The following is a 115,343-nucleotide window of genomic DNA, read 5'->3' on the forward strand; positions in this document are numbered from 1 at the left end:
CCGATCAGCGGTGCTTTCCGCATTTACCCCTCCGAGCGGCCCGCTGGACGGGCCGCTCGGAGAGCAGGTTTCCCGTGGTGCGGGCAGCGGCAGTGCATCGTGCCCGCCAGGCGGAAAGGAGGGCGATGCGTGCTGAATTGGCCTCTAGCGTCATGCGGCGTCAGCTAGTCACAGAGGCATCCGGAGAATCCAAGGCGGGACTTTACTTCACTGACCGAGTGAATAGTCAAGCCCTTCCCGTGTGGCGGGAATTGGGGCGCAGCTATTTATCAGGCATGGGTTTCTTCCTGCTTTTCGGACCGAGTGGCACTTAGTGCGGCGCTTGCTTTGCAGCTTTGGGCGCCGAGTCAGCAGGGAGGCAGGCATGGTCGGGGCCATACAGGACGCCACCACTTTGGCGGCAGGCGTGGGCGACCTCGTGAACGGGCTGAGCCCGGACTGGGGTCCGTTTGGTGCGGTAGGCACGAAGGCGAAGACGATCATTCAGGTTCTGATGGCCGCCGTGGTGCTGATCCTTTTCGGCATGGCGATCTGGGGCGCCTGGCAGATTCGTGTCGGGAATTCCCAGCAGAACACCATGGACGTCAAGCAGGGAAAGACGATGGTAATTAGCTCCCTGGTGGGGCTCTTCCTCATCGCATCCATGTCGACGCTCTTCGGAATCGTCTTCGGTATGGGGATTTGATGCGCAAGAAATCCAATGGCGCCGCATCCGGAACTCGGATGCTGGTTGCCGAGCCCGCAAAGGGCGGGCCGGAAAAGCGTCGGCCACCGGTGCGTCTATTCGTCGGGGTGCTCGTAGCAGCGGTCTTGTTCATCGCGCTGCTGGTCTCGCTGACTGGCCAGTCTGGTGGCTCCTCCCAGGGCGAAGGAAAGGACGTGACCGCGTCCCAGCCGCCCGGGAAGCCGGGTGGGAGCGGCGGCAAATCCAAGGCAACGGGCAAGGCCGCCGGAGTGCCGGTCGGCTATCCGCAGTCCAAGGAGGGTGTGGCAGCGGCGGCCGCCAACTTCGAGATCGCGCGCTCCAGCCGGTCCTACATCACGGACAAGCCGTACCGCGACCAGCTGATCGGGCAGATCATGGCTCCCGAGTCGGTCGCGAACCAGATCAGCCGCGACGACCAGGCCACCGCACAGCTCATCGCCGGGTTCGGCCTCCAAGACCCCAAGGCATCCGGGCTGTTGCTTCGCTCAGCATGCCTCGGAACTCGGGTGTCGAGTTTCTCGAACCAGGTTGCATCGGTCGACGTGTGGATGACCTCAGTGGCTGGAGTTCCCACGGAGAAGGCCAAGCTGCCGGTCTCAGCACGCTGGACGACCTACACCTACAACCTCCAGTGGCGTGACGGTGACTGGAGGGTCACGTCGATCGCCTCCGTCGATGGTCCCACTCCACTCCAGTCCGACGGTTCTTCGCCGTCCTCGATGGAGACCTTCCGCACAGCTGAGGAGGAGTTCAATGCGCCACCGTATGTCGGCTAACGCTGCGCGCCGGCTGGCGGCGCTCCTGCTCGGGCTGCTGGTGATGGTAGGGGCTGGGTCGCCTGCGCTCGCCGCCCCCGCCGGGGCTGTGCCTGCGTCCGTTCCCGCTGCGGCGCCCGCGATCGGAGGCATCGACATCCCGTGCGTGTTGCCGTCGGGCTTGTGCAAGGACATCAAAGAGACCGGCAAGAACGTGGTCGACAAGACGATCGACGGCGCCAAGTGGATCTGCGACAAGGCCAAGAAGGTCTGCGAAGTCGTTGGGGATGCAGCCGAGGGCGTGAAAGACGGAGTCGAAGGCGCGGTCGAGAGCGTGAGCGACACGATCGACTTCGCCACGGATCCGCTGGGTTACCTGGCCAAGAAGTCCTCGCCGTCCGTAGGCAAGCTGGTCGAGGCCATAGCTACGGACGGGATGTGATCCCGTGCTCGAGATCGACTGGAGCAACCCCGGATTCATCAAGCTGTACAGCATGGTCTTCGCCCTGGCGACGATCTTCACCTGCATTGCCTGGCTGATCGCCGTCGTGAAGCGCGTCGCCCGTGGAGTGAGCCCGGGCGCCGCCATCGGCGAGTCCATCGGCAACCTCCTGTTGTCGGTGATCGTGACGGCCTTCGCCCCTGCGATCGTGGCGACCGTCGTTGACCTGGTCGACGAGATGGCGATCAGTATGTTCAAGCCCTTCCTCGCTGACATGGCCCTGACCGGCGCGTTCATCGTGCTGTTGCTCGGCGTCCTCTCGGCCTCCGGGTGGGGCCTGCCGATTGCACTGGCCCTGATCGGGTTCTTCCTGACCGTGGGGCTGGGCCTCTTCCTCATGCTCGTCGCCCGGGACGCGTTGATCTTGATCGGTCTCGTCTTCGGCCCGGTGGTGTTCGCCGGCCTGGTGGACAGGGACTTGTGGGGTCACACGAAGAAGTACATCGGCATCCTCACCGGCATCATCATCTCCAAGTGGGTCATGATGGTGGTTTTGGCCATGATCCCGGCGCTGTTCGGCGGTATGTTCCGCAACCCGCCAGAGGGCTTCGGCAAGGTCCTGAGCACTCTGCTGATCATCCTGGCGCTGTTCATCATCGCGGGATACGCACCGTGGCAGGTCTCGAAGTTCATCCCGATGTTCGGCGATGAGATCCAAAACCTGTCCCAGCAGAGTGACTTGGCGATGCAGAAGGGCAAGGAGGCGTGGTCCAAGGCTCGCGGCAGCAACAGCGACGACGAGATGCAGGACAAGGGCTCCTCCGGCGGTGACGACGGCCCCGGCATGGAACAGGGCAGCGAGGCCGAGGCGGGTGCTGGCACCGAGGCAGCCGCTGCCGCCGGACCCGCGGCCCCTGCTGTCGCAGCCGCGGAGCAGGTCAAGGAGAAGGTCGATGACGCCAAGGACGCGGTCAAGGGTGCCGTCGACCAGGGCTTCGACAGCGCCAACATGGGCAACGACGACGCCGGCTCCATGAGTGGCGGCGGTGGCATGTCAGACGGGGACTCAGGCGGGGAGTCCTCTGAAGACGGTCCCGAGCAACCCGGCGGCGCGGGGGGCATGGGTGGCACCCCGCAGCCCGGTGGCGAAGGCGGCATCCCCCAGCCCGGTGGCGAAGGCGGCATCCCCCAGCCCGGTGGCGAAGGCGAAGGAAGCGGAGGAGGCGGGGGGCCATCGTCGGTTCCTAGTGACACACCGCAGGCTCCGCCTCCGCAGACAGCCGACCTGTCGGGCGGAGAGGCGCCACCTCCTCCGCCGACCAGTGAATGGCCCGACATCAATCCACCGTCCCCCGCCTGACTCAGGCTCATCTGAACTGGAGGTGAGCTTGCAGTGGCACGCTCATTCACGTTCCCGAGGCCCCGTCCGCGCGGATTCCTCGGCCGAAGGTTCGAGGCCGACGAGCAGTTGGTCCTCGGCGCTGGAGCAATCCTTACGGTCATCAGCCTGGCGACCATGCCCGGTGTCCCTCTCAAGATCGTGGTCACGCTCAGCGTTGCACTGTTCACCGCTTGGGCCGTGCTCATTCCCTTCCGCGGGCGTACCTACCTGCGTTGGTTCGAGATCCAGCGCTCCTACCGGCGTGGGCTGCGCAATGGCTCGCTGCTGTATCGGTCCACGGCACCGCTAGCAGGCCGGTGGGGCGATGGTCGACCCGCCGCGGTAACGGCACCAGCCGGTGTTCCCCCGCGCATGGAGTGGTTTGAGGCCCGGACTGGGTTCGGCACGGTGGCCATCCTCCTGCAGCCCGGCGAAGCGATGTTCAGTGCAGTAGTCGAGGTCGAGGGGATGAAGCACTTCGGTGGTCTGGACTCCGAGGACAAGGAAAGCCTCATCAGTGCCTGGGAGTTCCTGTTGCGCAGTACCGCCGAGTCCGGTGGCCGTATCCAGCGCGTGCAGTGGCTCTCCAAGATCATCCCAACGGACCCCAACGCACACATCCGCGACGCCGCCACGCGCCGTGATCCCGGCGCCGCCAGCTGGCTGGACGCCTCCTACGAGCAGCTGCTGAAACGGGTGGCCATCTCAGCGGAGGACCGTCGGCTCTTCCTTACGCTTGGCATCCCCTACAGCCGTGAGCTCGTCGAGGAGGCCAGCCGGTACAGCACGCTGGCTGAGGGCTACGGCATCGTTCTTGGCAAGGAGATCGAGACCTTCATCCGCAACCTGGGCCGGGCCCAGCTGCGTTGGGTCCGAAGCCTCGACGAGGCAGCGCTGTCTTCTCTGTTTCACCACAGTTACGCGCCCGGGCACTGGCTCGACGACAACCGCGGCATGGACCGCTCCACGGCCTGGCCGGCCGAAGTGGACGCGCGGGACGAAACTCTCCTCGCCGCCCGAGGCTTCGAGGCGGACGAACCGTGGTACAGCGCGACGGCCTGGGTGAAGCAGTGGCCGACGATGCCGGTCGGGGTCAACTTCTTGGCACCGCTTCTGCTCTACGTCCAGGACATGATCTACACCGTCGGGGTCACGATGGAGCTCGTCCCTGGGGAACGGGCGCTGGCCGATGCGCTCTCGGACGTGACCTCGGAGATCGGCCAGGCCGACGACACTCCGGGCAAGTTGCAGGACCCGCGCGAGCGGCGGGAGATCCGCGCCGCCGCGGGGACGGTGGAGGAGATTGCCGCGGGCGCCTCGGGTGTGCGGCTGACGGGCTGGGTCACGGTGACCAGCTCCGACAAGGACGAGCTGATCCGGCAGAAGAACGACATCCGAGCCGCGGCCGCCAAGTGCCAGCTGACGCTGGAGTGGTGCGACAAGGAGCAGTGGCGCGCGTTCGCGAACACGCTGCCCCTGGCTGGCGGCATCCTTCCTGAAGGGCGGCGGTGACCCATGCTGCGCATGATCCTGCCTCAGTCCGCCACCCGCCGGCGTGCGGTGCGAACCACGACGATGCAGGCATGTGGTCTGTATCCCGCAGTGGGCGCGCCCAGCTTGGATCCGCGTGGCGTCATCATCGGCCGGGAGATCTACAGCGGGCGGGCCTGGATATACGACCCGTTCGTGCTGTACGACCCGACGGCCCGCGAGCGTCTGGCCAGTGGCCATGTCCTGGTGCTCGGCAAGTCCGGGCACGGGAAGTCCGCGCTGGAGAAGACGTATGTTCTGCGTCAGCTGCGTTTTCGCAACCGTTCGTTCTGCATCCTCGACGCGCAGGGGGAAGACGGCCGTGGAGAGTGGGATCAGATCGCTCGCAGTCTCGGCATCACGCCGATCCGTCTGGTCTACGGCGGCTCCGGCCAGGGGGTAAGGCTCAACCCCCTGGATCCCCGGATTCCAGCTCGCCATCAGTTTCGCGTGCTGTCCTCGATGGTCGAGATTCTGGCCGGCGCGCTGTCGTCGGAGACCGACTTCGCGTTGTCACAGGCCCATTCGGTGGCCCTGCAGTTCGCGGCATCCGAGCAGCGAGTACCAGTGTTGTCCGACGTGCACAACGCACTGACACATCCCGTCGCGGCCAAGCTCGGTCAGCGCGAGATCAGCGCGGAGGACCTGGTCGTGTGGGGCCAGCCTGCCTCACTCGCCCTGGACAAGCTGTGTGCCCCGAATCGGGAGCTGGCCGGTCTCTTCAATGGCCCTACGTCGGACGGCATCGACCTCGATGCACGGCTGATTGTCTTCGACCTGGCACAGCTGCCCCGAGAGGGTGTCGCGATGCCACTCCTCATGGCTGTGATCGGGCCGTGGCTTCGGTTCGGCTGGCTGAAGGAGGACGACGACGTCAAGAGGACGTTGATCGTCGAGGAAGCCTGGCACATCCTGTCGCACCGTGCTGTGGCCAGGTTGTTCGAGGAGTTCATGCGGTACGGCCGCCGGTTGGGGCTGAGCTTCTGGTCGATCCTCCATCACCTCGGCGACTTGCTCATCGCTGATACTCCTGAAGCTGCGGCCATCCTCAAACTCAGTGCCACGAGGGTGATTTACCACCTCGACCAACACGAAGCTCAGATCACGGCTGACTACCTGCAACTGCCGAAGTGGGCAGTTGCAGCCATCACGGATCCCGCCAATCTGTGCGCGCCCGGCAGAGCCGTGTGGCAGGTGGGGAAGCGGGTGCTCCTGGTGGAGCACATCCGGTCGCAGACCGAAATCCAGCTGACGAACACGGACAGCAGGATGACGGAGAAGCGCAATGCGCCCACCGGGGCCCTCACCGTCCCCGTTGTGCCCTTGCGCAAGGGGGGTGGCGTGTGAACGGCAAGGTGGTCACACCCCATAGCGGGATACGGCTGCACCTGTTCCGCGACGGCTGGTGGCTGTTCGGGATCGCGGCGGTGGTCGCCGGGTCCTTCTTGATGTGGGTGGCCGCGGCAGTCTCCGGCCTACTCAACCACGGCCGGCTCGCCGCCGTGTCCTGGTCGGCGGCGGGTCAGGCGCTGGTGAAGCTCCCATCGGACCCCTTGAACCCAGGGAGGGCGTTCCCGCCCGGGGCCGGGGTGGGCCATGCGCTGATTTTCTACCCCCTGCTCCTTGCCACCGCTGTTGGTGCCGCAGTGCTTGGGCGCAAGGCCTGGCGCAGGTGGTCGGCGTGGAATTCCGAGGGCACTGATGGCCTGGCTACCAGGGGGGAGTTGGAGGCGGCTCTCGGCGAGGGCTATGCGTTGTCCCGACTCCCCGCCCTACGCCCCAGTCTGGCCAAGCAGGCCAAGGCGGCCGGGTCCTCGTCTAAGGCTCAATCCCTACTGCCTGCCAGGCTCCGCAAGGCCGATCAGGGGCTGTCGGTGGCGAAGCCAAGCGTGAAGTCCGTCGCCGTCCACATCGGGGTTTCGGATCCGACAGGTGTCCCACTGTGGGTACCGATCGAGGAAACGATTCTCCTGATTGCGCCGCCTCGAGAGGGCAAGACGAGCCAGATCATCATGCCTGGGATCCTCGATTTCGAGGGAACAGTCCTGGCGACCAGTTCAAAGGTTGACGTCCTCTACGCCACCGCGAAGCTGCGGGAACGGCACGGACCGGTGCAGGTTCTCGATCCGACGGCTCTTTCGGGATGGCCGCATCAGTTGCGATGGTCGCTCGTCGACGGCTGCGAGGATTTCACGACCGCCCGGAAACGAGCCGAGACACTTACGTCCACCACGAACTCTGAGGAGGGAACGAAAAATGGCGGCTATTTCGCGATGAATGCGCAGATCTTGATTACCTGCTGGCTTCACGCGGCCGCCCTGGAAGGGCTTGGAGCAATGAACTTGCTGCGCTGGGCCACGGCGCCCAGCATCCGCGAGCCGGTGGACATCCTCGCCAGGCACGGGAGGTCAGATCTTGCCCGCGCCTTGGCGGCTCAGCATGCCGCGGCACCTGAGGAGCGCAGCGCCTCGTGGCGTACCGCGGAGCAGAGTTTCACCGCCCTGTATGACCCGTTGGTGGCGCAGATCTTTGCAGCGGACCCGAAGGATCCGTCCCTGTTCAGCATCGAGCACTGGCTGCGCACCGGTGGAACGTTGTTCCTAATCGGCGAGGAAGACGAGGGAAGTAGCCTCGCCCCGATTATGGCGGCCTTCACCCGGTCCATTCTGGATACCGGGAAGAAAATTGCCGCGAAGATGCCGAACGGGCGGCTCGACCCGCCGCTTGGTTTCTTCGGTGACGAGTTGGCGAATGTTGCGCCGCTCCCCCAGATTCCGTCTCTCATGAGCGTCAGCGGATCGCAGAACATTTTCGTTGTTGCCGTGCTCCAGAATCTCGCTCAGGCTCAGGAGAGGTGGGGAGAGATCGGCGTTCGAAAAATGTTCGCCGCAGCCACTGTGAAGATAATTCTTGGTGGCGTCAGCGACGAGCAGGAACTGAAGACCTACAGCGCTTTGGCGGGAGAGTTCGAAGAGGACACGGAGTCGATATCGGACAGCGGAGATAGCATGTCAGTCTCCGTGTCGACCCGACGCCGGGCGGTGCTGGAGCCGGCCGACATCCGCATGATCCCCGAGCGACACGGACTCGTGGTGCACCGCCGTACCAAGGTCACCAAGGTCAAGTTCGAGCGCATCCACGAAAGCTCACGTGCTGCGGAGATCAAGGACGCGACTGACGCCGCTCTGCGAGAGGCGCAAAACGGTGGCTGACAGCGATGAGTTCGGCCTGGAGGAGCCGGAGGAAGACCCGTTTCAGCCGCTGCTCGACGCGCTGGACGCCTTCAACGGTGAACAGAAGATCATCACCAATCGGCTCACCGAGATCGAGCGGCAGCTCAGCACGGTCCCTCAGCAGGCAGCCGCCGGAGCGGTGGGCGGCGGCCCGGCGGCGGGCGGAGCACCCGCCGAGGGCGAGAGGGTGCCGGGGGCCGCCATCGACTGGCGCACCGTTCCCGAGGACCAGTACCAGGAGCTGTGGGACAAGTTCGTGGACTGGGTGCTTTGGCTGGCGGACGAGTTCGAGCTGTCGACCGATCAGCTCCCGCGCCAGTGCTGGTACCTGCACGGATCGGCCCGCCAGGAGCTGACGGCACTGTGGACGGGCTGGGAGTCCGCCTACAACCCGACGGGGCAGGATGCGGCCGCCGGACCGTACTTGTGGCACGACGGTCTGGCCCGGGTACTGGAGCGCCTTCCGCGGATGTACCTGGGCGAGTGCGCGAACGGCTACCACCAGCCCCGCACCCGTGTGCCGTTCACGGGCAGCGCCGAGTACCGGGATGCGGTGCGGGGACGGGTGAGCCCTCCACAGGGCACTTGAGCAACGGCCCGTCACGCGAAGGGGGCTGGCTTCCCCGGATGATCTGGGGAAGCCAGCCCCCTTCGCGTGACGGGCCGTTCAGCGTGTTCGGGCTGCCATGGTCGGCGCGTTCAGTTCGGCGTAGTAGTGCTGCGGTGGGACGGGCCTGGGCAGCGGCGGAGCGGCGTGTGCGGCCCGCTGGGCCGCCTCCAGTTGTCGGAGCCGCATCTGGGTCTCGGTGACGACCTGGATGTGGCGCCGGGCTCGTGCCTGTCGCCGGGCTGCTGCGTCGTCGGCTTCTGACTCTTGGGCCATGGGCTGCGGTCCTCTCCTTCCTCGTTCTCGTCAGCCGCTGTCAGCCGCGGCCGGCGCCTGCTGCCCTGGTGAGCGGCTGCTGAACCTGCTGCGCGGCCTGGTCCTGGGGGCGTATCGGTGTGACGGCGGGGGTAGCTCCCTGCGCCGCGGGTTCCTGCGGGCGCTCGGTCTTCAGGACCTTGACGCGCTCGCCGCTGTCCTTGAGGAGGCTCGCCAACCGGGCTTGGTTGGACGGGCGCGCGCGCCGCTCCGGCTCGGTTGCGCTCGCGGGTTCGCCCGGACCGGCTTGCGGTGCTGCGGGCCCGGATTCGGGCTGCGGTCCGGCTGACGGTGGCGCGGCTGCGGGCGTTCCCTGCCCTGCTGTGGGTCCCGTGCTCGCCGGGGGTTCGGCAACGGGCGGCTCCGGGGGCGCTGGGGTGCTCGCCGGAGGTTCGGCAACGGGCGGCTCCGGGGGCGCTGGGGTGCTCGCCGGGGGTTCGGCGGGGGGCGGGGTCGGTGCCGTGCCGGTCTCGGCGGCACCGGCCTCAACGGGGCTGGCTTCGGCCGACGTGGAGGGCGCGGTTTGTGGGGTCGGTGCCTGCTGTCCGGAGTCCGTCGGCAAGCTGGCTCGGTACGTGGCGAGTTCGGACTCGGCGCGTAGCAGGGCGTGTTGCAGCTCGTCCGGGTCCGTGATGAGCATGGCCCGACGGGAGGGCCCCTCGGCGCGTGTGGCGTTTGCTTCGGAGACGATCCCCAGGCGCTCCATGACCGTCAGCGCGTGCTGGGCACGTGCGAAGGTCTCCGGGTCGTCGGCCAGGACCAGTGGTGAGGGCTCTTGGGTGGCAAGGGCTCGCTGCGCGAACTCATGGATGTCCGTGGCCGTCAGCCGTGCCGCGGCGGCCGGGTCGGGTGTGGTTTCTCCGCTGATGGTGTGGTGTATGCGCTCGGCCCAGGCATCGAGCATCTGACGCCGCGGGTTGCGCTCCGACAGGTTTTCCGCAAGCTCCAGGACGGCGGTGCGAATGCGGCTCCATTCTCCGAGGCGCGCGGGGCCATCCACGTCCTTGAGCAGGAAACCGATCCGCTCCGACGGATCGAAATCTGCGTCCAGACCATTGCTCTCGCCGCGCTGCGCGGTGAAGTCGAGCTGGGCCAGCAGCGCCCTGGCCTGGATGCCGGCACGAAGGGTGGGCGCTTCCGGGTCGTCCGGGTCGAGCGCGCCCAGCTCCTTCCAGGCCGCGCGCGCCTGCTGTATGGCCGTCTCGTACACAGGGTTGAGCTTCTTGCCCGTGTAGTGGCCAAGCTCCCGGGTCTCTCCTTCGCTGATCCTGCCGCGGAGGAGGTCGACGGTCTCGCTGGCCCAGTGATGAACTCCTCCCCACAGAGCCGTGCTGAGGCGCCATCCCTTGCGCTCGGATACTTCGGCCAGGTAGCCGGACAAGGATGCGATCATTTCGGCGCTTCGGATCTTCAGCGTCCGTCCAAGACCATTGAGCCTCCGGTCGCCCTGGAAGCGTTCCAGCGCGGTGTCCAGACGTGTCCAGCGGCGGGTGAGGTCTGCAGCCGCCTGTGCGGCCGGCGAGCGGCGCACGCTGGGGAACGAGTGGCGCAGCGCGTCCCACGTGAGGGCCTCGGGCCAGCTGGGGAGCGGGAGGCGGCGCTGGCTCGGCGGGGCGAGGGCCTCCAGGGCGGCGACGAGTTTGTCCATTTCCCGGGTGACGGTGAGGTAGTGCGTCAGTTCGGTGCCGGGCTCAAGGATCCCGGCGGCTTGGTCGGCGGTGTCGGTGGCCGCACGGGTGAGTGCGCGGAGGGTCTCGGGGACGGCGTGGTTCTGGTTCTGGACACCCTCGCGCCCCAGATCCTCGGAGAGGGCCGTGCTGTTGATGCTGATGGCACGGGCGACCGTGGAGGTCAGTGCGGCCTGGCGACGCCGGCGGGTGGTGTCGCTGCTGCTGGTGTCGGTCCGGATAACCGTGAGTGCGGCGTTGGCGGCGGCCACGAGCAGCTGGATCTGTCGGTAGCGCTGGTCTTCGCGCAGCGCGGGCCGGTCGCTGACGGCGTTGTTCTCCAGGGCCGTCAGCGTCTCGAACTCCTGCATCAGCGGCTGGAGGTCAAGCGGGACTGTGAGCGTGACTTGCTCGCCTGCGGCGGCGAGGGTGGCGTCGGCCTCCTGGGCGCCGGCCACCAGCCGCTGGCGGATCGGTGTCGATGAGGCGGCGGCCTCCGGGATTGTGGCCGCTGCAGCTGTCTCGCTGGTGTCAGCAGCCTGCAGGACGGGTTCGAGATCGGAGGCCAGCTGCTCCGCGGGCAGGGCCTGTGCGGGCTCGGCGGTGTCGGTCGCTGCCATGATCGGGAGTTCCTCCTGGGAGTGTGTCGCCTGCTGGGCGCGTTGGCGCTCCTCCATGACCTGGTGGATGGCTTCGGATGCCCGGCGGAAGGCCGAGTCGGCGCTCTCGTGCGGGTTGCGTTCGGTGAAGGCCGCGTAGGTGGTGTGCTCGGCTCCCATCTCCAGGGTGTCCTGGAGATGCAGCGCCAGCTTGATCACGGTTGCTTCGGGCAGCCGGGCGGCGCCGAGCATCAGACCGATCTCCTGGGCCGCGTCGACGCGAGGCAGGAGGCTATTCTCGTCCTGCAACTTCGTGAGCATCTCGGCGGCCCGGAGTTCAACGATTCGCGCGAGGGCTTCATCCAGGGGGACGGACGCTTCCGTGAGGGCCCGGTGCAGGGCTGCATCGCCCTGGGTCATGCGCAGTTCGTCGGGGTCCTTGGCGCCGTCGATGAAAACGGCGCGGACCGCGCCGTCCCATTCGGCGGCCAGGGCTGCCTGGCGGAGCAGAGCGTCCTGGCCGCCGCGGTCGTTGTCGAGGACGAACACGAGAGGCTGTGGGCCGTCGTGGAGGGCCGCGAGTTCGGCAATGTGGTTGGTGGTGAGCGCTGTGCCGCAGGGGGCGATGGACACGCCGGGGCGCTCGGAGTCCGCATGTCCAACGGCGTCCAGGGCGGCGGTGTTCGCGTTGGCGTCGAACGGCCCCTCGCTGAGGTAGATCGGACCGCCGCGTGCTGCGGTGGCGTGCCAGCCATCCGGCCCGTAGAGCTGCTCACCCTTCTTGAAGACGGGGGTGTTCTTGGAGCGGTACTTGCCGTAGTCCTCGATCGCCTTCGGATCGAGGGCGCGGCCGATGAAGGAGACGACGCGGCCCTGCTCATCGCGGATGGGGAGCACCACACTGTCGATGAACTGGTCGACTTCCTTACCCTTTTCCGTGATGTTCAGCAGGCCAGCGGCGACTAGTTCGTCCTTGGTGAATCCCTGGTTGCGCAGTTCGTTGGTGATCGCGCGCCACTTGCGGGTTCGGGGTCCAGCGGGCGCGTACCCCAGGTTCCAGCGCCGAGCCTCGGCCGGCTCGGTGATGCCGCGCTTCTCAGCAAGGTGTGTTTGGGCGGCCGCTGCCTCCGGGGTGGCCAGAGCCTGTTCAAAGAGAGGGAGGGCAGCGTCGAGAGCAGCGTAGATCCGTTCCGGGGCGACCGGTTCCTGTTCCCGTTCGCCGCCATCGGCGACGGCAGCGGGTGCGGCTGTGCGTCGGGAAGCCGTACGCTCCTCCGCCGGGGATGCTTCTTGAGCTCGGGCGCGTGAAGCGGTGGGGGCGGGGGCGGCGGGTTTGGCCGTTGTCGCCGTCTCGGGGGTCTCTTGGGGCTCGGGTGATGCCGCCTGAGGTCCTGCCGTCGAAGTGACCTTAGGTGCGGGCGTACTGGCATCCGCCTGTGCGGCGGCCTCCGCGTCGACGCGATTGAGTTGCGTCTGCAGCCACACGCCCAGCTGCACCGCTCCGAGGGCACCGTGAGTGTCGACGGGAACGTCGCTCAGACCCTGTTCTTCGGCCTGGGCAGTCATCCGTTCCAGTGCGCCTCGGTCAACGGCCTGTCCCGCGTCGTCGCCCATCCGTTGAGCGGCGGCGCGGGCGGCCCGGTTGGGACCAGCGGATGCTTGCGGGACGAGCTTCGGCCCAGGCGGTGCGGTCTGGCCGGTGGCCTTCAGGCGCGAAGCGATGGCGGTCATCAGCCGCGGGTAGGGAGATTCCTCACGCGGCGGGCGCTCGCTGGGGTTGAACGGCGTCATCTCGGTGGGCGCCACCGTCAGGACAGGCTCCGGGCCTTCTTCGAGACTGAAGACGATGCCCGCGGTTGTCGCCTCCCAGAAAAGTGGCAGCTGCCGCTTCCCGATGTGCCCGTACATCGTGCGTGTGGCGGGGGCGCCACCATGGTGCAGGGCATTGCGCACGTCTGCCGAAAGACGGTCCGAGGCTAGGTTCTGGGATGCATAGGCCTCGCCGTTGACGGTGAGCACGACGACCTGCCCGGTGGCGGGCCGGGGGGTGTCGACGGTGCGGGGCTGCGCCGCCTTTGCGGGCTGGGCAGCCGGAGGGGGTGCAGCCATGGGCTTCTCCATCGGCTCGGTGGTGGGCTGGATAGGTTCCGGCGCGGCCGCGGGCGGCGCCGGGTCTGCGGTGCTCGACGTGGCGTGGATGGGTTGCTGACCGGCGGACGTTTGGGGGGCGGCGGTGACGAGGGTCAGTTGTTGCTGGGGATCCGGCGCGGCATCGGCCGGCTGCTGAAGCGCGGTGAGGATCTTGAGCAGCGCGTTGGGGTCCGGGAGCTGCGCGACCAGCTGACGTCGATGGCTGAGCTGTCCCGGTGTTCCGGTCGCGGTGCGGGCGGTGCGGACTGTGAAGGCTGTCGTGTAGTTGGCGACGGCCCTTCCCTCGGGAGTGATCGCGACCGATCCGTCCCAGCCGGTGATGTAGTCGAGGTGGCCGCAGACCTGACCAGGGTCGAGGCCGAGCATTTCAGCTTCGTCCGCGGCACGGGAGCGGTGCCCGGCCACGATCTGCGCAATCTGGCTGATGGTGGGGGGTGCGTGGGTGGTGTCCTGGAGCAGGGACGTGAGGTCGGTGTGGAGCGCGCGCTGGACCTCACCTACCAGGCGATGTTCCTCGGTGTCGGCTATCTGGTCGAGGACCGATCGGGCATTCTCCTCGAACTGGGCAAGGGGATAGGTCTCCTGCCAGGCTGCCTGGCCGATGACTTGATCTGCGCCGCTGGAAAGGTAGGCGGCGGCGAGCCCCGCGAGGTCTCGGCGCGGTGTCCGCGTGTAGCGGCGCTGCGCGCTGGCGAGGGAGGGCCAGAAATCGGTGTCGGTGGTGCTCCCGGAAGCGTGGGGCGGTGCCTGGAGAACGGGCAGGTTCAGTGCTGCTCGGGCCTTGTTGTGCTGGGCCAGCCAGCCCACGCGCTGAAGCATCCACGCGAGGCGATCGTGGGCTGAGCGGTAGGCGGCATGAACAGGTCCGTTAAGACGCCGGGTGTTCATCAAGCGCCCGTCGTTGCAGCTGCCGTCCCATCCGGCGGCGTGGGCCAGCACCGCCGTAACTGCGCCTGCGTCGATACCGCGGCGTTTCGCTTCGGCTTCGGCTTGCTCCACCACGTGGATGAACGCGCTGTGGCTGCGCTGATAGGCCTGTGCGGTGGGTACGTCGCGTCCGTATCCGCGTGCGAAGCTCAGGATGCCGGGTGCGGTCATGGCCGTCTGGAACTGTTCGCGTGCTTCGTCGGCGCAGGCGGCGAGTTCCCCGCGGAGTGCCTGCCCTGCTTGGGCGGCCAGCGCCCGCACGGAGGAGTTGCGGGTTCGGCTGAGGGCGCCCGTGAGTGCGGCATCGAACTCGGCGAAGGGGTTGAGCTGCTGGAACAAGGCACGGGCATCGCTTCGGGCTTTCGGGTCCGTGATATGCCGCGTCGCTTCGGCCTGCGGATCGGTGTGGAGTTTGGTGTCCGGCGACAGGGCTGCACCGCGACTTAGCCACTCCTGTAGCCGCTTTCCGCTCATGCGGCTGATGTGCGGCCATGCATCGATTCGGAAAGGAAGCGGTGCTTCACCCTCGGTGTCTGAGGGGGGCGTTGGGGCGGTGTCGGCGGTGGGTGTCTGCTTGGGTTGCTTCGTCGGCGTGGGGGCTGTGCCCTGGTCGGCCCTGGGTTCCTTCCCCGGGCCAATTTTCTGGTTCATGCCCTGGGGCGGCGGCGCCGCCTGGGTGACGGTGATCTCAGCCGATGTGCTCCCGTGGTCTCCGGAGAGCCCGGCCCTTTCATGGTCGCCTACGGGTTCTGTTGCGGAGTGTCCCCCGTCGGAATCCCAGGTGTCGAGCCCCCCGGGGTCCGAGACGACATCGGCAAGCGTCGCTGGCGTGGAGGTGGTGGGCACTGCTGCGTTTCCGTCTACGCCCTCGGCTTCGGCCATCCCGAAGAGCGCTTCCGTGTTCGGCTTTTGGCCCGTCGGTGTGTTCCGGCGACGTCGCTGGGGCGGCTGTGTCGTGGTGTTGGTGGCACGGGACGGTTCAGTCGTTCCGGCCTGCTCGGGTGACGCCGGCGAGGGTGAGCCGCCCGTGCCGCTGGTGACCCCTGTCGGCCCGTCGGCGAGGTCTTCCGCAATGCTGCGTCGCCGCGTAGGTGTGGAGACCGCTTCGACCGCGAAGAGCGTGCCTTCGTCCCCTTGCTCAGGCGCCGGCTGTTCGCCCTGGGCCTGGCTGGGTGCGGGCGTGGGAGTGTCAGTGGCTGCTGGTGCCGTCTGCTGTGTCACCGTGGCCTCGGCGGCTTTCGACGCCTTGGTAGCCGCGCGCTCGGCAGCCCGCTGCTCCAGGTCGGCGACGTCCGCATCGAGGCGCTGGGCCTGTACATCGAGGGCGGTGCACAGGTCGAGGACGTCTTCGCCGATGCCGGACTGTGTCCGAACGGGCAACGGCAGTTCGGCGTTGATCTGCTGGACCAGGGGCAGGGCTGCGCGCAGCGCTGCGGCTCGTTCACGGCAGCCGTCGGCTCCGTTGCTTGCGGACTGCAGGGGTGCGAGTGCCTGCTCGACCGCGTCCAAGGCTGCGCTCAGTCCGGGCACGCTCTCCGAGCGCCGCTCCGCTTCTTCCTTGAGTCGGGCAAGCAGAGAGTGGGGGCCGGCTATGCGGTTCATGTCGAGCTGCATGGCGCTGGGGTAGGGGTGGGGCCCAAGCAGCTGTGCCAGGTCTTCTGGGCGGCGGCGTTCACGGGGAACGACCGCCAGTTCCTTGCTGGCTTCGGGGAGGTAGGGGTACTCGTCCTCGCCGAAGCGAAGGCCGATGTGGGGTGTTCGGTTGGTGACGTGGAAGATGTCCGTCACCGCGAGACCGGTGCGCCCGCGGGCAACGAGGTCACCGACACGAAGTTGATCTGCTCGGCGTGGCTCGGGTCGCAGGTCGTCGCGGTACTGGCTGGGGTTGACGAGGACGCTGGCCGGGAGTCGCGTGATGAGGATGTACGGCTCGTCAGCGGCCAGCACTTCCCCTGTCTCGGCGTCTGTGAGGGTCGCCTGGAGCAGGCCGGCGGAGCCCCAGAGGTGCCCTTCGTACGAAGGAGACACCAGTCCTTGGATCCTGACTTCCTCAGGCGTCTCGGCCAGGTCCCGGGTGCTTTCCGGCCATTCGAGGCCGCCGCGGCCGACGGTGAGGGTCACGTGCTCGCCGGGCTGCATCTGCTTCGGCGTGATCTCGTGAGGCTCTGGCGTTTCCGGGCGTGACGCCGCCTCTTGCGCGTACTTGTCGCGGGGTTCGGGTGCCTGATCGTTGAGCTGCACGAACTGGCCAAGGCCGTCCAGGTCGCTGAGGGTGAACGTGATGCTTTCGCTGGTCTGGGCGAGGGCGCGGCCGTTGCTGTCGAACTGACGTAGCCCAAGGGTGCTGTGGTCGGTCCGGGCAAGGGGGCGTCCGTTGCCGTCCCACAGACGTACTCCGTCGAGGCGGATCTCGCCACCGTCCAGAGACGTCGCAGTGACGGTTGCCCAGAGAGTGATGAGGTGCGAGGCCCCGAATGTTGCGGAGAGAAGTACTCGCCCGGACAGTGTGCTCGCCGGCGTCTGCAGTTGGACGCGCTGACCTGCCTCGAGCTCGAATGGCAGAACGCGGGTGCCGATCGCCTGTCCGTCGTCGTTCACCGCAGCTCGCTGCGGGTCCTGGGCCGCCAGGGGAACCCGCTCGTCGGAGCCCACGGTGCGTATGCCCGCAGTAGTCAGCACGGTGATGTGGTCGTCGGTGCGGTTCCTGACGGAGAGAACCCGCTCTGGCAACGTGGGGTCCGCTTCCCACCGGAGTTCTGTGCCCTCTTGGATCTCTCGGCCCCAGATGCGTCCGGTGCCGGCCCCGTGGTTGTCTGTCCGCTCGCGCTCAAGGTCGTAGCGTCGCTCGGCGTTGCGGTGCTGATCGCCGAACTGAGCGGCATGTTCGGCGTCGATACGCAGGAAGGCGAGCTTCCAGCTTTCCCCGCGGTCGCTGCCGCGCTCGTCAGGGCGGACATCGGGGGCTGCCCAGTTGAGCGGGTTGCCGTCTGCGTCGCGCAGGGTGGCGACCAGCGCGGCCCAGCCCTCGGCAGCCTTGCGGGTGGGGTGGTTGGTACGCGCCTGGTGGTTGGGATCGCTGGCCGGGATGAGGCTGATGCCGCTTCGCGCTGTCAGAACGAGCCATCCGAGGGTTGCCGAGATGAGCGCGAACTGTCCGTCCGCGGAGAGGTGCACGGTCTCGGGGTTCTGGGTGGCAATGTTCCGCAGCGCATTGCGGTGGGCCTCGGGCAGCGCCGGGTTGCCGCCTTGAGCCCAGTAGGTCAGCAGGTCCTCGCGGCGGCGGAAGGGGCCGGTTTGCGGGTCGGGGTCGGTGGGACGCTGTTCCTCGAGCGCCGCGTCGTCTGCAGCAGCTCGCTGGGCCTGGAAGCGGGCTTCGGTCTTGTTGTGGATCTCGTCGTAGGCGTAGCCGGGGACGGTCTGGGTGTAGCGCAGCTCGTCGCTGGTGGTGAACTGCGCCCAGTTGACGGTGGTGCCGTCGAGGGCGGTGGCCTGCTCCAGGAGGTCGGCGAATTCGGTCGCGTCGCGCTTGGTGTCATCACCGTCGCCGGAGGAGATGAGCGTGCCGCTGGCGGTGTGGACGGTGTACCACTTGCCCTTGCGGTACAGCGGCTTGTCCTTGGTGGTGGACTTGGCGACGAGGAAAGACCCGCGTGCGGTGACGTGTGCGCGCGCCAGGTCGAGGTTGGCCAGGAATGACGGCTGCAGGGTGGTGAGGTGGCCGAGGGCCTTTTCGCGCGTCTCGGCGGCCTGCTCAGGCGTCGGTGCGGCGGGAGGCAGTGGGGGGCGCTCTGCGGTCAGGACGGGTTTCTCGTCGGGCACTGTGGCCTCGGGCGAGGCGGGCGCTTCCGGCCCGTCGGCCTGGTTCTCGGTGCGGGTGTCTGCCCTCAGGGCTGCCGGAGCGTGCTCGGGGGCGTTCTTGAGGAGCCAGTTCGCGTGTGTGCCGTCGGGGTCGAGCCCCGGTGTGAGGGTACGGATGACCGCGACGGCGGTGGGCCAGTTCCTGCCTGCGGCATCGCGGAAAACGCGCAGGCGCCCCGTGAGACCTGGCTGATCGAAGTCGAGCGGATTCCCCTCGTGGTCCCGAAGCGCCTCGAGCGCGGTTGCCAGCGTCTCCGCCTCGCGCAGGGTGCGCACCGGGAAGACGCCAGCGATGGTCTGGAGCCGGTGCGGGGACTGGAGCACCCAGTTGGAGACGATCCGGGGCGCGCTGTCGCCGGAGTCCCAGAGCTTGGCCCGATTCTGATTGAGGGAAGCCTCAAGGTCGGGGCGAGTCCGGGTCTTCGTGTCACCGCGGTGAAGGGCGATCCTCTTGCCGGGTGAGAGGCGCACCGGGGCGAGGTCGATGGCTTTGCCCTTCTCGTCCATGGCCTCCTGGCCGGCGGCTCGACGGCAGTACTCCACGATCCGCTGATCGGCCGTGGTCGCTGCGTCGGGCAGGGTGCGGAGGTAGGCGCGGAAAGCCACGCTGTTGGCAAAGCGAGGAGTGGCTGGCTTGGTCTGCAGGCTCTTCGCGGCCGGATGGTGGTCGCGGAAGTAGGCGGCCATCGCCCCATGAGGACTTTGGTAGGCGCGCTTTTCAGTGCTCCCATCGCTGTGGTGGACGCGATACCCGTGCCTGCGCCTCCTCTTCGGATCGTCGAGTGGCCCTCCTTCGGCTTCCGGCGTGCCGTCGGCGTCATGGACGATGTGCGCGACGTTGGTGTCGCTGTGGTCGAGGATCACGATGCGGCCGTGTACATCCCGGGCACCGAGGTGGAGGTGGTGCCGTGCGCGCTCCAGCGTCATCGTGCCGACGGTGTTCAGGTCTTGGGAGAGTCCGCTGCGCGTCGCCCGCTCGGCATCGAGCCGGGTGCGGAGTTCTTGAACGGTGATGAGGCGCCGTGTGATCGGCTCCTCGGGGTCGATCTCGGTCAGGGCATGGGGGTGGGCGGAGTCCAGCCAGGTCGTAAGTTGGGCGATCGCCTGATGCAGTTCGATGTCGGTGAGCGCTTCGGGCGGCCCGATGACTGGCGCCGGGGGCAGCGGGGTCTGGAGGTCGTCGTCGGTGGGCTCGCGCAGCTCCTCGATGGCGTCGGCGACGGTGGTGAGCGCGGCTTGGTGGTCTTGGTGGTCCGGGCCGCGAACCGCCAGGATGTTGTGGAAGCCGTGCAGGTCCGGGCCGGTGTGCAGGGTGAAGGCGTTGACCGTCGTGACGGTCTTCCACTGGTCCCCGATGAGGACCTCGAAGAAGGGCTCGAAGGAGGACGGGGCCCAGGCCATGGCGCGCTGCGCGTACGGGAGTGCGCGGAGTACGTCTCGCTGGGTGGGGGTTAGGTCGGGCCAGTCCTGTGATGCAGCTGGGCCTGCCGGAGCGTCGGCTGGGGTGATGACGGGGCTGCGCAGCAGGGTCTGGGTGCGGCCGTTTCGTCGCTGTGCGGGTTCGGCCACAATGCCGGTGATCGTGACTTCCTGGCCGGGCTGCAGGTTCGTGGGGGTGTATGGGGTGGCGTCAAGGCGCACGGCGAGGACAGTGTTGTCGTGCGCACGGATGGTGATCCAGTGGAAGTCGCCCTGGGCCGAGGTCTTCTTGTGGTTGCCGACGACGTGTCCGCTGCGGGTGACGGACTCGCCTAGATGGAACTGGTCGTGGCCTTCGTCGGCCGGGGGCACGGGCTCGCCCTCCTGAGGTCCGGGCTCAGGGGTTTCCTGCACGGGCTGGTCCGCGACAGCAGAGGGGGTGGGCCCGGGCGTTGGCGGTTGCGCGTCGACGGGGGTGGGGGGTGCAGTGAAGGTGCGATGGGCTTCGACCAGTGCGTCGTGAAAGCCCCGGCCGCTACTTGTCCTGAACGTGGTGAGCTGCGCGGCAAGAGCGGGACTGTCCCAGTCGAGGGGCCTGCCGGTGTGATCGACGAGCTCGCGTTCCAGGTGCTGGGCCAAGGCGTGCGCCTGGTCGCGGTCGGGCATCGGTGGCAGACCGAGGTCGAGCGCGGAAGCCGCAGGCAGGATGTGCCAGGCGGAGTTGTAGCCGCGGTCGGCGCCAATGACCAGGCCGCCTGCCGTGAGCTCGAAGGTGTCGTTGGGGGTGATCCAGCTAGGGGGCCAGGCCTCGACGATGTCGCGGAGGCTGCGTCGTTGGCCGGCTGCCTCGCTCGCGGGGTACCACGTCTTCTCCTGGAACGCGGTCACTGTCTTGATCAGCTCTTGGTGCGCGGCGAGCCGCTGGTCGATGCCCGGCGAGGTCCAGTCAAAGGGCTGCTGGCCGACGGCGATGTCCTCCAGCGCCTGTGCGAGCTCCAGGGCCCGGTCCGGGTGACGTGTGCCTGCCGTGGTGACGGTGAGGCTGCTCCCGGAATGCATGATCACGAAGAATCCGCGGGATTCATGCTGGGCAACGACGAGGTGACCACGACGGGTGAGCTGGACAGTGTCGTCCAGGGCGTCGGCCGCCCTGCGGGCGCTGTCCGTGTGGAGGGCGGCGTTGACCGTGTCCGGGGTGTTCCTCCAGTGCGTGCGGACCTCGTCGATGCTGGTGAACCGTCGCTCGGTAGGTAGTTCTTTGGGGGTCCGAGAGGTGGTTTCCAGGCGCTCGCGCAGGGTGCGGCAATGATGTGCAACGGCCCGCAACGCCTCCTGGTCGGCCGGCTCTTCATAGGAGTGCTCCAGCGCCATTTCGACCCGCACCGCGGAGTCGGTGGCTTCCTGCAGGGTTTCGTTGAGCAGGCGCAGGGGGCGGCGGTTGTCCAGGAGCCAGAAGGCTCGCTTGAGATGCTTGTCCAGGTTCTCGCGGGCGTAGCGCAGGCTGAAGTCGCGGTCTACGGCTGCGCTGGGGGTCTGCTTCCAGGTGTCGATGCTCTGCCGGAGCTCGTGCACGGCTTGCCGGAAGGACTCGCTGTCCAGGGTCGAGAAGTCCGTGAGCGTGTCAACGCTGTGCCGGATGGATCGGGCCAGCGCCTGTTCTTCGGACTCGGTAGGCGTCTTGAAGATGCGGACGTCGTCGTGGTCGACGGACACTCGCCATTCGCCCGGTGACAGCTGACGTACGGGCTTGCCGTAGAAATGCGCCTCGCGGGAGAAGCGCAGGACGGCCTCAGGACCGGTCCAGATCTGGCTGCCGTACTTGAGCTTGCGGTCGGGCAACAGGTCAACGGCAGGCACCCGGGGTGGTGGGGCATCGCTGGAGAGAAACGCGGCGTAGGTCGGGGCACGACGGGTCTGCCCACACTGGTCGAGGTGCCGCCGAATCTCCGTGACGAGATCCTCGCGGCGGTCCGCGACCTCCTGCGGACGGCGGTAGTTGTCGTGGTCGAGCGTCGCGATGTGCCCGAGCAGACCCTCGTAGACGTCTTCGTCGGTCAGATGCCGGCCGGGCTGGCCGTTGCTCTCGTGGGTGCGCTGCTGATTCTGCAGTGCCTGGACGATGGTCGCCTTGACGGCCTCGACGGCAACCTGCTCCTGCAGGTAGTGAACACTGCGGGTGGAGGCAGAGTGCCCCTCCAAGTAGGCGATCCAGGTGTGCAGCTTCTTGAGAAGCTGGTCCTCGCTGTTGCGGTGTGCTTCCCGGGAGGGGAAGGGGCCTTCCTGTACGCGGCGTTCTTGGGCGCGGTAGTTCTCCTCCCGAGTCCGGCCGTCCTCAATGTCGGAGGTTACGGTGCGACCGAGGCCCTCCAGGCCGAGGACTGCCTGAAGAGCGCGGCTGCGCCGGGTCTCCCACTTCCAGCTACTCGGTGTCTCCCATCCTCGGCCACCACTTCGCCGGATCTTTCGGAAGCCGGCTGTGCGCAGGACTTCCTGAGCTCGGGTGTCATTGGGGGCGACGCCACGAACCAGGCTCTGCAGGGGATGCCCACCGTGGATCACCGAGATGCTGACAGCGTTGAGGGCGTCTTCGTCCGTGCCGGGGTTGGCGTCAAGATCACTCTGCTGCGGCTCGCCTGCGGTCTCACCCTCCACGGGCGAGGCCGTGGCTGGGGGTGTTTCGCCTGCGGGCGAAGCAGTGGCCGGCTGGGCGGGTGCCGCAGGCTGCTGCGCTGTGCGAAGTTCAACCGTCCGCCCCAGAGCCCGCAGGCCGGTCAAGGCCTGCTCGGCGAGCGCCCGACGGTGGGCGGGTTCGGTGCGGGCGTCGGTGTCCCAGTTGACGCCGCTGGAGCCGGTGATCGGCCGGAAGGACGCTGCGCGAAGGACTTCGGCTGCGGCCTGGTCGTACCGGGCGAGGCCCTGCACGCGCGAGCGCGCCCCGGGCTTACCGTCGTGGACGACGACGATCTGTGCCCCGTTGGTAACGGTGTCCGGCGTCGTGGGCCAGTTCTCTTCCTCTCGAGCCCACTGCTCGCGTGGGACACCGTGTTCCCATTCCTCCAGAGTGTCGAAGAGCTGCTCGTCGCTCATTCCCGCCAGGGGAGACGTCTGCGCCCAGTGAGGCGCTACCTCGGCGAGCAGGCCGTCCAGTTGTTCGGTGCGCTGGTGTAGTAGCAGGGACCGCAGGCGGTGGGTGGCACCGAACAGCGGCTCCAGGCCCGGAGGCAGGTAGACGTCGATGGAGTCGACAGCCTCGCCGACCTGGTCTGCGAGGGTAAGGGTCGCGTGCACGAGGAGGGCGTAGTCGGATGTGGTTATCGCGCGGTTGATGTCATGGAGAAGCGGAGGCAGTACTGCGGCCAGGGGCTGAAGGCGGTCGTGCTGCGGGTAGGTGGGGTCGGTGGCAGTCACGAGTGCCGCACCCTGGGCAACGATCCGGGTCATCAGCACGATGGCTTCGGGCGATGGCTGGTTGGCCTTGTTCGCGTCCGTGTGTTCCTCGACGGAGAGGGGCCGCTCCGTCATGGTGTCGAACGCCGCCTGGTCGACGGTGATCTGAACGGTGCGCTGCCCGAGCGTCCAGCGCACCGAATCTTCTTCGCCGTTGGACCGCTTGCGCTCTGGGGTGTGGTTGGCCCAGGTGTCGCCGTGAACGGCAGCGACGGCTTCCATTCGGGCTTGCATCTGGCCGTCCGGCGTGGTGGTGAGTTCGATGATGCGGCCGCGGAGGTGGTACGCCTGCCCGTACTCCAGCTCGGGCAGTTCCCGTTCGCGGTTGTAGCCGACCGTGGTGTCGATCTGGATCCACTGGCCCGGCTGCAGGAGTGCTGATTCGACACGGTGGCCGATGATGCGACCGTTGGTGTCAGTAACGTCGGTGGGCTGGGCCGCCGGACGGGCATCGTTGCGTGGGATGGCAACGGTCTCCCCGTTTTCCAGCGTGAGTTCGACCTCCCCGCTGGGCAGGGACGTCACGGACGTGACGAGCACGTCTTGGGCCGGATGCCCGGGGCGGGCCGGTATGTGGACCCAGGTGTCTGCGGGGATCTCGTCAGGCCAAAGGTGCCCGTTCGGTGCCTCGCCGCGGGAGGCGCCCAGGTCCTCATAGGGCCGGTACGTCCGGGCCGCGACGGAGAAGGGTTCGCGACCACGGCTACGGTCGAACTCGACCCGGAGTCGTGCCAATGCCAAGTCGAGTGGCTCTGACCGATCGCTGCGCCAGGAGGCGAAGGCCGGAGTGAAGTCGGTCGCGGCCCAGGGAAGCGGCGCACCGTCCGCCCCGGCTACGTCGGCAAGGTGTTTGGCGAAGGCCTCCGCCTCTGTCTTGCTGGTGAAGCTGAGGCTGTCGTCGGTCTGGTTGAACGGCATGCCGGCGCCGGACGGTGCGAGGCGCCAGTTGCGAGAGGAGCCGAACCGGATCAGTCCGCCGGCCATGACTTCCATGGTTTGGTCGGAGGCCCGGTAGTTCCATGCCAGCTTCAGCGGGCCGTTGTTGGTCTGCTGGGCGCGCTGCCGGTAGTAGGCACGCAGCTCTTCCAGTTTCTGGGGGGCCTGGTCCGGGAGCACCGGCAGGGCCGGTGTGTCGGAGGGTTGAGGCTGATCTGGGGTCTGAGCGTCGGGGGTCTCCGGCCTCTGGGAATCGGGCATCGGTGCTGCGACCTCCTTCTGGCGCGCGGCGGCGGGCCGCCAGATGACGGGGGCGCGCATGGTGAGCTCGTCCAGGGCGACAAAGTCACCCGAGACGTCGTAGCTGTTGCGGTCCGCCAAGGCGAACGCTTGGGTGGTGCGAGCGGTGGTGATGTTGCGCCCGGGCTTGAGCACGGGGGCTGACTGGCGGAAGTTGCCCAGTCGCTCGCCGTGGCAGTCGCATGAGAGGTAGTGCCGGATGCGACGGTCTTCGTCGGCGGCAAGGTAGAGCCACCGCGTCTCGCCGCTGCAGCCATCGCGGTGGTACCGGGGGGTGGTGTCCTCGTCCTCGGTCTCCGCGTCGTCTTCCGGGCTCGTCGGCTCGTCGGGTGCTTCTGGTGGGCCGTCGGTGACGGGGAGTTCGGCTTGCCCTGGCACGGGGATGACCGGCGGCAGCGAGGGGGCGGTGGTTCGTCGGTCCAGGCCGTACGCACTGGGTTCCATTTGGCGCCAGTCCTGTCCTCCGCCGCCCTCCAGCGCAAAGGCTGTCGATGTCTTCTCTTCGGGTGCCTCTGGTGTCGAGGAGGTGGTTTCCGGCTCCACGGCGGCCGTAGTCTGCCCGCCCTGAGCGGGTGGATGGGGGACGGTATTGGCTCGCGCCTCGTCCTGTGATGGTGAGACCGGGCTGGGGGTCTCCGGGAAGAGTTGACGCCAGGCCGGCGAAGCTGCTGTGGCTATCAGGTTTTGCGCGAAGGACCATATGGAGGTTTCCAGTTCGCGAGCAGCCGGGGTATCGCTGGCCACTTCGGCGCCCAGATCACGCAGGCGTCGGGCGCCGTCCAGGGCAACGCGGAAGAACGCGGCGGGGCGGACTCGAGACGTGGTGCGGAAAAGATGGGCTGCCTCGACGACAGCTGCGGCCGCGTCCGGGCTCCTTTGCGCCCATTCCGTCCACCGCGGGTCGGCGAGCAGATCCCAGGTACGGTCGGTCACGACCTGCCGGGCATTATCCAAGGCCCTGATGCTCTTCCAGGGAGTGCCGGGGCCGAACTCGGCCCCCTCCTTGGTCGCGAGGATGTGGTCGGTGGAGCTCGGAGCGAGGTCGAACAGGCCTTCGGCCTCGGTTGTCTCCGGCCGGTAGCGGCGCCATGCATCTGCGAGCTGGGCTTCTGTCGGAGGTTGAACGTCGTCGAGGGCGGCGAGAAGGGACTGCTCGGCTCCCCGCAGACTCTTACGGGCTGAGGGTGATCCAGTCGTGAGCTCGGCGAGGGGCGCAGCGCTCAAATCCGCCTGTGCCGTGAGGAGTTGCAGGCGGAGGGCGTCCGTGACACCGGGCTCGATCCAGGCGGGGATGTCTTCCCAGGGAAGTGTGAGTGCGGGCGCCTGCCGATCTTCGGTGCGTAGCACGAGGCCTTCGGGCGCCTTGTCGATGCCTTGGGGGCGTCGGGACATCAGGGATGGCGGGATGCTCTGGTCTCCGCGGTACAGATGGATGCCCCGCGGCGAGTCGTAGATCTGGCCGTTGACCCACACCCGGTGGGCTCCGGGGCCCTCGAGCGCTCGGAGATAGGAGGCGAGGAGTGAGTCGTGAGTGGCGCTGCCGAACCAGCGGCGGAGGATGAAACGTATCTCCTCCGGGGCCAGCAGCTCGCGCCCGGTGGTGTCAGGAGTCGATGGGGTTCCGGTCGTCTCCGGCGTGGGCCCGGTCCCCGCTGGTGCGGCGGCGGACAGGCTGTCGCGAGCGACGGCAAGAACCGAGCGAAGGGCAGACACCCTGCCGCGGAAGTCGTTGTCGGCTGCGGACAGCGAGTTGATCAGAGCGTCGGCGTTGTCCAGGGCATCGCCCAGGGCGCTGACGACGCTGTCCGCGCGCAACGGCCTGCGGACAGCAGCCAGAGCCCGGTGCTTGAGAGCCTCCAGGGCGGGGACGTGGTTGACCGGCATGAGCGGGGCACCGCCGACCGTATCGACGGCCGTCCGGACCCGTCGGCGCAGCGCGGTGAGCGCCGCTTCATCCGGGGTGATCGCCCAGGCCCCCGTCGCTGCCCGGAGGATGCCGTACTGGATGTGGCTGTGGTGAATGATCTCCTGTACCGGCTGGCCGTCTCGCTCCCCGTGGAGGGTGATGGTGCCGGTCTCGGATCGCTCAAGGCGGTTGAACGTGAACGGATTGCCGACGAGGTCCGCATCCAGGGTGTAGCGCAGGCTTCCTGGGATGCGGTGCAGCCCCGGGGCACGCACGAGGGCACCGGGTTCCAGGTCGCTCAGGAAGCTGGGCCGCCAGCCATCTGGTGACACTTCCTGCCGCGCTTCGAGATCGTCGAAGGCCCACTGACGAGCCTGGCTGGCGCTGTCTGCCACCGGTGTGGTGTGGCCGTCTGCGGATAGGTAGATGAAGGCCTTGGGCTTCATCCGGATGATCGCACCAAGCGGTCGGCCGGATTCGTCGGTGAGGAGTTCGCCGCCGCGCTGCTCCAGTGCTTTCGGCATGTCAAGCAGGGCGGCAACGGTCTGCCGTTCGGCCTCCTGTCGCAGCGCGGCGGCCCGGCGCCGGTCGACCGCTGTAGTGAGCGTTTCGCGGCGGCTGCGGATCGCCGTCTCGTGTTCGGGGCTGCGGGCCGGCAGAGCGAGGTTGGTCAGTTCTTCGGCGATTTCGGTGTCGGTTCGGTTCTGAGCGGGCGCGAGGAGCGGGCGCGCGTACCCGGTCTCGGAGGCCGGCTCTGTCCAGCGGGTGATGATGCCCGAACGGCGCTGGGCATAGACGGAGGTGACCATGCGGCCCACACCGTCGGCAGTGGTCAGGGTGAGGCCGTCGACCGCTGCGACGCGACGCCAGAAGCTGTCGCCGCGCAGGCAGACTTCGTCGCCGGGATCGAAGTCGGCAACGGACCACCGGTCCTCGGCGATGCGGACGTGAGTCTGTCCTTGCCACTCAAGGTCTTGTGTGGTGAGGTCCTGACCGTCCGGGGCCGGGTTCGCCTCGCGATGTGCGGTGTTTGCGTGGACCTCGATGACGCGGCCCTGTGCGGTTAGGGTCCGGACCAGGATGTTGACGGCGCGCTCGCGTGCGCCGGCCCCGCCGGCCCGGGGCTCGGTCGTGCCGGATTGGCTCTTGTTGACGAACCCTGCGCTCGTCAGAGCGGCCTTGGCCTGCGGGTCAGACGAGGTCAGGCCGTGGATGCGGGTGGTCTGCTGGTTGTGCTCAACCCACAGCTGTTCGCGACCGCCCCTCTGGTTGGGCCGGGTCTGCAGGTCCTGCCAGTGTCGGGCGACACGGCGTGCTGCGGCTTCCGGCGTCGGCCCGTTCAAGGTGGCATTGCCCATGTGGATCGACCAGGAGCGGTCACCAGCGCTGCCAGTAGCGATGATGCTGCTCTGGAAGCCGACGGTGAGTGTCTCCCGCCTCCAGGAGTAGTCGGCGCCTGGGCTGTCATTGCTCGTCACATGGGTCGTCCACCAGAAGCCCGGCATCCCGTCGATGGCTGCGGCCCCCGCGGGAACGCCCTCGACCACGTCGGCGATAGGGCGAGCGGATGGCCCGGTGGAATCCTGCTGTTCACCTGGAGTGGCCGCCTGGTCAGGCGTTGCGGCACCGGACGGGACGTGCCGTCCTCGGCTGGCCAGCAGTGCGGACAACCTCTCAACAGTGGCCCGGCGTTCCTCCTCCGTGCCCTGGAACTCCCAGTACAAGAAGGGTCCCTTGCGAGCTTGGGCGCGGCGCTTGGTGCTGGGCGGGGGGCCGTAGACCGATCGGGCCTGCCCGACGACCTCGAGCGCGCTGCGTGCCTCGAGATCGTCTGAACTGGTCCCGTACAGGCGCGTGTGCTCGGGAGTGTGCTCGATGCGCAGGGTGTCCGTGACGGGCGGCTGGGCTGGCCGAGTCAGACGGTGGTGGACGGTGGCGATGTGGCTGGCAGCCGCACCGTCTGACCACTTCTGGGTGAGTTGGTCGTCTCCGAGGTAGCAGCGGAGTCGAGTCTTGTCGCGGGCCGTGACGTAGCGCTCGGCGTGCCCGATGGGCTGGCCTTCGTGGTGGACGATGACGATGTCGTCGCTGAGGTGCCACCGGTAGCCGGGTAGGTCATCGATTGTGGAGGCGTCGTCAGGCTGCGCGGGCAGGTTCGGGGGCTGCTCCCACCGCGGAAGGTCCACGGCTCCGCTGCTGCGCGTGGCGGCGGGCACCAGTGTGGGAGGTGTCATGCGCGGCGCGTCGGAGGTGGACGTGGGTTGCTCTGTCTCATCGTCGTTGGTACGTGTATCGGCGTCGGCCGGGCCGGTGGCAGGGCCGGGCCGGGGGGCGACGAATGGGGGTCCCTCCGACACGTCGGCGGGGGTCGTCGCGGGAGTGACGGCTGGCGCGCCAGCGCGCCCGGGCTGCTCGGAGTGCGGGCGGTCGAGACTTCGGTCGGGGTGCGGAGCGTTGCTGGTAGCCGTGTCGGCGGCAGTCGGCTCCGTTACCGGCTGCGGCGGTGCGGCGGCCAAGGGGAGCTGTTGTGGCACGTCGGGGCCGGTGACAGTGAGGGTCCGAGCGGCTCCGGGTGCAGGGCGGAGAGGGCTGCGGCGCTCGCCGGTCACCATCTGGTGGTAGCTGCCGATGTGACGTTCCAGTGCCTCCAGGCCTGTTGCGTCGACGTCTTCGGGCAGGCTGGCCCGCAGGTCGGTGCAGATCCGTGCGAGGCGCACCATCGGGTAGAAGTACTGCTGTCGGGCGAGGGGCAATGTGAGATCTTCGGAATCCGCGAGGTTGTCGCCAGTCCACGTGGCCAGGAAACTTTCGGCCCTCAGCCGTGCGGGGTGGGTGAATGGCAGGCGCTGCAGCAGGCGGTTGAGGTCTTCGTCGGCTACCAGCGACGGAATCTGGGCGCGCAGGGTTGCCACGTCGACGGCGGCGCCCGGCGTCTCGGCGAGTGCGGTCTTGTGAAGCTCGCTGAGTAGGGCGTCAAGGGTTGGAGCGTCGCCGGCGGGGTCGCGGCCGGTAGCCAGGGTCCGCAGAGCGTGGTGACGGGCGAGCTGAGCCAGTGCGGCGGCTTCGTCCGCAAGGCCTACGTGGTGGACGGCGAGGCGCTCGGCCGCGTCATGCAGGTGCGACAGTGCGCCGATGGTCCCAGGAAGCCTGAGGAGGATATCGCGGGAGTGAGCGTAGGCGGCGGTCACCTCGGTGAAGAGGTCCGCGTGCACAGCGTGGTCGAGTACGCCGGGTTGCGTGGCCGCGTGATGGAGCTGGTTCCAGCCAGCGTGCAACTCGGCCAGGGCGTCGCGTAGTTCGCTTGGCCGCCTGTAGGTCGCGATTCCGTCGAGCGGAGCCTTCGTCAGGGGTGACACAAGGGCCGCGAATTGACTGCCGCTGCCTGCCAGTCGCTTCTGGTGATGCGCGGCCAAGCTTTCGAGGATCTTGAGGTCGGCCCAGATCTGGCGGTTGGTCGGGCGGACGTTCGTGGACAGCGTGCCGTGGAGTCTCTGTGTGGCACGAATCGCCGAGGACAGGGCTTGGGTGTCCTCGGGCGACTTCCTTGAGGCGTAAGGCGTGAAGGCGGCCCACTTCTTCGAGAAGTCCCGGTACTCCCACTCCCGGCTCTTCGGATCACGCGCGCGCAGCACGCTGCGGGCCGCACTCTGCAGGAACTCGACGGCCGCCTGGTGCTCGACATAGCTCCGGTACGGCTGACTGGAGGCGTTCAGCGTGTGTCGGATCCCAGCCCGCAGCGCAGCGACCGGGCCGGGGAGAGCTTCGCCGATCCGCGCCGCGAGACGGGTCGCCGGCACGAGCGGGCTCGGCATCTGGATCGAGCCGGTCAGCCACGTGTCGAGGGTCTCGTCCCAGGTGTCGCTGTCGCGGGCGCTTCGCAGACTGGCCTCGGCGAGAGCGTGCTTCTGGATCGACGCGAGTATCGCCCGTGAGGGAGCAGGCCCAGGCGTCTCGTCGCGGACCGCACGAATCAGGTCAGCGGTGTAACTCTGCGCGACGCTGGCAAGAGCCGCGGCCGCGGCCTGGATGCCGTGGTGGGGCTGGCTCGCCTGGGTGGCGTAGTGGTGGGCGATTCGGTGCGCGGTATGGGCCAGGGAGGCCAGGCGGTTGAAGTGCTCTGGCGTGGAGCGGGGCTGGGTAAGGGCCCAGGCCGCCAAGTCGAGGTCAAGACGCAGGTCGGCATCCGCAGTGGGGTGTGCCAGGGCCTGACGGCAGGCGTGCAGGGCGGTCGAAAGGTCTTCCTCGGACAGGGTGGCCCGGTCGTGTGGGGCCTGCGAGGTTATGGCCGCCAGCTCGGTGTTCAGGTTGAGATCGGCCCCGTGGGAGGCCTCCAGTCGCTGAACGTGCCGGGTGAGGTGGAGGTGGAGGACGTCGATGCCCTGCAGCAGCTCGCTGTGGCGGGCGTCGGGGCCTTCCTGGTTGTTCAGCCAGCGCCTCATGGCTTGGACTCGGTCGACCAGCTGGGTGTACTGGACGTGGAGGGCGCCCCCGTCGGGGTCGGTGGCGTGCCACGGCGCCGTACGGGCTGTCTGCCAGCCCTTCTTGAACTTGTTCCACGTGGTCGATCGTTCGCTGACGAAGCCCTTGGCCTGCTGATTCCACCGGTTGGCCAGGGCATCGAGATGAGCGCGAGCGTCGGCGAGTGCCTGGTGGCTGTTGTACGCGAGGTGATCCGGGGGTGACTGAGGCAGAGGCTGATCGAGCAGGGTGAGGAGTTCCTGCTCACCGAGTGCGATGAACTCCCGGCGGTAGCGGGGATGAGCAATCCACTCGGCGCGCAGGTCCGGATGCATGTACGGGTGGCCGAGCCGGGCCTGGTGGCTGAGCCAAGTGGCGAATGGGGCGGCTCCGCCCTGCGCGACGTGACTGCGCACTTCGGCTTCGGAAGCGGCGAGATGGACCAGGGACTGCAGGTTGGCGGCCCGTGCGACGCTCTCTTCGGTGCCGTGCCGCAACCACTTCCCTGGGTTGATCACGGTGTCCGGGCTTGGTTCCGCGTAGTCGGGCCGGAAAACGATCGTGTCGCGGTCGCCGCCCAGTGCCCGCGCGAAGTGCACTTCCAGCGTGCCGTTTTCGACCCACCTGGACCGGTTGTCGAGTCCGTTCAGTCGTCCCTCGAAGCCCGACAGCAGTGCCTCGTGCGCGAAGGGGAAGACCGAGGACGGAGCGAGGGTGCGGCCGGCACCGCGCGCGCCTTCGGCGTGAAAGACGCGTATGGCTTTCCGGCTGGCTCCGGCAGACGGTTCGGCAGTCCGGGGCGCTGGTTCGGCGGAGGCGTCCCGGGCCATGCCTGGAAAAGCAAGCGCGGGGTGCAGTGGTGAGGGAAGCTGCTCGACGAGATGACGCTCAGGGAGGAAGAGTTCAGCAGGCCCCTCTGCGGTGTCGAGGTGGAGGAGAGTGCCACGTTGTTCGGCGCTTCCCTGGAGGCGCACGTGGTAGTCAACCCTTCGCAGGGTTCCCGTCGCCGTAATCGGTTCGTCGCCGTCCCGGAGGCTGCCTGTGGCCACCACGACGCTGCCTGTCTCCGCCTGCCAGGGGTGGAGGCGGGCTCCGCCGAGTGGCCCCGTGGCAAGCGGTGAGGGAAGGATGGCCTCATCCGGGTCGAGGCGGTGCTCCGGGATGGCCGAATGATGATGCGCCGAACGGAGGCTCTGCAGCAGCTTCTCGCGCAGGATCCGAGCGCTTGCCGAGGCGTCGGCGAACGTGGCGCTGTTCGGGTGGTCCTCACCGCGGTCGTAGGCGGCGGCGAGCAGCTGCAGGTCGCCGGCGATACGGAGGAAGTCCTCACGGACGCTGCCGCTTTGGCACTGCCCGTCCTGGAGGGCCTTCATTGCGGTACGGGCCCGTTTGTAGATGGCTGCAGCTCGAGGCTCTGCCGCAGGACGGCCTGTGTCGATGCCGCTGGGGGGCTTGGGCCATGCCTCGTTGTAGTAGAAGGTCCGGGCCAGGTCACGCGCGTTCGGGGGCACGTCGGGTTGGCTACGGAACTGCCAGGGCAGAGGAAGCCGTGGGGCATCGGGGCCCCCTCTGGAGTCGGCGTTGGTGAAGGTTCCGGTGCGCCCGTCGTCGGCATGCCAGGTGGCCAGTTCGACGATGATGCGGTGGGCAAGGTGTGGTGGCTGCTCGTCGTCGGACTCGTACTCGTAGAGGTCGTCGGCGTGGACGCTCGTGAAGGCCGTGCCGCGGACCGTGATCCGTTGCTGGAAGAGGTCCGCGTCTTCCGGCCCCAGGCTCTCCGCCAAGGTGCGCGTGACGAGGAGGGGGAAGGAGACCTTCGGGTGCCGGCCCGGCTCGTCGTTGTAGAAGGCTCGACGTACCAGATCCAAGAGGTAGCCGTCTGCCAGGTCCCGATCCCGTGCGACATTTTCGCGGGCTTGGGTCTGCAGCCGTTCGTCGGCGGCGCGCCGATAGTGGCCGTGGGGATCGCAGGCAGGGGTGGCGGCAAGTGCATGTTCGACGGCGTCGTCGAGGCTCCGATGATCACGGGAGCGCCACAGGCGCGAGAGAGGGCTCGCCAGCGGTGCATCCCAGGGGAAGGGATATCCATCCCGGTCGGTGACCTGCTGGACGGCACGGGCAGCCTGGCGGGCTTGGTCCTGGGTCGCGAAGCCCTCGGTGTGCTGTCCCGGCAGCGGGGTGAGCGTTCCTGGGAAGTAGAGGTGCCAGCGGGTGCGGTTGGCTGTCCGGACGAGCAGGATGCGGTCCTGCAGTACGAGTTCGCCGTCCGTGAGCAGGTGCTCAAGGTGAGCCCGGCGGGCGTCGGTGAGCTCGCCATCATCCTGGGGTCCGGCCAGCTCCAACGACCCGGAGCGGACATGCGCGGCGACGGCATCGACGTCAGCGAAGCGAGGACTCCGCAGGTCAGCAGGAATGGGAGCCGTAGCGTAGTGGGGCAGTTGGGCGAAGTGAGCGAGCGCCGCCTCGCCGGTGAGGCGTGTCAGATGGATGGGGTAGCCGTCGATCTTGGCATGCAGGACGAGTGATCCGTCCGCGTCTTCAGCGACGAGGGCACCGCCTGCGACCAGTGCCCTCAGCCGGCCGGTTGCCTCGCTGCCGGTGAGGATCTCGTTACTGCTGAGCCGGTAGGCGGTCCAGGGGTCGATGCGCAGGTTGCTTGCCCGCTCGGCGGCGCGAGCGAACCGGCCCGGACGGTGCTGCCGTTCCTCGCTGCGCCGCAGCCCTCGTTCGGGTTCCTGGCGTACCGGCTCCCAGGCGCCCGGGACAGGGGCGAGGATCGTGAGATAGCGGTGCAGGTGGTGCAGTGTGGTGATGGCCTTTTCGGTGGTGGCAGTGAATTCTTCCGCCCACTGACTCTGATCCGTGAAGTCCTTGAGCGTGCGCGCTGCTTGCAGGACGCCTTCGCACTGCAGAACGAGACTCGCCGGCGTGGCGCTGGCCCAGTCAGCGCGGAGCAGGGTCGTGTCGGCTACCCGCAGGGTGGCCCATTCCAGCGGATGGCTCCGCCTGAAGGCGGATTTCCACGCCTGCTCCGTCTTGGATGTGGAGGCATTGCGGTACTCGGCGCCGATTTGGCCGCGCAGCGGGACCACGAAGTTGTCGAGGGCTCGGGTCCGGCCGGACCGCAGCTCGCTGCGTCGTCGCTCGCGATGGTCCTCAGCGATCGCGGCGTCCCATACCTGGCGGAAGAAGCCGGTGAGGGCGGGGCCTGGTGTGCCGGTGGCGAGTGAGTGCAGGGCATGCTCGCGCAGCGCCGTGGAGTCGTCGTCGGCGGAGCGGAGTCCGCCGCCAACGAGCCAGTCAAGCACACCCGAAGTGACCAGTGCGGTGGAGATGTCGTCCGGGTCTGTGGAGGGCATGGCCTCGCGAACCGCGGCCAGGAGGAAGACATCCTGCAGGGCCTGCTGCGCCGCGCGGTCGTAGAGGGCGGCGAGGGCTTCGGCCTGGGGGTCTTCGGTGGAGGTACGGGCGGCGACCGTCTGCAGCGATGGCGTAGGGGCGGCAGTGGCCAGGGTCGGGTCCTGCCCGGCCCTGATCAGTGCCTGGTAGGCGTGGACGCGAAAGGCCTGGCGGAACTCCCTCTCGATGCGTGGGCCGCTCGCGAGCACCTCACGCAGGCCGTCGGAGGCGTCGGCCAGGTGTGCGGTGAGCCACTGGTTGATCGCTTCCTTCTCGCCGAACCCTCCGTGCTCACCGCTGCGGAGCATGGTCTGCAGGAGGCCTGCGACCTCCTCGATGTGGGGTTCGACGAGAGCCGGGAAGCGTTCATTCAGCGGGGTGGCGACGATGGTGCGTGTGCCGGTGATGCGGATCCCGCCGTCGGGTTCGTTGCGCACGACGATGCGCTGCGGGCTGTTCTCGGCGGCCCGTTTCGTCATGGCCAGCAGCTTGTTGAGGTCGGATCCGAGCAGGTCGGCGACGCCGCCACCGGCCTTGGTGTGCTCGTACCAGGTGTCCTTCTTGAAGGGGTAGGGCGAGAGGTTCTCGGCCATCTCGTGATGGCGGGCCCAGATGCCCTGCTCAATGCCGGCGGGGCGAGGGCCGGTGGAGGCCGACAGCATCCATCCGTAGTCGGTGAGGAGCCCTGCGGCCTGGATGCGGTCGCGTCCGTCGGTGGCATCGGCCAGTTGCTTGATGCGGAAGTAGGCGCGGCGCAGGAGTTCGCTGGTGCCGCTCTGCTCGATGTCGTTGGTGGCGAGCTGGTCGAGGACCTGGTGCAGGGAGCGGAACTCGGCGGTGTGCCGCAGCGGGCTGGTGTGCTCGATGTCCCACTGGCTGACGAGCTGGTGCAGGATGCGGCCTGCTTCACGGGGCCGCATGCTGGCGCGGGCGCGGTGAAAGGCCTGCTGGGTGATTAGCTCAACGGCCGCCGACATCGTGGTGGTGGAGCCGTCAGCCCGCAGGTCGGCGAGGGTGTCGAAGGCGTCAGGGTGGACGGCGAGCCAGGCAGCGGCCTCGCGGCGGAAGTCTGTGTGGCTGGCGAGGTGGGCGCCACGGCGCAGGTTGGGGTCGTCGGCCATACGGTGTGCGATGTTGTGGGTGGCCTGCCGAGCTCCCTGGAGCTGCTCCAGCTTGGCCGGTGTGAGCTCGGTATCGAGCCGGGTCCACGTATGTGACGTAGGGGTCAGGGCCCGCACGCGTGGGTTGTCGGCGTCATGGCGCCGGATGCGGCCACCGTCCTCTTTGAGGGCGAGGAGTGCGTAGTGCAGCTCGGCGCCGGTCAGCACGTGGGTTTCGGTGGCTCCGGTGAGGAGGTAGCCGAGGTGGATCTTGTCGGTGTCGCCGCCCCAGGGGTTACCGCGCATCGGCTCCGGCAGACCCGCCAGAGGGGTAGGGCGGCTGTCGTTCCAGCGCTGGTGTAGGGCCGCATCGCTCAGCAGGCGTCCGAGACGTTCCAGGTGCGTCTGCGCCTCGTCGAGAATGTGCTGGGCGAGTTCCGCGATGTCGGGGTCTTCGGTCTCGGCGGCGCGGGCGAGACGTGCGAGTTCCTGGAAGTGCGTGGCTCGAGCGGTGACCTGCTCAAGAGTCGGACCGCGGTCACGGAGATCGTAGCGCTCGGTGGTGAGCGTGGTGAGCGTGCGCGTCCAGGCGTGAAGAGCCTGGTCCTCCGCGGTGCCGGGGTACTGGGTTGCGAGCTTCCACTGGGCGTAGCGAATCAGGACCGCGTCTTCGCCGAGGTAGGTGTCGGCGAGGCTGTCGTAGGGCAGCGCGCGTGCGGGCACGTCCGGCTGCGGGGTGAGGGTGGTGCGGGTGCCGCGGGAGCCGGTGATGGTCCAGCCGCCGTCGGCGCCGCGTTCGGCAATGAGCAGGGCGTCGCGCATGGTCGCGGCCTGGTGCGCCCATTGCGGGGAGTGCTGGGCAAAGTTCTGGATGTCGTTGCCGACGGCGGCGCTGGCCTTCTCGTAGCCCTGGTCCAGGAGTGCCCCGATTTCTCGGCCGGTGCTCTGGCCGATGTGCTGGCCGGCGCGCGTGAGTTTGTAGACGAGGTTGGCGCCGAGCTCGGCAAGAGCGGGTGGCCTGGGCAGGTCGGGGACGCTGATGTCGTCTTCACTGGGGATGCCGAGCTCGTCCTCGTCGACGCGACTGTCGGGCTCGCCGGTCCTTGGCCCCCCTCCCCCGCCAGTGCGGGTGTTGCCCCGGCTGGTAGAAGTCTCCTGCTCGTCCTCATCAGCAAGCAGGGAGTCGACCAGGTCCTGCATCTCCTGGTCGGTCGCCTCCTTGGTTTCCCTGGGATCGTCATCGCGGTCCGGGGTGTTCGCGGCGGCCTCAGCGGCGATCAGGTTGGCCAAGCGCGCCTGCTCAGCGCGGGCGGAGGTGAGCGCCTCCGACTGGTCAAACGGGAGGTCCATCAGTCGGTGAGCGCGCTCGACACTCGTCTGACGTCCGGCCAGCTCGTCACGCGCGGCCTGCACCGCGCCATCGAGCGTGCCCAGCATCTTGGTCAACCGTGCGCCCCAGGTCCCGGTCGGTGCGGCGTGGTCCTTCGTGCCGAGGGTCACAAGGACTTCTTCGCCGGGAACGCCCTCCATGGTGAACACCGCGGTGCCGGCCTCGGGGAACAGGCTGACGTCGAGGGGCACCCCGTCGAGGGTGGCGACGTTGCGGCGCTCCAGGCCGCCTACGTCGAGCAAGAGATCACGGAGCTGGGCCGCCGTGGCAGGTGCGTTCGTGTCACCGAGGCGCAAACCTCGCAGGGCGCTGTCGTCCCGACGGTTAAGCAGGTCGATCACGTGGTCAACGCTGCGCTGGCCGGCAGCGATGACCTCGTCGGCGTTGGCGATGATGCTGCGCTGGTGCTCGCGGGTACGGCGCCAGCGGGACTCGGCGGCCTCGAGACGGCGGACCTTTTTGTCGATCTTGTGCTTCTCGAGGAGCATCTCCTTGCCGGACCCGATTGCCTTCAGCTCGGCGATGTCGAAGGTGCTCTTGTTGAGATCGAGCTCCATCTCGTCGATCTGGCTCAGGTCGATGTGGCCCGTCTTGTACTGGGCGATCATGCGGGCCTTGCGCTCGCAGTGCTGTAGGCGGAGCGCCATCGCCGACATGTGCTTGATGTATTGGTGGATCTGGATGACGCGGTGCTGGTTGCCGGGCCTCCAGACGCGCCACTGCTCTTGTTCGATCTCGTCTGGGCGCCATCCGAAGGTGACCTGGTGCGCGGCGATAGCCCGGTCGGGGGCGTCGACAGCGACTCCGGCGGTACCGCTGGAGCCGATCAGGACGCGGATCTCGCCGGTGCGGAACTTCTCGAGGAGTTCTTCCTTCTTTGCCGCATTGTCGCCGGCGTCCTGCATGTAGGCGATCTTCTCTGCCGGTATGCCTCCGGCGATGAGGCGATCGCGCATGTAGTCGTAGGCGGTCCACTTTCCCTTGCGGCGGTTGTCGGCGTTGCTGACGCCGAGGCTGCAGAAAATGAACTGGCCGGCACCGGGAATGGGGTGGAGGGGTGAGTCCGGGTTGCTGTTGTCGGTGCGGTATCGGCGGTCCCTGTAGGCGTGGTCGATACGCAGCACGTTGTCAACGACGGCGTCCAGGACGGTGGGGCCGTCGGCTTCCTCACCAACCAGCTTCGGGTGGATGGCGTGCATCACCGCGTCGCTGATGATGCTCGGCATGATGTCGCCCTCGTCGGGCTCGCCTGCCTCGAAGCGTTCGATGCGACCGAGCCAGTTGGTGCTCATCCATTCGGATTCGCCCTCGGTGCGCGGGATGACGTGGATCTGCGGCTTGCCGCCGGCTACTACCGGGCGTCCCTCGATCTTCACGTCGTGCTGGGTGCGTACGTCGGCCATGACGTGGTGCAGGCGCACGTAGGTGTTGAGGTTTGTTTCGCGGAATGCTCCGGGGCGTTCCTTGAAGCGGATCTCACCGCTGGGTGCGATCTCGGGTTCCAAGGTCGTTTCGATGAAAACGCCGCGGAAGCTGTCGAGGTCGTTGATGGCGGCCTGGGGCAGGAGATCGGGCTTGAAGAGGTCGAAGAGCCGATAAAACTGGGCCATGTTGTTGCGCGCGGGGGTCCCGGAGGCGCCAATGATGACGGCGGTGTCGGGGTGGGCCCGCCGGACGGACCATGCCTTCATGTCGAGGTCGTAGGCGCGGGCAGCGGGGGCGAGACCGAGTTCGCGCAGTCGGGTGGGGTAGGCGATGCCAAGGAAGTTTTGGACTTCGTCGATGAAGAGCCCGTCGATGCCGAGGCGTTCGAAGGGCAGGCCCACGTCCCGGTGAATGAGCGCGTTCTTGCGGAGCTGCTCCACGAGCTTGGTGAGCATGGTGCGCAGCCGCTTGACTGTGCGGGCGCTGGGGCGTTCGTCGGTGATGTCGCCCATGCCGGCCAGGGCGAGGTCGTCCCCGAGGATCTCGGCGACCAGAGGATCGCGCAGGTCGTTGAGGAGTTCCTGCTCGAGGACGTCGCGCTCGGGGCTGCGGCCGCGGCTCTGCAGTTCGACGAAGGCCCTCAGCCGCGCGGAGACCGCTTCCAGGTAGAGCTGTTGGGATTCGGCTGAGAGCGGGATCCGCTCGAAGACGGTGTACGGGACGATGACCGCGTCGAAGCTGCCGTTGGCGATCTTTCCGATGAATGCTTGGCGGCTGGCCCGGGTCTCGGCGGCGCCGCCTTGGCTGTTGAAGTCTTCCTGGGAGCAGACCAGGATCTTGGCGTCTTTGTACGCCCAGCGGGCTGCCCGTTCCCACTGGCCCAGGGCATTGTTGGGTACGACGATCATGGGTTTGCGCGACAGCCCGAGCTGCTTGCGCTTCATGACGGTCATGAGGATCGACAGCGTCTTGCCGAAGCCGCCGTCGTGTTCCATCAGGAAGGACTCGACCAGGCCGCGGGCGACGGCGTCCTTCTGGTAGTCGCGGGGGTTGACCTCAGGGTTGAGGCCGGGGAATGTCAGGTGGGCGCCGCTCGGCCGGTAGGTGACGTGCGAGCGGTAGTACCAGTTGTAGAGGCGGACCAGTTCCTCGCCCCGTGTGGGTTCTTCCCACATGTAGTCGGCGAACAGGCGGTTGATCTCATCGGCGCGTGCCTGGACGTCCTCGGTCGCCGAGGCGCTGGTGGTTTTCCCGTCGCCGGTCTTGGCGGGGTTTTCCTCTTCATCCTTGGTGGGTGGCACGAGGAGGCTCGCGCGTCGCAGCATCCGCTCGATGATCGTGACGGCGTCCCACCGAGCCGTGCCGTAGGTGTCGCGGTTGGTGCTGAGCTTGCGGGCATCGGAGGATGCCTCGATGCGCCAGTCCCCGCCGACGGCCCGGCTGACGTAGATCTCCTGGTGCCCGATGAGGGTGCGCAGGAAGCCTTCAACCCATTCGGACCGCAGCATGGGGTCGCCGAGTTCGACGTCGATGTCGCCAGCTGCGGCATCAGAGGGGATGACTGCCTTGAGGGCGGTGATATTGGCTCGGAAGCGGTCGTCGCCTGCGTCGCGGTTCGCGTTCTCGGCGATGTGGAGCTTGCCGCGGACATGGCCGGACAGGTAGCGGTCAGCCGGGATGAGGTCGGCGGTCTTGGGATCGTCGAATGTGAGGGTGCCGAGCTGGGTCCGGGCTTGCTCCGCAGGGACGTCGAGGAGCTCAGCGATGTAGGCGAGGTCGGCGGTGCCACGCTGGTTCAGGCTGATGGCCAGGGCCTCGGCCGGTGTGCTCGCGCGGGTAGGAGTGTCGCTGCGCTGTTCGTTGTACTCGAAGATGCTGCTCTTGGTGGCGGTGTTCGTCTTGCGGTCGTAGACCTCCAGCGCCATGACGGCCGGTCCGAGCGGGTCGAACCGGAAGTGCCATCGGGCGCTACGCGGTTTCATCGCCCGGTTGAGCGGGCCGTGGGTGGTGGCGTAGTGGTCGTAAGTGTCGTTGAGTTGCGCCCTGGCTTCTTCCAATGCCTCGGGCTGCGCGTCGTCGGCGGTCTGAAGTTCGACGAGGGTGCGGTACTGGTCGCGCAGTGCGAGGAGGTCGTGGAGCTCGGCGCCCTCGGCCGGGTCGTACTCGAAGGGCACGAGCTGTCCGCCGCGCAGGGTCTGGAAAGCGTCGTTCTCCTGGATGATCGCGCCTTCGTTGGCACTGAGGTCGCTGCCGAACCGTTCGATAGCCTGCTGGATTCGCTCGGCTTCGGCGTCGACAGCGGCACGCTGGGCCGGGTCGGCGGGCTGGTAGGTCAGCTGGGATGCCTGGGCTTGGTCGATGATGCGTTTGGCAGCCGCAGCGACCTGACGGGGCGTGTGGGCAAGATCGTCGGGGATGACGCTGAGTTCGGGGCCGTGCTGGCCCGAGACCATGGCGTGGGTACCCAGGACCTGCTCGGGATGCCGGGCGAAGTAGTTGCTGATCCGGGCGCTGCCGCCCTCCAGGGGCACGATTTGTGTTGGGACGGGGTCCCAGCCGGCGGCTTCCTGGCCGGGTTCGCGGACGCGGAGAAAGACGATGTCGCCTACGGCCTGGGTGCCTGCGCTGCCAGCGAAGGCACCGGCGGGCAGCCGGATGGCGCCGAGGAAGTCGGCGTGCTGAGCCATCTCGCGGCGGGCCTCGTCCTTGAGGCTGTCGAGGGTCCACCGGGAGGTGATAACTGCGATTGTGCCGCCAGGTCGGACGTGGGCAAGCAGCCAGTTCAGGGCGTGATTGTGGATCGACAGACCGAGGGGGTTGTGGGCCGGGTCCGTCAGCGTGTAGTCGCCGAAGGGCAGGTTGCCGAGCGCGCCGTCGGCGTAGTCGCGGGGCAGCCGGACGTCCACGAAGGAGGAGGCGTGGACGATGGCTTCCGGGTTCAGACGCTGGGCGATGCGTGCGCTGGTCGGCTCGAGTTCGATCCCGACCATGCCGGGGCCCAGGAAGGTGCCGGTGCCACAGCCGAGTTCGAGAAGTCGTGCATCGGCGGGTACGCCGAGAGCGCTGGCTGCGGCGCGTATCGCGTCGGCGATCGCCGGGTCGGTGAAGTGCGCGTTGGGCGTGGAAGCGACCGCGGCGTCGTACTCGGCCGCGCTGAGCAGCTCCCGCAGTTCAGTGCGGATGGCTCGGTGTTCGGGCTTGGACTCGTTGAAGACCTCCGAGACGCCGGTTGCCCCCCAGGATGTGTAGCTCGCAAGGACCTGGTGCTGTTCCTCAGTCAGCGGCTGGTCGTCGGGGAGCTGGGCGAGGAGACGCAGCGCGTCCAGGTTGCGCGCGATACGCAGCTGCGCCGGGACCGGCTGCTGGAGAGGGCGGCTCGGGGTGCCCTGGGGCTGGTCGGCAGGGGTGGAGATGGTGGGCAACCCTTCGCTCCTTTCCAGAGGATCGTCAGAGGGCGCGGCCGAAGGCGCGGAGTTCGTCCAGGGAGGTGCCGAGCGCGGCGAGGAGTTCCGGCATGAGCTGGAAGGCCAGGAGGAGTTCGGTGTCGCTGGTCTCGCTGACGGTCCGGTCGCGGTCGAGGAGGGCACGGATGGTCGCCTGCTGCTGCGCGAGACGGGCGTCGAAGGCGGTCAGTCGTGCCCGGTGTGCGGCGGGCTCGGTGTCGGGCTGCGCGGTGTCCGCTTCGGGAGGCAACTGGACCAAGGCCTGCATCACGGTGTGCTCGGCTTCCCGACGCAGAAGTTGGAGCAGGCCGGCTCGCTTGGCATGGTCGGTGATGTCCGGGGTGAGGTGGATCTCGGTAAGGGCGTCCCAGACGGCGATAACGCGGTCCTGTACGTCTTCGCCGAGCTGCTGGTAGAAGGCATCGGGAGTGGAGAGGTTGGCGTGGGCGTGCGGGAGCCAGCGCCGCCAGTAGGCCTGGGCTTCGAGTGCGTAGTCGGTCACGGCTGGGGCTCCTCCGGGCGGCGTGGTGATGTGAGGGTGGCAGGGTTCGTCATCTGTTTCCCGGGTGCTTCCCGTGGGGCGGGAGGAGCGCGTCTTTTTCTTCTGAGTGGGTCGCCAGGCGGGAAGGGGCCTGTCTGCCGAGGTGTCGGGGTGGGTCACACGGGTTCGACAGTGCGGGCCTGGTTTGCATCCCGTGCGGGCGCGGGCACGGTGGCTGAGAGGTTCGGCGTCGGTATGGACCGTCCGGTCTGGGCGGGGTGCTTGTGCCAGTGCTGGGCAAGTTGTCGGCCTCCGAACACGATGGCCAGGCCCATGGTGATGCCGCAGACGGCGAGTACGGCGGGAAGGGCGGAAAGCGGGACGACGGCCACGACCAGTCCGGCCAGCGGATAGGGGAGCAGGCCGATGACCCACAGCACGCTGACGGTGGCACCGAGAGCGTGTTGGGGGATGACCAGCGTTCTCATCGTGCGCAGGACGACGTTGGCTGCGCACTCCCCCGCCACGATGGCCGCGGCGGCCACCGCGAAGGCGCCGAAAGTGCCGACCGTGCCGGCCGTGACGGATGCCGCGGCGAGGAGGATGCCACTGGAGATGAGTAGCGGCGCCATCCCCCAGCGGTCGATACCACGGCGGGTGACTGAAGTGGCCATGAGAGTTACCACCGCTGCTGCGGTCCACATGACTCCCAGGTCGGTCTCGGCCTTTTGGTACTGGTGCAGGGCGATGCCGGGCGCGGTCGCGAGCAGCAGAGCGACCAGGATCTGGACAGCGCCCATAACGACTGCGATCCAGGCGATGACGGGGGTGCGCAGCATGCGCCACCCTGCGGCCATCGACTTCAACGGGCTCTGCAGCGGGGTTTCCTCGTTGAGCTGGGGACGTCCGACGGTGAGCAGGGGTGCTCCGCAGGTGGTGGCCAGTGAGAGGAGGGCGACAGCCACGAGAGCGGCAACTGGGTGCTGCGCGACGAGTGCGGCGGCGCAGAGGGGGCCTATGAGCAGGGCCGCCTGGTCGATCTGCATCTGGCGTGCCTGGACACGGTGGACGTCGTGGCCGGACTGCACCTGCGTGCCGATGACCTCGCAGGACAGGAAGGAGAACTCGGCCAGGATTCCCCCGACCGCCCCGAAGACGATGACGGTCCACCACTGGTGCGGATACATCAGGAGAAGTCCCACGGCTGCCAGGGTGAGGACGGCCCGAAGCAGTGAGGCGTGGAGGAGGATGATGCGTCCTCCGAGGCGGTCGACCAGAGCGCCGGCCACGGGGAGGATCGCGATGCGGGGCAGCCACTCGGCGATGAATGCGATGCCGGAGTGGCTCACGCTGCCGGTGATGGCGAGAACGATCAGGGGCAGCGCGAATTGGGCGATGGCGGTGCCGAGCGCGTCCGTTGCGCGGAGCAGGTTCGTGCGGTGGAGTTCACGCATGGTGTGACGCGTACGGCCGGGACGGGCGCACGCTCGTCCCTTTCTGTGGATGGGGAGGGTTGCAGACGCCGGGCAGGGCGGTGAGGGCCGACGTCAGCCGGTTCGGCGCTCGCTGTCCTCGCGGGACGGATGCCGTGCAGGCGGTTTGGCTGCCGCGCTGGGCGGGGGCGTCGCCTCGGTCGGAGCCACCGGCATCTTGATGACGGCGGCGCTTTCGGGCATGGGGGTGTCTCCAAACGCGGACGTGTAGAACCATCGGCCGGCGCTCATGGTGGTTGCCTCCTGGGATCAGCGGCCCGCGCGGGGCTGGGCGGATTCACCGTCTTCAGCGTGTGAGTCGCGGGCAACCGTGTGCGGGGCAATACGTCCTGGCTTCCCGCCTGGCGAGCAAAAAGTTCCTCCGTGTCTCGCTGGGCGGGACACGTCGACAAGAAGGGGGCTTCGAACGCATCGCCACATGGCGGGGTTCAGGAAGTAGGCGTGGGTCGGCGCATGGGCCGAGAGGGAGCGGCAAGGCTGGTCCCAGGGCGGGAAGGGGGCGGGGCGTGTCCCGCCCACCGGGCCCGGGACGTATGCGCCGGCCCGTGTGACGCTTTCTCGCTTCCCTTCAGGCGGGAAGCTGGAGCGAGGTTGCCCGCCAGGCGGTAACCTCCGCGACGAATCTTCGGGCAGCGCCAAGTGCTGTCCGTTGCACTCCGTATCTGCGCAGTGGGCGGCCGCGCCACTTGACGTGCGGAGACCCTCGGCGGGCGGGGTGTTGGCGGTGCTTATGCAGACCGTTCCGTTACTGAGCGTGTCCGGAAGTTTGACCGCCGGTGCCCATTTCTCCTAGATCCGCAGGCGAGATGCGACAACGATGGAGACCGTACAGCGAGCCGCTCGCATATGCCGGTGGTCGTTTTTTTCGGGGAGGCTGACGGTGAAGGAAGCGGTCGATCGCGCGACGGGTGCTTCGGCGCACGCAAAGGTGTTCCGAGTCCTGACGGCTCTGGAGGAACTCGGTCCTGGCGCTCATGAGTTGCGCCGAATCACGTCCAAGTCAGGCCTGCCCCGCTCCACCGTCCAGCGCATCCTCGCCTGCGGGGTCGAGGAAGGGCAGATCGAACTGCGCGGGCAGGGCCTGTACAGCATTACCCCGCACAGCGGGGCTCTTCGCGGACTGCGACTGCCGCAGGTTGCCTCACAGGGCGCCGATCCTGACCTGACGCAGCTGCAGCGACAGACCGCCCAGGTCGTTTTGCTGTTCGTCACAGTCCCACTTGCCCGTCGCCTGTGGGTGGACACTGTCTACGGCCGACGCTACGACTTCGTGGAGGCACTCACCTCCGAGGACAGCGCGGCGCTCGAGCTCTCTCCCCTGTCGGCCGATGCTGCCGGGCTGGTGATCAGCGCGCACAGCGAGGACGAGACCGTCAGCAGCCGATTCCGGGAGATCCAAGAGCTGGGGACGTGCTTCACCCGGTCCCCGCTGCCAGGATGGTCCATGATCGCCGCCCCGGTATACGGGCGAGCCGGCCACGTCGAAGGGGCGCTGGCCCTGCTCGGCCAGCACCCCAGGATGTTCTCGGAGAAGACCCGTTTCTCATACGAGGTGCTGCGTACAGCGGCCCGGGTCAGCCGACGCTCGGAGAACGCGCTGCGGCCCGTCCGCTCGTCCTCCCAGCTTGCCCCGGTCGCCTGAGCCGAGAACGGCCCCGGCTGACTGAGGGGTCGGCAGAGCCGACGCCCCTACGCAGTGTCCGTCTGGGTCACCAGCCGTGGTGGGAGTGCTGGCGCGCCGCCATGAAATCCTGGGACTGGCAATCAGCCTCATCGCCGCGAGCGATGACAGACATGGTCACGGCCCGGAAGCCATGATCACGTGCGTGGGAGGGGATCGCAGTGGTGAGAAGGACAGACGCGTAGCCTTCAGCCCCCACGAGGATGTCCCGCACGACGCCGTCCTCGTCGTCTGGATACTCAGTCGGCTGCGCCAGCAGGTCAGGGACCCTTCGCAGATATGCCTCCTCGAGCTTCGGCCGACGTGCGATCTCCTCGCGGATCCGTCGGAGTTGCGGATCGGTCTGGGTGTTCTGGAAGACGAGGGCGAACTGCGAAAGCGTCGGCAGCATCCAAGAGTCTCGCCACTCACCCAGCATGTGTGGAGCGTCCGGGTGGAACAGAGTCCATCTCAACGTGTTCACCGTCGGGTGGTTGAGCGGGTGCGGTGAGACGGCTTCGAACAGCCGGAAGTACGCATCGTTGGCGACCACCACGTTCCACGCACCGTCGGTGAGGCATGCGGGATCGCTCTGCCGGTGAATGTGAACGTTGGCCCACCGCTCAGTCAGTTCCAGCAGTCGCGCATTACCCGAAAGGGCGCCGGGCAGGGGTACCAGGTGACCGGTCAGCCGGTAGAGCTGCCTACGGCCGACCTCGTCGAGGTGCAGAGCTCGGGCAAGATCGTCCAGACGGGTCCGCGGTATCGCTTGCCGTGCGCTCTCCCAGACCCTGTACTGCCGGTCGCTCATACCTAGTTCGAGAGCAGTCTCCTCCTGCCCCATGCCTCGCGCGTCCCGCGCATTCACCAAGAACGCAGTCAGACCTGGAGCCAGCGGCAGGTCGCGGCGCTCCTCGGAGCCCCGGGGGGTGCACCGACCGACCGCAGGGCGCATCAACGGGACGCGAGCCGCCGATGCCGCGCGCGGCGATTGGCTTTTGGTGAGAACCGAACTCGAAGACATGCTTCCCCCTGTACTGGTGCCGCATTTCTGCGGCGTGGCGGCTCGGCGCAGCGTGTGCGTCAAGCGCCGGCTTCGGCGTCTGCTCCATCCATGTGGTCGTGGCGGGGCCGTGATGGACCGGGGTGCTCGGAGCAACCGCGCGTCCGCTGGAGACCGCTGGTCCTCCTGCGGCCGTTGATGGACGGCCGACCATGACGGTTCTCGCTCCCGAGACGGACACCCCGGCGTACCTGTCCCTCGGGCCGCAGTGCAGCGGACAAGACAACTTCGCGGGCGAAGCTGCGAAAGGCGCGGCGCCTGGCGGTTGGCAGGGGGACTGTCTCGACATCCCTGCTGCGGCTCTCCCCTGCCGTTCCGGAGACACTCCGACGGGGAGCCTTCGGGCTCGGTCGGGTGCTCCACTCGCTTTGGGAGCTCCGTACCACCTGTATCGCGTCCTTCGGTCCTCACTGGGCAAGAGGCGCCACCCACCCGTGCGGGGGGCACCTCATCAAGTCCATTGGATGGGGCGGGTTTGACCTTATGCGGACCCATCCCGATCTTGTCAAGTAGGTTAGATGCCGGGAATCATTGGTGATCCAATGTCTAACCAAGTAGATTCGCGTGGGACACAACGGCTGCTGTCCCTGGCTAGGAGTAGTGATTCAACGAGATGGGTGAAGCACCCACCAGCCGCGGGACGATCGCCGATCGGCTCACTTGGCTGATCGAGACTCGGCACCCCCACGGCACTGGCCCCTCGAGCTATGACGAGATCGCCCGGCGCAGCAGACAGCTGCCCGCCGACGGCAAGGACGGCACCGAAAAGGGGGTCAGCCACCAGACCGTTCTGAACATCGCGTCCGGAACCGTCACCAACCCGGGCATCAACACGGTGAAAGCCTTGGCCCGGGTCTTCCGGGTGCGGGTCAGCTATCTCCTGGGTGAGACGGACGAGCCAACAGTTGCGCCGCTGCCCGGCGAGCCCGGCCCAGTCGCTCCCCCGCTCGCCGCAGCGACCGCGGAGCGCCCCTCCGAAGTGGAGGTGACGGTGGAGCACGTGGCGCGGCACCTCGACCGCCTGTTCACCTCGGTCATCCCCAAGGGCCGGGGGCCCTTCAGCGAGGACGAGGTCGCCGCTGCACTGACGAAGGACGGCTGCGCCGTCACGTCATCCGAGATCGCAGCACTGCGGAGTGGCCAGGGCACGGCCGCCCCCTCGCGCGAACTCTTGGAAGCTCTCGCCAAGTTCTTCATGATGCCCGTCGCGTACTTCGAGGACGCCGCTGTCGGCAGGGTGTCCGAGGAGGACCTGAAGGTGCTCGATGCGCTGCGGAGCATCGGGGCGCGCGAGATCGCGATGCGTGCGATGGCCGATCTGCCAGAGGAAGCATGCCAGGCGCTCGTTCCGATGATCGAGCACCTGAGCCAGACCGGACGACGGCAGCGGATGTAGCGCCGGACGGGCTGGGCACCTCCCTCAAACTGCCTGCCCGGTTTCAGCCACCAGGGCTGATATAGGCTCCTGTCCCGCGCCCCTGATGCGCTGACGGCATGGGCCGCCGCAGCCTGAAAGCAACGGGGACGCATATGGAATTTGTTCGCTGGCAATGGCCGGCTACGCATCCGGGGGGAGCGGGGATGGACGACAAGACACTTCTGCGTTACTGCGCTGAGGTGGTCGAACAAGTCGAGATCCCCGCTCCGTACGACGCGAACGCCCTGTGCGACGCGCTCGAGCGGATCCGGCAGCGCGAGATCTCACTGGTACCGATGGCCATGCCGACACGAGCAGGCAGCCCGTGCGGGCTGTGGATCGCTACCGACGAAGTCGACTACATCCTGTACCAGAAGAACACGAGCAAGGCCCACCGTGCCCACATCGTCCGACACGAAGGCGGCCACATGCTGCTCGGCCACACCTCGACGCCAGCGCACAAGGACGAGGTGAGCCAGCTCCTGATGCCCAACCTCCCTTCCGCCCTGGTGCGCACTGTCCTGGGGCGCACGATCTACACGAGCGAGGAAGAACGGGCGGCCGAGATGATGGCGTCGCTGCTGCCCATCCACGCTCGCAAGATTGCCGAGCAGTCAACCCGTCGGCGAGACCTGTCTCCTGAAGAGGCAAACCTGGTGAACCATCTGGAGCGCTCCCTGGAGCGCAACGTCGGAAGGATATAAGTGCTCCACAACGTCGTCTACGGCATCTTGGCGGTCGTCACGTGGAGCGCCTTCTTCTACAAAGCCAAGGATCTCCGCAAGGACTGGCGCAACCGCGAGTTGCAGCTGCTGTGCCTGGCCATTGCAACCTTCGCCACGCCGTTCGTCTTGGCTGCCCCCTGGCTCTACGTCCGTCTCGATGCCCTGTTCGGATATCCGAACCTGATGACCCTTCCGGTCTACCTGTCCGTCGCGACCTGCCTCACCTCGTTCGTGGCCCTGCTCGTCAGCTGGTCTTCCGCCCAGTCGAAGATACGCCTGCGGCACCGGCTACTTGTCGGCTACGCAGTCCTGTCGCTCCTCGCAATGACCGTCCTGTTCCTGCAGGGCGATGTCAGCGACGCTGAACACCCCGTGGACTTCGATGCCCACTACGCCCACGCGCCGTACATCTCAGAGTTCTTGCTCGTGTACGCGCTGCTCTTCGCGGTCAGCATGTCGGGGCTGATGCGCCTGTGCTGGCAGTACGCGAAAGCCGTAGACAAGCCCTGGTTGCGCCGCGGCCTACGTGTGGTCGCGGTGGGCGCGGGTTTCGGCCTTGGCTACGCCGTGCCGAAAATGATCTCCCTGCGGTGGGACTCCCACTTCACCGACGTACTGAACAGCTATGTAGCCCCCATGTCGGCCAGCCTCTCCGCCGGGCTGTTCGCTGTCGGGTTCACGATGCCGGCCTGGGGTGTGGGACTGGACCGAGCACGCCAGTTCCTGGCCGACGCCAAGGCCTACCGCACTCTCCACCCGCTGTGGAGTGCCGTGGCAGAAGCCTTTCCGCACGCGGTGCTGATCAAATCGCCGGGCCCGCGCACCACGCACTGGAGCGCGCAGAACCTGTACCGCATCTTCGGCCGGCTGGTCATCGAAGTCCGCGACGGGCGCCTGGCCCTGCGCCCCCACGACGACCCCGAGGTACAACACACCTCCAGTGAGCTGAAGCTGCTGGTCAGTCGCCAAGTTACGGAGATCCGTGACGGGCAGATCCTCCTTCTCCCCTACCACCGGCCCCAGGTAGCAACTGAGGCCCGCGCTCGCGCCCAGGCGGCAGGGCTCAAGTCCGGCGACGAGCAGGCCGTCGTGGAGGCCGCACAGATCGCAGCCGCACTGCAGGAACTGGCTGCCGGCCGCCCGATGACCGAGGCAGCATCCGAATCACTGCACGATCCTGCCGACGGGGACATCGAAGCAGAGCAGGCCTGGCTCATGCGGGTGGCGTCGGCCTACGTCTCCTCCCCCATCGTCAAGGACTTCCGATCCGCCGCCGGCGGCCAATCCCCGGACCCTGTCGCAGCATGAGCGTCGCCAACCTGTTCAGCGACGCCCTGATGTCGAGTCCGCACGAGGGCTTCCGCAGGCTGCGCACAGCCGCAGCCGTACACCAGGCCGTGACCCCAGATCACGAGCCGGTGTGGGTGATCACCCGCTACGCGGAAGCGCGCGACGCATTGACAGACCAGCGGCTGTCACTGAACAAGGCCAACGCACGTACCCGCGGCGGATATCAGTCCTCGATGCCGCCGGAGCTCGACGCCCATCTCCTCAACATGGACGCCCCAGACCACACAAGGCTGCGGCGGCTGGTCTCGAAGGCCTTCACGCCACGTCGGGTTGAGGGCTTGCGCGTCCGGATCCAGCAGCACGTGGACGACCTTCTCGATGCCTGTCAGCAGCCGGAGTTCGACCTAATGTCAGCACTGGCCGAACCGCTGCCTATGACGGTGATCTGCGACCTCCTCGGTATCCCTACCGAGGACAGGCGCGACTTTCGCACATGGACAAGCTCCCTCATGTCACCACGTCCTGGAGCAGCCGCTGAATCCCGGGCCGCCATGCAGGACATGTACCAGTTCCTGGTCGCCATCCTGGCGCGCAAGCGGCTCCAACCCGCGGACGATCTACTCTCTGACCTGCTGGCCTCGCATGACGAGCACGACCGGCTCACTGAAGCCGAACTCGTCTCGCTGAGCTTCCTGCTCCTGTTCGCCGGCTACGACAACGCCGTCCACCTCATCGCCAACGCGGTGCTCGGACTCCTGCTCTGGCCCGAACACTGGAAGGCTCTGGGCGAAGGAGAACTCCCTCCCCGCTTCGTCATCGAGGAAACGCTGCGCTGGAACCCGCCCTTCCCACTGGCAGTGCGACGCTTCGCCTTGCAGGACCTCACAATCGGCGGGGTCTCGATACCCGCTGGGGGGCGAGTCTGGGTAGCCCTGATCTCCGCGAATCGGGATGAGGCGCAGTTCGAGTCCCCAGACGAATTCAACCCACAAAGGACTCCGGCCCATCTCAGCTTCGGCCACGGCGCTCACTACTGCCTTGGCGCTCCCCTGGCACGTCTTGAGGCGGAGATCGCCGTCACCACGCTCGCGCGGCGCCGTCCCGAGCTGACTCTCGCCGTACAGCCTGAAGAACTCCGCTGGTGGTCTTCGTTCCACAAACGAGGCCTCCACCAACTTCCCGTCCGGGGGGGCTGTCTGCCTCAACGCCTCGAGTGCGTCCAGGAACGCAGTGGTTGAGCAAGGGCGATGGTTTTACTCATGGACCCGGCAGGAATCGCTGCTTGGTAGAGAGCCTCGAAGGCCGTCGCGCGCTGCAAGTCGATGGAAGATCTCGGCACCGGGCACCGTCTTCCCCTCCTCGGTACCGACTTCACGCCGTCTGCCGCTTTGAGCGCGTGAAAGACAGCCGCCGGGCTGCTGCCCGGCCTCGTCGACGCCGGGCAACTGCCGTGGTCGGCACCGCCCACCACCGAGCTCCGGCTCAGCAGCGAACGGCCCGCGACGAACGGCGTCCTGCCCGCCCTGGACACCCTCGTCGTCCTGGCGCCGTTCGGGACCGGTGACGGCAGTCGGCCCATGATGGCCGTCACGATCACCGGCGACCCCTTGTCCCCGCCTCCCAGCGCCGGGACCTGACGAGGCGGGCCCTGATGCACATGGCCCGCGAGTTCGGGTACATCGACGCGGAGTTGAACGCACTGCAGTAGGCCCCGAGCCGGTCGCCCTGGAGCACGACGCGACCGCGGCCTCATTCCGGTGTGGCCCTGCACGTGAACCGGATGGTCCGGGAGGAGGCCTGATTCTGGCCATGTGCGTGGCGAGGTCCGACCGTCCAGGGAATGGCTGCCGCATCGCGTCTACGCTCACCCCTCATGAGCGATCCGACCATCAACTTCCTCGCCACGTTCGCGGGCGTCGGTCGAGCCCTGTTCAGCAAGCTCGACGACGCCCTCGAGTGGTGCGACCGGCGGGCCCAGGAGCAGTTTCCCGGCGCCGTCGTGGAGTGGCGCGAGCCGGAGGGCCCGGCGAACGTCGGCACAGGTCAGACCGGCCAGCAGTGGCACCGCCAGGAACCGAAGCCGGGGCAGTCCATCCCGCCGCTGGGCCTGGGAAGTGTGGTGGCGATTCCCCTCGACGCGGAAGCGTGAAGCGGGGTCGCCACCGGCATGCGGATCGACCTCGTCAGCCGGCCGCTTGCCAGCCCGGACCGTCTGCGGCACGGGCTGCCCGGTCGTGCTCCCTGCGGGCTGCCTCCAGGAGGTTGCGCCAGGACGTCACCGTAGGGCGTCGGCGCAAGAGCGCGCGCCGCTCCCGGTCCGTCATCCCTCCCCACACACCATGCTCGATGCGCTGATCGAGGGCATGAGCGAGGCACTCCGTGCGCACGGGGCACCCGCTGCACACGGCCTTCGCCCTGTTCTGGGCAGCGCCCTCTACGAACAGCTCTTCCGGATCAGCAGCACGGCATACCGCCCGCTCGCCCCAACCGTCGTCATCACCCGCGACCACCCCCGACGCCGTCCTCTCCCCGATCGGCCTACGCCATCCCACCCTAGAACGCTGGCAGTTCGGTGACGCTACGCCAATCGGGCGAGGCAGGGAACATCGAAATCCAGCAGCCACCCCTACGGGTGAACACGCTGTTGGCGGCGACGGCATCGGCGCAGCGCCGTGGGCCGGCTCTCACGGCGCGCTGTCATCCATCGGCCCGACCTCCCGGCACGACGGGCAGTGGGGCTTCACCGGTCAGCTTGCCGATGCGCTGCCGGATCGCACTGAACATCTCGGCGCGGTCCTTCACCGGGTAGTCGACACGGTCGTAGCGCAGCTGGAGCGCGGCGGAGCCGTCCGGAGACTTCAGCAGCACCAGGCCGAGGCCGTCGCGAGCGATCAGGTCCCGATGCCCGCGCAGTTCCAGGGGAAGGCCGTTCACGGGGTCGGTCAGCGCCTGCACCAGCTCCGCCCGGCGCAGCCCGGAGTCGGAGAAGTGGTCCATCTCCAGGATCCAGAACTCCCCCAGCCGCGACTCGTGTCCGGTGACGACCTGGGGAACGGCGACCGTGTGCAGGAGGCCGAGGCGGCGCAGGAGTCCGCTGGGGAGCCAGGCGGCGGCGCGCCAGGTGGCGTCGTACGAGATCGGCTGGCGCTCGTCGTCCCACTGCCGCTCGAAGTCTGTCCAGGTGCCTCCGGCGAGCCAGCATGCCTCCCCGCCGTTGTCCGCGACGCGGCCGGCGAGAGCGGCTTCGGCCTTCTCGAAGGCGGCGCGGGAGGGACCGGTCAGCTGGAGGCTGGTGGGCTGTCCGAGCCGGCTCAGTTCGATGCCGCGCTCGGTGCGCGCGCCGATGCGGACGCCGTTGAGACCGTGGATCTCATCCTGTTCGTTTCCCATGGGCCAGCGGCACGGCAGCAGGCCGGACAGCAGGCTGTCGAGGCTCGCGTTGCTCTCCAGGTGCAGGCGCAGCCCGGCCGCGGTGGGCTGGACGTACCGGATGCCGAACGGGTACTCGAAGAAGTGCCGCTGGGCGTTGAAGGTCCAGTACAGGATCTCGGATTCGAAGAGGAGCTGGGCGTGTTCGGCCGGGGCTGGGATGAGGGGTGCGCCGGGGGGTAGGGCGGCGACGACGTCGCACGCGAGTTGGCGGGGCGCGCCGGTGTAGAGGGCGTAGGTACGGGCGCGGCTGCTGATCTGGGATGCCGACATCGGCGAGGCACCTTTCCTTGGCTCCGTCGGCCCGCGGAGAGTGAGGAACAGGTACTTGCGTTCGGGTGTCGGAGGGGGTTGAGCGGGTCGAAGTCGCACTTCTTCGCCTCCGCCTTGAACCCATGGGCCGAGGTTCGCGGAAGGAGCAGCAGACCGATGCCGCAGGTCAGCACTGTAGCCCCGGGGACGACATTCTTCGGATCGCCACGCCGTCTGCGGGTGGCACGAGGGGGTCGGTAGCTGCACCCGATGTGCGGTGGGACGGGCGGAGTTCCTGCCAGGATGTTCCGCGTGAGCGATGTGGAGGCTGTTCTCGTCCGGGCGTGGCTGGCAGTGCTGCGTACGGCGCGTCTGGTGCTGCGGCCCGTGAGCGAGTCGGACATCCCGATGGTGCGGCAGCTGCTGACGGACGCGGGGGTCCGGCGCTTCCTTGGGGGCGCCGTCGCGCACGACCGGCTCGATGCGAGGGCCCGCTCCTACCTGGGGCGGCCGGGGGTGTGGGTGGTCGCACTTGACGGGCGGGGCGTGGGCCTGGCCGTCCTGGGGGCGGATCACCGGGTGGAGGGCCGGGCGGAGCTGTCGTACCAGCTTCTGCCATCCGTGTGAGGTGTCGGGGGCGGGCGCGAGGCGGTGACCGCGGTCCTTGGGTGGTGGCAGGAGCGGGTGCGCCGGCCCGCGCTGGTTGTTGCCGTGACGCAGCAGGCGAATGCGGCTTCGTGCCGAGTCCTGGAAGCCGTCGGCACGGCTGCAGGAGTACATCGGCGCGAACCATAGCGGCGCGCCGGAGGACCACCGCGTCGAGCGATCTTCCTCTGCCGGCCCGAAGGAAATCCGAACAAGCCCGGCGGCCACGCCGAGGACGACGTGCAGACCGGGCTCGAATGGGTGGAGCTGGAGAAGGTTCCTCGCCCACCTCGCCCATAGCGAACCCCCGCCCGCTACACAGGCGGATGACCTGGCCCCCGCGGAGGGCCTGCTGTATCCGCCTCAGCCTGTCGTAGAGAAGCCGGCCGAGTGGGATCGCCCAGGACTGGGCAAAAGGCTGGGCCGACACCGTCTGACGGCCCCGACAGCAGAAGACCGCTGAGCCGCACGGCGTCAGCAGCAACGTCACTGAGCGATCGCGTCCGGGGCCTCAGCGGCGTACGCCAGACCGGGGTCTTCTTGCCCATGAACCGATTCCTCCCTGCATGCGGCAGATGCTGCCACGACCGCGTGAAGTCGGTCCGGATACCCGGTATCCGGGTACTGCGGCCGCCGATGTAGGTGCGGGTGCGGTGGTGGGGCGGCGTTCCGAGGCCGGTGTACGCAGCCGCATATGCGCTTTCGGGGCGGCGGTAGTCGCAGGTAGGTGAACGAACGGGTCGTCGACGCGCCCGTCGGGGCTGATCCCGTAGCGAGAGCGCGAGATTGGCATCGCCCGCCACCTGGACTGGAGGTGAGGCGCGCAGTCCGGGCACTGACCTTGCGCCTCACCACCTGACGGCTGCTGACCAACTCCCGGCGTGAACCAGGAACTGGCTGGCCCCATGAGTTTTTCCTAGTCGTGACGATCTTTCTACCGTCCGCTTCCGGAACTTCCGGAACCTGGTGTAGGGGGTATTTCACCTGTAGCGGCACATAAAGGGCTTGACGCACTAGGACGAGGAAAACGCTCTGGGCCTAAGTGTCGAAAGATCAGTGGGCTAGACCTTTGGAAGCCAGAATCTCTGCACCGCCAAATCACCGGGCCGGCCCCATCAGTTGCTTCTGACCTGCGGCGTCCTCCTGGTGAAGTCTTCGTGAGGGCACCGCGGGTCGTGACGATACGTCGACAATCGATCGAGAAAGTTTCAACTTGGTACACACGTACCCCAGTCCGCTATCTCTGCAGGTCAGAGCGGATGATGTCGTCGTTTTGTCCCGAGTTGCCGCAAACCATCTGACGGCACCGGAAGTTGAACTTCCTGGTCAGGTCCCATTGCCCTCGGGTACTGATCAGGTCTCAGGCTGTTACGAGGTATGACGGGCACAACCTCCGCACCGCCACAGGATCTAGCGTCAGGGGGTTGCATTCGATGTCCGTCGGCCAGCTGGTTTCGTCTCAGCACAGTGCCGTCGAGCGGACTTACGGGGTTCTGCGTGCCCTGATCCGGCTCGGGCACGGCCCACACCAACCACGGGACATCGTGGAAGTGTGCGGCCTTCCTCGTCGGCTGGTGTACCGACGCCTGCAGCAACTCATTGAGGCTGGCCTCGTTCGCCGCTCCCCCGGTCTGTACGGCCACTACGAATTGGTGCCGCTCGCTCTGCAGGTCCACCGCGGCCAGAGCCTGATCGCACCGGTCTCGGGCGCTGCCGAGGTGCAGAGCGTTTTGAAGTCGCTGCACGCGGAGACCGGCGAAGTGGTGATGTTTCACGCGTTCTTGTCGCTGGGCGCGACACGGGTCTGCACGGACCTGGTGGGCGAGTCCCTTGCGCTTCGTCGAGCTGTGCTGCGTGATCCACAGGGGGCATCCGCACTGCGAGAGGCACCGCTCGATGCGGACGCGCCTGGCCGCGTCATCCTGGCCCATATGGCTGGACCGGATGCTGATCAGCCTGAGCTCAGGCTGATCCGGCAGACCGGTATCGCGCGATCTGCCGCGCCTCTACCTGGCTGGAACTGGGTTTCTGCAGCGGTCCCTTCGCATTCTGGGACCATGCCTGAGGCTGTGAGCCCCGTTATCGGGGCGGTCAGCCTGTTGGTGCCGGCGACCAATCCGCGGAACGTGTCCTATGGGCGACGTCTGCGTGAAGCCACTCAGTCTCTCGCTCCGGTCTCTCCCCAGCGCCATCTCGAGTTGGTGTGCGCATGAGCCGTCCACTGGCTCCGAGGCTTGGGAGTCTGGCCGGCTTCACCGCCCCGGGGCGCGATGCGGCCCACGAGGCTGATCCATTTCAACCGCGCGCGGTGGCACGTGTGGGGCCAGACAACGAGATGTCCCCGTCTTGGGCGGGGCCCACCGGATTCTCGATCTTGGCCGGTCGGGGGTGGGGGCTCATGTAACCGCTGTATGGCGGGGGGCGTTTGCGAGACGCTCGATCCGCTGGCCTGCACCCTCACTGCGGTGTTGCGAGCACCTCTTGTGAGATCACAGGCCCCTTGCCATCGCTCGGTCTGCCAACCGTGCGAGTCCTGACATCCGGGTGCGAACCGGAGTAACAGGCGAACTTCACCTCAAATGCAGTACGCGCCCGGCGGGGCTTCGTGCTGCCCTGATGCCGACTCGAATCAGGTGAACTTCACTATGCAGCAGAGTGCTGCCCCTTGTCACCCTTTCCCTGCCCACCTTCACGAAATCCAGGAGGCAACTGGGACGCCAGGTGTCCCAGTTGCCCCCACCGACTCTGATCACAGCAACGCAGAAGACTCCCGCTGGCCGCCAATGAGCACGGGAGCGGCGGCGGCCGCCACCCTGGACTGCCCTCTCGACAACTCCGCCGACGGGGCACCAGCGCTTGCCGGGCAGCGGAAGGCGCTGCGGTCGGTGCGGACCTCCGGGCAGGCAGGCGGCGGCGGCCCGGACGACCCGCTGCGCCTCGGTCGCGTGATGCGACTGCGGCTGCGCGCCGCTGTCCAGGCGCTGCTGGCGGACCCGTCGATCGCCGGGTTGAAGGCCACGCCGAAACTGGCGGCGGTGGTGTTGTACGCGAAGTCGCGTGCGCCCAGGGGTGAGAAGAACGATCTGCAGACATCGATCTGGGTTGCCGAGCTGGGTCGCTGGTTGGGAGTGGGCGAGTCGACCGTCCACCGCAACGTGCTGCCCCCAATGCGAAAGTCGGACGCGGTCCACACCAAGGTGGTGACGGACGCAAACGGTCACCCGACTGGGCTGGACTGCCTGGTGATGCCATTGTGGAGGGCCCACCACGGTGGGAGGGCGGGGCATCCGTTGGCGCTCTCAAAAGCCGAACTGGCGACACTGCTGCGTCTGTGCGAGGCGTTGTTCGGGCATGGCTGGATGCCGGAGAACAAGAAGCCGACGCCGCCGGGGCTGCTGGCCGGGCGCAGGGGCCGGGGGGCTGCGACCGACCGGCTCGGGTTGCTGCTGATGGTGCTGAATACGGGGTCGTCGGGGTGGCTGCAGCTGTGCGGCGGCTCAGTGAAAAAGCGTGAAGGGCGCGGGGCGGCGACAGTCGCGCGGCTGCTCGGCTGTTCGTCGGCGGGCGGGCGCAAGGTTCTCTCCCGGCTGGTGGATGACGGTATTGCCGCTCGTGGGCGGAAGGGGACAGGCACTGGAATGGACGGCCGGGGCCGAGTCATGCTGCTGCCCGTGGCCCGCGCGTACGGCCGGGACCTGGCCACCTCGCAGGCGGCCCAGGGCACCGAGGCCGTATTTTCGGCCCGTCCCGATGGTGCAGTCGGAGATCATGCTGCGGCCGTGACGATTGGAGCCCTTGGGGAATCTAGGGAGGGCGGGGCTGGGACTGGCTCAGAGGCGGACATCCAGGCGCGTCCCGCTGGTGCAGCGCTCCACGCAGACCACGCTGGTGTGGTTACTCCCGTGGTTTCCCCGCAGCAATCTTCTTGGTTTTCCGGCGAAGGCCGTGGGGGGAACCGCCGTCGGCCGGAGCGCCCGTACGTGCGCGAGGGCCAGACCCCAAACGGCAAGGACCTCGTTGCCGAGGCAGCGTCGCCGTTGGCTGAGGGCGGCCCGCTTCGCGGGGAAAAGCCGAAGGAGTCCACGATCGATGAGCGGGGGGTGGGGCAGCGTGCTGCCAGGGCTGGAGCCAGTGGCCGGCCGAACGCCGTGGGTGGTAGAAGGGCGCAGCAGCGGAGGGCGGGCCTTCCGGCTGATCTTCGTCTGCGGGTGGCCCTGGGGCCGGTCTCCTGGTTGTGGGAGCGGCTGAGCGGGTGGCAGCAGGATCAGGTCGAGGCGGCCGCGAAGACGGAGCTGGCGCACCTGGAAGGGCTGTTGGCGCAGCAGGGTGCCGCGCCGCGGCTGCTGGCCGACCGGCTCACTGACCGGCTTGAGGAGACCGGCGGCGAGGCCCTGGTCACCGGCCCGTACGGATGGCTGATCCGGCGGGGCCTGGTGCAGCGGCCGTCCTGCTCGGACCGGCGCTGCGACGACGGGATCCGCCTGGACACCGGGACGGAGTGCGAGAACTGCCACAACGTGATCCACTTCCGCCGTGCCCTCCGCGCCCGGATCGGCGCGGAGATCGACCGGGAGCTGCCCGGCCTGGTCGACGGCGAGCGCCGCCAGGTCCTCGAGGAGCGGCTGCGCGAGCAGGCCGCCATCGAGGCGGAGGACTTCGTGTGGCGGCGTGAGCAGGCCCGCGCGGAGCAGGCACGGCGTGATGAGGCGCGTGCTGCTGCACATGAGTTGGTGGAGCGTCAGCGTCAGGCCGAAGCTGCCGCCGATGCGGTGCGCCAGACGCTGGCGTGCGAGGACTGCGGGCAGGAGCGGGCGGCTGGGCTGTGCGAGGCGTGTGGCTACCGGCGTCGGACTGAGGCCCTGACGGTGGAGGCCGGACTGGTCGCGGCCACTTGGGCGGCCGACCTGGACGACGCGGCCGGCGTCGCTGCTGTCACCGCCCATGTCCGGGCGTCGCTGGATGCCGACATCGATCGCGCCCGGCGCGAGTTCCTGGAGCTGGTGGAGCCGGGCGAGCTGGACGCGGACCCGGTCGCGGCGGCGTCCGCGCTCGCCTTCGCAGCGCTCCAGGCGGTGGAGCAGGCACTGCCGGAGTACCGCAGCAGCGCGCTGGCGCGGCTCGGACGGACCGAGGAAGCCGAGGCGGAGGCCCGCCGGGCATACAAGACTGAGCAGGGGCGGCGCTGGTTCCAGCACAACCCGGGCGGCGCGGACGCTATCGCCGCAGCGACGAAGGCAGCCGACGCCGCCCGAGGTCGCACGGCTCAGTGCCTGCTGTCGGCGCGGCTGGAGCGGCTGCGCAAGCAGGCCGCCGCCCAGATCGAGACGGCCGCTCCCGCACCGTGGACGGACCGGCTGCCCGAGCTCGCCTCCCGCCCGCTGGACGTCGACATGGTCGGGGCGGTGATCGCGTGAGTACCGAGCTGAGTGGCATGGATCTCGCGCGCCAGGCTCTGACTGCCGCCTGTGAGGCCGCGAAGAAGAACGGCCCGCGCCCGTGCCGAGCGGCGAGAGACGACGAAGGCGGTTGTGTGACTCAGCATCACGGGGTACTCCGGCGCCTGTACCCGCCGATCAGGCCGCGCACAGCCTTCAACGCCACTGCGGCGTCGGGTGAGCACGCAGGCGCCTGGCCCTCCTCTGCAGATACTCGATCGATTTCCTCCACGGCGAACCGGAGATGGGTGATGATGCTGGCCTCGCAGGTCGGGCTCACCGGTTCATCGAGCAGGTCCGCAAGATCGTCGAGCCACTCGACAGCGTCATCGTCAGTAGTTAGTGCCGCCCGGTGGAGGAGGAGTTCGGCGGAGGCGTGACGGACCCGTTCGTGGTGCAGCTTGACCCAGCCGCTGCGGCTGTCTTCGTCCTCAGCCTCCCCCCTCTCGTGTGCCCTGAGTACGTAGGGTGCTCGCAAGGCTGACGGCCCGAGCTCCACGGCGACTCGAAGCCGCTGCATCCGCTGGACCGTCCCGTTCTTCGTGGTGATGCCCAGAGGATCCCCCAGCTGCCGCCAGGTGGCGCCCGCATCGTTTCCTTCTTGCAGGGCGAACAGTTCCTCGCGATCGAGCCGGAGGCGGAGTTGCTGGATGAGGACCAGGCGGTCGATGGCTTCCGCCCTCTGGGCAAGGCGCGGGAGGGCCCTTCTGTGGTTGCGCGCGAAGAGCACCACGGACAGTTCGGCTCCTGGTGCGTCGGGATCAGGGAACTCATCACGTCGAGGATTGTCGGCCGTGGTGTGCCGCTGCTCGAAGCGTGCCATGATGCGACTTGTGTCCACCTCGCCGATCCGGAGGGGTTTGGGCGGCCTCTTCCGATCCATAAAGGTCCTCACAGAATGGGCAACACTCTGTTGCCGGGGGTGTTGACAGGCCCCCCCATCTTCTCCCACCCCTCCCCTTTACCGCATGATAGATCTGCAGGTCAAGGGCACCTTTGTTGGTCGGACGCGTGCATCACTGACGTCCGCCTGCCCTGCGTCAATGGCCGGCACCGCCGTTAATTTCGCCGACGAAACCAGCTGCGCTCTCACCGGGTAAGAAACTGCCGGGGCGCCGCGACCTGCTATCTGGTGCGCGTCCTCACCGCACTTTGGCCGGTCCCGCTGAACTTTGCAGAGCGCCCCCACACCTTCGTTGCGAGCTGCGCCCTCGCACTCGTTTCGTCGACGAAACTCTCGTCTGCCTGGCGTGAGCCATCGCGCCACCCGATTGAGGGGCATGCCAGTCCGTCGGCAGCCTCTCTACGCCAGCGCTTGGGCGCCGCATGCCTGCCACTGCGAAGGACTGGTCTGGGTGATCCGCTCCGTGCCGCGGACCGGGTGTTCCCGTGGCCCTCACGCGCTAACGCGACAGTGCCTGGTTGCTGACCAACCCACAAAGGCAGCGCGTCCGTGAAGGGCATACGATTCACCGGGGGAGTTTCGCCGACGAAACCCTAAGCACTCCCGGGCGCCTAATGCCGCGCCACCCCTCGGGGGCTCGTCGGCTGTAGGCGTCGAGGGGAGCCCACCGGGCACCTTACGCACTGCGGCCCCCTCCCCCGCTGAGTTTCGCCGACGAAACCCAACCTGCCGCAGATCAAGAAGCCCCTCCCCCGTGGTCTGGCCCATCCTGCTCGACTCGCCGTGCTCGGATCATAGATTCGTCGGCCAAACTCATGCAGCCAGGGTGAGCGTCACGACCGATTCTGTTGGCCCCTTATGCGAAGTTCGAGAAGCCGAGGAAGGGCAGTTTGCCGCAGACGTCGTGATCAACACGCTATGGTTCTGCCGATCCGCATCACGCCGAGCTTGGAGCCCGCATGCCACGCGACAGGAAGAACAAGACCCCCTCAGCGCCCCCAGCCCCTCCGCCAGCAGCGGCGTCGTCAGGAGCACCGGTTGCAGGCACTCCTTCCATGGCTCCTCGCGGACAGTTCAACCGCCGACAGGAGGGCCAGCGCTTCCTTACGCCACTGCAGTCGATCGCGCCGAGTCCTCGTAACCTGCGTGAGGAGTGGGAGTACGAGACCGACGAGTTTGAGGAGTTCAAGAACAACGTCGAGAACACTGAGTTGATCCAGGACCCTGCGGTCTGCTCAGTTGATGCCTACACCGCGAAGTACCCGGAGCACGCGAACGCCTTCGGCCCTCCCGTCGAGTGGGTTCTGCTCGCTGGTGAACGTCGCTACAGGGCGCTACTCGGCAAAAAGGACCTCACCGACAGCGTGCCGGTCGTGCTGCGCGACAGGCTCCTGAGCAAGGGAGATTTTGTCCTTCTCAGTGAGAACAACTTCCGCAAGGGGTGGGACCCGATTCAGGAGGCAGTGCTGCTGGATCGGATCAGGAGAGAGGAGGGCCTTACCTACGACGAGATCTTGGAGAGGCTCGGCGGAGAACAGAGCGCTATCAAACGGCGTTCCGACATCTCGAAGCGCATCAAGCTCCTTGAGCTACAGGACGGTCCACTACGGCGCGCGATCCGCGAAGGCAAGGTTGGTTTGGAGCCGGCCTACACGTTGGTCAGCCGATTGAAGGAGCCCGAGCTGGTCGAGCAGGGCTGGGCCGCGATGCAGACCGACGGAGTCACAGCGAAGGTCGCATGCGACACCCTGCTGGGCAAGAACCAAACGCCAGCCCAAGAAGCAGGTACGACCGATTCCAACAAGAGGACTCTGGGCCCGGCCCCGGGACTGCCCGAAGGCGGCTCGGCTTCATCCGCGTCCGCCGAGGGTGCTGGTGCCCCGGAGACAGCTACCGAGCATGAGGATGAGGCCGTACCGGACGGCCGTGAGCAGCAAGCGACCGGGCACGGGGCCACGGCGTCTTCATCGCTTCAGCCTCTCGACCCCGCTGCCTCTGGGGGTGGTTTCGCCGACGAAACCGCCAACACCAGCGAGCTCAAGGTGCCGACCCAGCAGAGCTCCGGCTCCGAGGTCTCGCCTTCTCAGGTCCCTCCCGCATCAGGTGGTACGGGACGGTCTACGGATGATGTTGCTTCGGGCAATGAGCAAGACGTCAACGCACGGCTGCAGGCATGCACGAAGGTGTTGTCATCTGCCTCATGGTCGGCTCCCGATGTTGCTGTGCGGAGGATCGCTATGCACACGCTGTTGGGGGCGCCGCGTCAAGCGTTTGACCTCGCTGTACAGATCGCGGAGCGGGTTGGGCTGACGGACAGCAATCAGTTCAGGTATGTTGCAGCTCTTGAAGCGGCAGACGACGGCGGCGTCCTTACGATGGCGTACGCGGTCGCGCTCGCAACCGATGAGCTGCACTTGCGCAGCGTCGGCAATCACCCTGACGCCCGTGCCGCCGATTACCTGAAGCACCTTCACGACGGTGCTGGTTACGACATCACGGGATATCAGTCAGCCCTCGAGGCAATTTCGTCAGCGAAACTCTGAGCTCTGGAGCCTCCGTGACTCAACCGTCCCGCCCAAAGATCGACCTGCCCCCGCAGCTCCCACTCACTCGACGTCTGTACCCGGACGGCCCGCTCGTTGTGGATTACGCCAACGAGGGAGGTGGAACGAGGAAGACCACTGGCATCGTGAACACCGCGGTCAGCCTGGGCAACCAGGGACTCAAGGTGGGCATCGCCGACTGCGACCAGACCATGGCGGCGTCTACATACCTTGGTTATGGCGTCACCAACAGGAAGTACTACCCCCAACGCACCGAGCTGACCTACTCGCGCCTGGCCCAGATGCCCAACATCTATGGCGTTCTCATGGGCGAGTGCGACCTCAAAGAGGCCATGGTTCCCGCGCGCACCCGAACCGTGTCCGTCACACGGGGGGAGCAGGGGGAGTACCTGGACGACGAGCGCTGGGACTCCGACAAGTGTTTCGAAGCTATCCCGAACGTCAGCTTGATCCTGGGATCTCGTGACATGGCGATCGCCTCCGAAGACATTCGCAACGCCGGCCGTCCTGGCTCACGCTCGAAGGCAGGGCTCCACTGGCTCCGCAAGTCCATTGAGGCATTGCCGCCAGGCACCCTTGATGTCCTCCTCATCGACAGTCGAGGAACCTTCGACACACTCGAGCTCACTGAACTTGGGGCTTCCGACTATGTCGTCGGCTGTGTCAAACCGGACACCAAGGATGACGACACCCTGCACGGACTGAAGGCACTCATCAGTACTGCCCAGGAGCAGTTCGAGTTCTCGGGCGGAGCTGCAGACCTCCGCTACATCCTCTTCAACGGCTACGTGAAGAACCGTGGAAAGTTCTACATGGAAATGTACGACGAGCTCAAAGCGTTCTATGGAGACATGCTCCTGCCGTACGTTTCTGAGAACGTGCAGGTCGCTGAGAGTGTTAAGGCGCAAGAGCCTGTCCTCTACTGGATGCAGGGCCAGGATCCGATGATCGTGGAGCAGTTCAATGCGATCGGCAGGGTCATCGAACGCGATCTGCGTCTCGTCGCCTAAAGGTTTCGTCGACGAAACCCTCCTGAGCCCGCTGGGCCTGGTCCAAGGTTGACTTGGACCAGGCCCAGCGGGCATTCCAGAACTCGGGTGACCTCTATCTGTTCGGTCAAGCACGGCGGCAGGCAGCACTGTCGGTGAAGTGGCCAACCTGGAGAGCCCGATCTATGCGGCAGGGACGGACCTCTGGCCAGCAGATTCACAAATGCACTATGTGCTCGGATGCGCTCTCGCTGTGACGGGAGCTCACGAGGCGCGTGGAAGCGGCGATACGACTGGCCTTCGAGTCCTAGGAGGCCACGCCCGCAGTCTCACCCTCGTAGCGGGACATCCACTCAGTACGGTACCTCCGCAAGCTCTCAGCGCTCATGGGTCGTCCCTTGCGCCCAGTGATGCCATGCTCCTGGAAAAGGACTTTCGACAGAACAGGCATGCTCGGATATTTCCCGGCCTGATCTGTCAGGCCGGCGAACACGGCGTAGATAGCCTCCGCCCGCGTCGCGCCGGTACCAGCGACGATGCCGCTCCTTCGAAGCACCTCCGGCTCAGGCGCTGGCTCCGACTCCGACGCGGGTTCGGGATCAACTCGAGGTTCGCCCTCCGGTTCGGGCTTGGGCAGGACGGAGATGGCACCGTCAACTTCAAGGGCGAGGGACACCGAAGCCGAATCCGCTGCTTCCGCATCCTTGGTCTTGGCCAGGGTCTCGCCTCCAGGCGAAGGCTGCGCAGCTCGATCGGCTAGGAGGACTGAGGTCGGAGCTACTTCAGCGATATCCGTTGTGTGCCTAGCAGCCTGCGCTTCTGAGGGCCTCGCAGTGACGCGGCGCTCAGGCGAAGCCATGGCAGGCGCCCGGCTGGGTGGTTGTGGAACCTGACGAGAGAGCTGCGGCGCGGACGGAGGCGAAGCATCCGGCTTCAGTGACGTCCCGCTGGAGGGCAGCGGGACGCCTAGGGTCGCCAGACGGAGAAGCAGGCGTGCTTCAGCCGAGGCCTTGAAACGCCACCAAACACCGTGACGCTGTTTGAGTCTTGCAATGTAGAGGAGCCGGTCTTGTTCCGCCTGCAGGGCTGTCTGGTACGAACGGCGGTTCCACAGCTGCATGCTGCGCCAGAGCTTGAAGGTGGGGACGGGGGAGAGGAGCCATCGGGACAGGCGGACGCTCTCGATGTGCCGGGCGTCGGTGAGGTCGGCCAGCCTGCCAACGGCATGGCGGGCTGCTTCTACCGTGACGGTGAAGATCACAGGCAGGGCGGCATGCATAGCTGCCCCCAACGGGTCCGGCCAGAGGACTGCTGCGTTGAAGGCGATGGTCGCGCCGGTCAGAAGCCACGCGGTATGGCGCAGCAGAGGGAAGGGACAGCGGAGCCAGGTGAGGAGAACGTCGAGGGCGAGGACGACCAGGATGCCGCAGTCAATCCCGATCGGGAAGACGACTGAGAACGCGCCGAAGCCCTTGGACGCCGCGAGATCGCGTACCGCCACGTAGGACCCGGTGAAGGCTACGCCGGCGACAAGCAGTGCACCCACGATCACGACTGCGATGAGCACGCGCTGGAGGGGAGTCGGTGATATCTGCTGGTGCACAGGTAGGTGCCCCCCTTGCGATGAGGTCGGCCCGGGCCGAAACGCAGCTGAAGGGGTGCTCCAATGCCGAGTTCTCGGGCCTCCGTGACGTACGGCAGCGGTGATCGTTGTCCGAAGTCTAGGCCGACCCCGAGCGGGAATGGGGGCGCTGGCCGAGGGTCACCCATCGCAAAGCACTCGGTTCGTCGGGCCAGGTGGCGAGGTCCGATAGCGCCGACGGTGGGACTACAGGGTCAGGGGGCCGCCTGACCTGCATGGATTGCGGCCCGCAATCACTTATCTGCTCATCTGCGGCGTGTCGAGCGCGGTGTGTTTGACCACGGCACTGGGACTGGAGTTAAGTGTTGTCGCACCTCCAGTGGTCGAGCCTCTTCCACCCGAGGTCGGTGCCCGTTTGAGCGGGCGCACTCAGAGTTCCCGGAGGCTTTCTGGGGACGGGATCGGTTTCAAGCACCAGGGACAGTTGATGATCGATGTGGCGGCGCTACGGCAGCCCCGGTCGCAGCACTGGGTCGCCGCGCAGTCAGGCGTTAGTCGGCAGACCCTTCGGAATCTTTCCCGGATCGCCTTGATGCCGCCAGCACGACAGCTGACTGGAGCAGACCTTGTGGTAGCCCGATGCGCCCATGCTCTCGGTGCCACGCGCTCAACCAATCGCAAGGAACAGACCGGGGAGTGGACCGCGGCAGCACAGGAGCGGGACCGAAAGGTGATCAAGACGGTACGTGGCCTTCTGAGCTCTGGCGAGTTCGATGCCAGGACTACCGTCGTCGTCTACCCCCATAGATACGAAGTCACGACAGCGGCGCTTGAGGCGGTTTCCGAGTGGATGCACACAGGCGAGGCTGCCGAGCATCTGGTGCTGCTGCCGTTGGGGAGGTGGGCCTTGGCGGTTCCGGGTAGCGCAGACGAGGCCGCGAACGAGGGGGTACTCGTGGCATAAGAAAAGGCACCCTCAGCTGCGGGAAACAGTGAGGGTGCCTACGCAGGCTGGGCCTCCGCTTGGTGCCATGAGGTTACCAGCCAGATCACGGACTGACCGGTTCGCCAGGTCGACTATCCGTCCTTCTCTCTATCGTCGAACATTCAAGAGCTGGTGATCATGATGGCAACCCACCTCGTCCCATGGCAACGCAGGCCGGGCGGTAGCCCCCTCGAATTCTCGGGCACGGCAGGACCCTCACTTCCATGAGAGCTGCCACCTCCATCGAGGTCGCGCACTGGTGTGCGCGCCAAGGATGGCCTGTTCATCCGCTGCAACCCAAGGGCAAGATCCCGATGCCGGGGTGCTCCCGCTGTCGCAGCGCGCACTCCGATTACGTGCCACACGCGGCAGGGGATTGTGGCTGCCTGAGTCGGGGACTTTGGTGCCACGGTTTTCACGCTGCGACGCGCGAGCCCACTCTGATCGACCGGTGGTGGGGCGGCAACCCCCAGATGGGCGTAGGAATCTCCACCGGGCCGGCTGGGCTCCTGGTGGTTGATCTCGACTGCCACGCGGACACACCCCCTTCGGACCTCTCGGGTGTCCTGCCTGCGTTCTCCGTGCCCGAGGAACTGCTTCAGGCGGTTCGCAACGGTCTCGACGCCTTCCACGTCTTGAGTCAGGCCCTCGACGGCGAGGACTTCACCAACGGAGAGCGCACGCTGGCCGTGCGCACGCCGAGCGGTGGGATGCACCTGTACTTCCGCACACCGCGGCAGACCATCTGGCGGTGCTCCACAGGAGGCAACCTCAAGGGGGTGGCGCTGGGCTGGCAAATGGACGTACGCGCCCACGGCGGTTACATCATCGCGCCGGGAACCCGGGTCGAGACCGGAAGCTACGAACCGGTGGGGTCCTGCCGGCGGCCTGCTCTGCTGCCCGGATGGCTCGCGGGCGCGCTCGAGCGAACAGGACACCTCCTCACGGCCAAGCCTCCGGCTCAAAGACGCCCTCAGGTTCCCAACCGGGCCCGTATGGCCACGACTTCCCCAGCGACAACTTCCGCCTGGGCGGCGCAGGTTACATCGACTGCCTTGAGCAACGTGGCAGACTGCGCATCACTCAGTGAGGGCAGCGGCTGGCACGCCAAGCTGAACCGGGCCGCCTACACCCTCGGCGGGCTGGTAGCTGCGGGGTTCATTGCCAGCCAGACCGACGCCGAGACCGCCCTCTTGGAGGCCGCCCTCCACGCCCGTCCAGAGCGCAGGCGGCAGGCACTTAGCATCATCCAATCCGGACTGGTCGCGGGACAGCGCCAGCCCCTCACTCCGAAAGACCGCTGATGAGCACCACGAGCAGTTCTGTGCCGACGAGCCGGGTTCCGGAGTCCTACAGTGCGTCAGCTTCGGCTCAGGCTCTCATCGGAGCCGATCATTCGGCTAAGCCAGCTCCTGTTGAGGTTCTCCTGCCGTCCTCCTTGACCGATTGGGGCATGGCCAACCTCTTCTTGAGAGTGTTCGGTGACGAGTACCGATTTGTTCCGGAGCACGGCTGGTACAAGTGGGCTGGGCACAGATGGCAGCTTGACGCGAAATCGAAAGCTATCCAGAACTCGGTGTTCCAGCTTGCTGAGCGAATGCCCTGCCCGGATCCTCGGGAGAACTCCTCGGTCAGGTTCGCGGACAGAGAGCTCGAGCGACACCGCAAGAAATCACTCAGCATCGCCGGAGCTCGGGCGCTCATCGCGACGGCAGAGAGTCTGCCGGATCTCATGCTGGACTCCGACGAACTCGATGCCGACCCCTATGCCTTGTGTACTCCTGCGGGCATCGCAAACTTGCGGACGGGTGGGTTCATCGAACCCAGCCGCGATCAGGCGCACACCCGCTCCACCACGGTGGGGCCTCGGCGAATGCCAACGCCGATCTGGGACAAGTTCTTGGTCGACACCTTCGGGGATGATCCCGAGGGTACCCAGATGATCGCCTACCTCCAGCGGCTATGTGGGTACAGCATCTCCGGTGACGTCGATGCACAGATCATGCCCTTCTTGTTCGGAGAGGGACAGAACGGCAAGTCGGTACTGGTTGCCGTCTTGCTGGCGATCTTGGGGGACTATGCGGATACGGCTCCGCCGAACTTCCTCATGGCTCCGCTGTATCCGGACCACCCCACAGAAATGGCTGATCTTCAAGGCCGCCGGCTGGTGTTCTGCAGTGAGATCGATCCAGGGGCAAAGTTCGACGAGGCCAAGCTGAAGCTGCTCACGGGTGGGGATCAGATCAAAGCCCGGAGGATGCGGCAGAACTTCTTCACCTTCCAACCGACCCACAAGCTCTGGTTGATCGGAAATCACCGGCCCACGGTGGAGACCGGCGGCTTCTCCTTCTGGCGCCGCATGAGGATCATCCTGTTCGCGCGGACGGTTCGGGACCAGGACGTCGTGGAAAACCTCGCTGCCAAGATGATCTCCAAGGAAGGGCCTGGCATTCTCCAGTGGCTAGTCGACGGTGCCGTCGCCTACTTCGACGGTGAAGACCGCAAGCTCGCAGGCCCTGACTCCGTTCGGCTGGCGACGCAGGACTACCAAGAGAGCGAGGACAGCGTTGGTCAGTTCGTACGCGAATGCTGTGTGGTGGGCCCGCACAGTACCTACCGCGCCGAGCAGGCACAGCTGCGGCGGGCCTACGAGGTCTGGTGCACCACCGCAGGCATGCGGCCCGTTCCGGTTCGTGAGTTCGGCAACGCCGTCAGGCGCCTGGCCAAGATGAAGAGCGCGAAGGACATGGTGAAAAGCAACGGCCGACGGCACTACGTGGGTATTGGTCTCATCGAGGAGACCCAAAGCGAGTCCGAGACGGCAGGGGCACAGTGATGAGCCAGGGACAGAAGTCCTTCTGCGCTTCGCAACTAAAGATTGCCTGGTCAGAGGCCCTATGGCCACCCGATCAGGGACACTCAGGGACACGCTTCCCCTATATGTCTTCTTTCTTGAACGTCTTCTTGTTCTCCCGACAAACTAGAGAATCTGTCCCTAAGAGTCCCTGTGAGTCCCTCCATGCCTGCTGATATGCCCTCTGACCTGGTGTTTTCTGAGCAGGGACAGAGTCTTGGGTCCAGGGGCAGAGAGTGTCCCTATCCACTGCCTGTTCCCAAGCCCCGCCATCACGCCGCGACCGAGGAAGGGGTCTCGTCGATGTCCGACAGCTTCGCGCAAAGGATCACAGATGAGGTGGAGCTCGTCTGGGTTGAGGGGGAGGAAGCCGTCATGGCTACCTACGACTACGTCCGCCAGGACGTGGTGAAGACCCCCAAGAAGCGCGGTGTGCCGCGGATTACCTGGGATGCGCGCATCGTCGGATACGCCAACCTGAGCCCGGACGCGGAGCCCCCTGCTCATCTGGGCTCTGGCCGGTGGGAACGTCGGGTCTTCTATGTCACCCCGAGAGACCGGAGTGAGAGCGAGGCGGACGGGGGAGAGCGGGTGCTGTTCCAGGAGTCGACGCCGACGGAGGCGGTCGACCCGCGGACCGTGAAGCCGCGGGTGGTAGGGACTCTGACCGACCGGGCTCGGGGAAAGCCCGGAGGTGAGGAGGCGCCCGCCCACGTCGACGCTGCGGAGACAAGGCAGTCGCCGGAGGAGAAGGGAATGCTCTTCTGATTGGAGGCTGTACCGCTCGATGGCGCCGCGCTCAGAAGACTGGAAACTCTGTCCCTGTCTGTCCCTGCCAGGGTTGGTGCTGGTCTTTGCGGTCCTCTGAACTGGTATTTCTCGGAACTGGGTGGTCAGGGACAGAGTCCCTGACCACCCAGTGCAGTGCTTCGCTGGCCCCCTGGGAGGGGGCGTTTAGATGCTGCCTTCAGGGTTGAGTTGCCAGCGCATCACAGCGACGACCCTTCCCAGAATCGTTGCGCGGTCGGCTCGGATGGGGGCGAAGGCATTGTTCTCCGGCATCAGCCAGCTGCTGCTGCCGTCTAGTTTGAGGCGTTTTACGGTTGCCTCGCTGTCGATCATTGCTGCGACGATCTCGCCGTTCTCCGCAGTGGGCTGGGCCCTGACGACGACCTGGTCCCCACTCGTGATGTGAGCCCCGATCATGGAGTCCCCGATGACGGTGAGGGCGAAGAGGTGACCGTGTCCGACAAGCTGGCGGGGCAGTGGCAGGCAGTCGTCCACGTGCTGGTCTGCGGTGATCGGAATGCCGGCGGCGATACGGCCAAGGAGGGGAACCTCAGTCACGGCCGCAGCACGTGCGGCCTCTGCTACTCGGGCGGCGAGCTGGCTGTCGCTGGGATCGGGCGCAGGTGCCAGCACAGGGGCGTAGCAGCGTGATCGGTGCGGATCGCGCCGCAGAAGGCCTTTCTTCTCCAGCGCTATGAGCTGGTGGGAAACTGACGAGGTGCTTGAGAGGCCGGTGGCCTGGGCGATCTCTCTCATGGAGGGTGGATAGCCCCGCTGTTGGACCGAGTCGGTGATGCAGTCGAGGATGTTGTGCTGTCGCTCGGTGAGGCCGTCTGTCCCCGTGCGGATGCCGGCGGGGCGTCCGATGTTCCTGTGATTGTTGATGGCCCCCATGCGGTCCCCCTCGTTCAGGTTCTTTGGGGCACGGTATCCCGTCTGACGGCCATCTCGCACTGGTATTCGATCAGTGGTTTGGTCTGTTCTCCGAGGTCAGGAGGCTAGAACCGCCGGATCACCGACGGTCTCGGGGATGGTCAGGACGAACCAGACGCCGTTCTCGGGGTCGGCCCCCCAGGCCGCCGCCAGGGCGGCGACGAGGATCAGACCTCGGCCCGATTCACTAGTGGGCTGCGGGCGTTGCCTGCGCTGTTGGGATGGAAGAGCCTTTCTCTGACCGGTGATGCAGAACCGCACAGCGCCTGCGCTGGTGGCCAGGGTGAGGGTGAGAGTCGGCGCTTCGCCGTGTATGACGGCGTTGGTCGCGACCTCGCTGATGAGTAACTTGGCGTCGCTCTCCAGGGCGGCGTAAGCGGGGTCCGAGACATAATGCTTGAGGAGTTCTGCTCCCTTGTAACGCAGTTCGCTGATCTGAGAGATCTCAGCAGGGTGGGAGACGGAGCTTCGCCGCGTCCACCGGGAGCTTGAGTCGAGGGCGCCAGTTTGCAGAACATGGCTGCTGTTCTGGCGCGAGAGCCTGGGCATGGGTTGTCCTCACTGCCGAGGAGTACGTTCGGATGTCCGGGCCGGATCACGGAGGGCCAAAGTGGCAGCCGTATCGGGGCTCGAGGTCCCTCCTACTCCGGCGCTGGACCCGGTCGGGCCGGGCGGCAGGAGGTGCCTCCATCGGCATGTCCTGGCGGGGCTGGCTGGCCCCCGGCCTGCAGCTTTACGATCGGCCTTGTTGGCTGAGCAGGGCGATGCGTCCCTCGGAGGTCAGCGCGGCGTCTTCGCCCTTGGGCAGGGCAATCCATCCGTCGGTGGCCAAGCGCTCCAGCGCTGCAGTTGCGCCGCCCGTTCCCGAAGCCGGCTCAGTCGAAGTGAGGCTATGACCTTCTGCGGTCGCTGTGACGGCTCCGTCGTGGACCAGGACCAAGAGCCGCTGTTGGAAGGGGGTCAGCCGCCTGGCGAGTTGGGCGGTGGCGTGGGCGTGCTGTTGGACCTCGTGCATGTGCTGATCGAACGGTTCGAAGTGAGCGCTGAGCTCCCAGGTTCTGTCGTTGCGCCACTTCCCACAGGAGCAGGTGGCCGTCACCTGTTGCGTGGGGGAACCCAGAAGGCTGAAGGACAGCCCGGCTGGCGTGGCTTGGAGTTGGTGGGCGGTGACGTCGACCAAGGGGTCATCGAAGTAGTTGGACATGACCTTCGGTGGGTTTAGGTGGTGTGGTCAGGCAGGAAGAACCTGAGCGGTTCGCGACCCGACGGTCGCCGTATGGGGAGCGCGCGGAGGCAACTGTCCGCATCCCGGGCCTTGAGGTCCGGCAGAGAGGCTTCCGTCTCGCGGCGTCCCATTCAATGGCTGAGGGTTGGCATCCTGAGGGCCTGACCCCCTGGTGGAAGGAGTTGCGGCCGACCCGTGGAGGGGTTCGGGCGAGAGTCCCGAGGCGTGCCGTTTGGACTGGCTTCGGATACGCGCGATTCGCTGGACATGGCTGGCGTGCTGATTGGCGAGGAGAGCCAGAAGGAGCGGTGCCTCGATGACCGCCCGCCGGCTGCGGGGGCGCTTCACCGCGGTGAAGAGGTGTTCAGTGTCAGGGGGTTCCGCCACTAGGAGGCCCCATCCGCTGGGCACATCCTCCACCACCGCGATGCTCGGGCTGGCAGCGACGATCCAGCAACGGGTGGCGTACGACACCCAGTTCTCGGGCGTTGGTGTCCGCTGGTGTGCCAGCCAGTCCGCCCGGTCAGCAGCGAGTAGGAAGACGTCGACCGTGGCGGCTGCGTCGCTGCGGGACGATGCGCTGAAGTACACCGCATCCACGGCGGGCCCATGTCCACCGGGCGGCGCCACCTGGGTGAAGTAGAAGCCAGTCGCCGCTGCAGTGCGCTCGGAGCGGAGATGGTCCTCGAGCTGTAGGGATAGGGCTTCGCGGTTCATGAGATGTGCGGGCCGCGCGGCCCACTCCTTTCGTGCGATTGACGAGGTTCTGGGCGACCGTCAGTCGGCCCCACGAGGGAATTACGGCGTGTGCGTGTGGGCGGGCGGATGTTTATGCGGCCGCCGCCGCGTGGGAAAGCGTCCCCGGATGGGTAGTTGTGCTGGTGGCCTGCAGTGGGGTTCCCAGGGGGTGGAGATTCCAGCCGCGAGCGATAGCTTGGGCCCGTGTGCCGGCGCCAGCGCGCCGTACAGGAGGCGGGCCGCGGGCTTCACGGTGACGGTTGCCAGGTGTATCCGGTGGGCGATTCTCTCGTCGCTCCACCCGTGGGCGATCCCGATGAGGACCTGGTGGTGCCGTGCAGGCAGCTCCGGGGCGTTGATGTGGTCGGCGGCCCGCGGGGTGAGTAACCGGCTGTGCGGTCAGTGCTCTGTGCCGGGCGGAGCCAGGAGATCCAGAACCGCTGGCAGGAGCGTGCTGGGGGCGGCGGCGAGGAGAGCCCCCGATGGGGCGAGGATCGTGTGGTGGACGTATGCGTGGCCTGTCTGGTCGGTGGTATGGCCGTGCACGATAACGAAGGGACCACGGGACTCGATCGCGCCCGCTTGGTAGGTGTGGAGCGGGCTGGGGCTGGTGGCGATGGTGTCCACTAGCAGCTCGGGTGCGTGCGGGGTCAAGGTGCCCGTGACGTGCAGCGGCCGGTTTTGAGTGAGCAGCCCTCTGTTGATGCCTGCTCGCGTGCTGTGGCAACGCAGCCTGATCTCGGGCTCCCCTTTCCGGTCGGCGGTGAAAGGGCCGAGGATGAGCCCGAAGGCCGTAACCATCCCGTCGAATACCGAATCGTTGGCCACCACCCCTGCCAGGGTGACCTGCCGTGGGGCTGACCACAGGGGGTGGCAGGTGGCGGAGCCGCACTCCGAGCAAGGAGTCCGCGGGGCTGTGAGCATCAGGTTGTTCTCCTCCCGGCTGAGGCCCCTGTTCGGGCGCCAGCCGTAGTCGTCCCACCGGGCGCGGCCGGTGGATGGTGGTCTCAAATTCAGTCCTGCGGATCGATGCCGGCGAACGTGCGGTGGTACCGGTAGCAGGACAGGTCGGCGGCCATGACCAGCCGTGCGTACTCGGCGAGTTCCTCCCCGCGGGCGGTGCAGCCGCGGAGTGTGAAGGTCGCGGCGAGTGCACCGGTCCTGAACACCGCGAGAGCCTGCGGGTCCTCGGCCGCGAACGCACGATCGATGGCCCGGCTGATGCGCCAATGGCCGGTGAGGTCCCTGGCCAGATCAGTGATCCAGGTGGGCAGCAGTCGCACTATCAGTGCCGTCACGGCTCACCCACCGTCTGTGCTGTTCGTCCAACGATGTCCAGTCCGGCACTCGAGAACGTGGTTGCTCAGCAACTGTCCCGGGCCGCGGTCGTCCCAGGCGTGGGTGCCCTTCACCGCGGGCCCACCGCAGCGCCAGCACTCCCAGGTCGCCAGTTCCCACGGCTTCATCGACCGAGGCAACGTCGACCGTGACGCCGGCGCCGACGCTGGCGCGGCGTCTGCAGCCGCCAGATCCGCGAGAAGTGCGGGGTGAGTGACTGGCACGGGCGTCCCCGGGCGGTCCGTGGTGGGTTGCGTGATCCAGTCATCGAGTCGGAACGCCCACCCTTCGAAGCGCTTCTTCAGCGGTCGAGTGCGTGGAAAGGCTCGCAAGACGCACCACACTCCGACGCTGACCACGACTGCGGACGCCCCGGTCAGGGCCCACGGCAGGCCCAACGACTGCGCACTGACGAGGCTGTACAGCAGCCCCAGCACGCATCCGGTCACCACGTCGGCGTAGAACACGACGGCGCCCACCGCGAAGGCGGCCGCGCTCCTGATCTGCGATAACAGCACTAGGTCTCCCGTTCAGGACAGCGTTAGGCCGGTACGCCCGCTGGCGCCGACCGTATGGATGGCGGTGAACCCCTCACCGGCGAGCTGGGGCAGCGACAGTGCGGTCTGCTCGGACTGCCACGCGACGATCTCGTCCGGGACCTTCCGGTTCGCCGGCCGCCGGCCATTGCGCAGCAGGCAGACATCGAGCCCGGTGACGAACACGACCGCGACCACCGGCCTGCCCCATCGATGGGCCCGCGCTACCAGTCGGTTACGGACCGCGGGCTCCACATTGGTGGAGTCCAGGACCGTGTTCAGGGCCCGCTCCAGCCGAGATTCCACCAGCAGATCCTGGATCTGCACGGCCTGCGGTGTAACGGCCTGCTCGCCCGAGTCTCCGGCCAGGCGCCCGCGGAGGTCATCCAGGCTCACCACCCAATCAGTGGGAAAGGCGCTGGCGAGACGGGACTTGCCCGCGGCTGCGGGACCGACGAAGACCGCGAGGGCCCCCGGTTCAAAGAGGCGCAGAGCCTCGGCGCGCTCGTGCGCATCGGCGTCGCGGGCCGCGTCGCACGCGACGCGGTAGGAGCGCTGGCCTGCCGGGCAACCGGGCGCTTGGCAGGACCAGCCGTACGTCTCGTCGCCGGGGTGACCTGCGGTTAACCCGGCGGGGTCGGAGAACGGATAGGTGAGATGCGGCTGTAGAGCAGAGCTGGTCATAAATCCTCTCCAGGTCGGATGAGCGAAGGCCGGGACCCACAGTGGGGCGTGGGCCTGGCAGGCGCCGGGGCACGTCGCGGCGCCAGAAGTGGCACTGGTCGCGGCTGTGCCGTGCACACCAGCCCAAGACCGTGCGGTCCAGCGGAGCAGTTTGGCCGCGTTGCAGACAGGTGCAGGGCTGCTGGCGGGCGTTCCGCTACTGCCAGCAGGTAAGGCTCGATGTGCACAGTCAGTGCTGGGAGGCGCAGGGTTGGGTGAGCGGGATTCCCACGTGGAAGCGGTGCAGTTGGTGCACCTGAGGGGCGGCATGGAGCGGGACGCCGCCTCGCAGCCAGCGGTTGCGGCGCGACTGGGCCAGTGTGAGGGCCTTCCGGGTGGCTTCGCTCTGACTCGCGGCGCGTATGCGGTAGGCGAGCAGCTGGGGCTGTGGAGTTTCGGTGCGGAAGAGAGCGACCCACATCGGCATGGTGACTTCCTTCAGGGTGGGGTGGGGCGGCTTCAGGCTTTGTGGCCTGGCCGGTGCTAGGGGCGTTGGACGTGCGGCCGTCGGTAGATTTCGTCGAGCGCAGCGGTGACTCGCTCCTGGATGACCTCGGGTGAGTCCGTACGGGGCACGCTGCGGAATGCGGGACTGGGAAGGTCCTGTTCGCGGCGTAGGTCCTGCATGCGCTGCGTGAGGTCGGCGCTGTCCCGGGCGCCTGTAAGACTCAGGCCGCGTGGGACGGAGTCTTTGAGTAGCCGCTCGTGCTCGTCGGGTGTGAGCCCGGCCATCGTCGGGCGTGCAACCAGGGAGTGGCTGTCGAAAGCGCGTACGGGAGCGGGTGTGCGGTGAGTGTCCATGCGGCTGCTCCAGTGGGGGCCGTGGGCGGTTCGCTCGGTGAAGATGGCGGGAACGGGCAGTGCGAGAAGACTCGGCGGGGTCCCGGCCACCGATGAGGGCAGACGGGACAACACCGGGAGACCTCGGTCTGGAGGTTCAGCAGAAGGTCAGAAGGCGCCCGGGCTGGTGTAGCGGCGCGGTGCGCAGCGCATCAGGTGGGATGCGCACCGGGTGCGGTGACTCGAGGTGGTGGTCACTGAAGGACCGCCGCGGATCGGCCAGCGGCGTCTGCGGGATCGGCGAGGACGATGGGGCACAGCCGCTTGCCTCGGTACATTGCTGCGTCGGCGGCGACCATGAGTACGCCGAAGTCCTCGGTGGCGACGAGATCAGGGGCGGCGACGCCGATGGTCGCGCCCATCAGGTCCACGGCCGCGCCACGGAAGGTGAAGGGGTGGGCAAGTACAGCGGATAGCTCCTGGAGACGGGCCGTGCGCTGGGGGGCGGGCAGGACGGTGGCCACGGCGAACTCGTCACCGCCGAGCCGGGCGACGCACCCGTTCGGCCCGGCCCAGGCGCGCATTCGCTGGGCGGCTTCGAGGATCGCGCGGTCGCCTGCGGGATGGCCCAGGGTATCGTTGATGATCTTGAGGCGGTCGAGGTCGACGAAGAGGAACACCGCGTGCCTGCCGTGCCGAGTCAGGAACCCGGGGGCGGTGCGGTCGAAGCCACGGCGCTGGGGCAGGCCGGTGAGGTCATCGAGATGTGCCTTGTCGATCTCGCGGCGCAGGTGCCGGGCGTGCAGCGTCCAGGCGGCTGCTACAGCCAGGAGCAGGGGAAGGAGCGGTAAGAGGGACGAGCCGTTGAGCATGGCGAGGAACTGCCTTTCGGTCTCGGTCGGGCTACGAGGCGAAGGAGGTCAGGGGCGTGAGCTGGGCGGCGGCGCGGTGAGCACTTGGAGCAGGGACGCCACTCGTTCCGCAGGCGGTGCGGTGGGCATCGCGTAGAGGCGGGCGCGCCGGAACGCGCCCGGAGCGAGGCCTTGTTCGCTTGGTGCGGGGTGGGCCCGGGGGGGTGGGAGCGGAGGTCGGTTTCGGACGAGTGCCGGGCACGGTCTTCCTCTCCTTGCAGCGGTCAGTCGGTCGCCTGGATCAGGGATAGGTGGAGGTCGTGGCCGGCGGCGAGGACCGTGGCCGCATCCCAGCCGGGCAGATGCCGGTATTCCTGGTCGAGGAGTTGCAGCACTTCGGCATCGGCGAGTTGCTGGCTGATGAGGCTGGCGGCACGGAGCACGTGCAGATGCCGGTCCGGATCGTTGACGGCCGGGAGGTTCGCGGACAGGGCGCGAGAGTAGGCGTGGTGTCCCTGGCCGATCAGGTCCTGGGCGTCCTGGCAGCTGATGGCCAGTTCCGCCCCAAGGACCGCGCTGATCTGGTCCGCGGTCTGCTGCAGTGCCATCAGGTGTGCGGCACGCAAGGCGCCGCATGTTGCGATCTCGATGTCCTCGGCCATCGAGGCGGAGGACATCGGTGGGCCGGTGGCGGGTTTTGCGGCGGCGCCGTCCTGCTGCCCGGAGGGCACCACGAGCTGGCCTGCCGTGGAGCCGACCGGGGAATGGGCCGCGCTCTCTGCGGCTTGGTCGGTGACGCCCACGTCCGCAGCGATGGTCCTGCGGGGGCGTAGACGGGCGCGAAGTCTGGCGAACACAGAGCCTCCCGGGCCAGGGTTAGACGAGCGGAATGTGCCGGGCACGCCGGGCCCCGGCAGTCCGGCAGGTACGGCTGAGGCCGACCCCGGGGCGGGGGTCGGCCTCAACCGCGCCGGAGGGGTGCTGCTAGGCCTCGCCCCTGTCGATGGCGGCGGTGAGTGCGTCGAGGGTGGGGTATTGCCGCTGCACGAGCCGGCGCCGCGTTGGCATGTGGACGCCGGAGGTCCGGCCCTGGCGCATCAGGTCGGCGATCAGGTCATGGAGCGGGCGCGATACGTGGGCGGCCTCGTCGAAGACGATGACGGTCGGCGGCTCCTCGACCGGCGCTGTGTCACGGCGCGCAATCTGCTGGGGTGCCACAGCGACGGCCTTCTCCAGGGCAGTGGCCGAAGTGATGTCGGGGCGAGTCATGGTTTCTCCCTCAGGCGGCGGACGCGTCGGTGGTCTGGGGTGTGGGGAGCGGCTCATTCGCTGGTGCAGGCACTTCCTGAGCGCCGATGGTGTCGGAGGGCACTTCGGTTTCGCCCGGTGAGGAATCGACTGCGGCTGCTGCGCGAATCTCGTCCTGTACGCCCGGGACAGTGGCGGGATCCGTGGTGGTGCCCGCGTCCGACGGGCTGGTGGATGCCTGCTCGATCAGGCGGACGAGCCCGGCCATGGTGTGCACCTCGGTCGGCTCGTCCGTGCCCGGGCAGGCCAGCAGGTAGGCGTGGCGGACGTAGTGGTGCTCGGAGACCGGCACCGGGCGGTAGGTGAGGGTGGTGCCGCCGGGCAGTTCGGCGGTGGCCGTCCCGTCAGCATGCCCTTGCCACAGCTGCTCGTTGGTGAGCAACTTCTTACCGGAGTCGAGACTCGTGGCGTGCAGAGCTGCGTCCCGACGGGCCGCGTGGATGGCGGCCGACCGGAGGCGGGCCAGCATCTGCGTGTCGGAGGTGGGGAGCGCCGCACCCCGGTTGGAGGTGTGACTGGCCCGGTAGAGCTCGCTCCTGCGGGCTTCGACCAGGCTCTCGACCACCCCGTAGGTGGTGATGGCGGCACCCAGTCCGGCAGCGAGCGCGAGGGGGGAGCGGCCGGAGCGGTCATGGATGACGCGGAAGGTGGCGGCGCCGCCGAGGACGGCGCTGACGACGGGGATCCCATCGAGGACGCTGCCGGCGGTGGCGGCGCCCAGGGCGCGCAGCTCGTCGCGGCCACTGCGGGCGGGGTCGGTCTTGTTCATGGGGGCGGGCCTCCTCTGTGCGGATGAGCGGGGGTGGTCTGGCGAGGGGTTGGCCTAGTGGACGCTCGACTCGATGCCCATGGCATCGGCGTGGCCCTTGAGGAAGGAGTCGAGCTCGTCGGGGGCGTCGTCGCGCAGCTCGTGAAGTTCGGCGGCGACGGCTTCGGCGCTGCTGGGGTCGAGGCGCAGGGCGAGTTCCAACAGACGCAGAACGGCGCAGCTGAGGAACGTGGCAGAGGAGTAGGCGAGCAGGTCCTCGACGGCCTTGGGCTCACTGCTGCGGGCGGCGATCACCTCGGCCTTGCGATGCAAGGCGGAGCTTCCCAGCGCCAGGACCAGGCGGCGAAGCTCCGCGGTCTCCGGTTCGGCTGCGCAGGCGCTGCACAGGTCTTCCATGAAGCCATTGGGAACCCAGACGCAGCCGCCGGGGCAGGGCGAGTTGTCGGTGCACCCGCAGCGAGAGCACACCGCCTCAAGGCTGTCAGAGGCCGGTTCGGGGCCGAAGTCGGTAGTGGTCACAGGGCGTCCTGTTCGGTCTGTCGGGAGGAGGGGGCAGCGCGTCATGCACGCGTCGGGGCGATGAAGCGGCGGGTGAGGACCATGAACCCGAAGGCCAGGGCTATCCCCGTCAGGTGGGCTCCGGCACGGATGACCCCGCCGGTGAGGTCGGTCTGCTGGGTCACCAGGACCCCAGCGACGTAGCACGCGGCCCAGATGGCCAGCATCGCGAGCAGCAGGAGGACCAGGCGCGCGCCGAGCGGGAGCCAATCCGGGCCGGCAGCCGGGGCGAGCTGTTTGGACACATGGGCAAGGTGAGCGATGAGGGCCTGTTCGCGGCTACCAGCCGGGTGATCGGGCATCCGGTCACAGGAGCAGTTGGCACGCCATCGGGCCTCCCCGGCGATACGGGAGGCGTCCTCGTCGATGACGTAGGTCGGCAGGTGGCGGCCGTCATCGATCAGGAACCGGTCGAATCGCCTGGCCTTGATGCTCAAGGGCATATTCCTCTCGGCGGGCTGGACAGTCTGGCGGGCCACATGGGGCCGACCGTCGCTGAGCGCAGGTCAGGACCACATCAGCGGGAAGCGGCGCCGCAGGAGACGGATGAGGCCGATGCCCATGGCCAGACCGGTGAAACTGGCCCCGCCGAGTACGAGGCTGGCGGCCGCAGCGGTGAGATCGCCACTGTCGAGGAGAAGTAGGCCTCCGGCGAAGCAGACCGCCCAGGCGGCCAGCACGGTGAGGGCCAGCCGGAGGCGCCGCGATCCTGGCGAGCGATCCCCGCTTCCCGTGGGGCTCGCGCCGCTCGAAGACGCTCGTTGGGACGACGCCGGCTCCGGGGCCTGGGCCCCCCTGTCCGAGGTGGGGCTCGGAGCCTCGTCTGCGGGAGCATGTACAGGGGCGGCCGGACTCCCGCTACCAGGTGCGGCAGCCTCGCCGACGGGCTCCGAGGGCAGGGCGGGAAGAGGGGCCGGGGCAGGGTCGCTGGTGGTCACCGGTGACGGCGCGTACAGGGCGGTCAGCACCGCCTCGAGCAGCTGGTAGACGTCCTTGTACTCGACCGGCTGCGACAGGTCGCCGTGGGTGGCAGCCATGCGGGCAACGACGAATCGGAACCCGTAGGGGGGACCGTCGGAGCCTTCCGGCTCGGAGTCGTAGCTGAACACGGCGGTGATGTCGAAGCCGCGACCGTCACGTTCGACGGAAGCATCGATCACCAAGCGCAGCTCGTCGAGGTCCTCGGCAGCGCCCCGCACGGCCTTCTGCACCAGGCCGGGCAGGCGCGACAGGTCGCTGTAGAACAGACCAGCCTCGCCCACCACATAGGGTCGGGTTTGCCCGCCCTCGAAGGTGAAGGTGACCGTCGCTTCACCATTGGGGACCTCCTCCCGACGCAGGCCGGGGGTCGCGAAGCGGTGATGGCTGTAGGCCATCCACAGAGGCAGGGCTTGCGTCGGGCTCACCTCTACGTTGCGGGCGCAGCGGCAGCAGGCCGGGTCCTGGCCCTGGTCGATCAGAACCGAGGGGAAGCTCTCACCGCAGACCACGCACAAGAAGCCGTGGAGGTCGCGCTGCCAGCGAGGGATCGGGGTGGAGCCCAGGACCAGGTTGTCCCAGGATCCGACGGGCGCGAGCGTGCCGGCCTCGGCCGCGCGGCGTTTGCTGGCGTAGGAGGAGTAGATGGACGCTGCGCGGTTGCGCCCGTGGAGGGCTATAAGGGCATCGGCCCACGCCAGCTGCAGGTCCTTGTCCCGCTTCGACATGTCGGGCCGCCCGTTGTATTCCACAAGCACACCCAGGCCGCGGTCGTCCGCGAAGAGGCGATCCATCTGTTGGAGCACCCTGCCCCGGATACCGGGGCCGCGGGAGGTGGTGGCAAGCATGGTGACGTCCGTTCTCTGCTGGGTGGGATGAACACCGGCTGAGCCCCGGTGCCTCGGCTGCTGTGCTCGCGGAGCCGGTGCACCGGGGGAGCCAAGGGCGTGCCGGGCCGAGGGGCAACGAACAGGGGCCGGACCGAGGAGGGTGAGCATCACCCCACGTCTCGGCCCGGCCCCTGGCGTCGGGCCCGGTCACATCCGGTGGTACCCGGCCCCGGTCTCGCGCAGGTCGAGGTACTTCTTCAGCTCGGCCTGCTGCCACAGGGGCTCGGACACCCGCCATCGGGTCGTGTTCCCCTTCGTGTCCTTGAGCTTGAGGACACGCTGGCTCTCCGTCCAGTGCCCGGCAGCGCCCTTGCGGATCACCTCGCGGCCGCAGACTTCCTTGGTGGAGCCCTGGGGCTTGCCGGGCGTGATGGTGGGTGCCTTGGATGCAGGGGTCGGCTTGGTCAGGTCGGGGCTCTTGGGCTGCTTGGGAGCGTCCGCGCCGGAGTCCGTGTCCGGGACAGCTGGCTTCTTCGGCGCAGGCGCCGGTTTGGGGCCCGGCTTCAGCGGCACCCTGGCACTCAACTGAGTGCTCCACGCGGCCTTCTTGACCGGCACCTGGCGGCAGACCTTGCCGTACTTGTCGGAAGTGGCGGCCACCCACCGCGGTGCGGCACCGCTCTTCTCGGTCACGGTGCCGTGGTCGACCACGATCGTCTTCGTGTCCTGGCCCCAGCTCCCGCAGCCGACCAGCGCGCTCAGCGCCACGGTCGTGCTCAACAGGGCCATCGTGCGCGGTATGCGGGTGGTGCGGGACATGCGGGACTCACTCCAAGTCGGTTGACTGCAAAAACGTGGTTGAGGTGGAACTGACCCCGTGTCCGAAGGGGCCGAAGGAGAAGACCATGCCGGTGAGGCTAGAGGCCTCTTCAGTGGTGGCCAGCCTGCTGGGGAGAGATCAGCGGGTGTGTCCCATGGGGCGGGCAGCGCATGTGGTGCGGGCCCGCCGGGCGGGACACTGGGGCTGGGTCAGCCCGCGGCGATCAGGCCGGCGATCGCGAACAGGGCGACCGCCGTGGTGGTCACATCGACCGCCCAGCGCAGCAGCGTGTGCTTGCGGTCGGCCAGCTTGGCCAGGGCGTGAGCATCGTCGACCCTGCGGTCCTCGCGCATTGCTTCGCGGAAGCCCGGCTGGTCCAGGCGAGCCCAGCGGACGAAACCCGCCGAGGCCCCGTTCTTGATCCTCGTTCGCGGACGGACCACCTGCAGCAGGAGGACAATGGCGACGACGATGAAGGCACCCGACAGGCCGCCGACGAGTTTCGCGGCGGTCGGCAGGTCCGCGTCGGCGGCGCTCACCAGCCCTGCGGACATCGCGCCGTTGAGGGCGAGCAGCACGCTCGCCTTGGTGTCGGTGCGGTCGATCTCGCGCCGCGAGTCGACGGCGGACGCCGCCAAGTTGGCTTCGGTGCGGTCCATGCTCGAGGCCGTGCGGCCGTCAGCGGCGAAGGTGGTGATCTGCTCCATGGGCACTCCTGTCGGGTCGGGAAGTTGAAGAGAGGTTCGGCGCACACACGGTGTATGTCCGGCGTGCGGATCGGTTGGCCTGTCCCGCCTGCGGCGCAGTCCTGTCGGGGCGCGGTCCGCAAGCCGGACGGGTAAGCCGAGCCAGCCGCTGCTCACTGCACGGTGATGTTGCGGGCCTTGATCTTCATGCGGGCGCGGTCCCGGACCACAAGGTGGTTCTTCGGGCCGCCGCACCCGACATGGGCTCCAGACGGCGAGGGGGGAGCCGCAGCGCCTGATCCGTTGGAGAAGAGCTTGGCCCGGATGGTGGACAGCAGGGCGGCGCCGGAGATGAGGGCGGCGGAGAGCGCGTAGAACACGTTGTCCAGGTACTTCAGGCCAGGGGCAGCCCAGCCGATTCCAGCTCCCACACCGGCTCCGCAGACCCCGGTGGCGACCAGCAGCATCGAGGTGCCCTTTACCCAGGCCGGCACGGGCTGTGCCGCAGTGGGCTGCGGCGCAGCAGCAGGGTCTGGGTGTGTGTTGATGTAGCGGATCTGGAAGGCGGGCGGGACGGGGTCGAGCCCGGACTCCAGGCGTCGTGCGGCCGCCAGCAGCTGGGCGTCGTACATCTCGACGGCCTCGGCGGGCGTCAGTACACGGATGAACCGGTTCTGAGGGTCGAGCATGACGGCCGGCCGGACCTGCGCCAGTTGGGCGAGCGTCGGGTCGGCTTCACCTGCACGGAGTTGGGGGCCGACATGGTCGAGGGTCATGTGCCAAAGCTCCTGTTCGGGGCAGCACCGCGGGGGTGCTGGAACGCCGGTGAGGCGGCCCGGGCCAGGCGGCTGGGCCGCCTCACCGGCGGATGGGTGGTACTTACTGACCGACGGCGGTCAGCAACTGCTCGCGCAACTCGACCGAGCCCCACTCACCGTGGCCGTAGTCGATGACGAGACCTTCCTCCGCGAGCCTGCGGAGCGTGGTGGAAATCGTCGACTTGGCACAGCCGGTGCCCGCGGCGATCAGCGCGGTCGTGGTGGAGGGCTGGGTGCGTACGAATGCGAGGATCGCGGCCTTCGCCACACCTCGCTGGGAGCCCTTGGCCGTCTTCGTGGTGGAGACGGCCGGGGTCTGGCCGGTGAACTCCTCGTACTCGTACTCGGCGGCCGGGGTTTCCGGCAGTTCGCTGACACCGGGCACCGGGAGGATGATGCCCTTGCGGCGGGACGCCAGGCGCTGACGCCACTCCAGGTAGAACGGACCGATTCGCTCGGCCCCCTCTCGGGAGAACTGCGGAGGATTCCCCGTCTTGGCGTGCCGAGTGGCCTGCCGGCGGTTCAGGGGACGCCAGGAGCGGAAGACCGCTCCGCGGTCCTCGACTCCCGACAGATATCCCAGACCACTGGTCGGCAGCAGGCTGCCGGGCCAGGCACCGGGGAGGTCGTAGGGGTCGGCGGGGAGATTGACCATGTGCTGGGTCATCCGCGAGGTGTTCCGCAGCGCGATCACGTTGCCGGACACCAACGGCTGGCGCAGCTGCTCGGTCCCGATCGCTTCCAAGCCCACCAGGTGCGAGGCCAGGCGCAGCTTGATCCCCAGCTTGCGGCCCAGGATCGCCGCGTCGACGGCAATGTCAAGGGCCTCCGGATATTCCTGCCACACCTCCTGCCACTCGTCGATGGCCACGACCAGGCCCGGGTTGGCCACGGTCGGGGTGAAGTCTCCGATGCCGAAGTAGACGTCCCCGTCCTCGTCCTCCCAGGTTTCGATGCTGGACTTCTCCGCGCGCCGGTGCAGTTCTTCGCGCACGGCGACCAGCAGACCCATGCACTCGTCCACACCGGAGGCGAAGCAGTCCAGATGGTCCTGCCAGTACTCGAAGGACGCCCCGTACTGCGGGTCGCCGCCCCAGCTGACGTAGATGCCGGTGTGCCGGTCCATCGCGAACAGCTGGCGCAGCAGCTCGCTCTTACCCGAACCGGTCGACCCGGTGATCAGGTCATGGACCGTGCCCCAGTCGGGGCGGTGATACCGGTAGAGCGCGGGGGCGTTGTCGATGTGCAGGCCGAGGTGCGCGATGCCGCTGACCGGGTCGAAGGTAGAATCGATGCCCGGCCAGTGCGGCATGTCCTCCAGCGGGTTGCGCTCGTACACCTTCAGGGAGGCCAGGTTGGCGCTGCCGGAGGGGTGCTGGGTGACCGCAACCGACGAGATCGGCAGCCCATAGGCGGAGGCGATCATCGGGGTGGCGGTTTTGGCATCCGAGTACTGCTGGCGGCCCGGGGAGAGCACGATCGTCCCGCCCCACGCCTTGCCGTCCAGGCCCGGCAGATCCTCCGCCCCGGTGAGGCTCGCTCCATACAGGCGGCCACCGGTCCCGCCGAGCCGCTCGTTGAAGACTTCCTCTTTGCTGAGTTCGTCCTGAACCTCGGGCATCTCGCGGATCCGCCGCAGCCACCACCAGGGCACTCCGGTTGCAGCCAGCCATGCCAGATAGAAGCCCACGGGGACATCGGCTGAGGCTGCGGTCTGCAGGAGCGCGGCCGCCGACCCTGCGGAAGCCAGCAGCCGCCCCAGCTCCGAGCGGTTCATGGGGTTGCTCCGCCGCTGGGGCAGGGCACCGTGCCGCGCGAACCACTGCGCCGCCCGGGTGCGGTAGTTCGCGCGTCGCCGCCAGCGCCAGCGTCCGTGGACACCGGCGGCGATTGCGGCGTTCGCCATCAGGGCGCCGCCCCATCCGTCGGGCGCGTCGTGGAAGGCGGCACCGGCGATGTACAAAGCGGTCGCGGCAGCCGGCGGGGTGAGTCTGCGCCGGTTGCGGTAGGTCCAGCGCACAGTTCGACCTGTAGCCATCATCAGCCGCACCGGGCGGGAGCGACGGCGACGCGGGCGCTCGGGTCCGAGCACCATCGCGGCTTCCGCATCCGCCAGGGCCTCGATGGCCTGGGCAGTGGTGATCGAATCCGACCTTGCCATGGAGTACGTGTCCTTTCACAAACGCTGCCCGGCCCGCCGCGGGCCGGTGAAGTAGATCTGGGCGTAAGGAGTCCCGCGTGGGGGGTGGGCGGCGCGCGCAGACTCTTTGTGTCTACGCCTCCACGGGGATGTCTCGCCCCTGCGGCTGTGTGGCGTGTTCACACGTCAGACACGCCCCGGCGAGCAGGGCTGCGGGCGGCAGCCGACCGCCGTGCAGCCACACCCGCACGGCTTGATCCAGCGGCATCGTCGGGCCGAAGTCCCACACGTCGCAGGCCGGGCACTGGAAGCGGAATCCGCCGCCGGGAAGCCGCTCGAAGTCGGCGGCGCCGATGTGCTCGGACACGATCGCCACGTCCGCGCGCGAAAGGTGCGCCGGGGCCAGCCGCCCCGACCCGGCGGTGGCGAGGTCGAAGGCCGCGGCCAACATCCCGGGGACGTCGGCCAAGCGCAGCGGGCGGTCAGCAGCTCTGGGCGCGTTCATGACCGCCCGTCGACGGCCAGGATGGTCGACAGTCGCGCCCGCAAGGACGGGCGGGAGGTGTGCTCCCGCTCGTCGCCCGGCGGGCCGCCCTTTGCCGGGCCCGCGGTGAGTGCGGTGGCGGTGGGAACGTCCGTGTCCTGCTGAGGTACGTCGGTCGTGAGGAGATCGGTGCGGTCCAGGTCGTCCAAGTCGTAGTGGACCGACACGACCAAGGGGCGGTCGAGGGACTCGTACTGCGCGTCCTGGTCGCCGGGGTGGAGCTGCAGCGACTCGGCGCGGATGAGGTTCCAGGCGGCGGTGACGATATCCCCGGAGCCGCCCAACGTCGTTGCGCTCATCTCCTGATAGCGGGCCTCGTCCCCACGGGCGAAGTGAAGAGTCATCCGCAGCGGCAGGTGCCGCGACTCGTACTGCGCGTCGTCGTCACCCGGGCTACGGCTTAGCCTGGCCGCATCGAGCTCGGCGGTCACCGCATTCAACAAGTCGCGGGCCTGTCGGGCAGTTTCCGACTCCAGGTGCTTGGTGCTCACGCTCAACTCCTTCTCCCAGCGCGTGGCCGGGCAGACGCGGGGTGAAAGGGCGCGCCGTGCGACGCGCTGGAAGAACTGTGGTCATACGGCGCCGACGCGCTGGGCTATCGCCACCGTCCTGGCTACGAGGCCCGCGCGACGGGCCTCCGCCTGCTCCAACTCGGCCAGGAGCCGCTCGGCCTCTGTCGCGGGATTCCCCCCGCTCAGCGGCTCGACCTCGGGATGCCCGTCAGCGATCAGCTGGTCATAGGCGACCTTTCGACTCGGGACGTCCCAGATGAACGGGATCTCCTTGGCGGCCAGCGCACGCTCTCGCCAAACGCGGATGGCCGTCTTCGCCGCATCGACGGCGACCACGTAGTTGTGGTGTGCGGCCAGCCACGCCTGTGCGGAACGCAGCGCCTGCCAGCACGTTTCGACCTCCACCAAGGCCTCATCACGCGAGGCCCGGGCCTCCTGCTCCTCGGCCAGGCGCGGCCGCAGCAGGTTGTAGCGGCGAAGGACCTCGGTCAGCGCGACAAGGCGCAGAATCTCGCCGTGGTCGTCCTCGCCGGGATTCGCCGTACGCCACCGGGTCAGCGCCGCCGTCCAAGCGGCGTCGCCGGCTGGTGTGCCCTCGTCCAGGCCGTTGAATCCCTCAACGATCACCGGGGTGATCAGGTCAGCGGACATCACATGCTCCATAAGATTTGGATAAGAGAAACGCTGCGGCTCTCGACGCAGCGTCGTGCGCCGTCCGGAGCGAACCGGGCGGCGCGCGGGTGGGGTGGGGACGCCGCCCGGCGTCCCCACCCCACCCGCAGGCCAGGCCATCTTCCGGCCCTGTTACCGCGGGGCCCCCAGGAAGGAACGCTTGGGCATGGGGACACCGGCATTGACGACGGCGGTGTTGAGCCGCCCCATCAGGGCCGAGTGGAGGCGCTTGAGGGCCGTTGTCTCGTCAGCGATTGCCTTTGCCTGGGTAGAGCGATGAGTTGCAGCCCGTGCGCGCCTGCCGTAGGACTCTGCGATGTGGCCAACGTTGCGCTGCACCGACGCGACAACCTCGACCTCCTGGAGGCCGCCGACAACTTCGTTTGCCTTTGCGGACTTTGCCGAATGCCGGTCGGCTGTCTGCTGGCACACCAAAGCCGACTGCTCCACCAGCATCGCGAACTCCATCAGGATCCGCTGCGCACGCTCGTAGTTGTTGCCACCCGAAGCGGCGGGGACAGGCTGGTTCATCAGATTTCCTCCGATCAGCGATTGAAGTGAGTGTTTTCGGCGACCAGGCCGCGAGCGACCACGACCGCCTCCCACATCCCCAGGTACGTGTCCCGGGCGTGATAGGCACTGCCGCGCGAGACCCGCGCCGCGCCCATGGCCATGTCGTGCTGGAGGCGGTGCGCCCGGTGCAGGAGCCGCATCTTGGCGCGCAGGTCATCGATGGTGCTCGTGATCGACGCCGGCACCTTGTCCTCGGCCATGGACTGCTCGAAGCGCGTCAACGCCCCTTCCAACTCCTGGATCCAGGTCGCCTCCGCCTCCGAGTTCCGCGCCTCCATCTCCGCGTCCTGGAAGGTCAGGGCGAACCAGATCAGCAAGGACGGCAGGTCACTCACCGTCTGCGTCAGAACAGGCGACTCGGGCACGACTACAGGTCCTTCCGGGGTGTCGATCACGATGGTGCGGCCCTCGGCGCTGGGCGCCGAGGCCTGCGCCGCCCCCCTCGTCTCCCCGGTCGGACCGGAGCCGTCTGCGGCGATCACCGCGCCCCCACCCTGAGGCGGGACCGCGATGACCCGGGCGGGCTCCGACTCTTCTGGAGCCTTCGGCGGCTCCACCGACGCGGCAGGCGGAACCGGAACCGGAACCGGACCTGTCGGCGCGGTTGGGGCTGCTGCAGACACCGGGGCAGGTGGCGCGGCAGGGGGAGGCGGAGGTGGAGGCGTCGGCGCGAGGGGAGGCGACGCGGGAGGAGCGGGCGGCGGCGTCGGGGTGGCCGGAGAGAGTGGCGGCACCGGGCCCGGCGTCGCAGGAGCTGGTGCTCCTGCCGCAGACCCCGGCGGAGTTGCCGGAGCAGCGGGGGGCGCCGGGGGTACGGCCGGCCGAGGCGGCGCAGGAGTACCGGGGCCGGGTGCCGGGGCTGTGCCCGCTGCTCCGGCCGCAGCCGCTGCGCGTTCGGCACGCCGGGCCTCGATGCGCCGCCGCGCCTGCCGCCGCACTCGCTTGCTACGGGCGGTGCGGAAGCCCTCCCGGGTGCCACGGCTGAAGCCGATGGCCCCGTCGTACGCGGCCAGGGCTGTTGTGGTGCCTAGGGCCCCCGCGTAGCCGCCGAGCTTGCCGCTTACACCCACCGGGCCCTTCTTGCCCTTGGCCTTGCGGCGCTTTGCCGCGCGCTTGCGGGCCGATTTCACCCGGGCCTGGTGGTTGCCTGCGATGTTCCTGCCGATGGACATCGTGCCCTCGACGATGGCGTAGGCGCAGTACCACAAAAAGAGCAGCTCAAGCATGGGGTCCTTCCAGATGGTCGTGGGGAGAAGGGCCGTGGCGCGCTGCCTGTGTCAAGGCCCGTGGAAACAAGCGAGGTTGTGAGGTGCTCTGTGGCTCTCAGAGCGCCTGCAGCGCCTCGGACGCCCTGGGGGCGCCCGAGGCGCTGCGGAGGCCCTGGATGCCTCGCGAGGCGCCTTGGAGGACGTCCCTTGAAGCCGGTCAGAACCAGCTTGTGATCAACCCGGCGAACTCGGTGCCGCCGTTGTAGTAGGCCTCGGCGATGAACGCTCCGACCGTGCCGGGGATGAACACCGCGGTGTACGGCAGCAGGCTGATCGCGCCGAGGACCTGCGTGCTGGCATTGCCGTCGGCTGCCTGAGCCACGCAGAAGGCCAACAGGCCCAGGGCGACGATCACCATCAGCGGGACCCCGAGCCAGCCGACGAACCTTGCTATGAGGTTGTCATTCAGCCACGTGATCATGCTGTTGACGAACAATCCGAGACCAGTGCCCGCGGTGAACAGCGAGGCGAAGAACATCAGCACGCACTGCCCGATGGGCAGCGCGAGCCTCCTGGTCCGCTGACCTCGTCCGAGCATCTGCAGCGCGACGATGAGGCCGAAGCAGACAGCCGCGGCGGCACCGTTCGCCAAAGTTTGCATTTCGGGGCATTCCTCTCTCCATGGGTCGGGTCGTTTGCGATTACGGAACGTGGCTGATATCTCGCGCGCGTCGCGCGCGTCGCGCCTCCGCGAGGAGTCCCGTGAAGTTCACAGTGCTTGTGAAATTGGCTTTGTGAATCTCACGCTGTGTCACGGTGGCGCCCGCGCCGGCGCAGCTCGAACTCATGAACCTCGAGCAGCTCGCCGACTCGCATCCACGCGTCGTCGCGCTTCTCGTCCGGCCGGCTCTTCACCGCCGCGCGAACCGCGTCCCACAGCGCGGCGGCGCGGCGGTCCAAGCCCCGCTTTCCCGCCGCGGCGACCTTCGAGTCGCGGGCGTTCTGGGCGTCCTCGCTGAGGGGTGATTCCGGCCATCGAAGTCCGGACTCCAGCTGCTCCAGCAAAGCGCCGAGCTCCGTCCAGGCTGGCGGCTGCGCTCTGGGTGGCAGATCCTTCAGTGCCGCGCGCACGAGGTCCCAGTGGACGCCCGCGACGCGCTCGAGGCCCGACGGGCGGGCCTTCTGGAGCTTCTCGGCGCGTGCAGTTTGGTAGGAAATGCTCCTTCGGTTTCGCCGCTGCCGGGCGGTCGTCGACCGCTTCGACGGACGCTTCCACGGGGCCAGGGGAGAGGACACAATCGCTCCAGCACATGGGGGTAAATCGGGAGAAAGGCGATGCCCTGTTGGGATCGGCGCTGAGGACTGACAAGCTGACAAAGGCGCTACGGCGCCGACGCCGCGGTCCCGGGGTGGTCTCAACATCCCGGGACCGCAGTGGCACCCGCTCCACGCCAACAAATCCGCAGGCCAGATGGCTCATCTAGCCTGTCGAGCGCTGCTGCGGAGTCTTGGTCCCAGGGACCCGAGCGTGCACCGCCGGGTAGATCCGGGTCCGCCAGCGGTCGCTGTTGCCGCCGAACTCTTTCTGCAGCGTGTTGAGGCCGATCTCGCCGGCAGGCCGCCCGGAGTCGATCAGCCCCTGCGCGAACTGCACCGCACGGTCGACCATCTCCTCGTCCGGAACACGCGGGCGCCGACCCAACTGGACGACCTTCCCGCGCGACCCATCCGTGTCGACCGAATGTGCCGGGTCCGTCTTGTCGACCGAACCCCGCTGGCCCTCGTGCTCGACCGTGCTGCTCGACCGATTGACCGTCCCACCCGCGCCGGCCGCGATGACGGTCGACGGCTCGACCGGAACTCCGGTCGGGGTGGTCGGGGCCTCATCGGTCGATGCGTTTTTGGTCGATGCGGTTTTGGTCGAGGGCGCCGGGGGAGCGGTCGAGGCGTCGACCAGAGAACCGGTCGACACCTCGACCGCACCATCGGTCGAGACCGCTGAACGGTCGACCTCGACCGAACCCCGACAGTCGAACCCATCGGGCACCTCGGGGTGCCCCCGGGATTCCGCCTCGGCGGGCAGCCGCACACTCACCCGCGGCCCAACCGAAGAATGGGCAGCTGAGATGCCTTCACCGAGCATCTCGACCGAATCGGAACGCCCCGGCTCGACCGGCGGCTCGACCGCACGATCGTGCTGCTCGACCATGCTGCTCGACCTATCGACCGTCTCACCCGCGAGGGCCGCGACGACGGTCGACGGCTCGACCGAAACCTCGGTCGAGATGGTCGGGGCCTCATCGGTCGATGCGGTTTTGGTCGAGGGCGCCGGGGGAGCGGTCGAGGCGTCGACCAGAGAACCGGTCGACACCTCGACCGCACCATCGGTCGAGCCTGCCGAACGGTCGACCTCGACCGAACCCCGACGGTCGGCCAACATCCTCGACCGCCCGTCGACCGAAGCACCGGTCGAGCCCGCCGAACGGTCGGCCTCGACCACAACCGAGCCCGACCACAACCAGCGCCACGCCCTCGGGACCAGCCCACGCCGGACCCGCTTCACGGTCGACCCGCGCAGACGTCGGTACTGCTCCACGCACATCACCTTCGACCACGGGTACATCCGCTTCCGCGTGACGATGAACCAGGCCTCACCTGGATCCACGAACCAGTGCACGAAGTGGACCTGGTCCAGTTCCTCGCCCGTCAGCTTCCGCGCGAACGACGCGATCAGCCAGGACAAGATCTCCACGCCCACGACGTAGCAGATGGGCCCGACCGAATGCAGCACCACCTGCGGCCAGTCACCGACAAGCAGCGGAGGCACCACGTTGTTCACCACGATCAGGCCCGACAGGCCCCAGATCGTCGGCCGAAGCCACATCGGGATCTTCGAGATCCGCCCGAACAGCGCCACCAGATAGGCCGCAGTCGCCATCGCCAGCAACGTCTCGGCAGCCACCGCAGGCACCCAGGACCATTTCGTGATCCCGTTCTCCCGCGCGTACGCGACTACCGAGTACATGTTGCTGACCAACGTGATCCCGATGACGAACACCAGACCAGTCACCAGGAACACCAGCGCCCACCGCACCCACTCCGGCAGGTCGCTCAGCCGGGGCGTCACAGCACCCCGGTCACCCGGCTCCAGGGCACCAGGCCCTGCACCAGAACCAGGCGGCCCCGACGTTCCAGGACGCGCCACCAAAAACCTCCCTACTCAATGGCAGCACCCGGCCGGTGCCGCACACGAAAAGCGGCCCGCCCCCTCTCGCCAGACAGCGAAACGGAACGGACCGGAACACGAAGGGGAATTGCGCCGTCATCGACCCGCAGGCTCCAGGGGCAACGCGACCTCCACCCCTCCGCTGAACACGAAGGGGGACGGTGCAATCACCTGCGGGCGGGCCTTCGCGAGCACAGCCCGGAGCTCGGTGCCGACTAACAAGACCAGGCCCAGCAGGTACTCCGGGTCATCCCCGGCACCCACCCGAGCCACCGCCTCGCGGCCGTGATCGAGCATTGCCCGCAGTTGCATCGCGGCATCCGTCGGAGCGGCCAGGGCCACATCGCCCATGCACGCGGTCGACCACGGTTCGCGCAGCCCGTCCAGCAGGCGCCGCGCACTGCGCAACACCCCCACCGCGGCCGTCTCACTGATCTCCAACCGTCCGGCCACCAGGCGACGCAACTCGTCATCCTCGAGCTCGTCATGCTCGAGAACCAGAGCCATGGCCCTCACCGGACCCAGCAGATCTGGCTCGTACACCGGACCCGCCGACTCATCCACGCCTGCCGCAGAGGCAGCCGGGACCGCAACCCTCCGACGACGGCCGATCAATCGCCACCGCAAGTCCCGCTTCACCACCCACTCCCTTCTCAGGCCGACGCGTTCCGCGCCCGGTTGCGCGCGGCGCGCCGCTTCATCGCGCGCCGCTCGTCCTCGCTCAGCCCGCCCCAGACCCCGGAGTCCTGACCGGACTCCAGCGCCCACTGCAGGCACTGCTCCATCACCGGGCAACGGCGGCAGACCGCCTTCGCCTCCTCGATCTGCAACAGCGCCGGACCCGTGTTCCCGATGGGGAAGAAGAGCTCCGGGTCCTCCTCGCGGCAAACCGCGTTATGACGCCAATCCATGACGAACCTCCTCAGTTGCAGTGAATAGCGGAAGAATCGGACGACGTAGCTAACAACCGACGCACACCAGCGATCTCCGCCTGCGCCCTCTGCGTCGCCTCCATGCGGCGAACCCAGCCACGCTCACCAGCACGACTGCGATACACCCGCGACAACTCGCCCCCGGCGACCCGGGGCTCCAGAATCCGGTCGGCCATACAAGCCTCCGAGCACTGAGCGGGCACAGCCCGCATCTGGAAGGCGGGCAAGGCCGGCGGAAACATCCACGCCGACCCCGCCCGCACAGAACGGAGAACCAGACGGCCTCCGCGATCAGTCGGAACACACCATGCGCTCCCTGCCGCCGCCGACCCTCCCCCCCATCAGGAAGAAGAGGCCAGCGACGCCCAGGCAACCCAAGGAGGGTTACACGAAGTTGAAAGTCGGCACGGCCGCAGCCGCACCAGATGCCAGCTCACGCCCCGGCCAGCGCACCATCGTCACGCTCTGGTGAAACGGGCGACCGCACCGGTGGTCTCGAAGAGCCGGTACGTACGGCATGCCGCCAAGCGTTGGTCACCCGGTCGCCGTCCCGGGGGCGGTCTGTCTCATCCCGCCACGCGCATTGGGATTCTGCTGGTTTGCTCCGCTCATCCAGCCTGCCGCCAAAACGAACATAAGGCGCACAGCCCAGGTGAATGGTCCATCCCCCACACCCAGCCCTAAGGCCAGGTGACGTGCCACTGCATAGGGGGGAGAGCACCCGCTCAGGCGGTTCGCCTCCGCCGGGCCGAAACCCTAGAGACGCCTACCCATGCTGGCCTGCTCTCGCGTCAATCCCGCGCGATCGCTGTGGAGTTGAGAAGTAGCGGGGCCTTCCCCGATCCACCCGCCGCGGCGGGCCTCACGAGGGACCTTGATCCATCCGGGACCGGACCTAGCCGGCCGCTTGTCCTGCTGCATCGAGCTGGCTGCTCGGTGGTGCGTAGTGCTCACAGAGGGTCGCGATCCTCGGCTGCGCCGTAGACCGCACCCTTCTGAGGTAGCAGTGGTAGCTTAGCTACTACAGTTTGGAATCCGCAAGAGGTTCCCGAAGTGAGCACCGTGAACGTCATTGGGTCGGATGCGGGAGATCGCTCTACGATGTGGCGCATGAGTGACGAGACCGAGCAGCCGGTGCTGCGTGTGATCAGGGCTGCGACGGAGCAGATCCTGGACGGCCGGCTCGTAGCTCACCAGCAGCTCCCGAGCATCCGAGAGCTTTCAGCGGCACACGATGTCTCCACTGCCACGGTGCAGAAGAGCCTCAAGGAGATGAAGGCCAGAGGCCTTCTCTACTCCCAGCACGGGCGCGGAGTATTCGTCAGCGCGGACGCTCAGCAAATCCTGAGCAGCACCGATGCCGCCAAGATCCAGACTTTGACCGAGCGTGTCGATCAGCTGGAGCAGGACCTCGCTAAGGCCCTCGAGCGCCTTGACCGCCTTGACGGTCGAGGCGAAGCCTGACCCGCGAGTACCTGGCGGGTCCTGCACCCAGCCAGTCCTTCCCACCAACCTCACTCATGTGATGCTCCCTCAACTCGACACCTGTGTAGCTCTGGTGTTCGAAGTCTCGCGGGGAGGAAGATCGCCATTCAAGGTCCGCTGGTATATCCACGGTGGATAGACTCACGCGGAATCAGGTCATCCGCAGCTGCGGGAGTTCGCCATGAGTGATCAGAACGATGTGCAGATCCCGGAGCGCCTCCTGCAGGCCCCGGAGATGATCCAGGCGTGCCAGGATCACGACTTCGCCGCCGTCTTCGCGCTCGTCAAGCGTGCCGGGATCTATCCGTCGCAGATCGCCAAGCTCTGCGATCTGACGCCCAGCCGGGTCGGCGAGATCGTGCATGGCAAGCGAACCTTGACGCAGATGGCGGTCATCGAGCGGATCGCTGATGGGCTGCGCATCCCCGGCAGGATGCTCAGGCTCGGCTCGCGTCCGTGGGAGTCACCATCCTCGATCGAGGCGACACGCAGAAACGATTCTCGCACTGGGGTCGCGCCCGACATGATGCGACCGGTCCTAGACGAGGAGGCACTCGCCCTCAGACGAGACCTGGATGCGGCGAAACCCGCCGATGCCAGCGTGGCCAAGCTCTTCGCCGAGCAGGTCGACAACATCCGACAGCTTGACCGGCGCCTCGGCGCAGAGCTCCTGCTCCCACAGCTTCGGAACCAGATCAAGCAGATGGAGGGGCTGCTGAGCCATGGGCTCGCGCCCGGTGGTCGCGAGCCGATCGCGGGCGCGCTGACTGAGGCCGCCACGCTCGCGGGCTGGCAGGCATTGGACCTCGGCTTGTACCGAGACGCCTGGCAACTCCACGAGACTGCCAGGTCTGCCGCGCAGCAGTCGCGCTCCGCGGCACTCCTCGCGCACGCGACGGCGCAGCAGGCCTATGTGCTGCTGGACGTCGGGATGCCGGAGGACGCTGTACAGCAGGTACAGCTCGCACGTGCCATTGCGGCGGGGCGGCTTCCGCCTTTGCTCGACGCGTGGCTGCATGCTGCCGAGGCGGAAGCCCATGCCGCAGTGGGCGACGAAGTGGGTTGCCGGCGGGCCCTCGATCGGGCGGAGAGGGCCCGCCCGTCTGATCCGTCCGATCCCGCCCTGCCCTTTCTCTTCCTGGCAGGGACGCACTTGGATCGATGGAGGGGCAACTGCCTTGCCACACTGGGGGCGGACGAGGCCCTGCGAGATCTGACGCTCGCCCTTGGGGCGATGGACGGCTTTAACAGGGCGGAGGCAGGGGTGCGATGCGATCTCGCGGTGGTGCTGAGCCGACGCGGTGAGACCGACGAGGCCCGGCGGCAGGCCGTGCGTGCGCAGGAGTTGGCGACGGCCACGCACTCTCTCAGGCAGCGCCGTCGAATCGAGAGAGTGCTTCAGGCCGTGTGACCAGCGCCTACCTGTTGGAGCGCGTGATCAAGAGGTGCTGGACCGCGATCAGGGTGCCGGAGTTCGCGATCTTGCCTGCGGCAATGAGCGCCGGGATGTCGTCCACCGGAATCCAGGCCGTGCGCTGAGCCTCGTTCTTCTCAGTGGGCTCAGCGACCTTCTTCACGCCGCGGGCGATGTAGATGTGGTGGGGGCTGGTCACGGTGCCGATCATCGGCTCGTACGTCACCGCATGATCGAGGACGCCCGTCAGTTCGTAGCCGGTCTCTTCCAACAACTCACGGACCACGGTCTCCTCGGGGTCCTCACTCGGATCGACCACGCCGCCGGGCAGCTCCCAGTTCCACAGCTTCCCCACGAAGCGGTGGCGCCACATCATGTAGACGCGGTCCTGGTCGTCGACCATCGCCACTACTGCTGCGGACGGCAGATACACCTTGTGATGGTCGAACCGCTGACCGTCAGGCGTCTCGATATCGGCCATAGTCACCGTGACCCAGAAATTCTCGTAGATAGGCCTTTCGCTGTAGACCTTCCAGGCTGAGCTCTGGTCATCACCCTCAGGGCTGGCACCGGGCGCTCCGGCGCCTATCGCTTGGGGCGCCTGCACGTTGTCGTTTTCGCCCTGGCCCTGGTGATCGTTGTGGGGCACCTGACTCCTTCCGCTGTCGCCATCACAGGCTACGGACAGCACCGTCGACTTCGGCAGGAGGAGTTCTCCTACCGCTGAGGTGCTCCGCAGCGGTTCGGACCGTGCCGAACCCGCGGCGGGAGAGTGGGCACTCTCGCGCCGCGCTGCGCAGGAATAAGTCGACCACACGATATGGCCGGCGCCGGCGGATTGCTCACCGTGGGTATCCCAGGTGGACTTTCCGAGGTCGGGACCGGCGAAGGATGCTGGGTCTGCTCCAAGGCCAAGATCACGAGCTGTGGCTTGGGTTAGCCGTGAGGCGTTGGAGCCTGTTGAGTCATCGTATCGAAGGGATGCAGTAGATGATCCGTGGCCCGAGTGGTGGTCGCCGCGCGTGGCTGGAGCGCAGCCAAGGCGCTGGAGGATGTCTCCGACGTGCGCTGCCACCGTCGAGGAACAGTGAGCTTGAGACGCGTGCCCTTGTGTGGGTGGGGGAGTGGGTCGGGCTTGCAGTCGACCACAGGTACGAGTCCGAGATCGTGCGCGAACAGCAGGACAGGCCGGCGAGCAACCATGGAGCGCAGCTCGAGGCGAGCTACCGGCCCCAGGAGGAAGATTCGGCTTCCCGGCCGCTTCTGCTTGGCGACGACGACCAGCCCGTCGAGGGAGCCGCTGAACGACTCCCAGTTGTACGCCCGATCTATGCCGAACGTGTCCGCGAAGGTGGAGACACGTACCCCGTCAGGAAGACCGTCTTCGATGCGGGCTCGCCACTGTTCCCACCGCTGGGCTTCGGCAAGTTCAGGCGGGACACTGATGTACACGGAGACAGGTGCCCCTGGCACACGCTGGTCCGCGAACTGGCTCATGGCACGAACGAAACGAAGCCGCTGCTGCGGTGTCGCGTAGCTCTCCAGGTCAGCAGCTGCATCCGCGGTGTTCATGGTGTTCATCATCCCTTGCTCCGGCTCCCCCTGTCGGACAGCGATGCGAATCTGGCAGTCCCGACACACCGTCAACTCACCTGTACTGGCGGCGGACACGATAGCTATTCCGTGTCCGCGAGGCGCACTTGCGGCGGTAAGGTGGCGCCGGAGAAGATCTCCAGAGCAAGACTGTGCCCCGCGAGGTAGGACTCCGGGGCGCGGCCCACGACCTTCACGCGGAAGGCGTCGACATGATCCAGGGTACCCGTGCCCTCGGACAGCCAGCAGCGGCTTCTCAGCCTCCCCTGCTGGCTTTTGGCATGCCCACATGCATGGCGGCAGCCGCTGTCGACAGCCTGGAATGCGCACAGACCTCTCCCGAGGGAGAGGAGGGTGGAATGCGATAGCGCAAAAGGCGGCGCCGGCTTCGCCGGACTTCTAAGCCGCCCCTGGTCAGGAACGGTGTTGGCACACCGTCTCTGACACTCACGTCACCGCTCGGCTGGAACCCGAGCGAAGGCCCTCCGTCCGGCTGGCATGCCGGTGAGGAGAGCGAGTAGATCCCCCAAGGATCTTGGAAGCCCTCTCGGGCTTCCTTGTGACCTCAACCTGGAAGTCGAGGCCCAAGTACATGGTGCAGCATCCTGCTGCCATCTGTCAGCTCCGCCATGCATGCCATGTAGGCATGGCGGGATACAGTCCACTGCGCGTATCCCCACGTAGTTCATGTTCTGTGGCAGAAGCAGCGTTAGCCCGATACAGCTCAAAGCCCCCAATTAAGTCTGTAAACCTTAGTTCGCCGTGGTTCGTCCTGCCATCCCTGTCAGCTCCAGCTGCGGTGGTTGCGGGATGAGTATTCGCACCGCCAAGCACTCACCCGTGCTCCTGGGCGACCGCGGCGATCAGAATCTCTCGGCCAGCACCACCCTCGGGCCGGGCTTCTACGTCTCCGACGCTGAGCAGTGGCTCTCGGCCACGACTTGCAGGGTCATGACCGACGGGTACAGCTGGCTCCAGGCTGTCCACTGGGTCGCCGGGGCGGACGTGTACGTCCCCCGGCGTTCGCACGGGCCCCGGCAATTCGGTGTGACGACGGTTCGCGTTGCGCAGGTACTCGCCGAGCTCACTCCTTGCCGTCCGGGTGTTCGGTACTTGGCACGGCGGCTGGAGCTGTCCGAGCGCTCGATCGAGTACCAGCTGTCGATGCTGCGTGAGGCAGGGCTGCTGGTCTACGTATCCAAGGGCGGACGGCTGCCCGGTGAAGGGAAGCGCGCCTCGCTGTTCGCGCGCGTCATCCCACCCGTGTTCGACACCGCGTTGGGGATTCGCACGCTGGGTATCGGGCCGGAGCGGCGCCCCGTGGGCATCGCGGAGCGGGGCCGGCCCCTGATGGCGCGGCTGGCTGCTGCGGCTGCCCGAAAGGTGCGGCGTCGGCGGAGGGGCAAGTCATCGTCGGCAGCACCCAGTTCGCGGCGCGGTCGTTGCACCCCAATGCGGGGTAGTACCTCAGCTCTTTCATCTGCGGGTACTACTTCCATCCCCCCTGAGAGCAAGCTCGTTGACGGGAAGCAAGAGAAGGCACCGGTCAGGAAGAAGGGTGCTCGACGCGGGCTGAACGAAATCGGCCGCAGATACCGGCTGGGGGCTGAGCTGGTGCGCCGGGTGCCCTGGCTCCAGCGCGCCTCAGTGCCAAGGATCGCGTGGGTGATTCGTGATGTCTCCGATGCCGGGTGGTCGTGCGACGAAGTCCAGGCATGGATCCACATCCGTGGCGCAGCCGATCACGTCCGGCGGCCCTCGGGGCTGCTGGCGACCCTTCTCTGCACAGCCCTGGTAGCGCTGGACACGGAAGCGAAGCGGCGGGCCGCCGTGGAGCAGTGGCGTGACTCTCGCCAGGCTGCTCGAGAGCGGCATGCGGAGTGGGAAGGCTCGTGGCGGTCCCCGTCCAGCCGCGCCCTTTCGCGGCAAGTCAGTGCCGCCGCCGATCGGGTTCGGAGTGGCCTGGGGGCGCCCGTTGTGGCTGAGGTTGGCGCAGGTCACCAGATGGACGTCGACTCCCTCTCGAAGGAGGAAGTCCTGGAGCTCAGGGGCGCGGCCACGACAGACCACGGGCTTGTCCTTCGCTGGCTCGACTTCGCAGGGGAGCCCACGACACGCCGTGTCTTTACAAATCGATTCGTTGACGACGTCCTCCGCCTTCGCGGAACCGGCCGTCTTGTTCTGCATGGAGGTGCTCAATGACCAGCAGCGCCGAGCTTTCCGGTGTCGACCTTGCTCGGGTTGCCCTGCGGGCCGCCCAGGAGGCGGCCCGTCACCGACGCAGTGAGCCAACCGCACGGAAGCCAAGGCGTCGTGCGCGGGCGGCTTCGGGGGACGGCCGCGATCCCGTCGGCCTTGGCCAGGCCATCGTGGGCCTGATCGCCGAGCGTGCGTGGGAGACCCCCGCGGCCGGCGGCTCGGTACTCGAGCAGTGGCCCACTATCGCGGGCGACCTCGCACGGCACGTGACGGCCGTGAGTTTCGACGGCGAAACCAGACGACTCGATCTCCAACCCTCCTCCCCGGCCTACGCCACCCATCTCAAATTCGAAGCGAACCGCCTCATCAGCAAGATCAACGAGAACGTGCAGGCCGGCGCCGTCAAGAGCATCCGCATTCTGCGTCCCGGAGCAGTCAGCCAGTCCTCGGCTAACCCTGCCTCCGATGTGGCCCTGGTCAAGCGCGCGCAGCCGCTTCGAGACGAACCTCGCCGGGAGCCGCCAGCGGGATACCTCGAGGCCATCGACGTAACCCGTGCCCACCGGTCGAAGCAGCAGACAGTGCTCCCGCTCGGAGCCATGACCGAGCGCCAGCATGTGTGAGCAGTTGGCGCCGTGGCTGGCTCCGTCCGCTCGGTCTTCGAGGGCGTGGATCAGCGGACCTTCGGGCGGACGGCTAGTCGTCCGTGACCGGTATTCCGACGGCATATCCGGTGCGCCGGGAAAGGGGGCATGCCGGGGGGCGGGGCGCCCGCCTGAGGGGTGCGCGCGGTGGGGTGTCCCGTGTGGCTGGCGGCACTGAGGGCGGGAGCCCGCCCGGTGGGATGGCGGCGGCCAGGGGGGAGCAGCGGCGGTGAGCGTGGTGGGTCGCAGGGTGTTGATCGCGCTGAGGCCCGCTTGCCAGTGGGAGTGGCTGGTGGAGGCGGCTTGGGAGATTGCCGAAGGACGGATAGGCATGGGACGCCGGATGCGATGTGCGCCGTCGTACTCGTGGCCGGGCGCCGCCAGGCTGGCGCGGCGGCCGCTCGACGGCGGGTGTGGGTATCACCTGTGGAGTCCGGTCACCGGCATGCAGCTCGGGTTCGGGTGTTCGCAGCGGTGGGCCGAGGAAGAGCTGTCCGATCCGGTGGCGGCGGTGCCGGTGCCGTAGAGAAGCGTTGCGGGAACTGGCGGAGCTGCGGAACCTATGCGCCCGCGCCGTCCAACGGGACACCTGCGGCCGATGCCCGCCAGACGGGCCGCATGGAGTTTTCCCGGCCGCCGGACGGGCAGAACCGCCAGGCATGGATGCTCTGGCCTGACGGACCGGACGCACCCCTGCTAGCGATATGACATGAGTAGACCAAATCCGTGGCGTCTCGAGCGCCGCCCGGTCCGACCGGGCCAGCTCGTCGCCTTCGTCGACATGTCCCACCACTGGAGTGACAGGCAGCGGCGCAGGCCGAGCCCAGAGACATGGATGTACCAGGAGACCGGCATCGTGTGGGCCCGGGCCGGAACCCGCAGTATCAGCGTGCGCGGACAGGACCTCATCCACGGACCGTGGGCAGCTGAGGACACACTGCGGGCCCTGGAACGCGCCGACCTGATCGTGGGGCATGGCCTCCTGACGGCGGATCTGCGGGCGCTGGCCATGGTTGCACCGGTGCCCGATGCCCTGCTGGACCGGTGCATCGACCCGCTGTTGGTCCTGCAGGAGGCACGCGGCGGCAGATGGGGGACCGGGCTGGGGCTGATCGAGCTCGCGGCGGTAACCCTCGGGGTGAGGTATCACGACGTCCGCCGCCTGGGCCGGTTCGACCCCCGCGACATCGCCATGCTGAACCTGCGGTTGTGGCACCACCTGCGGACTCGCCGCCAGATCACCATGCTGCGCGGCCCCGGGGCGTCAGTGGAACCGTGGCGCCTGGGTGAGGACGTCCTGGAACAGCTCGCCGGCCGCACCGTGCTGGGAGCCAAGGAGTGGCGGCGACGGCGCCTGGAGCGGGGCACCATCATGCTGGCGGACCGCCCCGACGAGAAGGCTGCTGAGCTCGCGCGCCTCGGGGACGCCAACCAGGCGGGCGACCTCGGCGACCTGCACGCCTGCGTCGCAGATCTGGTGGACGACTACAAGAACTGGATGCCCGACCCCTGGCTCCTCGGGGTGTTGCAGCAGCTTGTGCCGAGCCAGAATCTGCCCGCCCGACAGGCTCTGGCGCGGGGAGGCTTTCGCAACTCGCAAAAACGCATCGGCGCCTACCACGCCGCGTTCGTCGAGAAGTTCGACAGCATGCGCTGGGAGAGCAACAACGAGCTGTCGGCGTGACAGGCACGGCGTGCTGGGAAGCCGGGCCGTTCGTCTACTCGATGCGCGAGGTCTGGCCCGCGGGCCCAGTTGGAGCGAGGGAGGAAGCGGGGGTGGCGCGTGTCTGAGGTGGTGCGGGTCCTCGTTGAGCGAGGCCAAGGGTTCACCCGGGAGACGGAGCAGTGGGAGCTGGAGCGGTGGCGCGCGATGGCGTTGACCGCACTGTCCGGGGCCGTTCACGAGGAGGATCAGATCTGGCAGTTCCTGCGCGCGGACGTCCCGGAGCCGCGGTGGCCGAAGGCCCGGCGGCCCTGGAACAGGTTCGCCGCGGAACTGGGCGCGCTGGAGGGCCTGCTGCTGCGCAGCGAGGGCCTGGCACCGGACGCAGTGGACCATGACCAACCGGTCACCGGCACCGCCCACACCCAGGCGGAGGCCGCGCCGGCGGACGGCATCGAGCAGCATGAGCAGTCAGAGCGAGTGAAGGTGCTGCTGCTCGGGTCGGCGCAGATCAGCGGAGCGCCCGGGAATGTGCCGTCCAACCGCCGCCGGTCGCTGACCGAGCTCGCATGCTGGATCTACCTCCACCCGGGAAGCCACCACGCCGAGATGGACGCAGCCCTCGCGGGCGGCCGCCCGGTGCGGGCCGAGTCCCGGAACCCGAGAGTGAGCAAGCTGCGGTCCTGGCTGGGCGAGGACGCCCTGCCGCACTACGCCGACTTCGCCGGGTACCGGCTGACAGCTGAAGTCAACAGCGACTGGGCCGACTTTCAGCGGCACGTGGCCGAAGCCGCGCGGCGCCCTCAGACCGAAGCCGCATGTCTACGCTCTGCCCTGAGCCTTGTGCGAGGCGCGCCGCTGTGCGACCCGCTGGGCATCCGCTACCCCTGGGCTGAACCTGTTGCCGGTGAGATGGCTGAGGCGATCCGCCGGGCCTCGGCTCGCCTGGTCGAGATCAGCATGGAGTCGGGCCAAGCGCAGGATGCGCGCTGGGCGTTGGAGCGCGGCCTTCGCGCGGGTGGCCGGCACTTGCCGGGAACCACGGCCTGAGTACGAGCGGGACTGGCCGGGCGGTCTAGTTCCAGCGGTGGGGGAGGCGCTGGCGGAACTGCTCGGCGCCCCGAGCCCAGACGTCATCTGCGGACTGCTGCGGCGCGGTGGCATCTGCACACTCCATCCGATCGGCGTCCGGCTCGGCGAGGGCCTGGGCCACCATCGCCCGCTCGGCTGCGCGGCTCGCTGCGGGAAGACCCAGCAAGACCCTGGCCGCCTGTTTGATCAGAATCCCGGCATCGTCCAGGAGGGTGTGCGCCCGCCCGTAGTCCCGCAGCTCCACCTGCGGGTTGTGCAGCGAACCGGTCGCTTCGGGGAGCCCCGCAACCATCTCCAGGACAAGTTCCTCCAGCACTTGGTACGCCTGCTCAGGGTCTCGGCCCGCCAGGTCGCGCACGTGCGTGAGCAGGCCCTGGGCAGACGGCGAGGTGAGGACGGAGCGGGGCAGAGTGCTGGTCATACCCGCATCCAACGACCGTGATCCGCCCAGGCAACGGCCCGCCGTTCGCGGGGTCGACAGTGGGCTGGTGTCGTCGCCCCCGGGCGTAAGACGCCCAGAGCCGTTCCGCTCCACGGCGTGTGGCTGGGCGGCAGGCTGCCGAATCAGTCTCGTCTGATCCTCGACCTGTCGGTCCTCCCGGCGCTCGGTGCGCGCCCGGACCCGCTGGCGCTCTTCCGAACGGGCCACCCGCGGGAGCGCGCTCGTGGGCAGACCACACAACGGAGACTTCCCGCAGCCCTTTGGCCCGGGAGGTGCATGCCGATGGTTCACGCAGGGCGGAGGGTGCCTGTGGTCAATACCCGCGGACGGCCTGATGCCCGGCCGGGAAGCACCAGGCGGCGAGCGGTTCACGCGCGAGACCCAGGTGGGTGTGGACGGATCTCTGTGATCACCGCGCGTCGTGTCCGGGTCTGGGCGACAATCGCTCCTCCGGGCGTGGTGCCCGGCCGGCACGATGCACGGGGCGGGTCGATGGAAGACGTACGGGAGCTGCTGGCCGAGTACGGTCAGTGCCACAGTGACGAGGTATCGGAGCGGGACAGGCACCGGCTTCTGGTCAACGTAGTCTCGGCCCTGATCCGGCGCACCGACGCCGAGGCGATGGTGGACTACCACTCGCCCGATGATCCGGCCGTGTTCTTCGAACTCGCCGGACGCGACTACGCGATCACCGTGACGGCTGCGTCTGGCAAGAACGCGGCCGAGGCGGCCAGGGCCGCGATACGAGCCCTCGATCAGCGGGACCTGGGTCCTGGTGCGCGGTGGGTCCTGGTGTGCGCGAGGACTCCGGGCGGTGAGGTGGACGACTCCCTGCGCGCGGTCCTGCGCACGCGGGGTGTGCTGCTCGACCGGGACCACTTGGAGGCCGCCGTGTGCGCCCTCGCCCCGCTCGCGACCCTGATCCGGTCGGCCTTCCGCACGCCGAGGCCGCCGTATACCCCGCTGTGCGAGCTCCTGCTGCGCGAGCCGGAGGAACCGGCCCCCGCCTTGTCCCTGCCGACGCGGACGTCCGGACCGGTCACCGTGCCTGCCCGGACGGAGCCCGGCATCGTGGCCTCTGTAGTCCTGGCCGGAGAGGACTGGCCGCTGCCGCCGAGCGGACTTGCCTGGGAGTCAACCGGGCGGGCGCTGATCACCACCGAGGCCGGGCTCGCCGAGGTGGATCTGCAGCGTGGCGGGGTGCGGTGGCGGCTGCCGCTGCCCGGCGTGCATGGCACCGCTGTCGTGCTGCCGGATGGAGCCGTGTGCGTGCCGTGCGGGCCGGCGGTGGTGATGTGGCGCAACGGCGAGCTACGGGCGGTGGGTGGGGGGTTCGAGGCGAACGCAAGCCTGCTGTTTGGCCCCGACGCGAGCGTGTGGGTCCTGTCCGGATCCGGGGCGACGTTCGGCGCCGGCACCGGCTCGACCCTTGCGCTCACGCGTCTGAGCGATGAGGTCGGCGATCAGCAGCGGTTCTCCATCGCCTTCGACGCGGCGGTGCGGTCGGCCGACTGGCTTGACGGGCGGCGCTTCTTCCTTGCCGCCAGCGGGCACAGCGCCGTCGTCGACCTCGCCGTCGGCACGAGCGTCGGCGGGCGGGAAGACTGGACACTGACGCCGGTGTCCTACCCCGGGCACGTGGCATGCACGGGGAGTGACACCGTGCTGGTGGTGGGGCGGGCCGGATCCGGGATCGGCGTGGAACTGCACACCGTCGACGCGGCGGCCCGCAAGAGCGACCCGGTGGCCGCGGTGCAGCTCGGCGAAGTGCTCGGACTCGCCCAGGCCCCAGAGGGCGGGCCCGCCTACCTGCTGGGTTCGTTGCCGACGAACGATGTCGGTGTCGTCCACCCCGTGCTGGTGAAGATCACCGGCCACGCCCCTGCCGCCTTCCGCGCGGTCGAGGAGGAGCGGGCGCCCGCTCCCGCCGCTGATCCGTATGTCGCGGTGCGCCAGCAGGCCCGCGGCGATCGCGGCGACTACGCCCTGGAGAAGTTCCCGATGCCGGGCGGCGAGGGCGGTATGGGGATCGTCCATGAGGCCGTGCACAAGCCGACGAGCACCGTCGTCGCGTTCAAGAAGCCGAGGTCGCTGCGCGAGCAGCTGACCGCGCGGATGCTGCGCGAGATCGAGGTCGCCCAGGCGCTCGGCGGCAACCGCCATGTCATGCCGGTCCTCGACTCGAGTCCGCGGGCCGAGTGGTTCGTCATGCCGCTGGCCCAGGACACCGCCGAACGCCTCCAGCCCCGGCTGCAGCACGACAACGAGGAACTGCGGGCCCTGGTGGACGCGGTCGCGGCCGCCCTGGCCGATGCCCACCGCCTGGACTACCTGCACCGGGACATCAAGCCCGCCAACATCCTGCGCCTCGATGGCCGTTGGGTCCTCGGCGACTGGGGTATCGTGCGCCGCCCCCGCGGCAAGACGACCAACCCAAAACGCACCGGCACCAAGATCGGCACCGCTGAGTTCGGCGCCCCCGAACTGTCCGTCGACCCCCACAACGCCACAGCCTCCAGCGACATCTTCAGCTTGGGAAAGGTCATCGGCTGGCTGCTGACGGGCACCGAGCCCGAGGCGAACGTGCCCCTCCTGCCAGCACCGGGCCCCTGGCGCAGCGTCGTGAGGCAGTGCACGTACCGGGATCCGCTCCAGCGTCCGCAGACCATCGCCGAGTTCCTCGACCTGGTCGAGCGGGAGACCTCGCCTCACATCGACCTGCCGATCGCACGTGCCCAGCAACTCGTGACGGCCGCCCAGACGGGGGACACCAACGCCGCCGGCCAGCTGCTCGCGCTGGCCGCCGACCACGGCGACGACTACGAGCTCTATCTGGACGTCCTGCCGAACCTGGAGATGAAGGGCGCCGCTCCGCTCCTCCTCGCCAACCCCGAGCAGGCCCTCACCCTCGTGCACGCGATGACCGGGCACGTCCAGGGTGACGGCAACGGGCAGCCTCACTGGAACGAGTCCAAAAGGGCCATTACGTGGCTTCGCGGCGTCGCCGTCCGCGCCGCCCGGGAGAAGCAATGGGAACTGCTGGAGGAAGCGGCCCGCGGTATGTGCACCTGGGACGCGGCGTCCAAGGAGTGGGACCAGCACGACGCCATCCGGGACTGGCTGCGCCGACTGCGCGGGCAAGCCGCTCAGATCCTCGCTGCCGTTCTGCGCGAACACCCTGACAGCGCGGGGCACTTCGCCGATCTGACGAGTGAGCGCACCGTGGACATGGCCATCCGCGGCGCCATCAACTCCGCAACCAGTGGCTGACCACACCCCGCCTGGCGAGCAGTTCCGCGTCTGTTGATCACCCCGGCCGGCCGCATGCCCCCGTGACGGTTGAACAGGCGCGGACTGTGCGCATCACCAGCAGAGCCTGCACAGCCCGGAGTTCACGAGGGACGCCGGGCACGACGAGCACAGCCATTCCCATGCAGCAAGGAACAGCGCTGATCGGCTACTCACAGCCCCGTCCTGGCGTAGGAAGTCAGCTATAGACAGCTAGCCCCGCCGCCCGTGTCGTCGACCCCGAACCCCGAACGTGTGGAGAGTGTGTTCGTGATCCGCCGCGCGTCCGCGTAGCCGATTGAGGGCAAGGGTGAACTCTTATTGGTGCCTGTTCGGCTACTCATCAGCTGATCTCAGGCGTGCTACCTGGTAGGTCGGCCGTACGCCGACCGGGTGCCAACAGGGGTGCTAGCCTGCGGCGATGAGTAGCTCTGCCTCCGGCCTGGTGCCGGTGCACATCGGCCAGCCGGAGCCCGGATCCGAAGAAGAGCAGGGGTTGCTGCTCCGCAGAGAGCGGTCTCTGAGCCAGATGGGCCCGCCGGTGCCGCTGCGTGTCCCCGGCGACATACCCTGGGAGCAGCACGGCCTTGTGCCGCGGTGGTGGGGCATGGAGAGCAGCGACTGTCCGGCGGCCGTGGAACCGGGCTTCTTCTCCGGCCAGGGCGATGAGGAGTTCCAGCGCTTCCTCGGCGGTGCACGGCAGCGCGGCGAGGTCGCTCTGGTTTTCGCCATCGTCGGCTACGCGGACGGCGACCGTCCCCGTAACCCGCTGTCGTCGGTGGACGCCTCCGTGCACCTCGGTGATCAGTCCACGAGAGCCGGCGGTCGGCGACTGCCCAAGGGGATGCGGCCCGAGATCGCACCGGGTCTGGAGGGCACCGACCGTGATCTGGCGATCCGACTGCTGACCCGTCCCGAGGGTGCGCCGTGGTGGAGCCTGAAGTTGTACGGCTCTCAGTCGTACAACGGCTACCGTGCCGGTGAGGTGGACCGCCCCGCCGCGGGCGAGCTGCATCCCATCCTCGTCGACTCGCTCGGGGAACCGGTGGTCGCGGCCTGGACGTCGCCGGAGGGCGACCAGCGGTGGTACCTGATCCCGGACGCCACCCGCTGGGAAAGCGTCCTGGGGTGGCTGGTTCGCCGGGCACTGCCGGAGTACGTGCCCGCAGCGCTGCGCCGTGCCCGGTCGCCGTTCTTCATCGACCCCGATCTGCAGACCCTCCGTGAGCAGAGCGCCCGCGACGCGCTCGAGGATCTGGAGGCGCAGTACGCGGCCGAGAAACAGCGCCTGGAGGATGAACTGCGGCAGGCCAAGGAGCTGACGGAGCCTGTGCGGTACGGGCTGCTGTATGGCAGCGGAACCGACCTGGTCGATGCGGTCGCGCGGGTGCTGACCGCGGCGGGAATGCACACTGTTGACCTGGACGAGGAGCTCGGCGGGACGAAGTCAGCAGACCTGCTCGTCAGCGCCGACGGCGTGGCATCGCGCCTGGTCGAGGTCAAGGGCGCTTCCGGTCCCGCGCAGGAGCATCTCGTCGGGCATCTCCAGCGGCATCTGGAGACCTGGCCGCAGCTGCGTCCCGACGAGCCGGTCTCCGACGGCGTACTGATCGTCAACCATCAGCACAAGCTGCACCCGTCGGAGAGGACGGCGGCGGTGTACGCGCGGCCCGAGTTCGTCGCCTCGCTCGACTCACTGCCGGTGACGGTCATCAGCACGGCGGAGCTGTTCAACTGGTGGCGTGCCGCCGACTGGACAGCAATCCGCACGGCTGTACTGGGCGACGCGGCCGCGACCGCGACCGCACAGTCGGCGACGCCAGTGAACCCGCCGCAACCGCCATCCGCTAAGCGGCGCCGGTGGTGGAGCGGCGGATGGCACCAGTAGAGCTGAGCGGTAGCAGACGAGTCACCGCACGTGAGAGCCCGACCCGCGGCCACTGGTCCGCAGGTGCTCCAAGGACTGCTGGTGCTGTGCCGACTGGGGGGTTGAGCGGGCCTGGGTTGCTTCTGTCGGAGGCGATGGCCGGGCGGTGCGCTCGGCGACATCCTGGATGAGCCTGTCGGCCAAGGCACGGATCCTCTCTCCCTGAGCTGCAAGCACTGGATCACCCTGGGGAACTGGCATGGGTGCGTCGCGGCGCAGTTCTCCGAGTTCGTCGTAGCGTGCCTGGTACTCGGGGGTGGCGTCGAGAGGTCCTAGAGGCGGAAGCGACGCGGGCACGGGTGTGTGGAACTCGGCGTCGTGTCGGATCCAGGAGCGAGTGGGTGCGCGCCAGGACAGACCACTCAGCTCCACAGGGATGTCGGCCTCAGCCGTGTAATGCACGTGGCTGCCAGTTGCGATGTAGGTCGGCTCCTTGTCGCCGTCGAGGGGCAGGGCGTGGAAGGCGACATGGGTGGCAGGTTGAGGAGGCCTGTCGAGCTGGAAGGCCTCGGCGTGGGCGGCGTCGGCCAGAGCAGCGTCGAGGGTCGTGTTCCAGAAGCCGGTGAAGTCCTCGACCGTCCCCGCGCGCGGAAGGTTTCCGTGCCCGATGTGCTGCAGCAGGGCGTCGGCCCGGGCCTCGATGGCACGGGTGCCGTCATGAATGAAGCGGTGCAGCCCGGGCGGCAGATAGAGCAGCAGGCTGCCGTACAACGGCTGGACGATGGGGTCAGCATAGTTGGCGGTGGCCTCTCGGAAGTGCTGCGCATACTGCTGGGCTTCGGTTTCGGTGCGTTCGCCGTAGCGGTACTCGGCATCCCGGTGCCCGTGTACACCGGTGGTGCGGTTGCGTGCCGCGTTGTCGGCCTTGTCGGCCATGACGTGCCGGGCATCGAAGTACCTGGCCCACTCCCGAGGCGGGCGATTGTGAATGTTGCGCTCGGGAGCCGGCTCGCTGTAGCGGTCCCACCACACGATGCCGTCGGGCTCCCGGCGGGTGCCGTGGTCGATCCAGGCGGTGGGGTAGGCGGCGTAGAGAGCATCCATGAGGACGGAGGCCAGGCCTTGACCGCGGTGGGCCGGTGACACCTCGAGCAGGAAGACGGACAAGGCCTGGCCGTCAGGGTGGACGAAGAAGTCCAGGTGCCCCGCCATGGCCCCTCCCACCATGGCGATCAGACGCTGCCCCGACCAGGAGTTACCGAGGTCGTACTTGTAACTGGTCCTCCACAGGGACAGCCCTGCTTCTGACAATCGAGCCTGAGCCGACCCCGTCACGGGCCCCCGCTCTCGTCCTTGGCCGTCACCGCGGGAAGAGGCAGGACGGCGATCACCCGGCTGCGCGCTGCCTGCACGCCCGGCAGGTTCCGCAACGACGTGGTGGTCGTGATCTCGAGCTGCTCCACGCTTCCGGAAGGCAAACCAGGCCAGACGCCGGTGTCGACGTCGAGGACCGCCTGCACAGTGACCGCGGCAGTGCGGGTGGGAACCGAGGATTCCAGGTCAGCGGAGCGGACTTGGACCAAGGCCGTGACCATGCCACGCGGATCGGGCTGGGATCGGCTGTCGAAGATGATCTCCCCGATACTGTTGCCGATCAGGGCGACAATACGGCTGATCTGGTCGGGAGTACCGGACAGCTCGATCCGCGTGGACGACTGGCCGGAAGCGGAGGAGGCACTCATGAAAGGGTCCTTCATCGTGTGGGCTGGACGCGGACTGAGAAGCAACAGTGTCCCAACGGACCGACCTCCCGGGGGAGCAGGGCGTTCCAGCCGTGCCCAGGCTGATACGGGAGGGGACCCCGCCGATGGACGGAGCTCGTGCGGCGGGCCCCCGTGACGCGCAGAGGTCGCCAGGCGGGCGGACTTCGCGGGCATCGCCCATGGGGCGGGCAGAGGGATGGGTATGTGCGACTTGCGGAGGTCGCGGCGGACCTAGCGATCGGTGGCCTCAGCAGCCTCACGACGCCCCCGGTCCTGTCCGGGCGCCAAGCGGATCAGCTCCCGTACTCGCAACGGCTCCCTGGCTGTAGCTGCGGGTTCTATCTCAGTAGGAGGAGCGAGACGGGACGGTGCCTCGACCCCGTGCTCGCCAAAGACCGGCAAGCAGGGGCAGCGCAGCGCGCATCCGGCTGTCACTTCAGGGTGATGGAGTTGCCTGGTGCCACATGGCGCAGGGGCTGGGTGTACTTCCAGCACGCAGGAACGCTTCGAGGCTGGCTATCAGGACATTCGAGTCGCCGGGTACGGTGACCGCGCAGGCGCACGGCGCCCGGCCGTCGGGAAGAGACAAGGAAGCGCACAATGAGGAGGCTGCCACCCCCGCGTAGCGACAGCGGCTCCGCGGACTACACCACACCTGCCGTCCTTGCGGCTGGCACGCTGGCCGTCGGGTTGTTCTTCGTCACCACGCATCTGGCGCTGGCGTCCGGGCTCTTTCGCGAACAACGAGCCGTGGCTTGTGCGGGGATCCTGCTGAGTTGCACGCTGTTTGGCGGTGGAGTCCTGTTGACCGCGCGCTGGGCTTTCGCGAAGTGGGGACTGTACATCTGGCAGATCCCAGCGCTGGCTCTCTCCGTGCTCGCCATGGGGTGGACTGCTCCAGACATCGCCGCCTACGTCTTCCCACGAGTCGAGGAACGCTTCGCCCGCGAGCTCGGCGACTCCGGAAGATGTCTACACCGCAGCCCATACCGGCTGGAAGAGTCCCAGACGACCTTCTCGGGCCGGGACCACAGCCGGATGACCATCACGCCACTTCAAGACGGAGTGCCGCCGTTGCGGTTGGATAACGCCCTCCACGGGGGCCTAGCGCATCTGGAACCCGCTGACCCGGCGTCTCGGCAGATCTTGGACGCCTACGGCTGCTGACCGTGATGGCGTCGGAGCGGCGATGAAGCCGTGACCGAACCCCGGTTCCCGCTCATGCTCGACAGAGACGAGAGGGCGCTGGGCGCACGTCGTCACGACGTACGGCGTACTCCGGTGCCCCTCCGAAGCGTCCGGGTGTCGGACTCGGGGAAGGGCCATGCATCGGCATCGTCGGGGAAACTGACCTCGACGGTGTAGGCCGGTTCCAGGAAAAGTCCTTTATAGCGAGGGTGCGGGATGACAGGCTTTCCGGCCGACCTCGCGGTGGCTCGCTGCGGCAGTCCCTGAGCCGTGGTGGTCATGTGCATTCCCCTCACACTTTCGTGTCCTGCGGCCAAGTCCGGTCAACCCGGCCGGCCGTCCCCGACTCCTGCAGTCAGCAGAAGGATGGATCGGGCACGGAGATCATACGTTCGAGCCGCCACGGATCGGCTCCCTGTATTTTGCGACCAGCGCGGACTGGCTGGTCAGGAGCGGTTGCCCGGGACATGTCGCCGTGGTCATCGGCTCTGGCGCGGGGGCGTCGGAGGCCCGCCTTGTTGATGCGCTCGCTGGCTGTCTGCCGCGGCAGGTCGTACCGGCTGCGCAGTAGAGGGAGGGAGCGGCGGCGGAGGAGGAATCGCCGAAGGGCGCCGGCCCGCGAGTGCTGCCCGTGCCTCCGGATTGGCCATCCGGGACGGCAATGCTGACCGCTGCCCGGGCGAGAGTGCCCTAAGCCGGTCGAGAGCGGCATCCGCGCCACCCGGTTCAGTTCGCGGACGCGGGAGACTGACGAGCACACGCTCGGCCATGGCGCTGATCGCCGTTCGGATCTGCTGCACCTGCCTTTCGCCCAGGTCCAACCTTGCGAACTGGAAGTTGGGCACATGCCGGATGTACAGGAGAGACCGGTGCAGTCGTAGGTAGGGCTCCACAGGGTTCATGAGCGGCGACTGATCGCGCACAGCTCGCTCCAAGACCTGATTGGTCAGCTTGGTGAAGGCCTGCTGTCCCCAGTGCTGCTCCTGCGCGGCCAAGTCGATGAAGTCGCGGGGATCCAGCCGGGACTGGACCGCCTGCAGAGTCTGGACGGACAAGGTCGTCATCGAGCTGACTCGTAGCCCGTCCAGTTCTACGGGGGCGTTGTACTGCGGCTTCACCGCGATTGTGAGGCGAATGGCGAGAGCGTCGGCAGTATCCGGGGCGCCTTCGGGGGGTAGGTAGGTCATGGCTCGGAAGGGGCCCTGCTGACCTAGGTTCTGCTCAACACGGACTCTGTACCCCAGGTGTTCGAGCGCACCTTGAACCACGTCCCGGGACCGGTCCGTGCTGTGCGTCACTGGGGTAGTCAGAGAGATTTCCCTGGCCTGGCGTTGGAGAGCCAGGTGCCGGGCCAGAGCCACGTCTCCGCCGACCTGAAACGGGATACCGGTCTGGTCAAGCGCCGCCAGGGCGATGTCCGCATCGCGTGCTGCGCGCTCGAGGTCCCAGATCACATTGCCTCACCGCCGCATGGGGTCGAGTTCAGGGAAACGCGCTTCCCAGACGTGCGCGATCGCTGCCGGCACGCCGGGGCGAACTGCCCCCCACAGGACCACGAGCCGTTCGACCGCCAGCACGGTTCGCTGGTCGTCGGTCGAACCGTGCATCAGGACCTGCCGGTAGAGGTCGACCAGGTCCTCTTGGGCACTGTCATGGTCGCGGACGGGCGTGCTCCAGCGAGCGGGCAGGTCGCCGACGCCATCTGCCGGGCCCTGGAGTTCTTCCAGGCGTTCCACGATCTGGAACGGCCGGGCGAGTAGCCAGTCGGGTGTTCCCGGCTCCTGCAGGGCCTGGAGGACGTCCTCATCGAGGTGGCCCTGCAAGCTCTGAAGGATCTCGCCGCGGGTAACCGCGGCCCCGTCGAAGTCGATGTCGATGTCGGCGTCATGGTTTGCCACGGCGAGTACTTCCTTTCTGCGTCAACGGCCTGTGCGCCGCTGTCCAACCACGGTATCCGCCGACCATGTGACGCCCGGCTTCGGCAACCGATCCTTCTCGGCCCTCCGACCGCGGACAGGCACTGCGGGGACTGCGGGGGTGTTTGGCGGTCTGGACACACAGGACGCGCTCCAGAGCGACTTGGTGATGCATCACGTCTCCTGCTCAGCCTCGCGCCCGGCCCTCGCATCGGGCATCGCGTCCTCTCAGAGTGCTGATCACGAGAATCCGCCGATGGCCGCCTCCCGCACCACGGGCCGATACCCACACCGATCCGGCCTCACGGGCAACGGAAAGGCAGGAGAAGCCCGCCGGCCGGGCGGCCTCCTTCCCCCGGACACCCCCGACTGCGCCAGTACACGAACCCGGGAGCCCCAGCAGGGCCCGCACGCCGGGAGCGGCAACAGCAGATCTGCCCGCCCCACGGGCCATTCCAGCCCAGACGTCCCGCCACAAGAGCTGCCAGCCACATTCACAACTCGTTGTCCACACACTGGCATTGCGCACAGGACCCCCGACATCGGCAGCACCAGGAATCCGAGGAAACCTTGTCCATGTACGTCCTCCCGGAGGAGCTCGTCCGGGCAGACCACGCCGAACGCCTGCGCCGTGCCCAGCGTGAACGGCTAGCCATCGGTGTGGCAGCCTCAGCCCGCCACGCGCGCCGCGCCGACCGGGCGCGGCGTTCCACACGCCGCTCATGGACCCGGCTGCTGCTTCCCTCTGCTAAGCGAGGCCCGCGATGACCACCCTTGCCCTAGTCGTCGACCTCCCCGACGCACTCTTCCGCCGCTACACCGCCATTCGAGAGGTCGGCCACGCCCTCACGGCAGTGGCCACGGGCCAGGCGAGCGTCGTCGAGTGTGCCCTCGAGCCGGGGACGGCCCCCGACGGCAGCCGCTTCGACGCCTTCACTGAGGTGCGCTGGCAAACCTCGCGCGCCTACCTCGCAATCCTCCAGGCTGGGGCGATGGCACAGGAACGGTGGCTCCGCGAACAGGGATTGTGGACCCCGAGACGGCAACTTGTCACCGAGGTCGCGGCACGCCACAGTAGGGCTGCCGTCCAAGCGACAGCCGCCAGTGCGGCCGAGATCGAGCGGGCGGCCACCTGGGCTC

General features: G+C 67.8%; 76 protein-coding genes and 1 pseudogene (2 of these 77 running past the window's edge). 33 read left to right on the top strand and 44 right to left on the bottom strand.

The genetic code is table 11. From position 1 onward, the window contains the following. Positions 1–23, bottom strand: the beginning of a protein-coding gene (locus ACZ4VK_RS26245; RefSeq protein WP_468356694.1) for a M23 family metallopeptidase. It extends 1,033 nt beyond the left edge of the window; the window shows 23 of its 1,056 coding nt (coding positions 1–23); its start codon is at positions 21–23; its stop codon lies off the left edge, out of view. A 341-nt stretch (positions 24–364) separates the two neighbouring features. On the opposite strand from ACZ4VK_RS26245, the gene ACZ4VK_RS26250 reads away from it, so the two are divergent. Genes ACZ4VK_RS26250 through ACZ4VK_RS26285 form a run of 8 tightly spaced genes read left to right on the top strand, consistent with a single transcriptional unit; the run spans position 365 to position 8,636 of the window. Further along, positions 365–685, top strand: a complete 321-nt coding sequence (locus tag ACZ4VK_RS26250) for a hypothetical protein (protein ID WP_468356697.1) — start codon at positions 365–367, stop codon at positions 683–685. Beyond that, complete coding sequence (locus ACZ4VK_RS26255; RefSeq protein ID WP_468356700.1) at positions 685–1,482, top strand: DUF8175 domain-containg protein; 798 nt, start codon at positions 685–687, stop codon at positions 1,480–1,482. Before ACZ4VK_RS26250 ends, ACZ4VK_RS26255 begins: the two co-directional genes overlap by 1 nt. Next, a complete protein-coding gene (locus ACZ4VK_RS26260) occupies positions 1,460–1,903 on the top strand; it encodes a hypothetical protein (RefSeq protein ID WP_468356703.1) in 444 nt (147 codons plus the stop codon). Before ACZ4VK_RS26255 ends, ACZ4VK_RS26260 begins: the two co-directional genes overlap by 23 nt. Positions 1,904–1,907: 4 nt before the next feature. Then, on the top strand, positions 1,908–3,263 hold the full coding sequence (locus ACZ4VK_RS26265; RefSeq protein WP_468356706.1) for a hypothetical protein: 1,356 nt from the start codon (positions 1,908–1,910) through the stop codon (positions 3,261–3,263). 33 nt (positions 3,264–3,296) lie between these two features. Then, the gene (locus ACZ4VK_RS26270; RefSeq protein ID WP_468356709.1) at positions 3,297–4,796 is read left to right on the top strand and encodes an SCO6880 family protein; all 1,500 of its coding nucleotides are present in this window, start codon (positions 3,297–3,299) and stop codon (positions 4,794–4,796) included. 3 nt (positions 4,797–4,799) lie between these two features. Further along, positions 4,800–6,161, top strand: a complete 1,362-nt coding sequence (locus tag ACZ4VK_RS26275; protein WP_468356712.1) for an ATP/GTP-binding protein — start codon at positions 4,800–4,802, stop codon at positions 6,159–6,161. Continuing rightward, positions 6,158–8,026, top strand: a complete 1,869-nt coding sequence (locus tag ACZ4VK_RS26280; RefSeq protein WP_468356715.1) for a type IV secretory system conjugative DNA transfer family protein — start codon at positions 6,158–6,160, stop codon at positions 8,024–8,026. Before ACZ4VK_RS26275 ends, ACZ4VK_RS26280 begins: the two co-directional genes overlap by 4 nt. Beyond that, entirely contained in the window at positions 8,019–8,636 is a 618-nt protein-coding gene (locus ACZ4VK_RS26285) for a hypothetical protein (protein WP_468356718.1), read from the top strand. The genes ACZ4VK_RS26280 and ACZ4VK_RS26285 overlap by 8 nt, the downstream gene beginning before the upstream one ends. A 78-nt stretch (positions 8,637–8,714) precedes the next feature. Here the strand turns inward: ACZ4VK_RS26285 and ACZ4VK_RS26290 are convergent, their stop codons facing one another. From ACZ4VK_RS26290 to ACZ4VK_RS26305, 4 genes are all read right to left on the bottom strand, one after another. Next, the gene (locus tag ACZ4VK_RS26290; RefSeq protein ID WP_468356721.1) at positions 8,715–8,930 is read right to left on the bottom strand and encodes a hypothetical protein; all 216 of its coding nucleotides are present in this window, start codon (positions 8,928–8,930) and stop codon (positions 8,715–8,717) included. 40 nt (positions 8,931–8,970) lie between these two features. Beyond that, a complete protein-coding gene (locus ACZ4VK_RS26295) occupies positions 8,971–41,373 on the bottom strand; it encodes a hypothetical protein (RefSeq protein WP_468356724.1) in 32,403 nt (10,800 codons plus the stop codon). Positions 41,374–41,398: 25 nt separating this feature from the next. Continuing rightward, a complete protein-coding gene (locus tag ACZ4VK_RS26300; protein WP_468356727.1) occupies positions 41,399–41,896 on the bottom strand; it encodes a hypothetical protein in 498 nt (165 codons plus the stop codon). Positions 41,897–42,051: 155 nt separating this feature from the next. Further along, a complete protein-coding gene (locus tag ACZ4VK_RS26305; RefSeq protein WP_468356730.1) occupies positions 42,052–43,329 on the bottom strand; it encodes an MFS transporter in 1,278 nt (425 codons plus the stop codon). 919 nt (positions 43,330–44,248) lie between these two features. Here ACZ4VK_RS26305 and ACZ4VK_RS26310 point away from each other — a divergent pair. After that, positions 44,249–45,010 carry a helix-turn-helix domain-containing protein gene (locus ACZ4VK_RS26310; RefSeq protein WP_450864938.1) on the top strand — a complete coding sequence of 254 codons (762 nt, stop codon included), beginning with the start codon at positions 44,249–44,251 and terminating at the stop codon, positions 45,008–45,010. A 67-nt stretch (positions 45,011–45,077) separates the two neighbouring features. Here the strand turns inward: ACZ4VK_RS26310 and ACZ4VK_RS26315 are convergent, their stop codons facing one another. Continuing rightward, positions 45,078–46,586: a helix-turn-helix domain-containing protein gene (locus tag ACZ4VK_RS26315; RefSeq protein ID WP_468356734.1), complete on the bottom strand. Its 1,509-nt coding sequence runs from the start codon at positions 46,584–46,586 to the stop codon at positions 45,078–45,080. Between the two features lie 118 nt (positions 46,587–46,704). Here ACZ4VK_RS26315 and ACZ4VK_RS26320 point away from each other — a divergent pair, with 118 nt between their 5' ends. The 5 genes from ACZ4VK_RS26320 to ACZ4VK_RS26340 all read left to right on the top strand — a co-directional run bounded on the left by ACZ4VK_RS26320 (position 46,705) and on the right by ACZ4VK_RS26340 (position 51,672). Continuing rightward, positions 46,705–47,487, top strand: a complete 783-nt coding sequence (locus ACZ4VK_RS26320; protein WP_468356737.1) for a helix-turn-helix domain-containing protein — start codon at positions 46,705–46,707, stop codon at positions 47,485–47,487. 185 nt (positions 47,488–47,672) lie between these two features. Next, a complete protein-coding gene (locus ACZ4VK_RS26325; protein ID WP_468356740.1) occupies positions 47,673–48,212 on the top strand; it encodes a ParH-like protein in 540 nt (179 codons plus the stop codon). Further along, the gene (locus tag ACZ4VK_RS26330; protein ID WP_468356743.1) at positions 48,213–49,541 is read left to right on the top strand and encodes an MAB_1171c family putative transporter; all 1,329 of its coding nucleotides are present in this window, start codon (positions 48,213–48,215) and stop codon (positions 49,539–49,541) included. Then, complete coding sequence (locus tag ACZ4VK_RS26335; protein ID WP_468356746.1) at positions 49,538–50,761, top strand: cytochrome P450 family protein; 1,224 nt, start codon at positions 49,538–49,540, stop codon at positions 50,759–50,761. The genes ACZ4VK_RS26330 and ACZ4VK_RS26335 overlap by 4 nt, the downstream gene beginning before the upstream one ends. 635 nt (positions 50,762–51,396) lie before the next feature. After that, a complete protein-coding gene (locus tag ACZ4VK_RS26340; RefSeq protein ID WP_468356749.1) occupies positions 51,397–51,672 on the top strand; it encodes a hypothetical protein in 276 nt (91 codons plus the stop codon). 34 nt (positions 51,673–51,706) lie between these two features. Here the strand turns inward: ACZ4VK_RS26340 and ACZ4VK_RS26345 are convergent, their stop codons facing one another. Continuing rightward, positions 51,707–52,033, bottom strand: coding sequence for a WhiB family transcriptional regulator (locus ACZ4VK_RS26345; protein ID WP_468356752.1), 327 nt, complete (start codon positions 52,031–52,033; stop codon positions 51,707–51,709). A gap of 187 nt (positions 52,034–52,220) precedes the next feature. Next, the gene (locus tag ACZ4VK_RS26350) at positions 52,221–53,225 is read right to left on the bottom strand and encodes a hypothetical protein (RefSeq protein WP_468356755.1); all 1,005 of its coding nucleotides are present in this window, start codon (positions 53,223–53,225) and stop codon (positions 52,221–52,223) included. A 354-nt stretch (positions 53,226–53,579) separates the two neighbouring features. On the opposite strand from ACZ4VK_RS26350, the pseudogene ACZ4VK_RS26355 reads away from it, so the two are divergent. The 3 genes and pseudogenes from ACZ4VK_RS26355 to ACZ4VK_RS26365 all read left to right on the top strand — a co-directional run bounded on the left by ACZ4VK_RS26355 (position 53,580) and on the right by ACZ4VK_RS26365 (position 59,263). Beyond that, positions 53,580–53,999 (top strand): annotated as a pseudogene (locus tag ACZ4VK_RS26355) (GNAT family N-acetyltransferase). 1,283 nt (positions 54,000–55,282) lie between these two features. Beyond that, positions 55,283–56,062 (top strand): helix-turn-helix domain-containing protein, encoded by a 780-nt coding sequence (locus ACZ4VK_RS26360; RefSeq protein WP_468357266.1) that lies wholly within the window; start codon positions 55,283–55,285, stop codon positions 56,060–56,062. 570 nt (positions 56,063–56,632) lie between these two features. Continuing rightward, positions 56,633–59,263, top strand: coding sequence for a hypothetical protein (locus tag ACZ4VK_RS26365; protein WP_468356758.1), 2,631 nt, complete (start codon positions 56,633–56,635; stop codon positions 59,261–59,263). 127 nt (positions 59,264–59,390) lie between these two features. Here ACZ4VK_RS26365 and ACZ4VK_RS26370 read toward each other — a convergent pair whose 3' ends face one another. Then, a complete protein-coding gene (locus tag ACZ4VK_RS26370; protein WP_468356761.1) occupies positions 59,391–60,107 on the bottom strand; it encodes a hypothetical protein in 717 nt (238 codons plus the stop codon). Positions 60,108–61,243: 1,136 nt separating this feature from the next. Between ACZ4VK_RS26370 and ACZ4VK_RS26375 the strand changes: the two genes are divergently transcribed. Together ACZ4VK_RS26375 and ACZ4VK_RS26380 are read left to right on the top strand one after the other, a co-directional pair. Continuing rightward, positions 61,244–62,731 carry a ParB/RepB/Spo0J family partition protein gene (locus tag ACZ4VK_RS26375; protein WP_468356764.1) on the top strand — a complete coding sequence of 496 codons (1,488 nt, stop codon included), beginning with the start codon at positions 61,244–61,246 and terminating at the stop codon, positions 62,729–62,731. A 98-nt stretch (positions 62,732–62,829) separates the two neighbouring features. Then, positions 62,830–63,762, top strand: a complete 933-nt coding sequence (locus ACZ4VK_RS26380; RefSeq protein WP_468357269.1) for a ParA family protein — start codon at positions 62,830–62,832, stop codon at positions 63,760–63,762. 286 nt (positions 63,763–64,048) lie between these two features. On the opposite strand, the gene ACZ4VK_RS26385 is transcribed toward ACZ4VK_RS26380, so the two are convergent. Next, complete coding sequence (locus ACZ4VK_RS26385; RefSeq protein ID WP_468356767.1) at positions 64,049–65,308, bottom strand: DUF2637 domain-containing protein; 1,260 nt, start codon at positions 65,306–65,308, stop codon at positions 64,049–64,051. A 745-nt stretch (positions 65,309–66,053) separates the two neighbouring features. Between ACZ4VK_RS26385 and ACZ4VK_RS26390 the strand changes: the two genes are divergently transcribed. From ACZ4VK_RS26390 to ACZ4VK_RS26405, 4 genes are all read left to right on the top strand, one after another. After that, complete coding sequence (locus tag ACZ4VK_RS26390) at positions 66,054–66,287, top strand: hypothetical protein (protein WP_468356770.1); 234 nt, start codon at positions 66,054–66,056, stop codon at positions 66,285–66,287. 245 nt (positions 66,288–66,532) lie between these two features. Continuing rightward, positions 66,533–67,612 (top strand): bifunctional DNA primase/polymerase, encoded by a 1,080-nt coding sequence (locus ACZ4VK_RS26395; RefSeq protein WP_468356773.1) that lies wholly within the window; start codon positions 66,533–66,535, stop codon positions 67,610–67,612. A 149-nt stretch (positions 67,613–67,761) separates the two neighbouring features. Continuing rightward, positions 67,762–69,144: a DNA primase family protein gene (locus tag ACZ4VK_RS26400; protein WP_468356776.1), complete on the top strand. Its 1,383-nt coding sequence runs from the start codon at positions 67,762–67,764 to the stop codon at positions 69,142–69,144. 321 nt (positions 69,145–69,465) lie between these two features. Beyond that, positions 69,466–69,930 carry a DUF6009 family protein gene (locus ACZ4VK_RS26405; protein WP_468356779.1) on the top strand — a complete coding sequence of 155 codons (465 nt, stop codon included), beginning with the start codon at positions 69,466–69,468 and terminating at the stop codon, positions 69,928–69,930. Between the two features lie 186 nt (positions 69,931–70,116). On the opposite strand, the gene lexA is transcribed toward ACZ4VK_RS26405, so the two are convergent. The 28 genes from lexA to ACZ4VK_RS26545 all read right to left on the bottom strand — a co-directional run bounded on the left by lexA (position 70,117) and on the right by ACZ4VK_RS26545 (position 93,628). Further along, on the bottom strand, positions 70,117–70,845 hold the full coding sequence (gene lexA, locus ACZ4VK_RS26410; protein WP_468356782.1) for a transcriptional repressor LexA: 729 nt from the start codon (positions 70,843–70,845) through the stop codon (positions 70,117–70,119). A 96-nt stretch (positions 70,846–70,941) separates the two neighbouring features. Continuing rightward, a complete protein-coding gene (locus tag ACZ4VK_RS26415; protein WP_468356785.1) occupies positions 70,942–71,433 on the bottom strand; it encodes an ATP-binding protein in 492 nt (163 codons plus the stop codon). A gap of 184 nt (positions 71,434–71,617) precedes the next feature. Continuing rightward, a complete protein-coding gene (locus tag ACZ4VK_RS26420) occupies positions 71,618–72,088 on the bottom strand; it encodes a hypothetical protein (RefSeq protein WP_468356788.1) in 471 nt (156 codons plus the stop codon). A 1,158-nt stretch (positions 72,089–73,246) separates the two neighbouring features. Then, positions 73,247–73,678, bottom strand: a complete 432-nt coding sequence (locus ACZ4VK_RS26425) for a hypothetical protein (RefSeq protein ID WP_468356791.1) — start codon at positions 73,676–73,678, stop codon at positions 73,247–73,249. Between the two features lie 182 nt (positions 73,679–73,860). Beyond that, on the bottom strand, positions 73,861–74,145 hold the full coding sequence (locus tag ACZ4VK_RS26430) for a hypothetical protein (RefSeq protein WP_468356794.1): 285 nt from the start codon (positions 74,143–74,145) through the stop codon (positions 73,861–73,863). 570 nt (positions 74,146–74,715) lie between these two features. Beyond that, positions 74,716–75,405: an AAA family ATPase gene (locus tag ACZ4VK_RS26435; protein ID WP_468356797.1), complete on the bottom strand. Its 690-nt coding sequence runs from the start codon at positions 75,403–75,405 to the stop codon at positions 74,716–74,718. A gap of 229 nt (positions 75,406–75,634) precedes the next feature. Further along, positions 75,635–75,871, bottom strand: coding sequence for a hypothetical protein (locus tag ACZ4VK_RS26440; protein WP_468356799.1), 237 nt, complete (start codon positions 75,869–75,871; stop codon positions 75,635–75,637). 607 nt (positions 75,872–76,478) lie between these two features. Next, entirely contained in the window at positions 76,479–77,096 is a 618-nt protein-coding gene (locus ACZ4VK_RS26445; protein WP_468356802.1) for a GGDEF domain-containing protein, read from the bottom strand. 263 nt (positions 77,097–77,359) lie between these two features. After that, entirely contained in the window at positions 77,360–77,878 is a 519-nt protein-coding gene (locus ACZ4VK_RS26450) for a hypothetical protein (protein ID WP_468356804.1), read from the bottom strand. 181 nt (positions 77,879–78,059) lie between these two features. Further along, complete coding sequence (locus tag ACZ4VK_RS26455; protein ID WP_468356807.1) at positions 78,060–78,344, bottom strand: hypothetical protein; 285 nt, start codon at positions 78,342–78,344, stop codon at positions 78,060–78,062. Between the two features lie 10 nt (positions 78,345–78,354). Then, positions 78,355–79,152 (bottom strand): hypothetical protein, encoded by a 798-nt coding sequence (locus ACZ4VK_RS26460; RefSeq protein WP_468356810.1) that lies wholly within the window; start codon positions 79,150–79,152, stop codon positions 78,355–78,357. Between the two features lie 54 nt (positions 79,153–79,206). Continuing rightward, positions 79,207–79,548 (bottom strand): hypothetical protein, encoded by a 342-nt coding sequence (locus ACZ4VK_RS26465; RefSeq protein ID WP_468356813.1) that lies wholly within the window; start codon positions 79,546–79,548, stop codon positions 79,207–79,209. Positions 79,549–79,712: 164 nt separating this feature from the next. Further along, positions 79,713–80,147: a hypothetical protein gene (locus ACZ4VK_RS26470; RefSeq protein WP_468356816.1), complete on the bottom strand. Its 435-nt coding sequence runs from the start codon at positions 80,145–80,147 to the stop codon at positions 79,713–79,715. Positions 80,148–80,216: 69 nt separating this feature from the next. After that, positions 80,217–81,536: a hypothetical protein gene (locus ACZ4VK_RS26475; protein ID WP_468356819.1), complete on the bottom strand. Its 1,320-nt coding sequence runs from the start codon at positions 81,534–81,536 to the stop codon at positions 80,217–80,219. 189 nt (positions 81,537–81,725) lie between these two features. Further along, positions 81,726–82,337: a hypothetical protein gene (locus ACZ4VK_RS26480; protein WP_468356822.1), complete on the bottom strand. Its 612-nt coding sequence runs from the start codon at positions 82,335–82,337 to the stop codon at positions 81,726–81,728. Positions 82,338–82,547: 210 nt separating this feature from the next. Further along, positions 82,548–83,045, bottom strand: coding sequence for a Pycsar system effector family protein (locus tag ACZ4VK_RS26485; RefSeq protein WP_468356825.1), 498 nt, complete (start codon positions 83,043–83,045; stop codon positions 82,548–82,550). 152 nt (positions 83,046–83,197) lie between these two features. Continuing rightward, positions 83,198–83,800 carry a hypothetical protein gene (locus ACZ4VK_RS26490; protein WP_468356828.1) on the bottom strand — a complete coding sequence of 201 codons (603 nt, stop codon included), beginning with the start codon at positions 83,798–83,800 and terminating at the stop codon, positions 83,198–83,200. 103 nt (positions 83,801–83,903) lie between these two features. Further along, entirely contained in the window at positions 83,904–86,003 is a 2,100-nt protein-coding gene (locus ACZ4VK_RS26495; protein ID WP_468356831.1) for a hypothetical protein, read from the bottom strand. Between the two features lie 112 nt (positions 86,004–86,115). Continuing rightward, the gene (locus tag ACZ4VK_RS26500) at positions 86,116–86,487 is read right to left on the bottom strand and encodes a hypothetical protein (RefSeq protein ID WP_468356834.1); all 372 of its coding nucleotides are present in this window, start codon (positions 86,485–86,487) and stop codon (positions 86,116–86,118) included. After that, the gene (locus tag ACZ4VK_RS26505; RefSeq protein WP_468356837.1) at positions 86,484–87,017 is read right to left on the bottom strand and encodes a hypothetical protein; all 534 of its coding nucleotides are present in this window, start codon (positions 87,015–87,017) and stop codon (positions 86,484–86,486) included. Before ACZ4VK_RS26505 ends, ACZ4VK_RS26500 begins: the two co-directional genes overlap by 4 nt. An 81-nt stretch (positions 87,018–87,098) precedes the next feature. Further along, complete coding sequence (locus tag ACZ4VK_RS26510) at positions 87,099–87,689, bottom strand: hypothetical protein (protein ID WP_468356840.1); 591 nt, start codon at positions 87,687–87,689, stop codon at positions 87,099–87,101. 153 nt (positions 87,690–87,842) lie between these two features. Then, positions 87,843–88,241: a hypothetical protein gene (locus ACZ4VK_RS26515; protein ID WP_468356843.1), complete on the bottom strand. Its 399-nt coding sequence runs from the start codon at positions 88,239–88,241 to the stop codon at positions 87,843–87,845. A 14-nt stretch (positions 88,242–88,255) separates the two neighbouring features. Further along, on the bottom strand, positions 88,256–88,765 hold the full coding sequence (locus ACZ4VK_RS26520) for a hypothetical protein (protein WP_468356846.1): 510 nt from the start codon (positions 88,763–88,765) through the stop codon (positions 88,256–88,258). 943 nt (positions 88,766–89,708) lie between these two features. Continuing rightward, positions 89,709–90,152, bottom strand: coding sequence for a hypothetical protein (locus ACZ4VK_RS26525; RefSeq protein ID WP_468356849.1), 444 nt, complete (start codon positions 90,150–90,152; stop codon positions 89,709–89,711). A 140-nt stretch (positions 90,153–90,292) separates the two neighbouring features. Further along, a complete protein-coding gene (locus ACZ4VK_RS26530; protein ID WP_468356852.1) occupies positions 90,293–90,787 on the bottom strand; it encodes a hypothetical protein in 495 nt (164 codons plus the stop codon). A 184-nt stretch (positions 90,788–90,971) separates the two neighbouring features. Further along, positions 90,972–92,618 (bottom strand): hypothetical protein, encoded by a 1,647-nt coding sequence (locus tag ACZ4VK_RS26535; RefSeq protein WP_468356855.1) that lies wholly within the window; start codon positions 92,616–92,618, stop codon positions 90,972–90,974. A gap of 195 nt (positions 92,619–92,813) precedes the next feature. Beyond that, a complete protein-coding gene (locus tag ACZ4VK_RS26540; protein WP_468356858.1) occupies positions 92,814–93,224 on the bottom strand; it encodes a hypothetical protein in 411 nt (136 codons plus the stop codon). A gap of 146 nt (positions 93,225–93,370) precedes the next feature. Further along, positions 93,371–93,628: a WhiB family transcriptional regulator gene (locus tag ACZ4VK_RS26545; RefSeq protein ID WP_003953983.1), complete on the bottom strand. Its 258-nt coding sequence runs from the start codon at positions 93,626–93,628 to the stop codon at positions 93,371–93,373. A 1,131-nt stretch (positions 93,629–94,759) separates the two neighbouring features. Here ACZ4VK_RS26545 and ACZ4VK_RS26550 point away from each other — a divergent pair. Together ACZ4VK_RS26550 and ACZ4VK_RS26555 are read left to right on the top strand one after the other, a co-directional pair. After that, complete coding sequence (locus ACZ4VK_RS26550) at positions 94,760–95,113, top strand: GntR family transcriptional regulator (protein WP_468356862.1); 354 nt, start codon at positions 94,760–94,762, stop codon at positions 95,111–95,113. Positions 95,114–95,315: 202 nt separating this feature from the next. Then, entirely contained in the window at positions 95,316–96,545 is a 1,230-nt protein-coding gene (locus ACZ4VK_RS26555; protein ID WP_468356865.1) for an XRE family transcriptional regulator, read from the top strand. 7 nt (positions 96,546–96,552) lie between these two features. Here ACZ4VK_RS26555 and ACZ4VK_RS26560 read toward each other — a convergent pair whose 3' ends face one another. Further along, positions 96,553–97,197 (bottom strand): NUDIX hydrolase, encoded by a 645-nt coding sequence (locus ACZ4VK_RS26560; RefSeq protein ID WP_468356867.1) that lies wholly within the window; start codon positions 97,195–97,197, stop codon positions 96,553–96,555. A 287-nt stretch (positions 97,198–97,484) separates the two neighbouring features. Beyond that, the gene (locus ACZ4VK_RS26565; RefSeq protein ID WP_468356870.1) at positions 97,485–98,120 is read right to left on the bottom strand and encodes a hypothetical protein; all 636 of its coding nucleotides are present in this window, start codon (positions 98,118–98,120) and stop codon (positions 97,485–97,487) included. Positions 98,121–98,951: 831 nt separating this feature from the next. Here ACZ4VK_RS26565 and ACZ4VK_RS26570 point away from each other — a divergent pair. From ACZ4VK_RS26570 to ACZ4VK_RS26585, 4 genes are all read left to right on the top strand, one after another. Continuing rightward, positions 98,952–100,343, top strand: coding sequence for a transcriptional regulator (locus tag ACZ4VK_RS26570; RefSeq protein WP_468356873.1), 1,392 nt, complete (start codon positions 98,952–98,954; stop codon positions 100,341–100,343). Further along, positions 100,340–100,963 carry a DciA family protein gene (locus tag ACZ4VK_RS26575; protein ID WP_468356876.1) on the top strand — a complete coding sequence of 208 codons (624 nt, stop codon included), beginning with the start codon at positions 100,340–100,342 and terminating at the stop codon, positions 100,961–100,963. Before ACZ4VK_RS26570 ends, ACZ4VK_RS26575 begins: the two co-directional genes overlap by 4 nt. 856 nt (positions 100,964–101,819) lie before the next feature. Further along, complete coding sequence (locus ACZ4VK_RS26580) at positions 101,820–102,668, top strand: hypothetical protein (protein WP_468356879.1); 849 nt, start codon at positions 101,820–101,822, stop codon at positions 102,666–102,668. A gap of 99 nt (positions 102,669–102,767) precedes the next feature. Next, the gene (locus tag ACZ4VK_RS26585) at positions 102,768–103,697 is read left to right on the top strand and encodes a bacterial transcriptional activator domain-containing protein (protein WP_468356882.1); all 930 of its coding nucleotides are present in this window, start codon (positions 102,768–102,770) and stop codon (positions 103,695–103,697) included. Positions 103,698–103,722: 25 nt separating this feature from the next. On the opposite strand, the gene ACZ4VK_RS26590 is transcribed toward ACZ4VK_RS26585, so the two are convergent. Further along, positions 103,723–104,160, bottom strand: a complete 438-nt coding sequence (locus ACZ4VK_RS26590; protein WP_468356885.1) for a hypothetical protein — start codon at positions 104,158–104,160, stop codon at positions 103,723–103,725. A gap of 513 nt (positions 104,161–104,673) precedes the next feature. On the opposite strand from ACZ4VK_RS26590, the gene ACZ4VK_RS26595 reads away from it, so the two are divergent. Together ACZ4VK_RS26595 and ACZ4VK_RS26600 are read left to right on the top strand one after the other, a co-directional pair. Then, positions 104,674–107,451 (top strand): protein kinase domain-containing protein, encoded by a 2,778-nt coding sequence (locus tag ACZ4VK_RS26595; protein ID WP_468356888.1) that lies wholly within the window; start codon positions 104,674–104,676, stop codon positions 107,449–107,451. 439 nt (positions 107,452–107,890) lie between these two features. Next, positions 107,891–109,357, top strand: a complete 1,467-nt coding sequence (locus tag ACZ4VK_RS26600; protein ID WP_468356891.1) for a hypothetical protein — start codon at positions 107,891–107,893, stop codon at positions 109,355–109,357. A gap of 21 nt (positions 109,358–109,378) precedes the next feature. Here ACZ4VK_RS26600 and ACZ4VK_RS26605 read toward each other — a convergent pair whose 3' ends face one another. Together ACZ4VK_RS26605 and ACZ4VK_RS26610 are read right to left on the bottom strand one after the other, a co-directional pair. Further along, a complete protein-coding gene (locus ACZ4VK_RS26605) occupies positions 109,379–110,671 on the bottom strand; it encodes a GNAT family N-acetyltransferase (RefSeq protein ID WP_468356893.1) in 1,293 nt (430 codons plus the stop codon). After that, positions 110,668–111,078, bottom strand: coding sequence for a hypothetical protein (locus tag ACZ4VK_RS26610; protein ID WP_468356895.1), 411 nt, complete (start codon positions 111,076–111,078; stop codon positions 110,668–110,670). Before ACZ4VK_RS26610 ends, ACZ4VK_RS26605 begins: the two co-directional genes overlap by 4 nt. Before the next feature lie 621 nt (positions 111,079–111,699). Between ACZ4VK_RS26610 and ACZ4VK_RS26615 the strand changes: the two genes are divergently transcribed. Next, complete coding sequence (locus tag ACZ4VK_RS26615; protein ID WP_468356897.1) at positions 111,700–112,266, top strand: hypothetical protein; 567 nt, start codon at positions 111,700–111,702, stop codon at positions 112,264–112,266. Between the two features lie 1,481 nt (positions 112,267–113,747). Here ACZ4VK_RS26615 and ACZ4VK_RS26620 read toward each other — a convergent pair. Further along, positions 113,748–114,185 carry a hypothetical protein gene (locus ACZ4VK_RS26620; RefSeq protein WP_468356899.1) on the bottom strand — a complete coding sequence of 146 codons (438 nt, stop codon included), beginning with the start codon at positions 114,183–114,185 and terminating at the stop codon, positions 113,748–113,750. A gap of 782 nt (positions 114,186–114,967) precedes the next feature. On the opposite strand from ACZ4VK_RS26620, the gene ACZ4VK_RS26625 reads away from it, so the two are divergent. Then, positions 114,968–115,343, top strand: partial view of a hypothetical protein gene (locus ACZ4VK_RS26625; protein ID WP_468356901.1) — the 5' portion only. The gene runs 134 nt beyond the window's last position; only the first 376 of its 510 coding nucleotides appear in the window; its start codon is at positions 114,968–114,970; its stop codon lies off the right edge, out of view.

The sequence above is a fragment of the Streptomyces sp. NPDC028711 genome (assembly GCF_055565415.1).

Coding starts and splice junctions, on each gene's coding strand:
- ACZ4VK_RS26250 (WP_468356697.1), top strand. CDS start 365: ATGGTCGGGGCCATACAGGACGCCACCACTTTGGCGGCAGGCGTGGGC.
- ACZ4VK_RS26255 (WP_468356700.1), top strand. CDS start 685: ATGCGCAAGAAATCCAATGGCGCCGCATCCGGAACTCGGATGCTGGTT.
- ACZ4VK_RS26260 (WP_468356703.1), top strand. CDS start 1,460: ATGCGCCACCGTATGTCGGCTAACGCTGCGCGCCGGCTGGCGGCGCTC.
- ACZ4VK_RS26275 (WP_468356712.1), top strand. CDS start 4,800: ATGCTGCGCATGATCCTGCCTCAGTCCGCCACCCGCCGGCGTGCGGTG.
- ACZ4VK_RS26290 (WP_468356721.1), bottom strand. CDS start 8,930: ATGGCCCAAGAGTCAGAAGCCGACGACGCAGCAGCCCGGCGACAGGCA.
- ACZ4VK_RS26305 (WP_468356730.1), bottom strand. CDS start 43,329: ATGCGTGAACTCCACCGCACGAACCTGCTCCGCGCAACGGACGCGCTC.
- ACZ4VK_RS26315 (WP_468356734.1), bottom strand. CDS start 46,586: ATGGGTCCGCATAAGGTCAAACCCGCCCCATCCAATGGACTTGATGAG.
- ACZ4VK_RS26320 (WP_468356737.1), top strand. CDS start 46,705: ATGGGTGAAGCACCCACCAGCCGCGGGACGATCGCCGATCGGCTCACT.
- ACZ4VK_RS26325 (WP_468356740.1), top strand. CDS start 47,673: ATGGACGACAAGACACTTCTGCGTTACTGCGCTGAGGTGGTCGAACAA.
- ACZ4VK_RS26335 (WP_468356746.1), top strand. CDS start 49,538: ATGAGCGTCGCCAACCTGTTCAGCGACGCCCTGATGTCGAGTCCGCAC.
- ACZ4VK_RS26340 (WP_468356749.1), top strand. CDS start 51,397: ATGAGCGATCCGACCATCAACTTCCTCGCCACGTTCGCGGGCGTCGGT.
- ACZ4VK_RS26350 (WP_468356755.1), bottom strand. CDS start 53,225: ATGTCGGCATCCCAGATCAGCAGCCGCGCCCGTACCTACGCCCTCTAC.
- ACZ4VK_RS26360 (WP_468357266.1), top strand. CDS start 55,283: ATGTCCGTCGGCCAGCTGGTTTCGTCTCAGCACAGTGCCGTCGAGCGG.
- ACZ4VK_RS26365 (WP_468356758.1), top strand. CDS start 56,633: ATGAGCACGGGAGCGGCGGCGGCCGCCACCCTGGACTGCCCTCTCGAC.
- ACZ4VK_RS26370 (WP_468356761.1), bottom strand. CDS start 60,107: ATGGCACGCTTCGAGCAGCGGCACACCACGGCCGACAATCCTCGACGT.
- ACZ4VK_RS26375 (WP_468356764.1), top strand. CDS start 61,244: ATGGCTCCTCGCGGACAGTTCAACCGCCGACAGGAGGGCCAGCGCTTC.
- ACZ4VK_RS26395 (WP_468356773.1), top strand. CDS start 66,533: ATGAGAGCTGCCACCTCCATCGAGGTCGCGCACTGGTGTGCGCGCCAA.
- ACZ4VK_RS26400 (WP_468356776.1), top strand. CDS start 67,762: ATGGCCAACCTCTTCTTGAGAGTGTTCGGTGACGAGTACCGATTTGTT.
- ACZ4VK_RS26405 (WP_468356779.1), top strand. CDS start 69,466: ATGTCCGACAGCTTCGCGCAAAGGATCACAGATGAGGTGGAGCTCGTC.
- lexA (WP_468356782.1), bottom strand. CDS start 70,845: ATGGGGGCCATCAACAATCACAGGAACATCGGACGCCCCGCCGGCATC.
- ACZ4VK_RS26415 (WP_468356785.1), bottom strand. CDS start 71,433: ATGCCCAGGCTCTCGCGCCAGAACAGCAGCCATGTTCTGCAAACTGGC.
- ACZ4VK_RS26420 (WP_468356788.1), bottom strand. CDS start 72,088: ATGTCCAACTACTTCGATGACCCCTTGGTCGACGTCACCGCCCACCAA.
- ACZ4VK_RS26435 (WP_468356797.1), bottom strand. CDS start 75,405: ATGACCAGCTCTGCTCTACAGCCGCATCTCACCTATCCGTTCTCCGAC.
- ACZ4VK_RS26440 (WP_468356799.1), bottom strand. CDS start 75,871: ATGCCGATGTGGGTCGCTCTCTTCCGCACCGAAACTCCACAGCCCCAG.
- ACZ4VK_RS26445 (WP_468356802.1), bottom strand. CDS start 77,096: ATGCTCAACGGCTCGTCCCTCTTACCGCTCCTTCCCCTGCTCCTGGCT.
- ACZ4VK_RS26455 (WP_468356807.1), bottom strand. CDS start 78,344: ATGACTCGCCCCGACATCACTTCGGCCACTGCCCTGGAGAAGGCCGTC.
- ACZ4VK_RS26460 (WP_468356810.1), bottom strand. CDS start 79,152: ATGAACAAGACCGACCCCGCCCGCAGTGGCCGCGACGAGCTGCGCGCC.
- ACZ4VK_RS26465 (WP_468356813.1), bottom strand. CDS start 79,548: ATGGAAGACCTGTGCAGCGCCTGCGCAGCCGAACCGGAGACCGCGGAG.
- ACZ4VK_RS26475 (WP_468356819.1), bottom strand. CDS start 81,536: ATGCTTGCCACCACCTCCCGCGGCCCCGGTATCCGGGGCAGGGTGCTC.
- ACZ4VK_RS26480 (WP_468356822.1), bottom strand. CDS start 82,337: ATGTCCCGCACCACCCGCATACCGCGCACGATGGCCCTGTTGAGCACG.
- ACZ4VK_RS26485 (WP_468356825.1), bottom strand. CDS start 83,045: ATGGAGCAGATCACCACCTTCGCCGCTGACGGCCGCACGGCCTCGAGC.
- ACZ4VK_RS26490 (WP_468356828.1), bottom strand. CDS start 83,800: ATGACCCTCGACCATGTCGGCCCCCAACTCCGTGCAGGTGAAGCCGAC.
- ACZ4VK_RS26495 (WP_468356831.1), bottom strand. CDS start 86,003: ATGGCAAGGTCGGATTCGATCACCACTGCCCAGGCCATCGAGGCCCTG.
- ACZ4VK_RS26500 (WP_468356834.1), bottom strand. CDS start 86,487: ATGAACGCGCCCAGAGCTGCTGACCGCCCGCTGCGCTTGGCCGACGTC.
- ACZ4VK_RS26510 (WP_468356840.1), bottom strand. CDS start 87,689: ATGTCCGCTGACCTGATCACCCCGGTGATCGTTGAGGGATTCAACGGC.
- ACZ4VK_RS26515 (WP_468356843.1), bottom strand. CDS start 88,241: ATGAACCAGCCTGTCCCCGCCGCTTCGGGTGGCAACAACTACGAGCGT.
- ACZ4VK_RS26525 (WP_468356849.1), bottom strand. CDS start 90,152: ATGCAAACTTTGGCGAACGGTGCCGCCGCGGCTGTCTGCTTCGGCCTC.
- ACZ4VK_RS26540 (WP_468356858.1), bottom strand. CDS start 93,224: ATGGCTCTGGTTCTCGAGCATGACGAGCTCGAGGATGACGAGTTGCGT.
- ACZ4VK_RS26545 (WP_003953983.1), bottom strand. CDS start 93,628: ATGGATTGGCGTCATAACGCGGTTTGCCGCGAGGAGGACCCGGAGCTC.
- ACZ4VK_RS26550 (WP_468356862.1), top strand. CDS start 94,760: ATGAGTGACGAGACCGAGCAGCCGGTGCTGCGTGTGATCAGGGCTGCG.
- ACZ4VK_RS26555 (WP_468356865.1), top strand. CDS start 95,316: ATGAGTGATCAGAACGATGTGCAGATCCCGGAGCGCCTCCTGCAGGCC.
- ACZ4VK_RS26565 (WP_468356870.1), bottom strand. CDS start 98,120: ATGAACACCGCGGATGCAGCTGCTGACCTGGAGAGCTACGCGACACCG.
- ACZ4VK_RS26570 (WP_468356873.1), top strand. CDS start 98,952: ATGAGTATTCGCACCGCCAAGCACTCACCCGTGCTCCTGGGCGACCGC.
- ACZ4VK_RS26575 (WP_468356876.1), top strand. CDS start 100,340: ATGACCAGCAGCGCCGAGCTTTCCGGTGTCGACCTTGCTCGGGTTGCC.
- ACZ4VK_RS26580 (WP_468356879.1), top strand. CDS start 101,820: ATGTACCAGGAGACCGGCATCGTGTGGGCCCGGGCCGGAACCCGCAGT.
- ACZ4VK_RS26590 (WP_468356885.1), bottom strand. CDS start 104,160: ATGACCAGCACTCTGCCCCGCTCCGTCCTCACCTCGCCGTCTGCCCAG.
- ACZ4VK_RS26595 (WP_468356888.1), top strand. CDS start 104,674: ATGGAAGACGTACGGGAGCTGCTGGCCGAGTACGGTCAGTGCCACAGT.
- ACZ4VK_RS26600 (WP_468356891.1), top strand. CDS start 107,891: ATGAGTAGCTCTGCCTCCGGCCTGGTGCCGGTGCACATCGGCCAGCCG.
- ACZ4VK_RS26610 (WP_468356895.1), bottom strand. CDS start 111,078: ATGAGTGCCTCCTCCGCTTCCGGCCAGTCGTCCACGCGGATCGAGCTG.
- ACZ4VK_RS26615 (WP_468356897.1), top strand. CDS start 111,700: ATGAGGAGGCTGCCACCCCCGCGTAGCGACAGCGGCTCCGCGGACTAC.